Annotated in this window: 104 protein-coding genes and 1 tRNA gene (2 of these 105 cut by a window edge); 50 read left to right on the top strand and 55 right to left on the bottom strand. The window is 66.8% G+C overall.

Translation table 11 applies throughout. The features are described from left to right. From ARC23_RS04840 to radA, 3 genes are all read right to left on the bottom strand, one after another. Window positions 1-106, bottom strand: partial view of a tetratricopeptide repeat protein gene (locus ARC23_RS04840; RefSeq protein WP_057496180.1) — the 5' end (the start) only. Its footprint begins 2,201 nt before the window's first position; the window shows 106 of its 2,307 coding nt (coding positions 1-106); the start codon lies at window positions 104-106; the stop codon falls past the left edge of the window. 50 nt (window positions 107-156) lie between these two features. After that, window positions 157-2,013: an ATP-binding protein gene (locus ARC23_RS04845; protein ID WP_057496181.1), complete on the bottom strand. Its 1,857-nt coding sequence runs from the start codon at window positions 2,011-2,013 to the stop codon at window positions 157-159. 238 nt (window positions 2,014-2,251) lie between these two features. Beyond that, window positions 2,252-3,628, bottom strand: coding sequence for a DNA repair protein RadA (radA, locus tag ARC23_RS04850; RefSeq protein ID WP_014646395.1), 1,377 nt, complete (start codon window positions 3,626-3,628; stop codon window positions 2,252-2,254). 149 nt (window positions 3,629-3,777) lie between these two features. Between radA and ARC23_RS04855 the strand changes: the two genes are divergently transcribed. Beyond that, on the top strand, window positions 3,778-5,835 hold the full coding sequence (locus tag ARC23_RS04855; protein WP_057496182.1) for a putative bifunctional diguanylate cyclase/phosphodiesterase: 2,058 nt from the start codon (window positions 3,778-3,780) through the stop codon (window positions 5,833-5,835). Between the two features lie 178 nt (window positions 5,836-6,013). Here the strand turns inward: ARC23_RS04855 and cyoD are convergent, their stop codons facing one another. Genes cyoD through cyoA form a run of 4 tightly spaced genes read right to left on the bottom strand, consistent with a single transcriptional unit; the run spans window position 6,014 to window position 10,030 of the window. Further along, window positions 6,014-6,355, bottom strand: coding sequence for a cytochrome o ubiquinol oxidase subunit IV (gene cyoD / locus ARC23_RS04860; protein WP_057496183.1), 342 nt, complete (start codon window positions 6,353-6,355; stop codon window positions 6,014-6,016). Further along, window positions 6,355-6,993 carry a cytochrome o ubiquinol oxidase subunit III gene (cyoC, locus tag ARC23_RS04865; RefSeq protein WP_057496184.1) on the bottom strand — a complete coding sequence of 213 codons (639 nt, stop codon included), beginning with the start codon at window positions 6,991-6,993 and terminating at the stop codon, window positions 6,355-6,357. Before cyoC ends, cyoD begins: the two co-directional genes overlap by 1 nt. Then, on the bottom strand, window positions 6,990-8,987 hold the full coding sequence (gene cyoB, locus ARC23_RS04870) for a cytochrome o ubiquinol oxidase subunit I (protein WP_057496185.1): 1,998 nt from the start codon (window positions 8,985-8,987) through the stop codon (window positions 6,990-6,992). Before cyoB ends, cyoC begins: the two co-directional genes overlap by 4 nt. A 2-nt stretch (window positions 8,988-8,989) precedes the next feature. Further along, window positions 8,990-10,030, bottom strand: coding sequence for a ubiquinol oxidase subunit II (gene cyoA, locus ARC23_RS04875; RefSeq protein ID WP_057496186.1), 1,041 nt, complete (start codon window positions 10,028-10,030; stop codon window positions 8,990-8,992). 309 nt (window positions 10,031-10,339) lie between these two features. On the opposite strand from cyoA, the gene ARC23_RS04880 reads away from it, so the two are divergent. Continuing rightward, on the top strand, window positions 10,340-10,975 hold the full coding sequence (locus ARC23_RS04880; RefSeq protein WP_057496187.1) for a GyrI-like domain-containing protein: 636 nt from the start codon (window positions 10,340-10,342) through the stop codon (window positions 10,973-10,975). Window positions 10,976-10,988: 13 nt separating this feature from the next. Beyond that, complete coding sequence (locus ARC23_RS04885) at window positions 10,989-11,324, top strand: hypothetical protein (protein WP_057496188.1); 336 nt, start codon at window positions 10,989-10,991, stop codon at window positions 11,322-11,324. Window positions 11,325-11,431: 107 nt separating this feature from the next. Here the strand turns inward: ARC23_RS04885 and ARC23_RS04890 are convergent, their stop codons facing one another. The 7 genes from ARC23_RS04890 to ARC23_RS04920 all read right to left on the bottom strand — a co-directional run bounded on the left by ARC23_RS04890 (window position 11,432) and on the right by ARC23_RS04920 (window position 19,832). Further along, window positions 11,432-11,719, bottom strand: a complete 288-nt coding sequence (locus ARC23_RS04890; RefSeq protein ID WP_152985206.1) for a hypothetical protein — start codon at window positions 11,717-11,719, stop codon at window positions 11,432-11,434. Window positions 11,720-11,803: 84 nt separating this feature from the next. Further along, entirely contained in the window at window positions 11,804-12,145 is a 342-nt protein-coding gene (locus ARC23_RS04895) for a hypothetical protein (RefSeq protein ID WP_152985207.1), read from the bottom strand. A gap of 479 nt (window positions 12,146-12,624) precedes the next feature. Then, window positions 12,625-12,700, bottom strand: a tRNA-Thr gene (locus tag ARC23_RS04900). Between the two features lie 59 nt (window positions 12,701-12,759). After that, window positions 12,760-12,951 (bottom strand): hypothetical protein, encoded by a 192-nt coding sequence (locus tag ARC23_RS04905; protein WP_152985208.1) that lies wholly within the window; start codon window positions 12,949-12,951, stop codon window positions 12,760-12,762. A gap of 18 nt (window positions 12,952-12,969) precedes the next feature. Continuing rightward, window positions 12,970-15,255, bottom strand: coding sequence for an RHS repeat-associated core domain-containing protein (locus ARC23_RS04910; RefSeq protein WP_238985194.1), 2,286 nt, complete (start codon window positions 15,253-15,255; stop codon window positions 12,970-12,972). Continuing rightward, window positions 15,192-18,617 carry a DUF6531 domain-containing protein gene (locus ARC23_RS04915; RefSeq protein WP_080393025.1) on the bottom strand — a complete coding sequence of 1,142 codons (3,426 nt, stop codon included), beginning with the start codon at window positions 18,615-18,617 and terminating at the stop codon, window positions 15,192-15,194. The genes ARC23_RS04910 and ARC23_RS04915 overlap by 64 nt, the downstream gene beginning before the upstream one ends. A gap of 210 nt (window positions 18,618-18,827) precedes the next feature. Next, on the bottom strand, window positions 18,828-19,832 hold the full coding sequence (locus tag ARC23_RS04920) for a 2-hydroxyacid dehydrogenase (RefSeq protein ID WP_057496194.1): 1,005 nt from the start codon (window positions 19,830-19,832) through the stop codon (window positions 18,828-18,830). A 294-nt stretch (window positions 19,833-20,126) separates the two neighbouring features. Between ARC23_RS04920 and ARC23_RS04925 the strand changes: the two genes are divergently transcribed. The 3 genes from ARC23_RS04925 to ARC23_RS04935 are packed head-to-tail and all read left to right on the top strand — an operon-like array spanning window position 20,127 to window position 24,426. Then, window positions 20,127-20,660, top strand: coding sequence for an RNA polymerase sigma factor (locus ARC23_RS04925; RefSeq protein WP_080393028.1), 534 nt, complete (start codon window positions 20,127-20,129; stop codon window positions 20,658-20,660). Next, a complete protein-coding gene (locus ARC23_RS04930; RefSeq protein WP_057496195.1) occupies window positions 20,657-21,625 on the top strand; it encodes a FecR family protein in 969 nt (322 codons plus the stop codon). The genes ARC23_RS04925 and ARC23_RS04930 overlap by 4 nt, the downstream gene beginning before the upstream one ends. Before the next feature lie 11 nt (window positions 21,626-21,636). Next, window positions 21,637-24,426: a TonB-dependent receptor plug domain-containing protein gene (locus tag ARC23_RS04935; protein ID WP_057496196.1), complete on the top strand. Its 2,790-nt coding sequence runs from the start codon at window positions 21,637-21,639 to the stop codon at window positions 24,424-24,426. A gap of 78 nt (window positions 24,427-24,504) precedes the next feature. Here ARC23_RS04935 and ARC23_RS04940 read toward each other — a convergent pair whose 3' ends face one another. The 7 genes from ARC23_RS04940 to murJ form a co-directional block, all read right to left on the bottom strand. Beyond that, the gene (locus ARC23_RS04940) at window positions 24,505-25,170 is read right to left on the bottom strand and encodes a lysoplasmalogenase (protein WP_057496197.1); all 666 of its coding nucleotides are present in this window, start codon (window positions 25,168-25,170) and stop codon (window positions 24,505-24,507) included. Beyond that, entirely contained in the window at window positions 25,167-27,050 is a 1,884-nt protein-coding gene (locus ARC23_RS04945) for a M61 family metallopeptidase (RefSeq protein ID WP_057496198.1), read from the bottom strand. Before ARC23_RS04945 ends, ARC23_RS04940 begins: the two co-directional genes overlap by 4 nt. Window positions 27,051-27,196: 146 nt before the next feature. Further along, a complete protein-coding gene (gene ispH / locus ARC23_RS04950) occupies window positions 27,197-28,147 on the bottom strand; it encodes a 4-hydroxy-3-methylbut-2-enyl diphosphate reductase (RefSeq protein ID WP_057496199.1) in 951 nt (316 codons plus the stop codon). Window positions 28,148-28,174: 27 nt separating this feature from the next. Next, window positions 28,175-28,699: a signal peptidase II gene (gene lspA, locus ARC23_RS04955; protein WP_057496200.1), complete on the bottom strand. Its 525-nt coding sequence runs from the start codon at window positions 28,697-28,699 to the stop codon at window positions 28,175-28,177. Then, window positions 28,699-31,530 carry an isoleucine--tRNA ligase gene (gene ileS / locus ARC23_RS04960; protein WP_057496201.1) on the bottom strand — a complete coding sequence of 944 codons (2,832 nt, stop codon included), beginning with the start codon at window positions 31,528-31,530 and terminating at the stop codon, window positions 28,699-28,701. Before ileS ends, lspA begins: the two co-directional genes overlap by 1 nt. Further along, a complete protein-coding gene (locus ARC23_RS04965) occupies window positions 31,527-32,474 on the bottom strand; it encodes a bifunctional riboflavin kinase/FAD synthetase (protein ID WP_057496202.1) in 948 nt (315 codons plus the stop codon). Before ARC23_RS04965 ends, ileS begins: the two co-directional genes overlap by 4 nt. 75 nt (window positions 32,475-32,549) lie before the next feature. Beyond that, window positions 32,550-34,154, bottom strand: coding sequence for a murein biosynthesis integral membrane protein MurJ (gene murJ, locus ARC23_RS04970; RefSeq protein WP_057496203.1), 1,605 nt, complete (start codon window positions 34,152-34,154; stop codon window positions 32,550-32,552). Window positions 34,155-34,271: 117 nt separating this feature from the next. Here murJ and rpsT point away from each other — a divergent pair, with 117 nt between their 5' ends. Continuing rightward, window positions 34,272-34,541 (top strand): 30S ribosomal protein S20, encoded by a 270-nt coding sequence (rpsT, locus tag ARC23_RS04975; RefSeq protein WP_005408560.1) that lies wholly within the window; start codon window positions 34,272-34,274, stop codon window positions 34,539-34,541. 185 nt (window positions 34,542-34,726) lie between these two features. On the opposite strand, the gene cgtA is transcribed toward rpsT, so the two are convergent. The 3 genes from cgtA to rplU form a co-directional block, all read right to left on the bottom strand. Further along, window positions 34,727-35,779, bottom strand: coding sequence for an Obg family GTPase CgtA (gene cgtA, locus ARC23_RS04980; protein WP_049404715.1), 1,053 nt, complete (start codon window positions 35,777-35,779; stop codon window positions 34,727-34,729). A gap of 193 nt (window positions 35,780-35,972) precedes the next feature. Further along, window positions 35,973-36,236, bottom strand: a complete 264-nt coding sequence (gene rpmA / locus ARC23_RS04985; protein ID WP_005415704.1) for a 50S ribosomal protein L27 — start codon at window positions 36,234-36,236, stop codon at window positions 35,973-35,975. 18 nt (window positions 36,237-36,254) lie between these two features. Continuing rightward, entirely contained in the window at window positions 36,255-36,563 is a 309-nt protein-coding gene (rplU, locus tag ARC23_RS04990; protein WP_005408557.1) for a 50S ribosomal protein L21, read from the bottom strand. A 316-nt stretch (window positions 36,564-36,879) separates the two neighbouring features. Between rplU and uvrA the strand changes: the two genes are divergently transcribed. The 3 genes from uvrA to ARC23_RS05005 all read left to right on the top strand — a co-directional run bounded on the left by uvrA (window position 36,880) and on the right by ARC23_RS05005 (window position 41,102). Further along, window positions 36,880-39,879 (top strand): excinuclease ABC subunit UvrA, encoded by a 3,000-nt coding sequence (gene uvrA, locus ARC23_RS04995; protein WP_057496204.1) that lies wholly within the window; start codon window positions 36,880-36,882, stop codon window positions 39,877-39,879. Next, the gene (locus ARC23_RS05000) at window positions 39,879-40,286 is read left to right on the top strand and encodes an acyl-CoA thioesterase (RefSeq protein ID WP_057496205.1); all 408 of its coding nucleotides are present in this window, start codon (window positions 39,879-39,881) and stop codon (window positions 40,284-40,286) included. The genes uvrA and ARC23_RS05000 overlap by 1 nt, the downstream gene beginning before the upstream one ends. A gap of 90 nt (window positions 40,287-40,376) precedes the next feature. Beyond that, window positions 40,377-41,102 (top strand): hypothetical protein, encoded by a 726-nt coding sequence (locus ARC23_RS05005; RefSeq protein WP_057496206.1) that lies wholly within the window; start codon window positions 40,377-40,379, stop codon window positions 41,100-41,102. Between the two features lie 72 nt (window positions 41,103-41,174). Here ARC23_RS05005 and ARC23_RS05010 read toward each other — a convergent pair whose 3' ends face one another. Next, entirely contained in the window at window positions 41,175-41,621 is a 447-nt protein-coding gene (locus ARC23_RS05010) for a copper chaperone PCu(A)C (RefSeq protein ID WP_057496207.1), read from the bottom strand. Window positions 41,622-41,655: 34 nt separating this feature from the next. On the opposite strand from ARC23_RS05010, the gene ARC23_RS05015 reads away from it, so the two are divergent. From ARC23_RS05015 to ARC23_RS05030, 4 genes are all read left to right on the top strand, one after another. Then, window positions 41,656-42,432 carry an enoyl-CoA hydratase/isomerase family protein gene (locus tag ARC23_RS05015; RefSeq protein ID WP_057496208.1) on the top strand — a complete coding sequence of 259 codons (777 nt, stop codon included), beginning with the start codon at window positions 41,656-41,658 and terminating at the stop codon, window positions 42,430-42,432. A 127-nt stretch (window positions 42,433-42,559) separates the two neighbouring features. Beyond that, window positions 42,560-43,480, top strand: a complete 921-nt coding sequence (gene tesB / locus ARC23_RS05020; RefSeq protein WP_411847889.1) for an acyl-CoA thioesterase II — start codon at window positions 42,560-42,562, stop codon at window positions 43,478-43,480. Between the two features lie 4 nt (window positions 43,481-43,484). Beyond that, window positions 43,485-43,985, top strand: a complete 501-nt coding sequence (locus tag ARC23_RS05025; protein WP_057496210.1) for a hypothetical protein — start codon at window positions 43,485-43,487, stop codon at window positions 43,983-43,985. A 224-nt stretch (window positions 43,986-44,209) separates the two neighbouring features. Further along, entirely contained in the window at window positions 44,210-45,427 is a 1,218-nt protein-coding gene (locus tag ARC23_RS05030; RefSeq protein ID WP_057496211.1) for an RNA polymerase sigma factor, read from the top strand. Between the two features lie 51 nt (window positions 45,428-45,478). Here ARC23_RS05030 and ARC23_RS05035 read toward each other — a convergent pair whose 3' ends face one another. Beyond that, window positions 45,479-46,039 carry an EF-hand domain-containing protein gene (locus tag ARC23_RS05035; RefSeq protein ID WP_057496212.1) on the bottom strand — a complete coding sequence of 187 codons (561 nt, stop codon included), beginning with the start codon at window positions 46,037-46,039 and terminating at the stop codon, window positions 45,479-45,481. A 156-nt stretch (window positions 46,040-46,195) separates the two neighbouring features. Between ARC23_RS05035 and ARC23_RS05040 the strand changes: the two genes are divergently transcribed. Both ARC23_RS05040 and ARC23_RS05045 read left to right on the top strand, forming a co-directional pair. Continuing rightward, window positions 46,196-46,951 carry an arginyltransferase gene (locus tag ARC23_RS05040; RefSeq protein WP_057496213.1) on the top strand — a complete coding sequence of 252 codons (756 nt, stop codon included), beginning with the start codon at window positions 46,196-46,198 and terminating at the stop codon, window positions 46,949-46,951. Window positions 46,952-46,989: 38 nt separating this feature from the next. Then, on the top strand, window positions 46,990-48,195 hold the full coding sequence (locus ARC23_RS05045; RefSeq protein ID WP_057496214.1) for an endonuclease/exonuclease/phosphatase family protein: 1,206 nt from the start codon (window positions 46,990-46,992) through the stop codon (window positions 48,193-48,195). Window positions 48,196-48,278: 83 nt separating this feature from the next. Here ARC23_RS05045 and purT read toward each other — a convergent pair whose 3' ends face one another. Continuing rightward, window positions 48,279-49,466: a formate-dependent phosphoribosylglycinamide formyltransferase gene (gene purT / locus ARC23_RS05050; RefSeq protein ID WP_057496215.1), complete on the bottom strand. Its 1,188-nt coding sequence runs from the start codon at window positions 49,464-49,466 to the stop codon at window positions 48,279-48,281. A gap of 142 nt (window positions 49,467-49,608) precedes the next feature. Between purT and ARC23_RS05055 the strand changes: the two genes are divergently transcribed. The 6 genes from ARC23_RS05055 to ARC23_RS05080 are packed head-to-tail and all read left to right on the top strand — an operon-like array spanning window position 49,609 to window position 53,592. Then, window positions 49,609-50,490, top strand: coding sequence for an SPFH domain-containing protein (locus ARC23_RS05055; protein WP_057496216.1), 882 nt, complete (start codon window positions 49,609-49,611; stop codon window positions 50,488-50,490). Window positions 50,491-50,535: 45 nt separating this feature from the next. Beyond that, a complete protein-coding gene (locus ARC23_RS05060) occupies window positions 50,536-50,715 on the top strand; it encodes a type II toxin-antitoxin system antitoxin (protein WP_057496217.1) in 180 nt (59 codons plus the stop codon). Further along, window positions 50,712-50,891, top strand: coding sequence for a DUF4177 domain-containing protein (locus ARC23_RS05065; protein ID WP_057496218.1), 180 nt, complete (start codon window positions 50,712-50,714; stop codon window positions 50,889-50,891). The genes ARC23_RS05060 and ARC23_RS05065 overlap by 4 nt, the downstream gene beginning before the upstream one ends. A gap of 2 nt (window positions 50,892-50,893) precedes the next feature. Further along, window positions 50,894-52,183 carry an alpha/beta hydrolase family protein gene (locus ARC23_RS05070; protein ID WP_238985196.1) on the top strand — a complete coding sequence of 430 codons (1,290 nt, stop codon included), beginning with the start codon at window positions 50,894-50,896 and terminating at the stop codon, window positions 52,181-52,183. Beyond that, window positions 52,180-52,773: a PH domain-containing protein gene (locus tag ARC23_RS05075; protein ID WP_057496219.1), complete on the top strand. Its 594-nt coding sequence runs from the start codon at window positions 52,180-52,182 to the stop codon at window positions 52,771-52,773. Before ARC23_RS05070 ends, ARC23_RS05075 begins: the two co-directional genes overlap by 4 nt. A gap of 9 nt (window positions 52,774-52,782) precedes the next feature. Next, the gene (locus ARC23_RS05080) at window positions 52,783-53,592 is read left to right on the top strand and encodes a M15 family metallopeptidase (RefSeq protein WP_057496220.1); all 810 of its coding nucleotides are present in this window, start codon (window positions 52,783-52,785) and stop codon (window positions 53,590-53,592) included. Between the two features lie 511 nt (window positions 53,593-54,103). On the opposite strand, the gene ARC23_RS05085 is transcribed toward ARC23_RS05080, so the two are convergent. The 4 genes from ARC23_RS05085 to ARC23_RS05100 all read right to left on the bottom strand — a co-directional run bounded on the left by ARC23_RS05085 (window position 54,104) and on the right by ARC23_RS05100 (window position 57,726). Continuing rightward, window positions 54,104-54,475 carry a DUF423 domain-containing protein gene (locus ARC23_RS05085; protein ID WP_019659313.1) on the bottom strand — a complete coding sequence of 124 codons (372 nt, stop codon included), beginning with the start codon at window positions 54,473-54,475 and terminating at the stop codon, window positions 54,104-54,106. Between the two features lie 105 nt (window positions 54,476-54,580). After that, window positions 54,581-55,654, bottom strand: a complete 1,074-nt coding sequence (locus ARC23_RS05090) for a polyketide cyclase (protein ID WP_057496221.1) — start codon at window positions 55,652-55,654, stop codon at window positions 54,581-54,583. A gap of 234 nt (window positions 55,655-55,888) precedes the next feature. After that, the gene (locus ARC23_RS05095; protein ID WP_057496222.1) at window positions 55,889-56,530 is read right to left on the bottom strand and encodes a response regulator; all 642 of its coding nucleotides are present in this window, start codon (window positions 56,528-56,530) and stop codon (window positions 55,889-55,891) included. Continuing rightward, window positions 56,530-57,726, bottom strand: a complete 1,197-nt coding sequence (locus tag ARC23_RS05100; protein ID WP_057496223.1) for a sensor histidine kinase — start codon at window positions 57,724-57,726, stop codon at window positions 56,530-56,532. The genes ARC23_RS05095 and ARC23_RS05100 overlap by 1 nt, the downstream gene beginning before the upstream one ends. A gap of 150 nt (window positions 57,727-57,876) precedes the next feature. Between ARC23_RS05100 and ARC23_RS05105 the strand changes: the two genes are divergently transcribed. Genes ARC23_RS05105 through ARC23_RS05125 form a run of 5 tightly spaced genes read left to right on the top strand, consistent with a single transcriptional unit; the run spans window position 57,877 to window position 60,900 of the window. After that, the gene (locus ARC23_RS05105) at window positions 57,877-58,473 is read left to right on the top strand and encodes a GNAT family N-acetyltransferase (RefSeq protein ID WP_010483371.1); all 597 of its coding nucleotides are present in this window, start codon (window positions 57,877-57,879) and stop codon (window positions 58,471-58,473) included. Continuing rightward, complete coding sequence (minC, locus tag ARC23_RS05110; RefSeq protein ID WP_057496224.1) at window positions 58,419-59,264, top strand: septum site-determining protein MinC; 846 nt, start codon at window positions 58,419-58,421, stop codon at window positions 59,262-59,264. Before ARC23_RS05105 ends, minC begins: the two co-directional genes overlap by 55 nt. Window positions 59,265-59,301: 37 nt before the next feature. Beyond that, a complete protein-coding gene (gene minD, locus ARC23_RS05115) occupies window positions 59,302-60,111 on the top strand; it encodes a septum site-determining protein MinD (protein WP_057496225.1) in 810 nt (269 codons plus the stop codon). 2 nt (window positions 60,112-60,113) lie between these two features. Continuing rightward, window positions 60,114-60,374 (top strand): cell division topological specificity factor MinE, encoded by a 261-nt coding sequence (gene minE, locus ARC23_RS05120; protein WP_053516176.1) that lies wholly within the window; start codon window positions 60,114-60,116, stop codon window positions 60,372-60,374. A gap of 46 nt (window positions 60,375-60,420) precedes the next feature. After that, window positions 60,421-60,900, top strand: a complete 480-nt coding sequence (locus ARC23_RS05125; RefSeq protein ID WP_057496226.1) for a hypothetical protein — start codon at window positions 60,421-60,423, stop codon at window positions 60,898-60,900. A gap of 337 nt (window positions 60,901-61,237) precedes the next feature. Here ARC23_RS05125 and ARC23_RS05130 read toward each other — a convergent pair whose 3' ends face one another. The 3 genes from ARC23_RS05130 to ARC23_RS05140 all read right to left on the bottom strand — a co-directional run bounded on the left by ARC23_RS05130 (window position 61,238) and on the right by ARC23_RS05140 (window position 66,877). After that, entirely contained in the window at window positions 61,238-62,467 is a 1,230-nt protein-coding gene (locus ARC23_RS05130; RefSeq protein WP_057496227.1) for a DUF819 family protein, read from the bottom strand. 131 nt (window positions 62,468-62,598) lie between these two features. Next, entirely contained in the window at window positions 62,599-64,677 is a 2,079-nt protein-coding gene (locus ARC23_RS05135; RefSeq protein ID WP_057496228.1) for an alpha/beta hydrolase family protein, read from the bottom strand. Window positions 64,678-64,912: 235 nt separating this feature from the next. Beyond that, window positions 64,913-66,877, bottom strand: a complete 1,965-nt coding sequence (locus ARC23_RS05140) for an OPT family oligopeptide transporter (protein WP_057496229.1) — start codon at window positions 66,875-66,877, stop codon at window positions 64,913-64,915. Between the two features lie 199 nt (window positions 66,878-67,076). Here ARC23_RS05140 and ARC23_RS05145 point away from each other — a divergent pair, with 199 nt between their 5' ends. Both ARC23_RS05145 and ARC23_RS05150 read left to right on the top strand, forming a co-directional pair. Continuing rightward, window positions 67,077-68,225, top strand: a complete 1,149-nt coding sequence (locus ARC23_RS05145; protein ID WP_057496230.1) for a DUF1624 domain-containing protein — start codon at window positions 67,077-67,079, stop codon at window positions 68,223-68,225. Between the two features lie 78 nt (window positions 68,226-68,303). Beyond that, complete coding sequence (locus tag ARC23_RS05150) at window positions 68,304-70,058, top strand: peptide MFS transporter (RefSeq protein ID WP_057496231.1); 1,755 nt, start codon at window positions 68,304-68,306, stop codon at window positions 70,056-70,058. Window positions 70,059-70,067: 9 nt separating this feature from the next. Here ARC23_RS05150 and ARC23_RS05155 read toward each other — a convergent pair whose 3' ends face one another. From ARC23_RS05155 to ARC23_RS05165, 3 genes are all read right to left on the bottom strand, one after another. Continuing rightward, window positions 70,068-71,465, bottom strand: coding sequence for a hypothetical protein (locus ARC23_RS05155; protein ID WP_152985209.1), 1,398 nt, complete (start codon window positions 71,463-71,465; stop codon window positions 70,068-70,070). A gap of 138 nt (window positions 71,466-71,603) precedes the next feature. After that, window positions 71,604-73,592, bottom strand: coding sequence for an alpha/beta hydrolase family protein (locus tag ARC23_RS05160; protein WP_057496233.1), 1,989 nt, complete (start codon window positions 73,590-73,592; stop codon window positions 71,604-71,606). A 163-nt stretch (window positions 73,593-73,755) separates the two neighbouring features. Then, entirely contained in the window at window positions 73,756-74,391 is a 636-nt protein-coding gene (locus tag ARC23_RS05165; protein WP_057496234.1) for a LysE/ArgO family amino acid transporter, read from the bottom strand. A gap of 138 nt (window positions 74,392-74,529) precedes the next feature. On the opposite strand from ARC23_RS05165, the gene ARC23_RS05170 reads away from it, so the two are divergent. Together ARC23_RS05170 and ARC23_RS05175 are read left to right on the top strand one after the other, a co-directional pair. Then, complete coding sequence (locus tag ARC23_RS05170; RefSeq protein WP_005412604.1) at window positions 74,530-75,435, top strand: LysR family transcriptional regulator ArgP; 906 nt, start codon at window positions 74,530-74,532, stop codon at window positions 75,433-75,435. 195 nt (window positions 75,436-75,630) lie between these two features. Continuing rightward, a complete protein-coding gene (locus ARC23_RS05175; RefSeq protein WP_057496235.1) occupies window positions 75,631-76,215 on the top strand; it encodes a hypothetical protein in 585 nt (194 codons plus the stop codon). 123 nt (window positions 76,216-76,338) lie between these two features. Here ARC23_RS05175 and ARC23_RS05180 read toward each other — a convergent pair whose 3' ends face one another. Together ARC23_RS05180 and ARC23_RS20335 are read right to left on the bottom strand one after the other, a co-directional pair. Then, complete coding sequence (locus ARC23_RS05180; RefSeq protein WP_057496236.1) at window positions 76,339-76,746, bottom strand: hypothetical protein; 408 nt, start codon at window positions 76,744-76,746, stop codon at window positions 76,339-76,341. A gap of 65 nt (window positions 76,747-76,811) precedes the next feature. Further along, on the bottom strand, window positions 76,812-77,927 hold the full coding sequence (locus ARC23_RS20335) for a PAAR domain-containing protein (protein WP_080393026.1): 1,116 nt from the start codon (window positions 77,925-77,927) through the stop codon (window positions 76,812-76,814). A gap of 214 nt (window positions 77,928-78,141) precedes the next feature. Here ARC23_RS20335 and mqo point away from each other — a divergent pair, with 214 nt between their 5' ends. From mqo to ARC23_RS05240, 11 genes are all read left to right on the top strand, one after another. After that, entirely contained in the window at window positions 78,142-79,830 is a 1,689-nt protein-coding gene (gene mqo / locus ARC23_RS05190) for a malate dehydrogenase (quinone) (protein WP_057496237.1), read from the top strand. 355 nt (window positions 79,831-80,185) lie between these two features. After that, window positions 80,186-82,378, top strand: a complete 2,193-nt coding sequence (locus tag ARC23_RS05195) for a TonB-dependent siderophore receptor (RefSeq protein WP_057496238.1) — start codon at window positions 80,186-80,188, stop codon at window positions 82,376-82,378. A 156-nt stretch (window positions 82,379-82,534) separates the two neighbouring features. Then, window positions 82,535-84,178 (top strand): malonate decarboxylase subunit alpha, encoded by a 1,644-nt coding sequence (mdcA, locus tag ARC23_RS05200; RefSeq protein ID WP_057496239.1) that lies wholly within the window; start codon window positions 82,535-82,537, stop codon window positions 84,176-84,178. Window positions 84,179-84,188: 10 nt separating this feature from the next. Next, a complete protein-coding gene (mdcC, locus tag ARC23_RS05205) occupies window positions 84,189-84,509 on the top strand; it encodes a malonate decarboxylase acyl carrier protein (protein ID WP_057496240.1) in 321 nt (106 codons plus the stop codon). Continuing rightward, window positions 84,506-85,414, top strand: coding sequence for a biotin-independent malonate decarboxylase subunit beta (locus tag ARC23_RS05210; RefSeq protein WP_057496241.1), 909 nt, complete (start codon window positions 84,506-84,508; stop codon window positions 85,412-85,414). The genes mdcC and ARC23_RS05210 overlap by 4 nt, the downstream gene beginning before the upstream one ends. Then, window positions 85,411-86,121, top strand: coding sequence for a biotin-independent malonate decarboxylase subunit gamma (gene mdcE / locus ARC23_RS05215; RefSeq protein WP_057496242.1), 711 nt, complete (start codon window positions 85,411-85,413; stop codon window positions 86,119-86,121). Before ARC23_RS05210 ends, mdcE begins: the two co-directional genes overlap by 4 nt. Beyond that, window positions 86,114-86,755 (top strand): malonate decarboxylase holo-[acyl-carrier-protein] synthase, encoded by a 642-nt coding sequence (gene mdcG, locus ARC23_RS05220; RefSeq protein ID WP_057496319.1) that lies wholly within the window; start codon window positions 86,114-86,116, stop codon window positions 86,753-86,755. Before mdcE ends, mdcG begins: the two co-directional genes overlap by 8 nt. Then, window positions 86,752-87,612 carry a triphosphoribosyl-dephospho-CoA synthase MdcB gene (mdcB, locus tag ARC23_RS05225; RefSeq protein WP_057496243.1) on the top strand — a complete coding sequence of 287 codons (861 nt, stop codon included), beginning with the start codon at window positions 86,752-86,754 and terminating at the stop codon, window positions 87,610-87,612. Before mdcG ends, mdcB begins: the two co-directional genes overlap by 4 nt. Then, window positions 87,609-88,529 carry a malonate decarboxylase subunit epsilon gene (gene mdcH / locus ARC23_RS05230; protein ID WP_057496244.1) on the top strand — a complete coding sequence of 307 codons (921 nt, stop codon included), beginning with the start codon at window positions 87,609-87,611 and terminating at the stop codon, window positions 88,527-88,529. Before mdcB ends, mdcH begins: the two co-directional genes overlap by 4 nt. 104 nt (window positions 88,530-88,633) lie before the next feature. After that, entirely contained in the window at window positions 88,634-90,001 is a 1,368-nt protein-coding gene (locus ARC23_RS05235; protein WP_057496245.1) for an SLC13 family permease, read from the top strand. Between the two features lie 56 nt (window positions 90,002-90,057). Then, window positions 90,058-90,777, top strand: coding sequence for a GntR family transcriptional regulator (locus ARC23_RS05240; RefSeq protein WP_057496246.1), 720 nt, complete (start codon window positions 90,058-90,060; stop codon window positions 90,775-90,777). A gap of 148 nt (window positions 90,778-90,925) precedes the next feature. On the opposite strand, the gene ARC23_RS05245 is transcribed toward ARC23_RS05240, so the two are convergent. Continuing rightward, a complete protein-coding gene (locus tag ARC23_RS05245; protein ID WP_057496247.1) occupies window positions 90,926-91,252 on the bottom strand; it encodes a hypothetical protein in 327 nt (108 codons plus the stop codon). 151 nt (window positions 91,253-91,403) lie between these two features. Between ARC23_RS05245 and ARC23_RS05250 the strand changes: the two genes are divergently transcribed. Then, window positions 91,404-92,351: a nucleoside hydrolase gene (locus ARC23_RS05250; RefSeq protein WP_057496320.1), complete on the top strand. Its 948-nt coding sequence runs from the start codon at window positions 91,404-91,406 to the stop codon at window positions 92,349-92,351. Between the two features lie 4 nt (window positions 92,352-92,355). On the opposite strand, the gene ARC23_RS05255 is transcribed toward ARC23_RS05250, so the two are convergent. From ARC23_RS05255 to ARC23_RS05280, 6 genes are all read right to left on the bottom strand, one after another. Continuing rightward, a complete protein-coding gene (locus ARC23_RS05255) occupies window positions 92,356-93,615 on the bottom strand; it encodes an MFS transporter (protein WP_057496248.1) in 1,260 nt (419 codons plus the stop codon). A 78-nt stretch (window positions 93,616-93,693) separates the two neighbouring features. Then, entirely contained in the window at window positions 93,694-94,707 is a 1,014-nt protein-coding gene (locus ARC23_RS05260; protein WP_057496249.1) for a hypothetical protein, read from the bottom strand. Window positions 94,708-94,832: 125 nt separating this feature from the next. After that, complete coding sequence (locus tag ARC23_RS05265; protein ID WP_057496250.1) at window positions 94,833-96,146, bottom strand: ATP-binding protein; 1,314 nt, start codon at window positions 96,144-96,146, stop codon at window positions 94,833-94,835. Further along, window positions 96,143-96,883, bottom strand: coding sequence for a response regulator (locus ARC23_RS05270; protein ID WP_032960784.1), 741 nt, complete (start codon window positions 96,881-96,883; stop codon window positions 96,143-96,145). Before ARC23_RS05270 ends, ARC23_RS05265 begins: the two co-directional genes overlap by 4 nt. A gap of 57 nt (window positions 96,884-96,940) precedes the next feature. Continuing rightward, a complete protein-coding gene (locus ARC23_RS05275; protein ID WP_057496251.1) occupies window positions 96,941-97,486 on the bottom strand; it encodes a redoxin family protein in 546 nt (181 codons plus the stop codon). Between the two features lie 3 nt (window positions 97,487-97,489). Next, window positions 97,490-98,284, bottom strand: a complete 795-nt coding sequence (locus tag ARC23_RS05280) for an alpha/beta fold hydrolase (RefSeq protein WP_057496252.1) — start codon at window positions 98,282-98,284, stop codon at window positions 97,490-97,492. Window positions 98,285-98,626: 342 nt separating this feature from the next. Here ARC23_RS05280 and ARC23_RS05285 point away from each other — a divergent pair, with 342 nt between their 5' ends. The 5 genes from ARC23_RS05285 to ARC23_RS05305 all read left to right on the top strand — a co-directional run bounded on the left by ARC23_RS05285 (window position 98,627) and on the right by ARC23_RS05305 (window position 102,162). Then, entirely contained in the window at window positions 98,627-99,271 is a 645-nt protein-coding gene (locus tag ARC23_RS05285) for an HvfX family Cu-binding RiPP maturation protein (RefSeq protein ID WP_057496253.1), read from the top strand. 96 nt (window positions 99,272-99,367) lie between these two features. Further along, the gene (locus ARC23_RS05290; protein ID WP_057496254.1) at window positions 99,368-99,844 is read left to right on the top strand and encodes an HvfA family oxazolone/thioamide-modified RiPP metallophore; all 477 of its coding nucleotides are present in this window, start codon (window positions 99,368-99,370) and stop codon (window positions 99,842-99,844) included. A 56-nt stretch (window positions 99,845-99,900) separates the two neighbouring features. After that, entirely contained in the window at window positions 99,901-100,746 is an 846-nt protein-coding gene (locus ARC23_RS05295) for an HvfB family MNIO-type RiPP peptide maturase (protein ID WP_057496255.1), read from the top strand. After that, entirely contained in the window at window positions 100,739-101,473 is a 735-nt protein-coding gene (locus tag ARC23_RS05300) for an HvfC family RiPP maturation protein (RefSeq protein WP_057496256.1), read from the top strand. The genes ARC23_RS05295 and ARC23_RS05300 overlap by 8 nt, the downstream gene beginning before the upstream one ends. Window positions 101,474-101,523: 50 nt before the next feature. Beyond that, window positions 101,524-102,162 (top strand): ferric reductase-like transmembrane domain-containing protein, encoded by a 639-nt coding sequence (locus ARC23_RS05305; protein ID WP_057496257.1) that lies wholly within the window; start codon window positions 101,524-101,526, stop codon window positions 102,160-102,162. A 62-nt stretch (window positions 102,163-102,224) separates the two neighbouring features. On the opposite strand, the gene ARC23_RS05310 is transcribed toward ARC23_RS05305, so the two are convergent. The 6 genes from ARC23_RS05310 to ARC23_RS05335 form a co-directional block, all read right to left on the bottom strand. After that, window positions 102,225-102,641 (bottom strand): hypothetical protein, encoded by a 417-nt coding sequence (locus tag ARC23_RS05310; RefSeq protein WP_238985197.1) that lies wholly within the window; start codon window positions 102,639-102,641, stop codon window positions 102,225-102,227. Window positions 102,642-102,701: 60 nt separating this feature from the next. Then, a complete protein-coding gene (locus tag ARC23_RS05315) occupies window positions 102,702-103,838 on the bottom strand; it encodes a metallophosphoesterase (protein ID WP_057496258.1) in 1,137 nt (378 codons plus the stop codon). Window positions 103,839-103,972: 134 nt separating this feature from the next. Continuing rightward, window positions 103,973-105,511 carry a TerC family protein gene (locus ARC23_RS05320; RefSeq protein ID WP_057496259.1) on the bottom strand — a complete coding sequence of 513 codons (1,539 nt, stop codon included), beginning with the start codon at window positions 105,509-105,511 and terminating at the stop codon, window positions 103,973-103,975. Window positions 105,512-105,554: 43 nt separating this feature from the next. Beyond that, window positions 105,555-105,779 carry a helix-turn-helix domain-containing protein gene (locus tag ARC23_RS05325; RefSeq protein WP_057496260.1) on the bottom strand — a complete coding sequence of 75 codons (225 nt, stop codon included), beginning with the start codon at window positions 105,777-105,779 and terminating at the stop codon, window positions 105,555-105,557. After that, entirely contained in the window at window positions 105,779-106,246 is a 468-nt protein-coding gene (locus ARC23_RS05330) for a DUF2975 domain-containing protein (protein WP_057496322.1), read from the bottom strand. The genes ARC23_RS05325 and ARC23_RS05330 overlap by 1 nt, the downstream gene beginning before the upstream one ends. Before the next feature lie 223 nt (window positions 106,247-106,469). Continuing rightward, window positions 106,470-106,901 carry a pyridoxamine 5'-phosphate oxidase family protein gene (locus ARC23_RS05335; protein WP_057496261.1) on the bottom strand — a complete coding sequence of 144 codons (432 nt, stop codon included), beginning with the start codon at window positions 106,899-106,901 and terminating at the stop codon, window positions 106,470-106,472. Between the two features lie 285 nt (window positions 106,902-107,186). Here ARC23_RS05335 and ARC23_RS05340 point away from each other — a divergent pair, with 285 nt between their 5' ends. Beyond that, the gene (locus ARC23_RS05340) at window positions 107,187-107,624 is read left to right on the top strand and encodes a hypothetical protein (RefSeq protein WP_057496262.1); all 438 of its coding nucleotides are present in this window, start codon (window positions 107,187-107,189) and stop codon (window positions 107,622-107,624) included. 29 nt (window positions 107,625-107,653) lie between these two features. Next, the gene (locus ARC23_RS05345; RefSeq protein WP_057496263.1) at window positions 107,654-108,160 is read left to right on the top strand and encodes a PaaI family thioesterase; all 507 of its coding nucleotides are present in this window, start codon (window positions 107,654-107,656) and stop codon (window positions 108,158-108,160) included. 9 nt (window positions 108,161-108,169) lie between these two features. On the opposite strand, the gene ARC23_RS05350 is transcribed toward ARC23_RS05345, so the two are convergent. The 3 genes from ARC23_RS05350 to ARC23_RS05360 all read right to left on the bottom strand — a co-directional run. Then, complete coding sequence (locus ARC23_RS05350; protein ID WP_057496264.1) at window positions 108,170-109,912, bottom strand: GGDEF domain-containing protein; 1,743 nt, start codon at window positions 109,910-109,912, stop codon at window positions 108,170-108,172. Between the two features lie 55 nt (window positions 109,913-109,967). Next, window positions 109,968-110,993, bottom strand: a complete 1,026-nt coding sequence (locus ARC23_RS05355) for an AI-2E family transporter (protein ID WP_057496265.1) — start codon at window positions 110,991-110,993, stop codon at window positions 109,968-109,970. Between the two features lie 115 nt (window positions 110,994-111,108). After that, on the bottom strand, window positions 111,109-111,858 hold the 3' portion of the coding sequence (locus ARC23_RS05360; RefSeq protein WP_057496266.1) for a sensor domain-containing diguanylate cyclase. 303 nt of this gene lie beyond the right edge of the window; 750 of the gene's 1,053 nt are visible here — the last part of the coding sequence; the start codon falls outside the window, past its right edge; the stop codon is at window positions 111,109-111,111.

Genomic DNA, 111,858 nt, shown 5'->3' on the forward strand with positions numbered 1-111,858 from the left:
GCTCGCTCACCTCGTCGGCGAGCCGGTTCAGCAGCTGCGCATTCTGCGCCTGGCCGGCCTGGCGCAGGTCACCCTGCAGTTTTTCGACCCAGTTCCAGATGTCCATGGGGTAATTGTTCCTGTCTAGCGAAGGCTGGATGAGAGGGGGCGCGGTGCTCAGCGCAGCATCTGCTGCAGGGCACCGGCGATATCGGTAAAGGCGCCGTTGAGATCCGGGCCAGGTGTGGCCGTGGCACGGGCCAATGGACGGCCCTGCGCGGCGACGATGATCTTCAGCGAGCGCAGCAGGCGCGCCGCCGCTTCGGCCTGTGGATGACCCTCGCGCTGGGCGCGCAACAGCGCCTGCACCGCCGCGTTGTCCAGATTGAGGTACAGCCGCGACGGTGCGCGCGATTCGATGCGTGCGGTGAACTGCCGGGCCAGGCGCAGCGCAGCCATCGACACGCGCTTGTCGTTCTCGTCGTCTTCCAGGCGCTGCTTCAACTCGGCTTCGCGGTCCGGTACCACCACCACCGGCAGCGCCTCGGGGCTGAAGCGTGCCGGCAGCAGCTGCTCGCCGTCACCGAGCTGCTCGCGCAGCCAGGCCAGCTGCGCTTCGTCCAGACTATCATCACTGCGGAACAGCGCGCGATTGCCCTGCTCGGTGCCCAGTTCAACCAGGCGCAGGCCCTTGGCCTGGGCCCAGCGGCGCAGGAACGGCACCACCGCGTAGCGATGGCCATGCGCCACCGGCACGCCCATCGCGCGGAACAGCATCTCCTCGAAGCCGCCACCGTTATCGAGAATCACGTGCACAGCGCCACGTGCCGGCAACGCGCTGGCCGGCAGGTCGCCCTGCGAGGTCGGCACGCGCACATGCTCCATCAGCAGCTCGAACAGCCGGTCATCACAGAGTGCCGCGCCCAGCAGCGCCTCGTTGTGGCGGGTCAGTACCCGTCGCCACGCTTCCGGCTGCTGCCGCGCGACGTCGGCCAGGCCATCGATCAGCGCTTCCAGCAACGCATGCTGCACCGCGCGGTACTGGTCGTCGCGCTGCAGGTCTTCGCGGCTGGCGGTGGGCGTGAGGCGGGACGATTCGATCACTCCACCGATGAAACCGGCCCACGGCGGCAGCAGATCGCGCGCGTCGTCGTCCAGCAGCATGCCGCGCACGAACACCGACAGGTTGCGGTTGTCGCTGGTGCCATAGGTGGCGCCGTCCTGCACCCACAGCAGGCCGGTGGCATCGCTGCTGCCGTCGGCACGCAGCGGCACGGTGACAATCGGCTCGAAATCGTGCTCGAAGCGCGCAGCGAACTGCAGTGCCTGGCGGCGCGCCTGCACCGGGTGCACGGCCACGTCACCCTGCCCCCGCCACGGCGGCGGCTCGGGGTTGAGCGCTTCGGTCGCAGCACCGATGAAGATCGGCTCGGACAGCAGCGCGCAGTAGCGGCCCAGCACTTCGTGCAGGCGCGCCTCGTTGGCCAGCGGCAGGAAATCCGGATGCAGCTCCAGTTCCACCTCGGTGCCGACCGCACGTGCCGGCACTTCGCTGACGGTGTACTGCTCGGCGTTGCTGGACACGTACAGGTGCCCCAGAGCGGGCGTCTGGTATGACGTGGTACGCACGCTGACCCGGCGCGCCAGCACGAAAGCCGACAGGAAACCGAGGCCGAACATGCCGATCAGGCCTTCATCGTCCTCGCCGCCCTGGCGCAGGCCCCGGGTATAGCCGACGCCGACGGTGGCCAGGTAGTCGTGGATTTCCTGGCGGGTCAGGCCCGCCCCCGTGTCGGTGATGCGCAGCACGCCAGCACCGGCGTCGACCTGCACCGAGATGCGCGAAGGCACCTCGGTCCCGGGTTGCTCGATGCGCCGGCGGATGATCGAGTCGTGCGCGTTCTGCACCAGTTCGCGCAGGGCCACCACCGGGGTGGAATACAGGTGCTTGCCCAGCACCGTCATCAATCCATTGAGATCAACCCCGGCGCGGCGGATTTCGGCGTTGGGGGCGATGAGCGCGGTGTCCTGCATGTAATCGTTTACTCCTGGGCACGGAAAGACGCCAGAGGGCGTCTTCGTCGAGCGGGAAAAACTAGCACAGTGGAGCTGACCGTTACTGCATTGGCATGAGTAGACCCGAGCCGATGCTCGGCTGCCGTCCGTTCTCTGTAGAGTCGAGCCATGCTCGACGGCAGCTCCACCACCAGTCGAGCATGGCTCGACTCTACGAAAGGCAGCCGGGCGTGGGCGCGGCTCTACAGGGCCGGCCTCACGCCGCGTCGATGGCCTCGGACAGGCGCTCGACCGCGATCACCTCCATGCCCTTCACTGAACCGCCTTTGGGCGCATTGGCCTTGGGCACGATCGCGCGCTTGAAACCATGGGTGGCGGCCTCGCGCAGCCGGTCTTCACCATTGGGCACCGGGCGGATCTCGCCGGACAGGCCAACCTCACCGAAGGCGATGGTCTTTTCCGCCAGCGGACGGTCCTGCAGCGAGGACAGCACGGCCAGCAGCACCGGCAGGTCGGCGGCGGTCTCCTGCACCCGGATGCCACCGACCACGTTGACGAACACGTCCTGGTCACCGACCAGCACGCCGCCGTGGCGATGCAGCACCGCCAGCAGCATCGCCAGCCGGTTCTGTTCCAGGCCCACGGCGACGCGGCGCGGGTTCGACAACGGCGAGGCATCGACCAGCGCCTGTACTTCGACCAGCAACGGCCGGGTGCCCTCGCGGGTGACCATCACGCAGCTGCCGGGCTGGTGGGTGCTGCCCCCGGACAGGAAGATCGCCGACGGGTTGGACACTTCCTTCAGCCCCTTGTCGCCCATCGCGAAGACGCCCAGTTCATTGACCGCACCGAAGCGGTTCTTGAACGCGCGCAACAGGCGGAAGCGGCTGCCGCTCTCACCTTCGAAGTACAGCACCGCATCGACCATGTGCTCGAGCACGCGCGGGCCGGCGATGCCGCCCTCCTTGGTGACGTGGCCGACCAGGAACACCGCGGTGCCGGTTTCCTTGGCAAAGCGCACCAGCCGTGCCGCGCTCTCGCGCACCTGGCTCACCGAGCCTGGTGCGGCGGTCAGGCTCTCGGTCCACAGGGTCTGCACGGAGTCGGCCACGATCAGCCGCGGGCCGGCCTTGGACGCATGCTGCAGGATCGACTCGACGCCGGTCTCGGCCAAGGCATTGACGCCATCCAATGGCAGCTCCAGCCGATGCGCGCGGCCGGCCACCTGCGCCAGCGACTCCTCGCCGGTCACGTACAGCACCGGCAGTTCGGCCGCCATCTTCGCCACCGCCTGCAGCAGCAGGGTCGACTTGCCGATGCCCGGATCGCCGCCCACCAGCACCACGGCCCCTTCCACCAGACCGCCACCCAGCACCCGGTCGAATTCACCGATACCGGTGCTGACCCGGCGGTGCTCGGTCTGCTCGACATCCTTCAGCGCGGTGATCTTCGGCGGATCGATCTTGCCGGCCCAGCCGGCCCGTCGCGAGGCGGGCGCCTTGGCTGCGGCGGCGCTTTCCAGGACGATTTCCGACAGCGAATTCCAGGCATTGCACTCGGTGCACTGGCCCTGCCACTTGCTGAATTCAGCGCCGCATTCATTGCAGACGTAGGCGGTACGGGCTTTTGCCATCGGGTGATTTCCTGCAGCGGGAGCGAGCGTGGCAGGATAGCCGAGCCGGGTCGCAGGTGCTGCGACCACTCAAGTCCTGCCCACCTGCGCCGATAGGGGTCGCGGGCGTGCGCCTTGCGGGCGCCCCTTCCTCTCCCACTGGATTCAACATGACTGGCAGTTACAGTCAGAGCCTGGTCATCATCTCCCTGCTGGTGGCCATTCTTGCTTCGTACACGGCGCTGGACATGGCCGGGCGGCTGGCCACGGCCGAGGGCCGCGTGGCCCGCTGGTGGCTGGCCGGTGGCGCGGCGGCCATGGGCCTGGGCATCTGGTCGATGCACTTCATCGGCATGCTCGCCTTCGACCTGCCGATCCCGGTGGGTTACGACCTTGGGATCACGCTGTACTCGCTGGCGGTCTCGATCGGTGCTTCGGCCTATGCGCTGTGGCTGGTGTCGCGGCCCAGCCTGCCGTGGCGCCGGCTGCTGGCCGGTGCGGTGCTGATGGGCCTGGGCATCGCCACCATGCACTACCTGGGCATGGCAGCGATGCGCATGCAACCCGGCATCGACTACCACCCGGGCTGGTTTGCCGCCTCCGTCGCCGTGGCCATCGGCGCCGCTGGCGCCGCTCTGTGGATCGCATTCCGCCTGCGCGCCGAGCAGCGCCACACCCTGCTCCTGCGCGCGCTCGCATCGCTGGTGATGGGCCTGGCCATCGTCGGCATGCATTACACCGGCATGGCCGCGGCGCGCTTCCCCGAAGGCAGCATCTGTGGCGCCGTCGGTAGCGGTGGCATCGACACGCGCTGGCTGGCGGTGCTGGTGATCGTGACCACCGTGGCCACGCTGGGCATCGCCCTGGTCGCCTCGCTGTTCGACCGGCAGATGCGCGTGCGCACCGGCCTGCTGGCCGACTCACTGGCGCATGCCAACGACAAGCTGATCCAGGCCGCGCTGCATGATCCACTGACCCAGCTGCCCAACCGCATGCTGCTGCAGGACCGTATCGAGCAGGCCATCGAGAAGGCGCGGCGCCGCAATCATGCGGTGGCAGTGATGTTCTGCGATCTGGACGGTTTCAAGGCAGTCAATGATGCCTATGGCCACCAGCTCGGCGACCGCCTGCTGGTGGCGGTGGCGCAGCGCATCGGCAGCCTGCTGCGGCCGCAGGATACGTTCGCCCGCCTCGGTGGCGACGAGTTCGTGATCGTGCTGGACATCGATATTCCCGACGATGCGGTGGTGGTGGCCGAGCGCATCATCGCCGCTGCCGGCGAACCGTTCGCGCTGGATGCGGCCGAACTGCAGGTGAGTGCCAGCCTGGGCATCGCCCTGTACCCGGATGACGCAAGCAATGAGCGTGAGCTGATGGCGCACGCCGATGCGGCGATGTACCACACCAAGGAAACCGGGCGGAACGGCTACACCTTCTTCACCCCGTCGATGCAGCTCAGTGCCAACCGCCAGCTGCGCCTGCTGCAGGACCTGCGCAAGGCGATCGCACGCGGCGAACTGGTGCTGCACTACCAGCCCAAGTTCCCGGCCGCCGGCGCCCCGGCCACCGGTGCCGAGGCGCTGCTGCGCTGGCAGCACCCGGAACTGGGCCTGCTGGCGCCGGACGTGTTCATTCCCATCGCCGAGCGCAGCGGACTGATCCTGCCGATCGGCGACTGGGTGCTGGACCGCGCCTGCGCGCAGCTGCGCGCGTGGCACGACGCCGGGCATGCGCAATGGACGATGGCGGTGAACCTGTCGCCCCTGCAGTTCGCCTCGCCAGCGCTGCTGGGCAGCGTGCGCGAAGTGCTGCAGCGGCATCGGATCGAACCGGCGCGGCTGACGCTGGAGATCACCGAAACCACCGCGATGAAGGATGTCGATGCCAGCCTGGCGATCCTCAACGACCTCACCGCGATGGGCGTGCACATTGCCATCGATGATTTCGGTACCGGCTATTCCAGCCTGCTGTACCTCAAGCGCATGCCGGCCACCGAACTGAAGATCGACCGCGCCTTCGTGCACGATCTGGAATGCAATGCCGAAGATGCGGCCATCGTCTCCTCGATCATCGCGCTGGGCCGCACCCTGCAGCTGCAGGTGGTGGCCGAGGGCGTGGAGACGCAGGCGCAGCGCGAGTACCTGAGCGCACTGGGCTGCGACCAGCTGCAGGGCTACCACCTGGGCCGGCCGATGGAGGCCGACGAGTTCCTGCGCCGGGTGGGGTGAGACCCCGGGTCGGGGGTCGGATCCCTTGCCGCAGGCAAGGGCTCTGACCCCATGCACGTGTGCTGTGGATCTCCGGGCCGGCATTACCCCCTGGCATGCGTTGCACGTGCTGCCCTCTACCCGCCAACAGAAAGGCCGCCCGAGGGCGGCCTTTCTGCGTGGCAACGTCGCCAGGACGTCAGTGCATCATGTGCACGTTCATGTTGTGCATGACCCACAGGGTACCGACCACGATGATGCCGATCACCACCACGGTGAAGGCCGCGGCGTTGACGTTCCAGCGGCTTTCCGAGGAGCGGTCCAGGTGCAGGAAGAACACCAGGTGCACCAGCATCTGCAGGACCGCGGTGATGGCGATCACCACACCGCTGACGGTGCGCGAGAAATCACCCGACATCACCGTCCAGAACGGGATGACGGTCAGCACCACCGCCAGCACGAAGCCGATCAGGTACGACTTCACGGTGCCATGGCTTTCGCCGCCGGTGCCGTGGTCGTGTGCATGGTTGTCATGTGCCATTACAGCGCTCCATTGAGGTAGACGACGGAGAACACGCCGATCCAGATCAGGTCCAGGAAGTGCCAGAACAGGCTCAGGCACGCCATGCGGGTCTTGTTGGTCGGGGTCAGGCCGTACTTCTTCAGCTGCACGAACATCACCAGCAGCCACAGCAGGCCGGCGCTGACGTGCAGGCCGTGGGTACCCACCAGGGCGAAGAACGCCGACAGGAAGGCACTGCGGTCCGGACCGTAGCCCTGATGGATCAGGTGCTGGAACTCCCACACTTCCATGCACATGAAGCCGAAGCCCAGCAGCCAGGTGATGGCCAGCCACAGGTACATCTGGCCCATCTGCTTGCGGTGCATGGCAATCATGCCCAGGCCGAAGGTCAGCGACGAGGTCAGCAGCAGCGCGGTTTCCCACGCCACGAACGGCAGCTCGAACAGGTCCTTCGCGGTGGGACCACCATCGGTACCGCCGGCCAGCACCACGTAGGTGGCGAACAGCGAGGCGAAGATGAGGCAGTCGCTCATCAGGTACACCCAGAAACCAAAGACGGTGTTGCCGCCGGTGTCGTGGTGCTCGTGGTCGTCATGGCCATGGGCCGCCGCGTGCGCGGCGTGCCCGTGGCTCAGGGTCGAGGTATTGGTGCTCATGCCTTCAGCTCCGACTTCACCAGGCCCTGGGCTTCCAGGTGCTTGCGGTGTGCGTTCTCGATGCGTTCCACCTCGGCGGCCGGGACCCAGTAGTCCACGTCCTGGTCGAAGGTGCGGTAGATGAACGTGGCGATCATGCCGACGAAGCCGACGATGGCCAGCCACCAGATGTGCCAGATCATCGCGAAGCCGAACACCAGGCTGAAGGCACCGATGACAACGCCCGTGCCGGTGTTGCGCGGCATGTGGATGTCGGTGTACTTGGCCGGCTTCGGCCAGGCTTCACCACGCTGCTTGCGCTCCCAGAAATCGTCCAGCTCGGTGACTTCCGGCAGGGTGCCGAAGTTGTAGAAGGCCGGCGGCGAAGAGGTTTCCCACTCCAGCGTACGGGCATCCCACGGGTCGCCGGTCAGGTCGACGGTCTTCTTGCGGTCGCGGATCGACACGGCCACCTGGATGATCTGGCACAGGATGCCGGCGCCGACGATGAAGGCACCCGCAGCGGCGATCAGCAGCAGCGGCTCGTAGGCCGGATTGACCGTGCTCTGCAGGCGACGGGTCATGCCCATGAAGCCCAGCACGTACATCGGCATGAAGGTCACGTAGAAGCCGATGAACCAGCACCAGAACGCGCACTTGCCCCAGAACTCGTTGAGGCGGAAGCCGAACATCTTCGGCCACCAGTAGGTGATGCCGGCGAACATGCCGAACACCACGCCGCCGATGATGACGTTGTGGAAGTGGGCAATCAGGAACAGGCTGTTGTGCAGCACGAAGTCGATGGCCGGGATCGCCAGCATCACGCCGGTCATGCCGCCGATGACGAAGGTGACCATGAAGCCGATCGTCCACAGCACCGGGGTGGTGAAGTGCACGCGGCCACGGAACATGGTGAACAGCCAGTTGAAGATCTTCACGCCGGTCGGGATCGAGATGATCATCGTCGTGATGCCGAAGAAGGCATTGACGTTGGCACCCGAGCCCATGGTGAAGAAGTGGTGCAGCCACACGATGAACGACAGCACGCCGATGCAGGCGGTGGCGTAGACCATGCCCTTGTAGCCGAACAGCGCCTTGCGCGAGAAGGTCGCGATGACTTCGGAGAACACACCGAACGCCGGCAGGACCAGGATGTACACCTCCGGGTGACCCCAGATCCAGATCAGGTTGATGTACAGCATGGCGTTGCCGCCACCGTCATTGGTGAAGAAGTGCGTACCCAGGTAACGGTCCAGGGTCAGCAGCACCAGGGTGATGGTCAGCACCGGGAAGGCAGCGACGATCAGCACGTTGGTCACCAGGGCGGTCCAGGTGAACACCGGCATCTGCATCAGCTTCATGCTGGGGGTACGCATCTTCAGGATGGTAATGAAGAAGTTGATACCGCTCAGCGTGGTACCCAGGCCTGCGACCTGTAGGCCCCAGATGTAGTAGTCCATGCCGACGCTTGGACTGTATTCGATGCCCGACAACGGCGGGAACGCCAGCCAGCCGGTGGCCGCGAACTCACCGATCCACAGCGACAGCATGATCAGCACCGCGCCCGCCACGAACAGCCAGAAGCTGAGCGAGTTGACGAACGGGAACGCGACGTCGCGCGCACCGATCTGCAGCGGCACGGCCAGGTTCATCAGGCCGGTGATCAGCGGCATCGCCACGAAGAAGATCATGATCACGCCGTGGGCGGTGAAGATCTGGTCGTAGTGGTGCGGCGGCAGGTAACCCTCGGACCCGCCGACGGCGAGCGCCTGCTGGGTACGCATCATGATCGCGTCGGAGAAGCCGCGCAGCAGCATGACGAAGGCGACGATGAGGTACATCACGCCGATCTTCTTGTGGTCCACCGAGGTGAACCACTCCTTCCACAGATAGCCCCACAGCTTGAACTTGGTGATCAGGGCCATCACGCCCAGGCCACCCAGCACCGCGCCGACCAGGGTGGTCAGTACGATCGGATCGTGGGGGATCGACTCAAGAGAGAGTTTTCCCAACATGTTCATTCTCCCGAACCCGCGTGGCCGGCATGGCCTGCGTGTTCGTGTTCGGTGGCGTCCAGGTTCTCACCCGACTCCTTGGAATCATGCGCGTCACTGGGGGCGTGACCCTCGTGCGCTTCATGGGTGGCGGCATCGGCAGCGGCGGCACCGGCGTGTTCGTGCTTCATGCCGTAGTGCTTGTTGTCGCCCATGTGCTTGGCGATGACCCAGTTGAACAGGCCTTCCTCGGTCTTGCCGAAGTAGGTGACCGGGTACCACTCGGCGTTGCGTGCTTCACCCAGGGCCTTGAAGGAGGCCTTGTCCAGGGTCTGCTCGCCGGCGCGGACCTGGTCCAGCCACTGGCGGTATTCGGCATCGGTGACCGAATAGGCGGTGAAGTGCATCTTGGCGAAGCCTGCGCCGCTGTAGTGCGAGGACATGCCCGGGAATTCACCGGTCTCGTTGGCGATCAGATGAAGCTTGGTCTCCATCGCGGCCATCGAGTAGATCATGCTGCCCAGGTGCGGGATGAAGAACGCATTCATCACCGTGTCGGACGTGATCTTGAAGTTCAGCGGAGTGTTGACCGGGAACTTGATTTCGTTGACGACCGCCACCTTCTCTTCCGGATAGATGAACAGCCACTTCCAGTCCAGCGAGATGGCCTCGATGGTGACCGGCTTGACGTCCGATTCCAGCGGCTTGTACGGGTCAAGCGCGTGCGACGAACGCCAGGTCAGGACCGCCAGCACCAGCACGATCATGCAGGGAATGGACCACACCACCACCTCGATCGCCGTCGAGTGGGACCACTTCGGCTCGTAACGGGCCTTGGTGTTGGAGGCGCGATACTTCCACGCGAAGGTCAGGGTCATGATGATGACCGGGATGACGACCAGCAGCATGAGCACGGTGGCCGTGATCAGCAGGGTCTTCTCATCCTGGCCGATCTGGCCCTTCGGACTGAGGATGGCCACCGCATCGCAGCCGGTGAGCATCACCAGCAGCGACAGCAGCAGGCCCGGGCGCAACCAGCGCCCAAGGGTTTTCAACGGAATCATCGGTCGATCCAATTGCGAGGGAATGCCGTTCCCCGTCCTGCCCGCTCCAGCAAAAGCCGGTCCCACCGGTCCGAAGGACAGGCAGGGAGGTGGGGTCGAGTCAGCCTTTCAATTTTAGGCCGTCACCCACCATTTAAGAAAGACATTGACAATGATCGGGCGCAGGAAAGGCCCGATTCTGACTGCGACACGTTGTCGCACCGCGCAGGCCCGGCGGGCGTTCCGCCCCCATTGGGCAAAGTCATCTGAACCTGTTCAGGCGTGCTGGCGGGGGCCCGGCATGGGATGCTCGGCGCAGGAGGAAGGCCCATGGACAAGATCGACTTCAAGAAGCGCGACCGGGCGCTCTATCAAGCGCCCGCCGGCAGGTTCATACGGGTCGATGTACCGCCCTTGCCCTACGTGATGGTTGATGGTCGCGGCGACCCGAACACCGCCCCCGCCTACCTGCAGGCCGTGCAGTGGCTGTATGCGGTGAGCTATGCACTGAAGTTCGCGCTGAAGGCCCTGGGCCGGGATTACGTGGTGCCACCGCTGGAGGCGCTGTGGAGCGCCGATGACCCGGCCAGCTTCGTCGCGCGGCGGAAGCAGGAGTGGGCGTGGACCGTCATGATCCGCACGCCCGAGGGCGTCAGCCCTGCACAGTGGCAGGCCGCCCTCAGCACGGCGCGCGCGAAGCTGGGGGATGCGCCGCCCAGCCTTCGCCATGACATCCTTGCAGAGGGTCCCAGCCTGCAGACCTTGCACGTGGGCGCCTACGACGACGAAGGCCCCACCCTGGCGCATCTGCATGACGAAGTGATGCCCGCACTGGGTTACACCTTCGCCGGCCCCCATCATGAGATCTACCTGAGCGACCCGCGCAGGACCGTCGCGGCGCGGTTGAAAACCGTGCTGAGGCAGCCGGTGCGCCCGATGAAGCCTGATGAGGATTCCCGCACATGACACAAGGAACGCCATGCGCCTGATCAACCGGCTGCTGCACTGGACCACCCTGCCCGCCGCGCGCCATGTGATGGTTGTGTTCGGGATGCTGCTGGTGATCGTGCTGGCCTGCAATCCAGATCTGCTGCCGTTGTTGCCGGTGGTGGACGCGCTCGGGCTGGACGTGCTGATGCTGCTACTGGGTGCGCAGGTGGTGGCGGTATTGCCTTGGGTGCGGGAGCGGGCCGCGCACGGGACCCGCGTGCTTGCACGCCTGCTGATCGGCGCATCGGCGGGGGCAGCAGGTGGTTATCTCCGGCAGCTCGCGTGGTGGCTGGCACGGGGTGCGGTGATGCCGATGCACCGATAGAGCACTGCATCGGCCCTTTGGCGGGATCACTTAGCGCCGGGCTGCTCGCCGACACGATGGCCTCAATCCCCGCTTCCGCCCCTATTCCCAGGGCGGGCGGCTTGGCTTCAGACGGGCCAATTCGTCCTGACCAGATCCGCCTCGAAGACTTCACCATCTTCAATGTAGAGCTGCACGCCCCTGTCCGATGACAGGCAAATGTCCAGGACCCACACCTGCGGCGCGCCTGCAAGCGCATCACACAGATCGCCCGTGGACACCGTCGCCGGGCCGTTCTCCATTCGCCCTCGAAGTACGCTCAGCATAGTGGATGACGCGGTTCCCGAAGGCACATCCAGATGCGATACCAGCCACATTTCATCTGCATCAAATGCGCCCCTCAGTACCTCACTCACCCTATTCCCGGTAATCGGAAAGCTCCATACCGTCGTCATCATTCCCGACCCTCGACATACCCGCGACGTTGACACTTCGGCCACTCAGGCCGACCAGCAGTACAACGGACTTCCAAAGACGCCGTGCGCGCCAAGATGCCCTGCCCCCGGGCCCCAGAAGGCATAGAACAGATCGTCTTCCGGGCGATACACCAACCAGCGGCCGCCCTCCTTCGCAACGCACAGCCCGGATATCTCCTCACCCTCATCAAATCCCGGAATACCTGGCGCCATTACCACCGCGGACAGTTCAAATGGCTGACATGCATTCCGCCTGATGTCCTCCGCAAGCTCATCAAAACAGCGCCTCGAATTCCCGCCAGCACTCACGTAGACGCCGGATCCATCTGTCAGGCGCGACTCCAAAGTTTCAGCGAGCTTGTTCATCCATTCCCCCTCTCCGGCGGCAGCGCATCGCTCGAGCATCATGAACGAATCCATCAACGTTGTCGCAGAGGCGGTCGGATAGTCCTTCCATCCGTGATCTGACCACCGGCCACGGGCTCGTAGGGCTCGTAGGGCCCGTAGCCATATTGTTGGATTACATTGCCATTGATGTCTCCCTCGGCCACAACCGAGCCCAGGGCGTCCGTGTGGATGCCTGTCACCTTGGCCCGGGCAATTACGGATGACGACACGCCAAGGTCAATGAGCAGCACACAGCACAGCCAAGCGCCTGATACTCCCAGCTTCCGAATTCGACCTTCAATGCCCCTGAAGCGGGTCGACCCACCGCCTGCAGTTCGCCCGAACCTTCGCATCCGTCCACTCATTGAAAGTGCCGGGCACCACGGGTTGCCGGCCAGCGGTCGGGCACTACCAGGGCATAAAAAAAGCCCCGACCAAGGCCGGGGCTCTTCTACAACTGGTGCCGGAAACAGGAGTCGAACCTGCGACCTACGCATTACGAATGCGCCGCTCTACCAACTGAGCTATTCCGGCCTAGCAGGGAATTGTAGGGGGTGCCGGTCAGCAGGTCAATCGGAGCCGGCCCGCAGACGCTATCCCTGCCCCCCTCTGCCACGACGGATCGACTGCACGGTCAGAAAAACAAAGAACAGGCAGAAGAACACGAATCCAGTCAGGGCAACGTCGTGCATGCCGCCCAGCTGTCCGCTCATGGCCCGGTTCCACAGGTAGCGGACCGCCAGGATGATGATCAGCAGCACCACCACCAGATTGACCCACTTCATTTTGGCTCTGAACATAGATTACTCGCAGGTGCAGGAATCGTCGGCGGCCTGCTTGGCGCCCTTGATGGTACTCATTGCATCGGAATCTGTCGCCCTTCCCTTCAGCATTCCGCGCAGGCCACGCAATGCACCGGAGTAGGTCGTGACCTTGGAAGCCATTCGACCAAACTCTGCGCCATGCGCACCCAGCAGGAACCCTCCCACCTCCTCATAGCTGCTCGGGCGCTCAATGCCGTCGAATGCGGTCATGAAGCCATTGATGCCGTCGTTCATCGTTGCATATCCGTTCGCTGCCACGGCCAGGGAACCCAGCGCCACTTCCGACTGCTCGCCGCCCGCGGCGATGGCCGCCGTCGACAGTGCCGCTGACATTGACGCGTAGCCTTCAACCACATCCGCCACGCCGAGCACCGCTGCCAGCAGGTCGATCTTCTTTTCGTCGTTTCCGCACTCTGCCAGGCCCAGCGGATCAATCCGGCTGAGCGGATTGCTGCCAACGTAGGCGTAGGTATTGGTGCCTGCCGCCAGCCCCACCGGATCGCTCTGCACGTATCGTGCAATGCTGGCGTCATAGTCGCGGAAGCCGTTGTACCACAGCCCGGTCTCCGCATCCTGGTACTGCCCGGGGAAGCCGATGTTCAAGCCACCGATGTCGTCCTGCTGGACGCTGCGGCCAAACGCATAGTTGTAGGCCTTCCAGACTGTGGCGCGGCCACTGTTGCTGACAAACCCCGGCCGCCCGAGGTGATCGGTATGGATGTAGTTGACCTGCCCGCTTCGCCCCAGCCCGACCAGTTCGGCGCCAAACCAGAAGTAGTTCGACCATGCGCCGTTCTTCTGCTCAGCCAGCATCTGGTTCTGCCCGGCGTAGAAGTAGCGGCTGGTTTCGTTGGCGTTGACTTTTGCCACCCGTTGGCCCTGCGCGTTGAGCACATAGTCGGTGACAAAGCCGCCTGCATTGCTGCGGCTCATGCGGTTGAACGGGTTGTAGTCGAAGGTGGTGACCCGACTACCTGCCGTCTCGCTGATGCGGTTGCCGAGCGCATCGTACTGATAGACGCGGCTACCATCCTGGTTGGTGTAGTTGAGCACCCGGTTGCTGGCCGCGTCGATGCTGTACTGGGTCAGCTGATTTCCGGCCTGGTAGCGGTTGTGGTTGCCGCCAGCATCGTAGGACAGCTGGTTGTTGATGCCGAAGCGGGTGAGGCTGGTCAACCGGCTCAGTGCGTCGTAGCCAATGGTCTGTGTCATGTTCGGAGTGACCGCGTCGACGATGCCGGTGATCTCACCGTCGGCACTGTACTGGTAGTCCCAGTAACTCAACTTCGCACTGTTCGGCCCCCATACCGACATCGCCGTCAGACGTCCGTCCAGGTCATGGTTGTAACCGCGCACCAGCCCGTTGCCATAGGCCATGCTCGCCCGTGCACCCGTGGCCTTCCACGTGGCCTGACTGATCACCGGGATCGATGTCCCGCCGACCACGGCAGACAGGGAGGCAAGATGACCGCCGGCATCATAGCCATAGTTGGCCTTGTCACCATTGGGATAGGTAATCTCGCTGAGCCGGCCGATACCGTCATAGGCGTAGGTGGTGCTGTAGTCGGTCTGCTGTCCCTGGACGATGGTGAAGTCGCGTCGGATCCAGATCTGGCCACTGGGCACGAACGCAAAATGAGTGGACGAGTCCGGCGCGGCCAGCCCGCACAACCGGCCTTTGCCCCATGCACACCAGTCATAACTGAACTCGTGCCGCTGCCCTTCCGATTCGATCGAGGACAGCCGCCCCAGTCCATCGTAGGCATAACCAATAGTGCTGCCATCGTTGCGCGTGGTCACCGTGCGCTGGCCTACCGCGTTGTACTGATGACGGGTGGTGCCGGTGTCCGGACTCACCTGCTTGAGCAGCTGACCAAAGCCGTCGTGCTCGTAGGTTGTTGCCAGTCCGCGCGGATCGACCACCTGTATGGGACGATCACCCAGATCATACGCCAGGCGTGTCGTGCCGCCGGCGGCGTCGATCGATTGCACCATCCGGCCCAGTGGGTCATAGCTCATCCGGGTAACGCGGTTCTGTGAATCGGTGACCTGGGTCACCCGCCCTTCTGCGTCGTAGGCATATCGGATGTTCTGGCCGTTGTTGCCGCGCTCGGCCACCACTCGCCCCAACTCGTCGTAGTCGTAGTTGACGCTGAACGTCACGGCGTTCAACCCCATCATGGTCAGCGTAATCATGGACATCAGCGGGCTCCTTCCAGAGTGTCCAGCCACACGGGCGGGGTAACGATCATCGGTTCCTGACAATCGAGGCTGCCGGGACCACCTGGGCAGTACCAGTCAAGATTCTCCACCACGATGCTCACATAGGGATTCGGCCCCCACGCTGCACCACTGGTCGCCATCCGCGCGACGTAGGTGTAAGTCCCGATCCCGACGCCGTTGTGATACGGCGCGACATCGAACTGGAAGGTGGCAACCCCGCCCGGTGGCACAGGGGCCGGCAATCCATGCGACTGGGTAAGGAAGTCCTGCCCCCAGGCGAGGTAGGTGTTGCCGTCCCAAGTGACGTTGCCGGTATTGCGTACCTGCGCGGTCAGGGTGACCTGCTGCCCGTTGTAGATGTGGGTGGAAGACGCGTTGAACGTGATGAACTCCGCATTGCGGACGATCGAAGGAACCGCAAATGCTCCCGACCGGTTGATGGTCAGATTCGCCTGGCCGGCGGGCGAGATGCCGTGCACATGAATGCCCTTGCCGCCATGGGCCTGGCGAAGATTGGCATCCAGCGGCAGCTTGAACCAGTAGGCATTGCCCTTGGCCTGGCAGGCATTGGCAACGTTGCCGTCGGTGGGCAGATTGGCGCGCCCGGAAACAGCGAAACTGCCCACACCCGCAGGGCCCCCAACGTAGGCATGCACATCGATGGAGTCGTTCACACCCACCGAGCAGGCCCACCCCTCAACCGCGTAGTTGCCCTGCCCATCATGCGTGACCCCGCCGATATCGCCGACGATCGTGGCCTGCGGTATCGCGAACACGCCGGATCTGTCCAGCGCCCGGTTGTAGTTGCCGCCCTGCGGAGACAAGCCATAGATGACGATCTTGCGCCCACCCAGCTGCTGCCGCTGAGCGAGCGTCACCGGCAACTCGAAGCGGTAGGCGTTGCCGCCGGCCTGGCATGCTGCGGCCACGCCGCTATCGCTTGCCTTGTTGGCCTGCGTCGCCGCCAGGAACACGCCGCCGTCGGCGTAACCGTGCACTTCGATGGATGCGTTGGAACCGGTAGTGCAGGCCCAGCCCCGCAGGAACCAGTTCCAGTTTGCGTCGTGGGTGATTTCGTCGATCGAGCCCACCACGGAGCTACCCGCTGGGAAATCGGTGTGAGCGACCTCTTTGCGGGTAATGTTCGATGCTGCATCGTAGCTGTAGCGTGTCCACGCGAACGTGCCGTCACCAACCGGCACAACCTCCGAAAGCAGACGGCGGGCAGCATCGTACTCGTAGCGCTCGGTCACGCCATCCGGGCGCGTGATGCTGGCCAGGTTGCCGGCACCATCGTACGCGAAGGTCGTCGTTGCCCAGCTGTTGCCGAAACTCTCGCGCTGGGTGATGACGCGACCACGGGCATCGTAGACATACTCGATGTTCTGGCCATTGAGCGTGGTAACCCGCGTCGGTTGGCCAAGGCCGTTGTGACCGCTGTAGGTGACCGTGTGGCCCAACGAATTGACCACACTGACCAGATCACCCTGGGCGTTGTAGGTCGACGTCACATCATCCTGCGCCAGTGGTCCATCGGTCTTCACCGAGGCGGTCAAGCCATTGCTGTGATAGGTATAGGTGTGGGTGACCGTACGTGCCTGCCCTGTCACGCCACGGCTGCTGAGATTGCGTGCCGTGGTACTGGCCAGGTTGCCGCGCGCGTCGTACGCATAGACCAGCTCGCTGTCACCGACAACGGTAACCTTCAACGGCCGGTTGCGTGCGGTATCCCACTCGTAGGTCGTCGTCCGCTCAGCGCTGCTGCCCACCGCCTCGACCTGCTTCAGCAGGTAGCCTTGGGCGGTGTAGTCGAAATTGATCAGATTGTCGGCGAAGTCATGCACCAGATCCGGATAGCCATTGCCATCGTAGCTGCGCTCCTTGTAGCTCGCCGCGCAACGGGGCGAGGCATCTCCGGCCACCGATACCTGTCGACCATCCTCGTACGAGTAGGTGGTCTTGCGGCCCAGCGGACTGGTTTCCGTTACTTTGATCTTGATCGGGCGCGGCTTGGTTTCCGTCGTACTCGACAGCTGTACTCCACTGCCTGCGGCGCTGCCCAGGTTCGCGCTACCGCCGTTCAGCTGGATCGGGGACGGCAGGGAACGCGGCTGGTAGCAGATGCGACCGTTGCGGGTGTCCTCGCACCAGCCGCGCTCCTCGTCACTGCTTACGCCACCCGGGCGAACCGGCGACGGCGGAGGCGCCACCGGCTCACTGCTCTGCACGGTGTAACTGAAGGTGTACCGTTCGACCCCGCCACTGTGCTCGCTGAGCGTCGCCCGCTTGTTCTCGTCGTAGGCAAAGGTGGAATAGCGCACGCCGTTGAACGACTTGCCGGTCAGGCCTCCCGGGAAACGGCCATCCTCGTAGTGATAGCTGACCGTGGTCGCCGGTGCCCCCGGCAGTATCGTGCTTGCCAGTCGACCACGACCGGCACCGAAGACATTGGCCGTATAGGTGTACTGGTAGATGCTGCCAGACGGATCTGTAACCTTCGTGACCTGTCCGCCGGTCCAGGTGAACTGGACGCTTCGGCCCGATGAGTGGGTGACACTCTGCAGGTACCTGTTGTTGTAGGCGAACGTCCAGGTGACGCCCTGCTCGTTGCGCAACTGGGTGATGTAGCCTTCGGCGTTGTAGGTTTCCGTGCCACGCTCTTCATTGTGCAGAGTGAACGTGCCATCTGCATTCTTGACGATGTAGGCCACCGCCTGTGCTTTGTTTTCGTTCCAGCGGCCACTGCCTGCATCGAACTGGAATTTGATACGCCGGCCATCGGGTCGCTGGTTCCATGCCGTGGCCTGGCCGCCGGAGAATGCAAGGGAGAAGTCGAAATTGCTCAGCCAGTGATTGCCGAACAGGCCCGTCGCACTCCAGTGGTGGTTATAGGTGCGTTGCAGGAACAGGCCCATCTCACCTGCACTGGCGAAGTCCACCTCGGGCTCGATCTTGTTACCCGAATAGAGCACCACGGGATTGCCGCGGACGTCTTCCTTGTTGATCCCGCAAAGATCACTGCGATCGTCGGTCTCCTGCTCCTTGGCGGTCTGCGAAGGCCAGACGCCTCCGTTCCCAAAGCCACCTCCGCCTCCGCCGCCATTGCCTCGTACCCACAACCCGCCCAACGTCGGTGTTGAGGTCAAAGGTGGTCGAACGGTGATCCCAGGCAGGCTGGTGGTGCCACCGGTCGGTGGCTTGACCGTGATCCGGCCGAGGTTGGAAGTGCGTGGTGCAGGGGCGGGACCCGGGCCGGAGCCGGCGCCTCCCTTGTCATCCTTCTTGTAGACGACCTTGGCCGATTTGGCCGTGGAGGGCTCGATGGCCGCACCACAAACAAACACTGCGAGCGTGGACAACAAAAGCAACCTGGAACGGGACGTACCTGTCACGCGGAGCTTCATGCTCTCTCCATGTCCTATGGGTGGATATCAACGAACGGTGAAAATCCTGAACGAATCATGAACCCATCGGATTGTAGCGATCCGTTTCCGGAACACAAGCGTCGAGCATCACCCGGGGCGCAAGCCAACGCCTGCCGAGCGCTTCGCGTTCGCATGGATCCAGAAGGTGGCGTGCAACCTCGCAGAGATCGCGGTCACGGTGTCGCTTTGTCAGCCATTCCCCACCGCATTGTCGCAGGCGCGCCCAGCGGCGAAATCCTGCAGGTTCCCCAGCGTGATCGCCGAGATCTCCTGCAGCGCCTCCACGGTGAAGAAGCCCTGGTGGCCGGTCACCAGCACGTTGGGGAAAGTCATCAGGCGCTGGAAGGCCTCGTCGTCGATGATCTCACCTGACAGGTCCTGGAAGAACAGCGCACTCTCCTGCTCGTAGACATCAATGGCCAGATGACCGAGCCGGCGCGACTTCAGCGCGCGGATCACCGCATGGGTATCGACCAGCGCGCCGCGTGAGGTATTGACCAGCATCGCACCCGGCTTCATCCGGGCCAGCGAGGCGTCGTTGACCAGATGGTGGGTGTCCGGTGTCAGCGGGCAATGCAGCGACACGATGTCGGCGCGCGCCAGCAACTCGTCCAGCCCCACCGCCTCGCCCACGTCCGCGAAGGCCGCTGACGGGTACGGGTCATGCCCCAGCACGGTGCACCCCATGCCCTTGAAGATCCGCGCGGTGGCCAGCCCGATCTTGCCGGTACCGACGATGCCGACCGTGCGCCCATGCAGGGTGCGGCCCAGCAGGCCATCGAGCATGAAGTTGCCCTCGCGCACGCGGTTGTAGGCGCGATGGGTCTGGCGGTTGAGGGTCATCACCAGTGCCAGTGCATGTTCGGCCACGGCCTCGGGTGAGTACGCCGGAACCCGTGCCACGAACAGGCCCAGCGCCTTGGCGGCGGCCAGATCCACGTTGTTGAAACCCGCACAGCGCAGCAGCACGGCGCGCACGCCGTGCGCATGCAGAGCATGCAGCACCGGAGCGTCCAGACGGTCGTTGACGAACACGCAGACGCCGGCGCACTCCTGTGCGAGCGCCGCAGTATGCACGTCCAGCGCGGCCTCGAAGTACACGAACGTAAAGCCTTGCCCGGCCGCGTCGCGCAGGTTGGCCTCGTCCAGGAAACGGCGGTCGTAGGGGCGGGCGCTGAAGACAGCAATCTGCATGACAGGCTCCGGGCAAAGGTCCGCGCCGACCATACCGCAGCCACAGGCAGGGCGGAACGCCTCCGCGGCAGAGCCAGGCTTACGGCTGCCGCCGATGTACACAACGTTCTTTGGACACAGGCACCCCCAGTCGATGGCTGCGCCAAGCATGAATTCATTCACGATCCGCGCAGGGACACATCTCACTCTTCCCCATCCGGTCACGGTCGCGTAAAACTCGAAGGCGCCCCCGCCACCGTTTGTCCGAGGCCAGCCCTGTCCACCCCCTCTCCTCTGCTCCATCACGCGCCGGATCTGTCCGCACCTGCGGATGCATTCATTGCGTTCGTACGGGAGGAACGCGCGCCGTTGTGCGCGTTCCTGCGCATGCGTGGCGTTGGACCGGACGATGCAGAGGACATCGCACAGGATTGCATGGAACGGTTGATCCGCTACCGTGCCCACGGCGCCGACGAACTGCGCCTGCTGCTGTATCGTATCGCCCGTAACCGCCTGGCAGACCGCGGTCGTTCGCCGCAGTCGCGGCCGCACCTGTCATTGGCCGAGCACGAAGGGAACAACGAGCCGTCCAGCTCGTCGCCCGATCCATTGCGCCAGGCCGAGTCCGGACAGATGCTGTCCCTGCTGCGGCAGGCCCTGTTCAAGCTGCCCGAGCGCGCTCGTGAGGTCTACCTGCTCAACCGCATCACCGGCATGAGCTATACCCAGATCGCGCGGCATTGTGGAATTACCGCCAAGACCGTGGAAAAACATATCGCCCGTGCGCTGCAGGGCCTGCGCCAGGAACTCGGATCGGATCCGTTGCACAACGACAGGGACAACGAATGAGCGGCAACCGGCACAAGGACGACGCCCGGCTGTTCGAGTGCGCCAGCGCCTGGGTGGCGCGGCTGGAAGCACCGGACTGCACCGCAGATGAGCGCGCGACGTTCGAGGACTGGCTGGCCGAGAATCCCGCCCATGTGACCGCCTGGGTCCAGGCCGAGCGCCTGTTCCAGCGCGGCCAGGCGCTGGCGGCCGATCCCTGGTTGCGCACGGCGGCAGCACGCGCGGCACGCCCGTCGCGGCGCCAGCGGTGGCCGGCGATGGCGGCGGCAGCCGGCATCTGCCTGGCCATCGGCATCGGCTGGATGGTGGCCGTCGATGGCAACCCGACGCCACTGCGCTATGCCAACGATTCCCTGCACCCCCGGCAGCAGACGCTGGCCGATGGCAGCGTGGTCACCCTCGATGCCGGCACCGCACTGGACGCCCGCTTCGGCTGGCGTCACCGCGCGCTGGTGCTTGAACGCGGGCGCGTGCAGTTGCAGGTCGCACCGTCGAGCAAGGCACTGCAGCTGCGCGCCGGCGACAGCACCATCCGCGATATCGGCACCACCTTCCAGGTCGAGCGCCTGCGCGACGGCCGGGTGGAAGTGGCGCTGCTGGAGGGCGCGGTGGAAGTAAGCAGCGGCAGCGCCCAGCACACCCTGGCACCGGGCCAGCAGCTGCAGGTGTCACCTTCCGGGCGCATCGAGCCAGGCCCGGCGCTGTCGTCCAATGCCGCCGCCGAAGGCTGGCTGCACGGTCGCCTGGTGTTCGACGGCACGCCGTTGTCGATCGTGGTCGAACGCATGAACCGTTACAGCCGTACCCCGTTGGTGATCGCCGATCCGCAGATCGCCGACCTGGCGGTGAGTGGCACCTTCCGCGCCGGTGAAGCACAGGAACTGCTGGCGGCGCTGGAACTGGGGTGGTCCGTGGCTGGCCAGACGCGCCCGGACGGCGCGCTGGAACTGCGCCGCACCTACTGAGGAGAAAGGCGGTGAGGGCAGTACCGGGCACGCTGCAGGCAGGGCTGCGCCGCAGTCTGCTTTGTATCGCGCTGGCGCTCGCCACATCGGCTGCATCCGCGACCGAGACGACCGGCACGCTGGACATCGACGTTGCCGCTGGCCCGCTGGCCCCGGCATTGCAGCAGTGGGCACGGCAAAGTGGCATCGCGCTGCTGTTCGACGCCCGCGAACTGGACGGGCTGCGCAGCAGTGGCAGCCACGGCCGACGCGATGTGGCGGCCGCGCTGAAGGAACTGGTCGCCGGCCTGCCGGTCGCCATCCTGCGTACGCCCTCCGGGGGGTTCGTGGTGCGCCGTACGCGTGCCACCGCGCCAGCGGCCGCTGCGGTGGCCACGCGCCCTGCGCTGGCAGCGCCACGCAAAGCGCCGGATGCACCGCCGCAGGTGGAGCTGGCACCGATCCACGTCACCGGCAGCCGTCTGCCACGCACGTCGGTGCAGACCACGCTGCCGGTGACCATCATCGACCGCGACGACATCCTGCGCAGCGGCTACGGCAGCCTGTTCGATCTGCTGCGGCACCTCCCCGGCATGAACGGCCACCCGGCGATGAGCACCTCGCGCAGTGGTGATTCGCAGTACCTGCCGGTCGGTGCGGCCACCACCACCAGCCTGGACGGCATGGGGCCGCGCGCCACGCTGTTCCTGGTCAATGGCAGGCGCCTGCCGCGCTATCCGATGGTGTCGCTGGAACAGGGCGGCCTCACCGACCTGGGCGGCATCCCGCTCAGCTTTGTCGAACGCATCGAACTGGTACGCGGCGGCGCCTCGGCCATCTATGGTGCCGATGCGATGTCCGGCGTGGTCAACATCATCCTGCGCGACCAGGCCGAAGGCCCCGAGGCGATGCTGCAGACCGGCCTGAGCAGCCGCGGTGACGCCGGCCAGTACCGCGTGCAGGCCGCCACTGGCGGTGTGCACGACGGCGGCGACCGCTGGTTTGCCGGCGTCGACCTGTACCGCATCGAGCACGTGGCCGGTGATCGCCGCGACTGGCATGCAGAAACCTCGCAGTACCTGATCGGCGCGTTCCAGGGCAACCGCTACTGGCCGGCGCGCAGTTGCGAGGCACCGCTGCAGCGCCGCGACGATGGCTGCTGGTTCGACAGCGCGCGCCCGCGTTCGATCCAGCCCGCCTCGGACACTGCCTCGGCCTACCTGCGCTACCGCCACGAGCGTGGCGAGGGGCGCTACGCCTATGCCGAGGCACGGGCCAGCCACAACCGGCAGCGTTTCGACCTAGGGCCTACGGCGGTGGCGATCGGTCTGTACGGTTTCACCTTCAACAGTGTGCTGCGCGAGGCCGGCAATGTACGCCCACGGGTGCGCGCCACCGATGCGGATCTGGCGTTCGGGCTCGGCCGCGAGCAGCGTGGGCGCAGCTGGGATGCCGGTATCAGCGCCCAGCGCAGCGATGTCACACTGGCGACGTCGGGCACCGTACGTACCGAGCCATTGCTGCGAGCGGCCGAAGCGCTCGACTTCCTGCCCGGCTTCACCACGCTGCGCACGGATGCGGCCCAGCAGCTGTTCCCTTCCATCCGCAATCGCGGCCGCACCGAGCAATGGCAGGGCTGGTGGGGCATACAGCGCGAACTGATGCCGTTGCCAGGGGGGCACGCCCAGCTGGCCACCGGTATTGACGTGCGCCAGGAACACTGGACATCGCATCCCGACGCGCTGCTGAGCAAGGGCGACCTGGCGCTGGGGCTGCCGCAGCAACGGCGGCGACTGTCACGCCGCAGCGGCGGCGCCTACGCCGAACTCGGCCTGCCGTTGGCACCCACGCTACGCATGGACCTGGCTGCGCGCGCGGATCGCGATGGCGGCTACAGTGCGTTTTCGCCCCGCGCCGGGCTGCGCTGGAGCCCTACCCCGCACTGGTCGTTCCTGCTGGCCAGCGGACGCGGCTACCGCGCTCCCAGCCTGTTCGAGCAGCGCCGGCCGCCCGGCTATTTCGGTTCAATCGAGCTGCCCGCATCCAGTGCCCTGCCCGAATGCGCGCAGTTCGCCGGCAGTGGCCGCTGCAGTGTCACCGCCGAGGTAGTCGAGAACGATGCATTGAAACCGGAGCGATCACGCAGCCACTCGCTGGCCGCATCGTGGACGCCGACCGATGCGGTTTCGCTGTCGCTGACCCACAACATCGTCGAGCTGCGCAACGAGATCCTGGCCCTGCAACCGGCTGACGCGGTGTGGAACCGCAGCACCTGGGAGCTGGACGAGGACGGCCACCTGCGCAGCCTGCGCCTGTCCTTCGACAACATCGGCCGCACCACCTCACGCAACTGGGTGATGCGCGGCGAATACCGCGTTGATGCCGGGAGCAACGGCCAGTGGCTGTTCTCGCTCGACGCGCTGAAACAACAGGTGCTTCGCCGCGATCGCGGCCAGGACGCGGCGGTGGACCTGCGCGGCCACGTCACCCCGGCGACGGCTGCCGTACTCAACGTGCAATGGCAGAACAGCAACTGGGATGTCGCCCTGCGCGGCAACCAGGTGGGGCGCACGCGCGCCTGGCTGCCCGGCGCGGAATGCCCTGAGGATCAGCGCGAACTGAACCACTGCATGAACCCCCGGCAGCTGCGCTGGAACCTGCACCTGGCGCGCCGGCTCGGCCCTCGGATCGTCGCGGCCGTGGATGTGCACAACGTGCTGGACGCACAGCCGGTGAACTATCTGGTCGGCAACGGCGGGCAGTTGCCGGGGCTGGACGATCCGCTCGGCCGCTACGTCCTGCTGACCCTGCAGTTCCGCTGAGAAAAAGGGGACGGAGGGGATTAAGTCGTATTCGGCATCCATGGCAGAAACGACTTAATCCCCTCCGTCCCCTTTTTGCTATTTCACCGAGCGGGCGATCGCGTACTGCGCGGCGTAGTAGCTGGACAGCACCAGCAGGCTGGCCAGCGGCAGGCCGCCGGCGAAGCGGTCCCAGGCCAGCAGGGAATCGCTGGCCACGAACAGCAATGCACCTGCAGCGGCCCAGCGGCCGCTACGGGCTTCCACGGCATCGGGCCGCGTGCTGCGCCACAGCCGTGCCAGTGCCAGCACCGCCATCGAGGCCAGCACCACCACATACGCCAGCACCGGAATGCGCATCGGTGCGGGCAGGTGCGGCCAGAGGCCCATCACGTTGAGCACGGCAAAGGCACCCAGCAGCACGGTGGCGGCGAACAGTCCGCGGCCCGCGCGCAGGCCGTCGCGGAAGGCCACGATGTAGCAGAGGTGCGCCAGCAGGAATGCCAGCAGCCCCGGCACGAACGCATCCATCGGCAACATCAGCGCGATATCCCCCACGCACGACAGCAGCATGCCGGCCAGCACCGCGCGCCGATAGAATGGTTGCGCGGGATCGTGCACCTGCCAGGCGATGCCTGCGATCAGCAGCGTAGTGGCCGGCTTGGCCAGCCAGTGCAGCCAGCGCCCATCGCCGTGCAGGAACGCGCCGATGATGGCCAGGACCGCCATCAGCAGGATCACGCCGTCGCGCAGGCGTGGTTTCATCGCGCCTTCCACAGCTCTGCCAGGCGATCCGGCGTGCCGGCGATGCGCTCCAGCACCGGGTACTGCAGGCCACCGTGGTAGTCGATGTTCATGGTCTCGATGCGGTCGAACTGCTTGACCAGCAGCACGATCGGCGCCTTGTCCGTTGCCGCAGCCGCTACCGCATCCTTCAGCCGCTGGCTGCTGTACTCGCGCCCGCCAACGGCAATCACCTTCATGCCCGGCGCCAGGCCGGCATTGAACGCCGGGCTGTCCCAGATCACGTCGCCGACCACACCGCTGTCGAGCACGGTCGCGCCCAGCGAGTACGCCAGCAATGCTGCCTTGGCGCGTTTTTCCTGCGCCTTGTAGGCCTCGTTCGGGGTATCGCGGTAGACCAGCTTCCAGCCCGCCAGCGCCAGACCGCCGGTCAACGATCCGTGGCCGTCCAGGCGGCCACGCAGGAATGTGGCCCAGTCATACGGGGCGATGCCGTTCAACGTCGCGACCACGTCATCGAAGGTGTACGGGTTGACGTCCCAGTCGCCATTGCCGACGCCGAAGAACGCACGCGCGAAATCATCCAGGCTGCGCCGGTTGCCACTCAGCTCACGCAGCTTGCCCTCCACTTCCAGCCACAGCATCTGGCCGCCGGAATAGTAGTCTTCGCTCATCTGGTAGTTGCGGTACGGCAAGGTTCGACGCTGGGCGATGGTGGGGTCGTTGGTGGTGTCCTGCAGCGGGCGCCAGGCCAGGCCCGGGCGACCGCGGTCATAGGTGGCGGCCACATTGGCCAGCATGTCGCGCGCCTGCGCGGTGGACCACAGGCCCGAGCGCGCCGCGAGCACCTGGCCCCAGAACTGGGTCTGGCCCTCGTACACCCACAGCAGGCTGTCGCCCATCGGCACGTTGAAGTTGGCGGTAGCCAGATCGGCGCCGCGACGGTACTTGCCGTTCCAGGAATGGGTGTACTCGTGCGGCAGCAGATCACGCATCCACGCGTTGCTGTCCCACTCGGTGAAGTAACCCGGGTCGGCACTGTTCTCGCTGGAACGGTGATGCTCCAGGCCGATGCCGCCGAGGCGGTCGGTCAATGCCAGCAGGAACTCATAGTGGTTGTAGTGACGCGCGCCATAGAGCTTGTCGGCCTGCTGCACCAGCGCGCGGTGCAGGGTGATCTGCGCGTCGGTCGGCTTCAATGACTTGGCGTCGTCAGCGAACACATTGAGGTGCACCGGCACCTTCGCGCCCGGGTCGAGATCGATACGCTGGTAGTGCTCACCGGCGAACAACGGCGAATCGACCAGATGGTCATAGGAGATCGGCTTGAACACCACGGTGTCGCCGTCGCGGCGCGCGGTTTCCAGTGCGGTGGCGAACGACCAGCCCTTGGGCAGGGTCACGCTGGCCTGCGCCTGCAGCTGCCGTGCATCGACACCGGCCGGATACAGCGAGTTGGCGTTCCACTGCAGGTTGAGCATGTCCGGGGTCATCACCACCCGGCCCTGGCTGCCCCCCTGCGAGGACAGGAAATCGAAGTGGGCGACGATCTCGTTGACGCCCTCGGGCACGTCCACCTTGAACGCATAGACGTTGTACTGGTCGCGCTGCCAGGCCAGCGGCTTGCCGTTGGCGGTCACGCGCAGGCCGGCCAGCTTGTCGATCGGGCCAGTGGGCGAATGGTTGCCGGGAATCCACTGCGGATACAGCAGGGTCATCGGGCCCGGCTTGGCCGGCACCGTGGCGGTCACCTTGAAGATGCGACGGGCCAGATCGCGCGCGTCGACATCGATGCGCAGCAGGCCGGGGGCGACGGCGTTGGCCGACGGCGAGGTCTGCGCAAGGGCAGGCGTGGCCGCCAGTGCAAACAGCAATGACATCGCCAAGGCTCGGGTCTTCATCGGGCAACTTCCAACAGCGGAGAATCCTCCGATGCTAGGCCCGTGCGATGGCCGGCCCCATGGCCAAAGGTCATGGGCGGTGCGCGCATCGATGCATGCCCAATAGCGTGCGAACCAGGGTTCGCACCCACCAGAGCCAGGCCCGGTCAGTCGACCAGGCGCAGCCGCAGTTCCTTCGGCAGCGCGAACACCATCGATTCCGGTTCGCCGTCCAGCTCGCCCACGCCGGTGGCGCCCAGCTCGGCCAGCCGCGCCAGCACACCATCGACCAGCACCTGCGGCGCCGAGGCGCCGGCGGTCACGCCGATGTGCTGCTTGCCTGCCACCCAACGCGGGTCGATCTCATGCGCGCCGTCGATCAGGTAGGACTCCACGCCTTCACGGCGGGCCAGCTCACTCAAGCGATTGGAGTTGGAGCTGTTCGGCGAGCCCACCACCAGCACCAGGTCGCAGCGCTTGGCCAGATCGCGCACGGCATCCTGGCGGTTCTGCGTGGCGTAGCAGATGTCGTCGTTCTTCGGGCCCTGCATCGCCGGGAAGCGCTCGCGCAGCGCATCGATGATGCCGCGCGTGTCATCCACCGACAGCGTGGTCTGGGTGGTGTAGGCGAAGTTGTCCGGCTGGTTGATGTGCAGCGTGGCAACCTGCTCGACGTCCTCGACCAGATAGATCTGGCCGGTCCCGGCTTCGCGGTTCCACTGCCCCATGGTGCCTTCCACTTCCGGGTGACCGGCATGGCCGATCAGCACCACGTCACGGCCGGCACGGCAGTGGCGGGCAACCTCGAAGTGGACCTTGGTCACCAGCGGACAGGTGGCGTCGAACACCTTCAGGCCACGGCGCTCGGCTTCCTGGCGCACGGCCTGGGACACGCCGTGGGCGCTGAAGATGACCGTGTTGTTGTCCGGAACCTCGTCGAGCTCTTCGACGAAGATCGCGCCGCGCTGCTTCAGGTCGTCGACCACGAAGCGGTTGTGCACCACTTCATGGCGGACGTAGATGGGCGCGCCCAGCGTTTCGATCGCGCGCTTGACGATCTCGATCGCACGATCGACACCGGCACAGAAACCACGCGGGTTGGCGAGCAGCACATCCATCAGTTCAATCTCCCGGCAGCGGCCGGCTTACGGTTTCGGGTTGGCATTATCCGCCTTTTTGGCGGACTTGCCGTCGAACAGGCCAAACAGGGCGATGCCGATGGCACCCACCACGATGGCCGAGTCGGCGATGTTGAACGAAGGCCAGGTGTAGCTGCCCACGTACCACTGGATGAAATCGACCACATGGCCATGCACCTGGCGGTCGATCACGTTGCCGATGGCGCCGCCGATGATCAGCGCATACGGCACGGCCGCCTTCCAGTTGCCACGGGCGGTGCCGCGCAGCCACCAGGCCATCAGCCCGCTGATGGCGATCGCCAGCGCAGTGAAGAAGTACTTCTGCCAGCCACCGGCGTCGCTCAGGAAACTGAATGCCGCGCCGGTGTTGTAGGTGCGGTACCAGTTCCAGAAACCGTCGATGACCACCACCGGCTGGAACTCGGGCAGGCTCGACAGGACCCAGGCCTTGGACCACTGGTCCACGCCGATGATGACCACCGACAACAGCAGCCAGACCAGGGCGTTCGGATGCGGACGGGGCGCGGCCATCAGAACCAGCTCCGCAGTTCGCCTGCGCCGGTGATGTTGCTCACGCAGCGGCCGCAGAGTTCGGGGTGATCGGCGTTGCTGCCGACATCTGCACGGTGGTGCCAGCAGCGCACGCACTTGGCCTTGGTGGTCGGCTGGGCGCTGACGAACACCTCGTCGGTGGTCGCCGGGCGCACCTGCACGTCGCCACTGATGAACAGGAAGCGCAGCTCATCGGCCAGCGGCTGCCAGCGCGTGGCCTGCTCTTCACTGGCGGCGATGGTGATCTCCGCCTCCAGTGCAGCACCGATCGCGCCGTTGGCACGCATCGGTTCGAGCACCTTGGCCACCTGCTCGCGCACGGCCAGCAGCTGGTCGAAGTCGGCGGCGTTGAGCTGGGCATCGGCCGGCAGCGGCGCCAGGCCGTCGTACCAGGTGGTGAACAGCACGTGGCCGGCACGTTCGCCCGGCAGGTAGCCCCACAGCTCGTCGGCGGTGAAGGTCAGGATCGGCGCCACCCAGCGGGTGAACGCTTCGGCGATGTGGTACATCGCGCTCTGGGCCGAACGACGACCGTGCGAATCGGTCGGCATCGTGTACAGGCGGTCCTTGGTCACGTCCAGGTACAGCGAGCCCAGGTCCACGCTGCAGAAGTTCAGCAGCAGCTGCACGATCTCGGCCATGTTGTAGCCGTCGTAGGCCGCCTTGATCTTTTCCTGCAGCTCCCACGCGCGATGCACGATCCAGCGGTCCAGCGCGACCATCTGCTCGAGCGGTTGCAGGTGCTGGGCCGGATCGAAACCGTCCAGGTTGCCCAGCAGGAAGCGTGCAGTGTTGCGCAGGCGACGGTAGGCGTCGGCATTGCGCTTGAGGATCTCCTGCGACAGCGACATCTCGTTGCTGTAGTCGGCCGAGGCGATCCACAGGCGCAGGATGTCCGCGCCCAGCTTGTTCATGATGTCCTGCGGCTCGATGCCGTTGCCCAGCGACTTGGACATCTTGCGGCCGTGCTCGTCCACGGTGAAGCCGTGGGTCAGGCACTGCTTGTACGGCGCACGCTTGTCGATCGCCACGCCGGTCAGCAGCGAGGACTGGAACCAGCCGCGGTGCTGGTCGGACCCTTCCAGGTACAGGTCGGCCGGCTTGCCGAAGCCACGCGCGGCGAGCACCCCCTCATGGGTCACGCCCGAGTCGAACCAGACGTCGAGGATGTCGGTGACCTTCTCGTAGTCGGCGGCTTCGGCGCCCAGCAGTTCGGCGGCATCCAGCGAGTACCACACGTCGATGCCCTCGGCTTCGACGCGGTCGGCAACCTGCTGCATCAGCTCCACCGAGCGCGGGTGGATCTCGCCGGTCTGGCGATGGGTGAACAGTGCGATCGGCACGCCCCAGGTGCGCTGGCGCGAGATGGTCCAGTCCGGGCGACCGTCGACCATGCTCTGGATGCGCGCCTTGCCCCAGGTCGGGAACCAGCCGACGGTGTCGATCGCGGCCAGCGCATCGCTGCGCAGGTTGGCCTTGTCCATCGAGATGAACCACTGCGGGGTGGCGCGGAACACCACCGGCGTCTTGTGGCGCCAGCAGTGCGGGTAGCTGTGGCGGATCGGGTGGAAGGCCAGCAGCGAACCGTTGTCGCGCAGCACGCCGACGATGGCGTCCTGCGCCTTCCACAGGTGCTGGCCGGCCAGCACCACGTCACCGGCCGGCGGGGTCGATTCCAGGTACACGCCACGGCCGTCGATCGGAGTGACCTGGCCAGCGTTGTATTTGTCCAGCAGGCCGTACTTCTGGCTGACCACGAAGTCTTCCTGGCCGTGGCCGGGCGCGGTATGCACCGCACCGGTACCGTCCTCGTCGGAGACGTGGTCGCCGTTGAGCAGCGGGATGTCGCGCTCCGGATAGAACGGATGCGCCAGCAGCTGGTTCTCCAGCGCCGCACCGGTGGTTTCACCGTGCAGCACCACTTCGTCCACGCCGTAGCGCTGCAGCGCGCGCTCGGCCAGCGCGGCGGCCAGCACCAGCCAACGGCGCTTGCCGTTATGGGCCGGGCCTTCGGCCAGCACGTAGTTGATCTCCGCGCCCAGCGACACCGCCAGCGAGGCCGGCAGCGTCCACGGGGTGGTGGTCCAGATCGGCACCGCCACTTCGACGTCGGCCGGCACGCTCACGCCGAACGCCTGGCCGATGGCCTGCGCGTCACGCGCGGCGTAGGCCACGTCGATCGCCGGCGATTCCTTTTCCTGGTACTCGATCTCGGCCTCGGCCAGCGCCGAGCCACAGTCGAAGCACCAGTACACCGGCTTGGCGCCACGCACCAGGTGGCCGTTGGCCACGACCTTGGCCAGCGCGCGGATCTCGTTGGCCTCGAAATCGAAGCTTAGGGTCTTGTACGGGTTGTCCCAGTCGCCGGTCACGCCCAGGCGCTTGAAGTCCACGCGCTGGATGTTGATCTGCTCTTCGGCGAACTCGCGGCACTTCTGCCGGAACTCGACCGCATCCAGCTTGGTGCCGACCTTGCCCCACTTCTTTTCCACCGCGATCTCGATCGGCAGGCCATGGCAGTCCCAGCCCGGCACGTAGGGCGCATCGAAGCCGGCCAGGTAGCGCGACTTGACGATGATGTCCTTCAGGATCTTGTTGACCGCGTGGCCCAGGTGGATACGGCCGTTGGCGTACGGCGGGCCGTCGTGCAGCACGAACAGCGGGCGGCCGGCGGCGTTGTCGCGCAGCTGCTGGTAGAGCCCCTGCGCTTCCCACTGCGCCAGAATGCCCGGCTCGCGCTTGGGCAGGTCGCCGCGCATCGGGAATTCGGTGGCTGGCAGGTTCAGGGTGGTCTTGTAGTCCTGGCTCACGCAGTGGCTCGCAATCTATGTTCGGAAAGGAGGGCGCGCGCCTGTTCGGCGTCGCGGTGCATCTGGTCGGTCAGCGCCGCCAGATCATTGAATTTCTCTTCGTCGCGCAGCTTGGCGACGAACTCCACGTCGATGTGGCGACCGTACAGGTCACCCTGGAAATCGAACAGGTGCGCTTCCAGCAGCGGTTCCACGCCCTCAACCGTCGGCCGCGTGCCGAAGCTGGAGACCGACGGCCAGGGCTGGTCGAACACACCGTGCACCCAGGTCGCGTAGATGCCCGACAGCGCCGGCGTCTTCGGGAAACGCAGATTGGCGGTGGGGAAGCCCAGCGTACGGCCGAGCTGGCGTCCGCGCACCACCCGCCCGCTGATCGCGTAGGGGCGGCCGAGCAGGTCGTTGGCGCGGGCGAAGTCGCCCTCCTGCAGCAGCTGGCGGATGCGGGTACTGGAGATGCGCTCGCCATGCAGGTCGACCGCTTCGATCTCACCGGCGCTGAAGCCCAGCTCGGCGCCCATCTTCTGCAGCAGGGCCAGATCGCCACGGCGGCGGTTGCCGAAGCAGAACTCCGGCCCGATCCAGACTTCGCGGGCGCCCAGCCGGTGCACCAGCAACTGGCGCACGAAGGTCTCGGCCGGCATTGCCGCCATCGCCGCGTCGAAACGCAGCAGGCCGATCGCATCGACGCCGAGCTCGCGCAGGATCTCGACCTTGCTGCGCGCCAGGGTCAGCCGCGGCGGCGGCGTGCCCTGGGCAAAGAATTCACGCGGCAGCGGCTCGAAGGCCACCGCCACTGCGGCCACGCCCAAGGCGCGCGCGCGGGCGACCGCGTGGCGGACCAGCGCACGATGGCCCAGATGGAGGCCGTCGAATGCACCGATACAGACCACGCTTCCGTTGGGGAACAGCTCCCCGCCCTCGACGCTTCTGAACAGCCTGCTCATCAACTCTCGTTCCGGCCCGACCGGGGCCGCCGCTTCAATGGTGTAACCCTGAAGTATAGCCGCCACAAGCGGCGATCAATGCCCGCGCAGGTCGCGCGGACGGAAGCCCATCGCCAGCATGGCCACCGCATAGGTGGCACCGCCGCCGCCGACCAGCAGCATCAGGCCACCGATACGGTGCCATTTGTCCATGCCGGTGAAGTCGGGAACCCAGTGCAGCAGGGCCAGCAGCACGCCGACCATGGCCACGCAGGCCACCCCCAGCCGCACCAGATAGCCACCCCAGCCCGGGCGGCGCTGGTAGACATCGGTCTTGCCCAGCCAGTACCAGAGCAGGCCCAGGTTCAGGTAACTGGACAGCGCGCTGGCGATGCCCAGCGCCAGATGCAGGCCGGGCTGCTTGCCGATCGCCGCCATCACGCCCTGCGCCTTCAGTTCGTCCGGCACCATCACCTGGTACAGCACCGCCAGCAGGGCGAAGTTGAACACCATGTTGGCCACCAGCGCGGCGACACCGGCGCGCACCGGGGTCTTGGTGTCCTGGCGGGCGTAGAACGCTGGCAGCACCACCTTCAGCAGGGCGAACGCCGGCAGGCCGAAGCTCAGGCCGTACACCGACAGCGCAGTCATGCGGGTGTCGAAGGCAGTGAACTGGCGATACTGGAACAAGGTGGCAATCAGTGGCTCGGCCAGCAGCACCAGGCCCAGCATGGCCGGCACCGAGATCAGCAGGGTCATGCGCAGGCCCCAGTCCAGCGAGCGCGAGAAGCCCTCGCGGTCGGTACTGACGTGGTGACGGGCCAGCGCCGGCAGGATCACCGTGCCCAGGGCCACGCCGAACACGCCCAGCGGCAGCTCCAGGAAGCGGTCAGCCAGCGACAGCCAGGACTGCGAGCCGTCGGTCAGCTTGGCGGCGATGAGGGTATCGAGCAGCAGGTTGATCTGCGCCACCGACGAACCGAACAGCGTCGGCACCATCAGGGTCAACACCTTGCGTACGCCCGGATGGTTCCAGCCCCAGCGCGGCAGGGTCAGCAGGTTGATGCCCTTCAGCGAGGGCAGCTGGAACAGCAGCTGCAGGATGCCGGCGGCCAGCACCGCCCAGCCCAGCGCCAGGATCTGCTTTTCCGGCGTGCCACCCAGCCGCGGCGCCAGCCACAGCGCGCCGGCGATCATGCACAGGTTGAGGATGACCGGGGTCAGCGCCGGCATCGCAAAGCGCTGGAAACTGTTCAGCGCGCCACCAGCCAGCGCGGTGAGCGAGACGAACAGCAGGAACGGGAAGGTCAGCCGGAACAGGTCAACCAGCAGGGTCTGCTTGACCGGATCGGTATCAGCGCCACTTGAGAACACCACCGCCAACTGCGGCGCGAAGATCAGCGCCAGCGCGGTCACCAGCATCAGCACCCCGCCCAGGGTGCCGGCGGTGCGGGCCATCAGTTCGCGCAGTTCGGCGTGGCTGCGGGTTTCCTTCACTTCCGTGAACACCGGCACGAAAGCGGTGGAGAACGAGCCCTCGGCAAACAGCCTGCGCAGGAAATTGGGTATCCTGAAGGCAACCCAGAATGCATCGGTAACCGCATTCGTGCCGAACGTGGTGGTGATCACCTGATCCCGGACAAGTCCGAGCACCCGCGAGACCATGGTCATGCTGCTGAACGACAGCAGGCCCCGCAACATCTTCGGTGAACTCACTCAGCGTCCCTCTTGACAATCGACTTGACGTGCATTTCTCGGGCCATCATACTAGCTAGCTTGCTGTTCCCATAACACCGATTTTTTCAGGAAACCACCACCGTGGCCAATATCAAGTCCGCCAAGAAGCGCGCCAAGCAGACCGTCGTGCGCAACGCGCGCAACGTGGCTCAGCGCTCGATGCTGCGCACCGCTGTCAAGAAAGTGATCAAGGCGCTGGACGCCAACGATGCCGCCGGCGCAGAAGCCGCCTTCGCCGTTGCCCAGCCGATCCTGGATCGCTTCAGCGCGCGTGGCCTGATCCACAAGAACAAGGCTGCTCGCCACAAGAGCCGCCTGAACGACCGCATCAAGGCCCTCAAGGCCGCCTGATCCGGCGTTGCCGCCCTGCCCTCCGGGGCTTGGCAGCAGACAAGAACCCGGCCCCGGCCGGGTTTTTTGTTGCCTGCACGCCCGGGGTCAGATCCCTTTTCCAGCGGAAAAGGGATCTGACCCCAACAACAAAAAACCCGGCCGAAGCCGGGTTTTTGCCAACGCCAGTCGACTAACAGTCGACTCTACTGCGCGTCGCGGGCTTCCTGTTCTTCTTCCTTCTGGCGATCGAAGAACGCCATGATCCGGCTCATGATCGGGAAGGTGCCTTCGCGGCCCAGCGCCGAGACCAGGAACCACGGCTCCTTCCAGCCCAGCTCGGCGACGATCTGCTCGGCTGCGGCCTTGGCCTCGTCCTCGAACATCAGGTCGGCCTTGTTCAGCACCAGCCAGCGCGGCTTCTGCAGCAGCTCCGGGTCATGCTTTTCCAGCTCGCGCTCGATGGCACGCACCTGCTCCACCGGCGAGATGCCTTCCACCCCGCCCTCCATCGGCGAGATGTCCACCAGGTGCAGCAGCAGGCGGGTGCGCTGCAGGTGACGCAGGAACTGCGCCCCCAGGCCGGCACCGTCGGCCGCGCCCTCGATCAGGCCCGGAATGTCGGCGATCACGAAGCTGCGGTAGTTCTCCACCTTCACTACACCCAGGTTCGGGTACAGCGTGGTGAACGGGTAATCGGCCACCTTCGGCGTCGCCGCCGAAACGGCACGGATCAGGGTGCTCTTGCCCGCATTGGGGAAGCCCAGCAGGCCGACATCGGCCAGCAGCTTCAGCTCCAGCTTCAGCGTGCGCTCTTCGCCCGGCTCGCCCGGCAGCGCCTGGCGCGGCGAACGGTTGGTCGAGCTCTTGAAGTGCATGTTGCCCAGGCCACCTCGCCCGCCCTTGGCCACCAGCAGGCGGTCGCCGTGCTGGGTCAGGTCGCCGATGACTTCATCGGTGGCGACGTTGATCACCACGGTGCCGACCGGCACAGTGATGGTCAGGTCTTCGCCGCCCTTGCCATAGGCCTGGCGGCCCATGCCGTTCTCGCCGCGCTGCGCCTTGAAGATGCGGTCATGGCGGAAGTCGACCAGGGTGTTCAGGTTCTCGTCGGCGCGGATGTACACGCTGCCGCCGGCACCGCCGTCGCCGCCGTCCGGGCCGCCGAGCGGAATGAACTTCTCGCGACGGAAGCCAATGCAGCCGTTGCCGCCGTTGCCGGCGAACACTTCGATTTCTGCTTCGTCTACCAGTTTCATTGTTTCGATGCCTGCGATGGGCGCAGCCTGCGGGCCGCCGCCTTGAATGTTATGCCTGCCGATGGCCGGCAGCCCGGCCTGGCCGGTCTTGCTTCCACTCTAACGAAAAGCCCCGCCGAAGCGGGGCTCTCCATGCAGCGTGCTCTTCATCCAGCACGGCCATGCCGCGGCACGGGTGCCGGCGATGCCTGGATCAGGCGTCGGCCGAGACGATGCTGACGGTGCGGCGCTTCTTGGCGCCCTTGACCGAGAACTCCACCTTGCCGTCCACGAGGGCGAACAGGGTGTGGTCACGGCCCAGGCCAACGCCGGAACCCGGGTGGAACTGGGTGCCGCGCTGACGCACGATGATGTTGCCGGCTTCGATGGCCTGGCCGCCGAAGATCTTGACGCCCAGGTACTTCGGGTTGGAGTCGCGACCGTTGCGCGAGGAGCCTACGCCCTTTTTATGTGCCATGACTGCTTCTCCTGATACTTAGCCGGCGATGCCGGTGATCTCGATTTCGGTGTAGTACTGACGGTGACCCTGACGCTTCATGTGGTGCTTGCGGCGACGGAACTTGATGATCCGGACCTTGTCAGCACGACCCTGGGACAGGACCTTGGCGGTGACGGCAGCGCCCTTCAGCGCATCGCCCAGCTTCACGCCGTCGCTGTCACCCAGCATCAGGATGTTGTCAAACTTGATCTCGCTGCCGACTTCGACTTCGAGCTTTTCAATGCGGAGCTTTTCGCCCTGCGCCACGCGGTATTGCTTACCGCCGGTGACCAGTACTGCGTACATGACCAGGCCTTCCTCTGTAGTTATTGTGGTCTGAGCTGCCGCCATCGAGGGCGGACAGGAGCGGGATTGTACGCAGATCAGCGGGCGCAGGTCAAGTCAACCCCTGAACGGCCCGGGGGCCCGGCCGGAACGGGGTCAGATCCCTTTTCACGTTGTGAAAAGGGATCTGACCCCTGCCTGTCGGCCTGTCTCACAAAGTGAGACACCGGGCTGGCATTGTCGCCCATTGCCCCCATCTGGTCACCTCGGTAGGCTGACCGATTGCCGTTCCCCGCTGGCCCGGCACCCAGCCAACGCCCCCACAACCGGATCCCCCATGGCGATGGATTTCATCCGCATCCGCGGCGCGCGGACGCACAACCTGAAGAACCTCGACCTCGACCTGCCCCGCGACAAGCTGATCGTGATCACCGGCCTGTCCGGCTCGGGCAAGTCCTCGCTGGCGTTCGACACCATCTATGCAGAAGGCCAGCGCCGCTACGTCGAGTCGCTGTCGGCCTATGCGCGCCAGTTCCTGAGCGTGATGGAAAAGCCGGACCTGGACCACATCGAAGGCCTGTCCCCGGCGATCTCGATCGAGCAGAAGTCGACCTCGCACAACCCGCGCTCGACGGTCGGCACGATCACCGAGATCTACGACTACCTGCGCCTGCTGTACGCCCGCGTCGGCACCCCGCGCTGCCCGGACCACGGCTACCCGCTGGAAGCGCAGACGGTCAGCCAGATGGTCGACCAGGTGCTCACCCTCGACCCGGAACAGCGCTACATGCTGCTGGCCCCGGTCATCCGCGACCGCAAGGGCGAGCATGCGCAGGTGTTCGACCAGCTGCGTGCGCAGGGCTTCGTGCGTGTGCGCGTGGACGGCGAGCTGCATGAAATCGACGCGGTGCCGCCGCTGGCACTGCGCCAGAAGCACACCATCGAGGCGGTGATCGACCGTTTCCGCCCGCGCGAGGACATCAAGCAGCGCCTGGCCGAGAGCTTCGAAACCGCGCTGAAGCTGGGCGACGGCATGGCCTCGGTGCAGAGCCTGGACAACGCCGAAACCGCACCGACGCTGTTCTCCTCCAAGTATTCCTGCCCGGTGTGCGATTACTCGCTGCCGGAACTGGAACCGCGCCTGTTCTCGTTCAACGCACCGATGGGCGCCTGCCCCGGCTGCGATGGCCTGGGCATGGCCGAATTCTTCGATCCCTCGCGCGTGGTGGTGCACCCCGAGCTGTCGCTGGCTGCCGGTGCCGTGCGCGGCTGGGACCGCCGCAACGCCTACTACTTCCAGCTGATCGCATCGCTGGCCAAGCACTACCGGTTCGACGTCGACGCGACGTGGAACTCGCTGCCGCAGAACGTGCAGCAGGCCGTGCTGTACGGCAGCGGCGATGAGGCGATCACCTTCACCTACTTCACCGAAGCCGGTGGCCGCACCCAGCGCAAGCACCGCTTCGAGGGCATCATTCCCAACCTCGAACGCCGCTACAAGGAAACCGAATCGCCAGCGGTGCGCGAGGAGCTGTCCAAGTACATCAGCGAACAGCCGTGCCCGGAATGCCATGGTGCGCGCCTGAACAAGGCGGCGCGCAACGTGTTCGTGGCCGATCGCCCGCTGCCGGAGCTGGTGGTGCTGCCCATCGACGAAGCACTGAAGTTCTTCAGCGAACTGAGCCTGCCGGGCTGGCGTGGCGAGATCGCCGCGAAGATCGTCAAGGAAATCGGCGAACGCCTGGGCTTCCTGGTCGATGTCGGCCTGGATTACCTGACCCTGGAGCGCAAGGCCGACACCCTGTCCGGTGGCGAGGCCCAGCGCATCCGCCTGGCCAGCCAGATCGGCGCCGGCCTGGTCGGGGTGATGTACGTGCTCGACGAGCCGTCGATCGGCCTGCACCAGCGCGACAACGAACGCCTGCTCGGCACCCTCACCCGCCTGCGTGACCTGGGCAACACGGTGATCGTGGTCGAGCACGACGAGGACGCGATCCGGCTGGCCGACTACGTACTGGACATCGGCCCGGGCGCGGGTGTGCATGGCGGCGAGATCGTTGGCCAGGGCACCCTGCAGGACATCCTGGAGGCACCGCGCTCGCTGACCGGGCAGTACCTGTCGGGCAAGCGCGCGATCGAGATTCCGGCGCGCCGGCACAAGCCGAACCCGAAGATGACCCTGCACCTGCGCGGTGCCAGCGGTAACAACCTCAAGGGCGTGGACCTGGCGATTCCGTCGGGCCTGCTGACCTGCGTGACCGGTGTTTCCGGTTCGGGCAAGTCGACCCTGATCAACGACACCCTGTTCTCGCTGGCCGCCAACGAGATCAATGGCGCCTCGCACCCGATCGCCCCGTACAAGGAGATCGATGGCCTGGACCTGTTCGACAAGGTGGTGGACATCGACCAGTCGCCGATCGGCCGCACCCCGCGTTCGAACCCGGCCACCTACACCGGCCTGTTCACTCCCCTGCGCGAACTGTTCGCACAGGTGCCCGAAGCACGTGCACGCGGCTACTCGCCAGGCCGCTTCAGCTTCAACGTGCGCGGCGGCCGCTGCGAGGCCTGCCAGGGCGATGGCCTGATCAAGGTCGAGATGCACTTCCTGCCGGACGTGTACGTGCCGTGCGATGTCTGCCACGGCAAGCGCTACAACCGCGAGACGCTGGAGATCCTGTACAAGGGTTTCAACATCAACGACGTGCTGGAAATGACGGTCGAGGATGCGCTGAAGCTGTTCGAGCCGGTGCCGTCCATCGCACGCAAGCTGGAAACGCTGGTCGACGTCGGCCTGAGCTACATCAAGCTGGGCCAGAGCGCGACCACGTTGTCCGGCGGTGAAGCGCAGCGCGTGAAGCTGTCCAAGGAACTGTCGCGCCGCGATACCGGCCGCACGTTGTACATCCTCGACGAGCCGACCACCGGCCTGCACTTCCACGACATCGAAGCGCTGCTGGGCGTGCTGCACAAGCTGCGCGACGAGGGCAACACGGTGGTGGTGATCGAGCACAACCTGGACGTGATCAAGACCGCCGACTGGATCGTCGACCTGGGCCCGGAAGGCGGGCATCGCGGTGGCACGATCCTGGTCACCGGCACGCCGGAAGACGTGGCGGCCTGCCCGCAGTCGTATACCGGCCAGTTCCTGGCCCGCATGCTGCCCTCCACCAGCGCGCGCCCGGAACAGCCGGCCGCCGTGGCCAACAAGCCCGACGCCCGCCCACCGCGCAAGGTGAAGCCTGAGAAGGCCGCCAAGCCGGCGAAGAAGGCGGTGGCCGCGAAAAGCACCGGCAAGGCCAGCAAGAGCGCTACGGCCAGCAAGAAGAAGGACGCATGATGAGCAGCGAACACAAGATCCTGGCCCGCATCCCGATCAGCGTGCGCTGGCGTGACATGGACAGCATGGGCCACGTCAACAACGCCAAGTACATTTCCTACCTGGAGGAAGCGCGCGTGCGCTGGATGCTGGGCGTGGACGGCGTATCGATGACCGACCGCATCGCACCGGTGGTGGCCGCGACCAACGTCAACTACCGGCTGCCGATCATATGGCCCAACGACATCCTGGTCGAACTGTTCGTCGAACGCCTGGGCAACAGCAGCGTGACCATCGGCCACCGCATCGTCGACCAGCAGGACGATTCGAAGCTGTATTCGGACGGCAACGTGGTGGTGGTCTGGATGGATACCCAGACCGGCAAGAGCGCACCGCTGCCTGAGGCGATCCGCAGCGCTTCCACCTGAAGGTAGTGCCGGCCGCTGGCCGGCAACCGCCAGACGCCTCGCGCATGCCGGCCAGCGGCCGGCACTACCGATCCCATTCAAAGGACTGAGATGATCCACCAGACCGAACTGCGCGACCTGCTGCCCGGCATGGTCCCCTTCCCCGCCGACGTCTTTCCCGCCGACCAGGCCTGGCTCGGCCAGCACCTGCTGCCGCTGCTGAAGATCGACCTGGGCGTGCTGCGCCCGGAACTGGCTGGCCAGGTGGCGACGATGTTGTGCCCGATCGAGCCGTACGACGGCTGCATCGGCGAGACCACCGAAGAACACCACAACGAGTTCACCGGCACCAACTGGATCGCCTTCGAACTGACCGCCGGCAACCAGATGCGCTTCCTCGGCAACGAGGGCTATTTCATCGGCGATGCAGTACAGGACAAGGACGCACAGGAACACATCGCGCAGATGCGCGAGAGCTACGCCAAGGCCCGCGACTATCATGCCGCGCACGGCCGTCTGGCCTGCTACTCGGGCTACGGCGAAAGTGAGCCCAGCGAGCGTGACTACCTGGATACGCTGGGCGGCCCGATCGGTTTCGGCAACTGGACCGAGACCGCAGCGATTCCCGCGGCGTTCGAACTGGACTTCACCGACGCTGCCGATGACCCCAACGCTGCGGACGATGCCGAAAGGGTGATCATCACCCGCGACGGCAACACGTTCTTCGCCGTAGCCGAAGTGGCCGGCTACAACTGGTGCGCCACCGGCGCCGATGCCATCGTGATGTTGTACGAGCCGGTGAGCCGTACGGTACTGTTCTCGTACGACTGGTCGTAAGCCGCTTTGCTAGTGCCGGCCGCTGGCCGGCATTTCCTGTGCTGCCGGCCAGCGGCCGGCACTACCATCCCACTACGGCGCGGCCTTGCGCACGGCCAGCGTCGCGCTGGCTTCACCACCGCCTTCCAGCTGCAGCCGCAGCGGCAGCGCCTGGCCTTCCTTCAACGCCGCCTTGCCCTGCATCAGCATCAGGTGCAGGCCACCGGGCTTGAGCTCGGCACGCGCGCCCGGTGCCAGCGGCAGGCGCTCGATCGCACGCATCCGGCTGACCCCATCGACGATCGTGGTTTCGTGCAGCGACACATCGCCAAATACCGCGCTGCTTGCGCCGGTAATCACTACCGCCCGGCCGCAGCCGTTGTGGATGACGCCGTAGCCGGCGGTCATCGGCATCGCCGGGTTCGGCGGCAGCCGCGCCCAGCCCTGCTCCACCGTGACGCAGGCCGGTTCGGCAGCCGAGGCCGATGCTGCGGCCGCACACAGAACCGACAGTACGCCAACGAATGGTTTGGTTATCATCGCCCAGGTTCCTTCTTCGCAACGAGACCGCAGCATGACGACGCTCATCGAGGTGATCAACCATGGCCCCATCCGCGAACTGCGCCTGGCGCGGCCGCCGGTCAATGCACTGGACACCGACCTGTGCCGGCAGTTGATCCATGCCATCGAGCTGGCCATGGCCGAAGACGCGCACGGCATCGTGCTGTCGGGCAGCGAGCGCGTCTTCACCGGCGGCATGGACGTGCCGCACCTGCTCTCGCATGGCGACGACAAGCAGAAGTTGCTGGACACCTGGAACGCCTTCTTTGGCGCCGTGCGCACGCTCGCCGAGAGCCGCATCCCGGTGGTCGCGGCGATCACCGGCCATGCCCCGGCGGGCGGCTGCGTGCTGGCCCTGTGTTGCGACTACCGGGTGATGGCCCGCAGCGCCGATCCTTCGCGCCCGTATGCCATCGGCCTGAACGAAGTACAGGTGGGCCTGATCGCGCCGGAAGGCATCCAGCGCCTGCTGCGCCGTGCCGTGGGCGTGCACCGTGCAGGCGTCCTGCTCACCACCGGCTCGCTGGTGCCGGCCGAACAGGCGCTGCAGATCGGCCTGGTCGATGAACTGGCCGAGGGTGACCTGGTGGTGGCGCGCGCCGTGGCCTGGCTGCAGAACCTGCTCAAGCAGCCTCGGCAGCCGATGCTGCTGACCCGCGCCATCGCTCGCGCGGACCTGCACGAAGCCCTGCACCCGGACCTGATCCAGCTCGACCGCTTTGTCGAGGCCTGGTTCGCCCCGGATGCGCAGAACGCCCTGCAGGCCTTGGTCGCCCGGCTGGGCAAGTAGGCGGTCGTGCTGGCCGCTGGCCGGCACGACCGAAGATGGGGCAGCGCGTGGCATCGGGGTCAGATCCCTTTCGCCAGGCGAAAGGGATCTGACCCCTGACCGGTATAATCAGGCCTTCTTCATTGCTGTGGCCGCCCCCTTGAACGACACGCCCGAACCCGTCGTCTCCGAGCTGATCGACCTGCTCACGCTGGAGCGGCTGGAGGACAACCTGTTCCGCGGGCAGAGCCGCGATATCGGCACCAAGTACGTGTTCGGCGGGCAGGTGCTGGGCCAGGCGCTGGCCGCCGCGCAGGCCACGGTCGACAACGGCCGCCACGTGCATTCGCTGCACGCCTATTTCCTGCGCGCCGGCAACATCGACCACCCGATCGTCTACGACGTGGACCGCACCCGCGACGGTGGCAGCTTCTCGGTGCGCCGGGTCACCGCGATCCAGCACGGCAAGGTGATCTTCTTCTGCGCAGCCTCGTTCCAGCAGGCCGAGACCGGCGCCGAGCACCAGCACAAGATGCCCGAAGTGCCGCAGCCGGAAGACATCGAGCCGAATCGTCCGCTGCCGGCGGAAGTGCTCGAACGCCTGCCGATCAAGGTGCAGCGCTGGCTGTCGCGCGGTGGCCCGTTCGAGTTCCGCCACGTCTATCCGCGCGACGAACTGAACCCGCCCAAGCGTCCGCCCTACCACCAGGTCTGGCTGCGCCTGAGCGAGCCGGTCGGCGATGCCCCGGAGCTGCACCAGGCACTGCTGGCGTACGCGTCCGACTTCCACCTGCTGGGCACGGCGACCTTCCCGCACGGCATCAGCTACTACCACCCGCACGTGCAGATGGCCTCGCTTGACCACGCGATCTGGTTCCACCGCCCGTTCCGCGCCGACGACTGGCTGCTGTACTCGCTGGACAGCCCCAGCGCGCAGGATTCGCGCGGGCTGGCCCGTGGCCAGTTCTTTACCCGCAACGGCGTACTGGTGGCCAGCACCGCGCAGGAAGGCCTGATCCGCGTCGTTCCGGACCAGGTCGCGGCCGCCGCCGTGCCGGCCAAGGAGTAAACCGATGCGCCAGATCTTCAGCAGCCAGCGCGTGGAAACCGTCGAAGGCGTCGCCGAGCTCCTGCGCGGGCATGGCATCGAGGTCAAGGTGACCAACGGGCGCTCGTACAAGACCCGCCGCCGGGGCCAGTTCAGCTATACCGACCTGGGCAATGCCAGCGCCTATCCGGCGGTATGGATCGTACGTGCTGACGACCAGCCACGTGCGCGCGAAATCCTGCGCGATGCGCGCCTGCTCGATACCACCCGTCGCGACCATCCGACCGCCGAATTCGCCTTCCGCGATGCGCCGGAACAGGGCGGCGGCGGCCGCAGCTGGGCCTGGCGCATCCGCATCGCCCTGCTGGTGGTGATCGCCGGGGTGGCGCTGGTGATCGGCCTGCGCCATCGCGGCGCCCCCGCTCCAGCCGCACCGGCGCAGGCCCCGCAGGCGCAGCCGCAGCAGGCCCCGCAGGCAGCGCCGGAAGAGGAAGAAGTGCGGGTCCGCATCCAGCCCTCCAAGTAAGAGGCGGTAGCGCCGGGCCATGCCCGGCCTGCACAGCGGCCTGGCAGCAGGGCCGCGACTTCACCGTAACCCGCCAGGATTGGAGCCCCCTTGTTGTTCAAGGGGGCGCGCCAACGGCGCGGGGATGAGGTGGAATGCGCGGACCGCAGATGCATCAGCATCTGCGGTCACATTGGGCGCTCGGCTCCGTCATGGGACACAATCCCAGCAGGAGAACCGCTGCCATGACAACGTTCGCCGCATCAATCGACCAGACCCTGGAAACCGAACTGCCGGCCGCCGCCAGCGGCTGCCAGCACGCCTACGGCCGCATCGTGCTGGCCTGCCAGAACACGGTCACCGCCATCGCCCTGGCCATCACCCGCGACCGCCAGGCCAGCGAGGACATCGCCCAGGAAGCGTTCGTGAAAGGCTGGCAGCAGCTGCACCAGCTGCGCAGCTCGACCAGCTTTCTGCCCTGGCTTCGGCAGATCACCCGCAACCTGGCCCGCGACTGGCTGCGGGCACAACGTGGCCGGCCGCTGACCGGTGAGGCCGCCGAAGTGGCACTGGGCATGGCCGCCGACCCGGCGCCGGGCGCGGCCGACCGGCTGCAGCGGGTGGAAGAGGAGATCGCCGCCGAGGACATCATCTCCGCCCTGCCTGCCGACAGCCGCGAAGTCCTGCTGCTGTACTACCGCGAAGGCCAGCGCTCGCAACAGGTGGCCGATCTGCTCGGGCTCAGCGACGCGGCGGTGCGCAAGCGCCTGTCGCGCGCCCGCGCGCTGGTGCGCGACGGCCTGCTGCAGCGCTTCGGTGAATTCGCCCGCAGCAGCGCGCCGAGCGCCGCCTTCGCCACCGCCGTGGTGTCGATGGTGCTGGTGGCCGCGCCCGGCACCGCCAGCGCCGCGATCCTGCTCGGCACCGGCGTCGGCATCGGTGGCAGCAAGCTCGGCCTGGGCGGCGCCAGCGTAGCCGGTGGTACCGCAATGGGCACCCTGACCGCCACGCTCGGCCAACTGCATGTGCTGCCAGTGGCAAGCTGGGGGGCGATCCTCGCCGGTGTCGCCGGCGGCGCGATCGGCAGCTACCTTGGTGCACGCTTCCTGATGTCCTATACCGAGACCGAACGCGAACGCGCGCAGGTTCGGCACTTTGTCCGCCTCAACACCGGTACAGGCCTGGTCTGGTGCCTGGCGATGCTGCTGGCGGCACTGTTGCAGGCCCCGATCTGGAGCCAGATGCTGCTGCTGGCATTGGGCCTGGGCGTGGTCAACTACCAGTGCCTGGTGCCGCTGCAACGGGTGATGGCGCCGATGATCGCGCGCGATTCGGCGCGGCGCGGGCGCCGCGGAACCAACTGGAAATTCGAATCCATGTACGGCCGCACCGGCATCATCGGGGCGAACCTGCTGGTGATCGCCCTGGTGGTGTATGTGCTGATGCGCAACGGCCACCTGTAACCGACAACGCCGGCACTGCGCCGGCGTTGTCTCCGATCACCGCATTGACGCTCAGCGCTGCGGCTTCGGTGCGCTGCCGTCACGCGGCCCACCCTGGCGCGGGCCGCCGTGCATCGGGCCCTTGGCCGCGTCGAACTCGGCCTTGCTCAGCTGACCATCCTTGTTGGTGTCGGCGGCAGCAAACCACGCATCGCGGTGCTGCTTCATGCGCAGCTCGCGGTCGGCCTTGTCCAGGTAGCCGTCCTTGTTGAGGTCGAACTGGTCAAAGCGCGCGGCCAGGCGCGGATCGGCCTTGGCTTCCTCGCGGCTGATGCGGCCGTCCTTGTTGGCATCCAGCTTGGCCCAGCGCTCACCGCCGTGGCCACGGCGACCGTGCTGCCAGCGCGGCAGTTCATCGCGCGAGAGCTTGCCGTCCTTGTTCTTGTCCAGTTCATCGAACTTCGCCGCCAGGCGCGGGTTGGCAGCGGCTTCGCTGCGGTCGATGACGCCGTCGCCGTTGGTATCCAGCTTGGCCGGGCGCTGCGCCGGCGTGGTCGGGGCGTCGGCGGCCAGCGCGATACCGGAAGCGGAGGTGCCGAGCAGCAGGGCCAGCAGCAGGGGGGTACGGATCATGGGGTCACTCCTGGGGATGGGGATTGCGTCGGGGTGATCACTTCACCCTCGGGGAACAACAACGCCCGGGCGCGGCAACGGTTGACGCCGTTGCCAGTTCCATTCATCCGGCGGACAGTCGCCGCCACTGCGACAGGCTGGGGCTATGCTGTGCCCATGGCGATACATGGCGACAGAGACGACGAACTGCGGCTTTTCCAGACCGGCGAGCACCCTTGCGGGTACTGGTCGGACCGGGTGGCGCGCGACCTGGTGCTGGACCCCCACGACCGTCGACTGGGCGGCTTGTACCCGCTGGCCCTGAGCTGGGGCTTCCGCCGCAGCGGCGACCTGGTCTACCGGCCGCATTGCGCGCATTGCCAGGCCTGCGTGGCGGTGCGCATCCCGGTGGCGCGCTTCGCCCCGGACCGCAGCCAGCGCCGCTGTGCCGCCCGCAATGACGACCTGGAGGTGCGGATCACCGCCGCCACCGCCCGTGACGACCTGTTCGCGCTGTATCACCGTTATCTCACCCACCGCCACGCCAACGGCGGCATGGACGACCATGGCCCGCACGAGTTCGAGCAGTTCCTGATCGGCAGCTGGTCGCACACCCGCTTCATGGAGATGCGCCTGCCCGGCCACGACGGCCAGCCCAGCCAGCTGCTGGGGGTGGCGGTGACCGATGTCACCGAGCACGGCCTGTCGGCGGTCTACACCTTCTTCGACCCGGAGTACGCCGCGCGCGGGCTGGGTACCTTCGCGATCCTGCAGCAGATCGAATGGGCCCGCCGCGAGGGGCTGCCGCACGTGTATCTGGGCTATTGGATCCGTGGCCACCAGAAGATGGACTACAAGCGCCGCTTCCATCCATTGGAGGCGTACGACGGCCGCCGCTGGCACGATTTCGACAACGATCTGGACGGGCGCTGACAAACCGCTGACACCGGGCCGGGTGCACAATACGGCCCATGAACGCCAAACCCCTGATCCTCGTCCTGGCCCTGCTCTGCGGCGCCACGGCCCCCGCCTTCGCCAAGTCCCCTGCGATGACCGAAAAGCCGTCCGCTGCGCTGCGCCTGGCCACCTACAACACCTCGCTGTACTCCGATGACGCCGGCGGCCTGATCAAGGAGCTGGAAGGCGATAGCGAGCACGCGCGCAAGATCGCGGCAGTGCTGCAGCAGGTGCGCCCGGACCTGGTGCTGCTGAATGAGTTCGACTTCGACGACGCCCATCGGGCCGCCGACCTGTTCCAGAAGCGCTACCTGGAAGTGGCCCAGCCCGGTGGCGGCAAGCCGCTGCACTTCGCCTACCGCTACCTGGCGCCGGTCAATACCGGCGTGCCCAGCGGCCTGGACCTGGACAACAACGGCGTGGTCGGTGGCGAAGGCCGCAGCCGTGGCAACGATGCCTGGGGCTACGGCCTGCACCCGGGCCAATACGGCATGCTGGTGCTGTCGCGCTACCCGATTGATGAAGCCAAGGTGCGCAGCTTCCAGCGGCTGAAGTGGAGCGCGATGCCCGGTGCGATCCGCCCGGTTGACCCGCGCACTGGCCAGAGCTTCTACAACGACCATGTGTGGTCGCAGCTGCGGCTGTCGTCGAAGTCGCATTGGGACGTGCCAGTGAAGACCCCGGCCGGCGTGGTCCACGCGCTGGTCTCGCACCCGACGCCGCCAGTGTTCGACGGCCCGGAAATGCGCAACGCAGCACGCAACCACGACGAACTGCGCCTGTGGCAGGAATACCTGTCCAACGGTGACAAGCCGTGGCTGTGCGACGACAAGGGCCAGTGCGGTGGCCTGGCGCAGGGCGCGCGCTTCGTGATCCTCGGCGACCTCAACAACGACCCGGTCGATGGCGACGGCCGCCATGAGGCAATCGTCGAGCTGATCGAGAACGCCCGCGTGCTGCGCTACCCCACCCCGCGCAGCGTCGGCGGCGAGCAGACCAGCCTGGCCTATGCGGCCAAGGGCATCGAGCGCAAGGGCGCACCGTTCCACGCCACCGGCGATTTCGGCCCGAAGTCCGGCACCATGCGCCTGGACTACGTGCTGCCTTCGACCGGTTTCGAGTACGTCGGCAGCGGCATCTTCTGGCCGGCCAATGAAAGCCCGGAAGCGAAGATCGCCGACGGCAGCGACCACCATCTGGTGTGGGTGGACGTGCGGTAGAGTCGACTGCCCCGAAAAGGGGACGGAGGGGATTAAGTCGTTTGTGCCACAAACGACTTAATCCCCTCCGTCCCCTTTTTGCTTTACGGGCGCAGTTCGACGCCGATGGCGTCGGCGGCACCACGTGCGATGGCGCGGGCTTCGTCGATGGTCTCGGCGCGCGCCAAGGTCACGCCCACGCGGCGGTGGCCATGCACGCTCGGCTTGCCGAACAGGCGCACGGCGGTATCCGGCACCTGCAGCGCGGCGGCGACGTTGTTGAAGTACGGCACGCCCTCGCCATGTGCCAGCAGCGCACACGACGCCGACGGACCGCTCTGGCGGATCACCGGGATCGGCAGGCCGAGGATGGCGCGCGCGTGCAGCGCGAACTCGCTCAGTTCCTGCGATACCAGCGTCACCAGGCCGGTGTCGTGCGGGCGCGGCGACACTTCACTGAACCACACTTCGTCGCCCTTCACGAACAGCTCGACACCGAACAGGCCCCAGCCACCGAGGTCGTCGGTGATCGCGCGCGAAATCTCTTCGGCACGCGCCAATGCCGCACTCGACATCGGCTGCGGCTGCCAGCTTTCGCGGTAATCACCATCCTTCTGCAGATGGCCGATCGGTGCACAGAACGAGGTGCCGCCGGCATGGCGCACGGTCAGCAGGGTGATCTCGTAATCGAAGTCGATGAAGCCTTCGACGATGCAGCGACCGGCACCGGCGCGGCCACCGGTCTGCGCATACTCCCAGGCGGCCGCGATATCCGCCTCGCTGCGCAGCGTGCTCTGGCCCTTGCCCGAGGACGACATCACCGGCTTGACCACGCACGGCAGGCCGATGGCGGCCACGGCGGCACGGTACTCGGCCTCGGTATCGACGAAGCGGTACGGCGAAGTCGGCAGGCCCAGGGTTTCGGCGGCCAGGCGGCGGATGCCTTCGCGGTCCATGGTCAGGCGCGCAGCGCGTGCGGTCGGGATCACCCGCAGGCCCTGCTCCTGTTCCAGCTGGACCAGGGTCTCGGTATGGATCGCCTCGATTTCCGGCACCACCAGGTGCGGCTGCTCCTGCGCGATCAGCGCACGCAGCGCCATCGCGTCGAGCATGTCGATCACGTGCGAGCGGTGCGCGACCTGCATGGCCGGGGCGTCGGCATAGCGGTCGGCGGCGATCACCTCCACGCCCAGCCGCTGCAGCTCGATGGCCACCTCCTTGCCGAGTTCGCCCGAGCCCAGCAGCAGCACGCGGGTCGCGGAAGGAGACAACGGGGTTCCAAGCTTGGCCATGACGGTTCCAGCAGCGAAGTGAAGACGGGTGGGCATTCTAGCCGGTCCGGCCTCCGCCCCCGGCCCGTATCGTCCGACGAACGGTCGCCACATCTGATATCACTTTGATATCTTTCAATCGAACCCTCAAGGACGTACCGCCATGAAAGAGAAGTCGCTTGCCTCCCTCAACGGCCTGGGCACCCTGGCCGGATCCCTGCTGGCCGCTCTGGCCGGCGCAGCGCTGTTCGTGCTGGGAGTGGCGGCCAAGGCCAGCACCGGCGCGCCGAACCTGCTGATGATGCTGGCCGGCGTGCTGGTGATCGTCGCTGCGGTCTTCATCCTGGCCGGTCTGTACACCATCCAGCCCAACCAGGCCGCCGTGCTGAGCCTGTTCGGCAAGTACGTGGGCACGGTCAAGGACAACGGCCTGCGCTGGAACAACCCCTTCTATGCCAAGCGCCGGGTCAGCCAGCGCGTGCGCAACTTCGAAAGTGGCAAGCTGAAGGTCAACGAGCTGGACGGCAGCCCCATCGAGATCGCCGCAGTGATCGTCTGGCAGGTGGTCGACGCCTCCGAAGCGGTCTACAACGTGGATGACTACGAGAGTTTCGTGCACATCCAGTCCGAGTCGGCACTGCGCGCGATGGCCACCAGCTATCCCTACGACCAGCACGAAGACGGCCAGCTGGCCCTGCGCAGCCACGCCAGCGAGATCTCCCAGCACCTGAAGAACGAGCTGGCCGAGCGCCTGGCCGATGCCGGCGTGCAGGTGCTCGATGCCCGCATCAGCCACCTGGCCTACGCCGCCGAAATTGCCCAGGCGATGCTGCAGCGCCAGCAGGCCAATGCGGTGATCGCCGCGCGCACGCGCATCGTCGCCGGCGCCGTGGGCATGGTCGAAATGGCCCTGGCCGAACTGCAGAAGAACGGCGTGGTGCAGCTGGACGAAGAGCGCAAGGCGCACATGGTCAGCAACCTGCTGACCGTGCTGTGCTCCGATCGCGGCACCCAGCCGATCGTCAACGCCGGTTCGCTGTACTGAGCCATCCTCGCAACGGGGTGCCCCACCGCCCCGCCAGGAGTTTTCATGAGTGAGAAGAAAGCCTATCCGCTGCGCATCAATGCCGAGGTCCTGGCCGCGGCACAGCGCTGGGCTGACGACGAGCTGCGCAGCCTCAACGCACAGATCGAATACGTACTGCGCGACGCACTGCGCAAGGCAGGACGCCTGCCGAAACCCAGGCCATCAACCGAGGACAAGGAATGAGCACGCGTTGGAGCTACCAGACTGTTGAAGTGAAGACCACGATGATGGGCGTCCTCAAGGCCGAGGACATCCAGAGCGAGCTGACCCGCCAGGGCACACTCGGCTGGGAGCTGGTCAACATCATCATTCCGGCGCCGATGCGCCCGGCCATGCTGGTCTTCAAGAAGGAGCAGTAGCCATGTCCGTGCACCGCCGAGCACTGATGCTGTCACTGGCCCTGCTCACCGGCCCTGCCCTGGCCGCCGAGCCCCAGCAGGTCGCCAACCAGTTGCTGGATCACCTTCAGGCCGGCCAGATTGCCGATGCCGAAGCGATGCTGACCGCGCAGATGGCCCAGGCCGTACCCGCCGACAGGCTCGGCGTGCTGTGGACGTCGCTGGGCGCCCTGCAGCAGCGGGGGGCCGCTGAAGTGAGCACGCAGCAGGGCATGCACCTGGTGGTGGTGCCGCTGCAGTTCGCCAGCGGCCGGGTCGTCGCGCAGGTCGCGGTGGATGCGCAGGACAAGGTGGCCGGCCTGATGCTGCGCCCGGCCCCGGCCGCCAAGGCAGCGCCACCGCCCGCCGATGCGGACTATGGCGAGCGCGACTTCAGCGTGCCGCAGGCGCGCGGCGCACTGCCGGGCACACTGGCGCTGCCCAAGGGCAAGGGCCCGTTCCCGGCGGTGGTTCTTGTGCATGGCTCGGGACCGCAGGACCGTGATGAGACCATCGGCGGCAACCGCCCGTTCCTGGATATCGCCCGTGGCCTGGCCAGCCAGGGCATCGCCGTGCTGCGTTACGACAAGCGCACCTTCGCCCGCCCGCAGGATTTCCAGGGCGGCAGGTTCACCGTTGACGACGAAACCACTGACGACGCCGTGGCCGCGTTGACCGCACTGGCCGCCGACCCACGCATCGACGGGCGCCGCGTATTCGTACTTGGCCACAGCCAGGGCGGCATGCTCGCCCCGCGCATTGCCCGGCACTGGCCGCAGGTGCGGGGCGCGATCCTGTGGGCGGCGCCTGCACGCACGCTGCTGGACCTGCTGCCGGAACAGAACCGCTACCTGCTGGGCCTGGACGGCGGCATCAATGCATCCGAGCAGGCCTTTCTGGATACGCTCGACAGGCAGATCGCCGCCGCGCGGGGCAGCGCGCCGGTGGCCGCCAGCGAGCTGCCGCTGGGGGTGCCGCAGTCGTTCTGGAAGAGTGTTGAAGCCGTTGATGCGCGCGCCGATGCACAGGCACTGCGCACGCCTCTGCTGATGCTGCACGGCGGCCGTGACTTCCAGGTGCCCGACACCGACTGGGTGCTGTGGCAGAAGGCGCTGGCCACCCGCAATGACGTGCAGTGGCTGGCGTATCCGGCCCTGAACCATATCGGCATTGCCGGTAATGGCCCCAGCTCGTTGCAGGAGTACGCGCAAACGGGCCATGTCGATGCGACGCTGATCGACGGCGTGGCTGCCTGGATAAAGGCACAGCGATGAACGGCAGCGACCCCAGGCCGTTCGAGGTGGCCGCCAGCTCGCCGCTGCGCGTGCTGTGGGTGGTGATGCCGGTGCTTCTGGCGTTCGCGGCCAGCGTGTATGCGCAGCTGCACCGGCCGGTGGCGACGGCACCCTGGATCGAGGTGACACTCTCTCCCCCCTGGTTCCGGATGGGCGGCAGCGCAGCGTGGAGCCTGCTGGTGATCGCAGTGATCGGCACCGGCCTGAGCGTGGCGTTCTTCCGGCGCCGGGTGACCTTCGATGGCGCGCTGCTGGATGTACGTTCAACTTTGTACCGACGGCGCGTGCCGGTGGCGCAGCTGCAGCTGGACCGCGCCGAAGTGGTCGATCTCGGCCGTGACCGGCGCTACGCCATCCGCTTCAAGACCAACGGCTATTCGATGCCGGGGTTCCATTCCGGCCATTTCCGCCTGCAGGGTGGCGGCAAGGGCTTTGCCCTGGTGACCGACCGCAGCCGCGTGCTGGCCCTGCCGGTGCGCGATGGCAGCACGCTGCTGCTCAGCCTGGAGCGGCCGCAGGCGCTGCTGGACGCCCTGCGCAAGGTGGCCGTGACCGTGCCACAGCAGTAAGCTGCGGCGATGCAACGACGCGCGCCCCTGCTGATCAATACCGAGGCCATCGAAGCATGGCCCGCCGGCCTGCTGCGCACACGCAGCAACCTCGATGCGCGCCTGCTGGCACGGGCGCACTGGGTACTGCGGCGCAAGCGTGATGGCCGTTATCTGGCGGCCGTCTTGCCACGCGGCGTGCATTCGATGGTGCCACGACTGCCGCGTGAGCCCGGGGTCGAGGAAGCACTGGCGCTGCTGGACGCCGCGGCAGCTCGACCATTCGGCGCGGCGCTGGAAGATCAATGGCTTCCGTTGGCTGGGCTGCAGCAGCGCCTGCAGCAGCTGGGCCTGGACGCCCAGCACTACGCGGATGACAGTGGCCTGCCCCTGGAAGCCGAACCCTGCCTGCTGCATTTCGCCGGCCGCGACCGCTTTGGGCGCCCGCTGTGGCTGCGCCGCGGCGCCGCGCAGGGCTGGCGGCGGATGCGCCTGCACGCCGCGCGGGATGGCGTCGCACTGGATGCAATCTCCGGCTTCCGCAGCCATGCCTACCAGTTGGGCATCTTCGAACGGAAGCGGGCGCGCGGGCTGAGCGTAACGGAAATCCTGAAGGTGAACGCCGCGCCGGGTTTCAGTGAACACCACAGCGGCCATGCGCTGGACATCGGCACGCCGGGCGGTGCGCCGGCAGAAGAATCCTTCGACGCCACCGATGCGTTCGCCTGGCTGCAGAGCCATGCCGGCGGGCACGGCTTCCAGTTGAGCTACCCGCGCGACAACCCGCACGGCATCGTCTACGAACCCTGGCACTGGTGCTGGAGAGAGGCCAACGGCTGAGCCCCTCGTGGCTAAAGCCTGGAGCAGTCAGCGCATGGCCGCGGGCGGGATGAACTTGCGGGGGGCGCTGTGAATCCGTCCGTGGAGGCTTGGGCGCCGCATCCATGCGGCTTACACCCCCGCAAGCCCACCCCGCCCGTGGCCTGGAATTATTCCGCGTGCGTCCGCCACGGAATGGAACAAGAGAGCAAAGACAAAAGCGGGTCGCTTCGCTCGAAGCCTCTGCAACGGATCAGCGCGCGGCTGTTGGGTCCGCCTTCAAGCGAGCCGCGCACCGCAGGTCCGGCGAGGGCGAAGAGGTGCTTGCGATTCTGTAGAGCCAAGCCATGCTCGGCTGCTTTCCGCACCGTCCCTCGACGGGCCGAGGAGCGCAGGGGACCGGTGCGCAGCACCGGCTGCGGTCGGCGGCGCGTTTCTTTTGGTTACTTTTCTTTTCGCGCGAAAAGAAAAGTAACGCCCATGAACCATCACGATCGTATCGGCATGGATCGGAGCGACAGCCCTGCGGCCCTCACCGCCTCAACGCATTGATCGCCAGCAATACCCATCCGGCCATCATGCTGGTACCCCCGATCGGCGCCATCCGCGTCGGCCACTGCCACAGCGCCCCGCCCACCAGGCTGCCGGAAAACAGCAACACGCCCAACAGCAGCACGTACAGCGCCAGGTGCGCGATCGCCCCCTGCGCGCGCGGCCCCAGCGCCACCAGCACCGCACCGTGCGCGAACGCATACAGCGCCGCCATGTTCAGATGCTGCTGCGCCAGCGGATCAGCCACGCCATGCGAGGCATAGGCAGACAGGCCGATCGAGGCGGCGGCCAGCAGCGCGCCAAGGCAGGCCAGCAGGGAGGGCTTACGTGCGCGGCGTTCGAGATTGAACATGAGGGCTCCTTGCGCAGCGCCCCATACCGGGCGCCAGATGAAAAAAAAACGCGCCGCAGTGAGCGGCGCGTTTTCGTATCCAACACTACATGGGTCAGCCGACGCTTACTTGACGGCCCAGTAGATGTCGTAGGTACCTTCCGGGGTGAACGACTTGTCGATGCCGTCCTTCCAGGTTTCGTACGGACGGTCGATGACTTCGTTGCCCGAGGTCACGGCCCAGGCACGCAGGCCATTGCGGGCCACGTCCAGACCTGCCATGTGGCCGGTGTAGGCCGCATGTGCCGAACGGTGCGGAGCGACGTGCACGTACTTGACCGGAGCGCCGCCGTCGATCTTGACGGTCAGGGCTTCAGCGGTGGCACCTTCAGCACCCTTCTTCTTCACCGGCTGGGCGATGTCGAAGGCGTACTTCTCCTGGCCGAAGTCGGTGGTGATGATGCGGAACGGGCCAGCGGCTTCAAGGCCATTGGCCTCCATCACGCGCTTGATCCATTCCTGGTTGTCCTTGATGGACTTGGTGATGGTGTCCTGACCACGATCCACGTTACCGGCGTTGACGACCAGCAGGTCTTCGGCCGGCACTTCAACAATGGCCAGGTCGGTCAGCGGCGCTTCCGGGGTGCGGTAGTCGACGTTCGGGACGGTGGCGAGCATGTTGGCCATGCGCGACAGACCCATCTTGATGTCGTCGCCGATCTGGCGGCTGACATACAGGCCGGCGTAACGGCCGAACAGGTCGAAGCCGTACTTCACCGAGTAGTCCTGGGTGATCTTGACGTTACGGCCACCCTTGCCGGTCGGCTCCAGGGTGAAGGTGGTGACCTTGTCGTGACCCTTGGTGGCGTCTTCGATGGCGATCGCAACGCGCTTGTTCTCTTCGGCGTCGGTGATCTTCCAGGAACCGGTGCCCAGGTCCTTGGAGGTGAAGTCGAGGGTCGCGCCCTTGCCGGAGGCCGGGCCAGACAGCTTCAGTTCAACGGCGGGATCGCGCAGTACCAGCGGGTTCCAGTCCTTGAAGCGGCGCAGGCTGCTGACCGTGTCGTACACGATCGTCATCTTGCGGTTGGTCTCGATGCTTTCGGTGATGTGACGCTCGCCCGGCAGACATACGCCAATGATGACGAACAGGCCAGCCACGATCCCCAAGGCGATCAGGAACTCGATAATACGGGTCATTCAGAGAGTCTCCGGGGCCGATCCCACGGCCGGGTTGATTGAAGCGAAGCGCCAATCCTAGCAGGCTTCGCGGGCATTGTTTATCGGGATTGGCGCACCGGTTTCCCTGCCGGCTGCGTATTTGTATGGACAAAGAGTTCGAAGGGTAACGCATACCGCCACCCGGCATGTAGAGGGGGCCGCCGGCCAGACCCCCACATGGCTACCCAAGTCTTTGTATGAGAACGATTTTCCTCAGACCAGCTGAAGTTCGAACGCCTTCAGCACGGCGCGCGTCCGGTCGCGCACGCCCAGCTTGGAAAGGATGTTGGACACATGGTTCTTGATGGTCCCTTCGGCCACGCCCAGCGAGTTGGCGATCTCCTTGTTGGAGAAGCCGCTGGCCATCAGACGCAGGATCTCGGTCTCGCGGTCGGTCAAGGGATCCGGCCGGTCCAGGCTGACGAATTCGTTGCGCATGTGCTCCAGACCGGACAGCAGGCGCTGGGTCACCGCCGGCTGCACCAGCGAGCCGCCGTCGGCCACGGTGCGGATGGCACCGACCAGCTGCTCCAGGGTGACGTCCTTGAGCAGGTACCCCTTGGCGCCGGCCTTGAGCCCGGCCAGTACCAGCTGGTCATCGTCGAAGGTGGTGAGGATGATGGTCGGCGGCAGCTGCTCCTGCCGCGACAGCACCTGCAGCGCTTCCAGACCGGACATCACCGGCATGCGCATGTCCATCAGCACCACATCCGGGCGCACCTGCGGGATCAGCTCGACCGCCTGCCGGCCGTCGCCGGCCTCGGCCACCACTTCGATGCCGTCGTCGAGCGCCAGCAGGGAGCGGATTCCCTGCCGCACCAGGGTTTGGTCGTCGACCAGGCAGACGCGAATCATCAACGCACTCCTTCAGGAACCTTGGTAAGGGCCGCCACCAGCACCGTTGCCGGAACCGTCGCCCGCAGCCGGAAGCCTTCGCCGGGACGGGTCTCGATCTGCAGCTGGCCACCACATTGTTGCAGGCGCTCGCGCATCCCGCGCAAGCCGTTGCCCACATTGACCATATCCGCGCCGACACCGTCGTCGCGGGCCTCCACCACCACCCGGTCGGGGGCTTCACGGTACACCTTGATCCACAGGTGGCGGGCGCCGGCGTGGCGCACCGCGTTGGTGATGATCTCCTGGGTGCAGCGCAGCAGCACATGGGCCCGCTGCGGGTCTTCCACGTTCAGCGGATCGTCGATCTCCAGCTGGATGTCCAGCGAAGGCACGTTCTCGGTCAACGGCCGCAGCGCCGCGGCCAGGTCGATGGCACCGGTCTCGCGCAGCTGGCTGACCACCTCGCGCACGTTGCCCAGCAGCAGCTTAGCCAGCGCATGAGAGCGCTTCACGTGGTCCAGCGCCTGGCCCTCGGCCAGGTGGCCGGCCACTTCCAGGTTGAGGGTCAGGGCGGTCAGCTGGTGGCCCAGCAGGTCATGCAGCTCGCGCGAAATACGGGTGCGCTCGTTGACCCGCGCACTCTCGGCCAGCAGGGCCCGTGTGGCGCGCAGCTCCGAATTGAGCCGGCGCTGCTCGTCGCGGGCCTCGGTCTGCTGCCGGGCAACCAGGCTGGTCACGAAGATGAACATGGAAAAGCCGCCGTACAGCAGCGACTGCATCACCGCTTCGAACAGCGGGAAGCGCAGCAGCATGTAATAGACCGGCGCCACCGCCAGCTGGCTGACCAGCAACCACAGCACGCCCAGCCGCACCGACAGCATCCACGGGATGACCCCGGCGGCGACCATCATCAGGATGCTGCCCAGGCCCGAACCGCTGAGGAAGCTGACCCCCAGTGCCGAGACCGTCAGCAGCAACAACAGGCCACGGTCCAGCCAGCTGGTGTGGCTGTCGCTGCGCAGGATGCGGGTCAACCAGTAGTACGCCGTGCCGAAGGACAGATAGGCGACGAACAGCAGGATCGCCCAGCTGCCCATGTCGCTGCGGCTGTGCAGGTTCTCGAACTGCGAATAGGCCAGCGGCAGGCCGACCATGACCCAGGTGAACAGGCCGGCCAGGCGGAGGACGCGGGTATGGCTGAGGACTCCCAACATGCCAGCACTCTACGGGCCCGGCCTGCGCACCGCACCCCACGGAAGTCATGCCTGCCCGGTCGCCTGTTCATGCCGCAGCCCACCCCGGGCATGCAATAATCGTGCGCAGGGTCCCTCGATGGACCAACCGCGTTACCCCACGGAGTCACAATGTCGATTGTCATCCGCGACGTGCGCGAGCACGAGCTCGATTCCGTCCTGGCTTTGAACAACAACGCTGGCCTGGCCATCCTTCCCCTGGATGCGGCCCGCCTGCGCCTGTTCTACGAAACCGCTGAGTATTTCCGCGTCGCCGAGCGCGACGGCAACCTGGCCGGCTTCCTGATCGGCTTCGGCAGCGACAGCCAGCACGACAGCAGCAACTTCGCCTGGTTCAAGCAGCAGCTGGACACCCCGTTCTTCTACATCGACCGCATCGTGGTCGCCAGCCGCCGTCGTGGCGGCGGTGTCGGCCGTGCGTTCTATGCCGACGCGCAGAGCTTTGCCGAGCTGCGCTACCCGCAGATGACCTGCGAAGTCTTCCTCGACCATGGCGCCGATGCCGCCCTGCTCTTCCACGGCAGCTTCGGCTTCCGCGAGCTGGGCCAGAACACCATGCCGCAGGTTGATGTGCGCGCCAGCATGCTGGCCAAGGAACTGTGCAGCTACCCGTGGGTCCAGGAGACCTATGGCGGCAAGCTGCCGGATGTGGCATGGACACGTGCCCGGCAGCTGCCGGCGCAGGCACAGCGGCCGACGGGGACCTGAGCGTGGCGGTGAATTTCGATTACGAACAGGCCGGTGAACTGAAGATCGGCCAGGTGGGCATTGCCAACCTGCGTATCCGTACCCTTGATGTCGAACGCCTCGTGCAGGAAATGCGCGAGCGCGTGACCCGCGCGCCAAAGCTGTTCGGCCGCGCTGCGGTGATCCTCGACTTCGGTGGCCTGAGCCAGGTACCGGACGTGGCCACCGCGCAGGCGCTGGTCGATGGCCTGCGCAGCGCCGGCGTGCTGCCGGTGGCCCTGGCCTATGGCACCAGCGCGGTCGACCTGCTCTCGCAGCAGCTCGGCCTGCCGCTGCTGGCCAAGTTCCGCGCCCAGTACGAGCGCGCCGAGGCCGAACCGGCGTCGCCGCCGCCCGCAGCGGAACCACGCCGTGCCCCCCGTGCCGAACCGAAGCCGGCACCGGCCGCGCCGGTGGCCAAGGTGGCCGACGCCGCGGCACCGCAGCCGGGCCGCATGCAGCTGGGCAACGTGCGTTCGGGCCAACAGCTGTATGCGGAAAACTGCGACCTGACCGTGATGGCCACCGTCGGCGCCGGCGCCGAAGTCATCGCCGATGGCAGCATCCATATCTACGGCACCCTGCGCGGCCGCGCGCTGGCAGGGGCCCAGGGCAACACCGCGGCACGCATCTTCTGCCGTGATTTCCATGCGGAACTGGTGGCCATTGCCGGCCACTACAAGGTACTGGACGATGTCCCGGACACCCTGCGCGGCAAAGCCGTGCAGGTGTGGCTGGAACAGGACCAGATCAAGATCGCTGCGCTGGACTGACGCAGCCCCAAACTAATGCAGAACCAGGAGAAGTCCTTTGGCTGAAATCATCGTAGTCACCTCCGGCAAGGGCGGCGTGGGCAAGACCACTTCCAGCGCGAGCCTGGCCTGTGGCCTGGCGCGGCGCGGCAAGAAGGTGGCGGTGATCGACTTCGACGTCGGCCTGCGCAACCTCGACCTGATCATGGGCTGCGAACGCCGCGTGGTGTACGACTTCGTCAACGTCGTGCACGGCGAAGCCACCCTCAAGCAGGCCCTGATCAAGGACAAGCGCTTTGACAACCTGTACGTGCTGGCCGCCTCGCAGACCCGCGACAAGGACGCACTGACCCAGGAAGGCGTCGGCAAGGTCCTCAAGGATCTGGCGGCCGATGGCTTCGACTACATCATCTGCGACTCGCCGGCCGGCATCGAGAAGGGCGCCTTCCTGGCGATGTACTTCGCCGACCGCGCGGTGGTGGTGGTGAACCCGGAAGTGTCCTCGGTGCGCGACTCCGACCGCATCATCGGCCTGCTGGATTCGAAGACGCACAAGGCCGAATCCGGGCAGAACGTCCCCGCCTTCCTGCTGCTGACCCGCTACACCCCGCTGCGCGTGGAAACCGGTGAGATGCTGAGCATCGCCGACGTCGAGGAAGTGCTGGGCCTGAAGGCCATCGGCGTGATCCCCGAGTCGGGCGACGTGCTCAACGCGTCCAACAAGGGCGAACCGGTGATCCTGGATGTCGAATCCGCTGCCGGCCAGGCCTATGACGACGCCGTCGCGCGCATCCTTGGCGAAGATCGCCCGATGCGCTTCACCAACGTCGAGAAGAAGGGCTTCTTCAGCAAGCTGTTCGGAGGGTAAGCATGGGCCTGTTCGATTTCCTCAAAGCGAAGAAGACCACCGCCGAAACCGCGAAGAACCGCCTGCAGATCATCATCGCGCAGGAGCGCAGCCATCGCGGTGGCCCGGACTACCTGCCGCTGCTGCAGCGCGAGCTGCTGGAAGTGATCAAGAAGTACGTGAACATCGACGTCGATGCAGTGAAGGTCGACCTGGTGAAGGATGGCCAGCACGATGTGCTGGACATCTCCGTGGCGCTGCCGGAAGGCCCGGAAAAGCCCTGACCTGCTGCCCCGCCCGTGCCTGCATGGGCGGGGCCGGCTGACCCGCATGACCGAGACCACACCCGAACCGAACGTCATCCGCGTCGGCGATATCGCCTTCGCCGATGCGCAGCGCCTGCTTGCCGCGCATGGCCTGATGCTGCACCACGTGGCCGCCGGCCAGCCGATTCCCGGCAGCTACTGGGGCGAACCGGAGGCCGGCATCATCGCCAGCAATGTGTACGTGCGCGACGACACCCCCGTGCATTCGATGCTGCACGAGGCCTGCCACCTGATCGTTCTGCCGCCGGAGCGGCGCGCGCAGGTGCACACCGACGCCACCGATTCGGTACCGGAGGAAGACGCCACCTGCTACCTGCAGATCGTGCTCGCCGCACAGCTGCCCGGTGTGGGCAGCGGGCAGCTGATGGCCGATATGGATGCCTGGGGGTATACGTACCGGCTGGGATCCGCCCGGGCGTGGTTCGAGCAGGATGCTGAAGACGCGAAGGCGTGGCTGATCGAACGCGGGTTGCCGGTGGCGTAAGGCGCGGGCGCGGTTGGCAACGGGCGCGTGGCGACGCGCCGGACCTTGCGGCGCCCCTCTTTTCACTCGGCGCGGTTCGAGCAGGACGCCGAAGACGCGAAGACGTGGCTGATCGAACGCGGGTTGCCGGTGGCGTAAGGCGCGGGCGCGGTTGGCAACGGGCGCGTGGCGACGCGCCGGACCTTGCGGCGCCCCTCTTTTCACTCGGCGCGGTTCGAGCAGGATGCTGAAGACGCGAAGACGTGGCTGATCGAACGCGGGTTGCCGGTGGCGTGAATCACCAGGAACCGGGGCCGATCCCTTTGCGTCGCAAAAGGGATCTGACCCCATCGCCGTATCAGCCCTGCCCGGCCAGCGCGCGCAGCGTGATGCCGACGATGTAGGCCAGGTAGGTGCCGGTGGCATAGCCCATCGTGCCCAGCAGCACGCCGACCGGCGCCAGCGCCGGATGGAACGCCGCGGCCACCACCGGTGCCGAGGCCGGGCCGCCGATGTTCGACTGCGAACCGATGGCGAAGTAGAAGAACGGCACCTTCAGCAGCTTGCCCAGGCACCACAGCAACACGATGTGCACGCTGATCCAGATGATGCCCAGCAGGAACAGCCACGGCCGGTCCAGCAGCGCCAGCAGGTCCATCTGCATGCCGATGCAGGCGATCAGAAAGTACAGCAGCAGTGAGCCCAGTCGTGAAGCGCCCGCGCCTTCCAGGGTGCGTGCGCGGGTGAAGCTCAGGCCCAAGCCGAGCGTGGTGGACAGCACCACCACCCACACGAAAGGTGCGTCCAGGCTGAACTGCGCCGCCCAGCTGACGTTGAGCTTGAACCAGGCCGCCAACGGTGCGCCGATGGCGTGGGCCAGGCCGACGCCACCGAAGGCCACCGCCACGATCAGCATCAGATCGGTGAGGCTGGGAATGCGCTCGTGCTCGGCCTGGAAGCGCGCGATGCGCTCCTTCAGTTCATCGATGGCCGACGTATCGGCACCACTGCGCGCATCGATCCTGGCCGCGCGGCCGGCCAGGAAGATCAGCGCGGCCATCCACACGTAACCGACGCCGACATCGACCACCGCAAACTGGCCGAAGGTGGTGGCGTTGACGTCGAACACTTCACGCATCGCCAGCATGTTGGCACCGCCACCGATCCAGCTGCCGGCCAGTGCCGCCATGCCGGCCCAGGTGTCGCCGGCGACGGTTTCCGGATGCACGGCGCGCATCAGCAGGAACGCCACCACCGCACCGAGCATGATGCTGGCCGACGCGCCCAGGTACATCAGCACCAGCTTCGGGCCCAGCCGCAGGATGCCCTTGATGTCCACCGCCAGGGTGAGCAGGATCAACGCTGCCGGCAGCAGGATGTCGCGCGCGATCGGGTTGTAGAGCTTGGTGTTCTGGCCGTCGATCAGGCCGACGGTGTTGTAGATGCCGGGAATCAGGTAGCACAGCAGCAGCGCCGGCACGAAGGTGTAGAAGCGCTTCCACAGGCCCTGCTCGCGCGAGGCGGTCCAGAACACGGCACCGAGGGTGGCGGCGATCAAACCGAAGACGACGATGTCGTTCTGGATCATGCAGGTGCTCTGGGTGCGGGGTCGGATCCCTTTCGCCACGCGAAAGGGCTCTGACCCCAGGGGCGGTCAATGACGGGGTCGGAGCCCTTCCGCGCTGCGGAAGGGATCCGCCCCCTCGGCTCTGGACCGGCTTACTCGCCGATGTGCTGCTTCAGCCAGGCATTGACGGTGTCGTGCCACAGGATGCTGTTGTTCGGCTTCAGCACCCAGTGGTTCTCGTCCGGGAAGTACAGGAACTTCGATTCGATGCCCTGGCGCTGGGCGGCAGTGAACGCGGCCAGGCCCTGCTCGACCGGGATGCGGAAGTCCTGCTGGCCGTGGATGACCAGGATCGGCTTCTTCCAGTCCGCCACGTGGTTGACCGGGTTGAACTTCTCGTAATTCGCCGCCTTCTGGTACGGCGTGCCGCCCTGCTCCCACTCGGTGAACCACAGTTCTTCGGTGGCGTAGCCCATCATGCGCTGGTCGAACACGCCGTCGTGGTTGACCAGGCACTTGAACGGGCCGTTCCAGTTGCCGGCGATCCAGTTGACCATGAAGCCGCCGTAGCTGGCACCCAGCGCACAGGCCTTGTCACCGTTGAGGAAGGTGTACTTCTTCAGCGCCGCGTCCCAGCCCTTCTGCAGGTCTTCCAGCGGGCGGTCGCCCCAGTGCTGGCTGATCGCATCGGTGAACGCCTGGCCGTAGCCGGTGGAACCGTGGAAGTCGATCATCACCACGGCATAGCCCTGGCCGGCATAGGTCTGCGGATTCCAGCGGTAGCTCCAGCCGTTGCCGAAGCTGCCCTGCGGGCCGCCATGGATCAGGAACGCCACCGGGTAGGACTTGCCTTCCTGGTAGTTGTGCGGCTTGACCACGTAGCCATGCACGGTGTCGTTGTTCCAGCCCTTGAACTCGAACTGCTCGTAGTCACCGAAGGACACGTCCTTCAGCACATCACCGGCGGCCGGGGTCAGCGCGCGCAGCTCGCCGATCGGCTGGCCCGCGGCCGGCAGCAGGCCAACCAGCACCTGGTCGTTGCTCTTCAGGCTGTTGCGGGTGATCGCCACGCTGTTGCCGGCCACGTCGACCGCCGTGACGCTGCCATCGCCGATCAGCTTGGTGGCCTTGCCGCTGGCCACGTCGATCTGGAACAGCGGGTGCTCGCCGAGGTCATCGGCCGTGGTGTAGATGCTGGCGCCGTCAGCGGACAGGGTGATGCCACCGGCCGAACGATCCCACTGCGGGGCGATCTCGCGGGTCTTGCCGCTGGCCAGGTCCATTGCCATCAGGCCGAAGCGGTCGGCTTCGAAGCCCGGGCGCTTCATCGCACGATAGAACAGGGTCTTGCCGTCGGCGCTGAACACCGGGCCGGCATCCCAGGCCGGGTTGGAGGCGGTCAGGTTGACCGGCGCCTGCTTGCCGGCGGCGTCGAAGCGGTACAGGTCGAAATTGGTCGACCACGGTTCCTGCTTGCCGGCCACGCGGATGCTGGCCACTACGCTGGCGCCATCCGGCGACCACGCAAAATCGTCATTGCCGCCGAATGGCTTGGACGGGGCGTCGCCGTCGATGGTCGCGCTCAGTGCCGAAGCGCCCTTGACCGGACCGTCCTTGGCCGCAGGCAGCGGGGCCACGAACAGGGTGTTGCGGCGGCCGTCGTTCCAGGCATCCCAGTGGCGCACGAACAGCGAATCCCACACCTGGCCGCTGGCCTTGGCGTCCTTCTTTTCCTTCAGCTTCTTCTCGGTGCAGGCCAGGTCCGAGGCGCAGGCCTGGAACACCCCGGCGCTGAACAGCACGCGGTCATCCTGCGGCGACACGTGGTAGCTGTCCACGCCGACTGCGAAATCGGTCAGCTGGCGCGGCGTACCGCCGTTGATCGGCTGCGCGTACAGCTGCTGGCTGCCGTTCCTGGCGCTCAGGAAATACACCGTCTGGCCATCGGCCGACAGCGAGGCGGAATTGACGTTCCAGCCGGCCGGGGTGATCTGCTTCGGCGGAGCCGCGTCGCGGGTGCGCAGGTTGCGTGCGAACAGCGCGGTGGAGGCCTTCAGGTTGGTATCGACGCTGCGCTTGGCGAACACCACGGTGCCGCCGTCAGCGGTCAGTACCGGCGTGGAGACGCGGTCCATGGCCACCATGTCGCGGACTTCCAGGCCACGGGCAGCGGCAACGCTGGGCAGGGCGGCCAGCAGGCTCAGTGGCAGCAGGGCATGACGCAGTTTCATCGGGGTCTCCGCAGGACGGCAAAAAACCGATGGTAGGCCCGTGCGGCCGGGGCTGCCAAGGCCATCGGTCATGGCCGCGGGCGGGCAATCGCCAGAAACAGCAAACCGCGCCGTAGCGCGGTTTGCGGGGACACCGGGGTCGGATCCGATTCCGACGGAATCGGCTCTGACCCCAGACGCAGTCAACGTGGGGTCAGAGCCCTTCCCGGCGGGAAGGAATCCGACCCCGTGGGTGTTACGCCACGGCGCGCTTGCCCGTGCGATAGATCAGCCAGCCCACCAGGAACAGCACGGCCAGGCCGATCCACTGTGCGCCCGGCAGGTGGAACGGCACGGCCAGCACGTCGGCGCGGCTGCTGACCACGATCGGAATCGCGATGGCGATGCCCATCAGCGCTTCGCCGGTAATCAGGCCGGCGGCGAACAGCACGCCCGGCTTGTGCACGCGGTCGCGGCCTTCTTCGTCATCGGCACGCACCTTGTGGAAGCGCTCGACCAGGTAGGCGATCAGGCCGCCGAGGAAGATCGGCACCATCAGCTCCAGCGGCAGGTAGATGCCGATGGCGGCGGCCAGCACCGGCACGCGGAAGCGGGCGTTGCGCGACTTCAGCCAGCTGTCGAAGGCGATGATGACGGCACCGACCACCGCACCGATACCGATGAAGGTCCACGGCAGTTCGCCGCCAAACAGGCCCTTGGCCACCGAGGCCATCAGGTTGGCCTGCGGTGCGGCCAGCGCGTTCGGGTGCAGCTCGGACTTCACGCCGATGCCGTAGGCGGTGGCCAGCAGGTTCAGCACCGGGGCCATGATCAGCGCGCACGAGAACGCACCGATGCCCAGCATCAGCTGCTGCTTCCACGGGGTGGCACCGACGATGTAGCCGGCCTTGAGGTCCTGCAGGTTGTCACCACCGACGGCGGCGGCGCAGCACACCACCGCGCCGATCATGATCGCAGCCACTGCACCCAGCGGCGCACCGCCGGCACCGACCGGCTTGAGGCCATCGGCGCCCAGCAGCACGACCAGCACGGCCGAAGCAAACAGGATGGTGGAGATGGTGATGCCCGAGACCGGGTTGTTGGACGAGCCGATCAGGCCGGCCAGGTAGGCCGAAACCGAAACGAACAGGAAGCCGGCGACGATCATGATGAGGGTCATCGGGATCGACACGTGCCACTGGCCGACGATGGCCTGGTACAGGGCCAGCAGCGGCAGCACGAAGGCCACCAGCGCGACCAGCATCCACTTCATCGGCAGGTCGCGCTCGGTGTGCGCCAGCACCGGGCCACCGCTCTTGCGGGCGGCGGCAAAGCCACTCTTGACGCCGTTGAGCAGCGACTTGCGCAGCGAGATCAGGGTCCAGATGCCGCCGATCAGCATCGCGCCGACACCCAGGTAGCGCATCTTCGCCCCCCAGATGGCAAACGCGGCCTCGGTGGACGAAGCGGTGGCGACCGACGCGGCCAGCGCCGGATCGGTGTTCATGAAGAATGCCTGGTAGATCGGGATGGCGATGTGCCAGGTCAGGATCGAGCCGGACACCACCACGATGCCGACGTTGAGGCCGACGATGTAGCCCACGCCCAGCAGCGCCGGCGACAGGTTGGTGCCGATGAAGGCGGTGACCTTGGAGCTGCCGACATAGGCCGACGTGGCCCAGGCATCCGGAATCAGGCGCATGCCGCTTTCCGCGGCCAGCTTGACGAAGGCACCGATCACCGCCGACAGGCCGAGGATCTTCAGGCCCGGGCCCGGGTTCTCACCGGCCTTGAGCACTTCGGCGGCGGCCTTGCCTTCCGGGAACGGCAACGGGTCTTCAACGATCATCGAACGGCGCAGCGGCACCGAGAACAGCACGCCCAGCAGGCCACCGAGGCCGGCGATGCCCAGCACCCACCAGTACTTGAAGTCCGGCCAGTAGCCCATGATCACCAGCGCCGGGATGGTGAAGATCACGCCGGCGGCGATCGACGAACCGGCCGAGGCGCCGGTCTGGACGATGTTGTTTTCGAGGATGGAACCACCGCCCAGCAGGCGCAGCACGCCCATGGAAATGACCGCGGCGGGAATGGCGGTGGCGATGGTCAGGCCTGCGAACAGACCGAGGTAGGCGTTGGCCGCCGACAGCACCACCGCCAGCACGATGGCCAGGGCCACTGCGCGGAAGGTGAGCTGCTTGGGCGCAGCGTCGTGGTTCATGGAAGCCCCTGCTGGCAAAAAATCCCTGCCACGCTAGCGTTCAGGGCAGATCAAGTCCAGCGTGCCAAAGGATGGGGCAGCCGCCACAGCGCAATGAGGCTGTGCGTGAAGCCGGAATCGGCAGACACGGCAAAGTCCGGCTGGGATCACCTCAATTGATATGTTATATCTTAATGCTACCCTGTAGCTTCCGCATCGCATGCCCCCTTCCCCCTCCCCTCGCCTGGCCTCCATCGACCAGCTGCGCGGCACCGTCATGCTGTTGATGCTGCTCGACCATGTGCGCGAGACCTTCTTCCTGCAGCATCAGGTGAGCGACCCGATGGACGCAGCGACGGTCTCCCCCGCCCTGTTCGCGTGCCGACTGCTGGCCCACCTGTGCGCCCCCGTGTTCGTGCTGCTGACCGGACTGTCGGCCTGGCTGTACGGCCAGCGGCAGCCGGATCCGCGCGGGGCCACGGCCGCGTTCCTGCTCAAGCGCGGGCTGTTCCTGGTCGTGCTGGAACTGACCCTGGTAAGTTTCGCCTGGACCTTCCAACTGCCGCCTCAAACGCTGTACCTGCAGGTGATCTGGGCCATCGGACTGAGCATGATCGCGCTGGCCGGCCTGCTGTGGTTGCCACGCCCGGCCCTGCTGGTGCTGGCAGTCACGGTGGTGGCCGGGCACAACCTGTTCGACGGCATGCGGGTGGAAGGCAATGGCCTGCTGGCGGTGCTGTGGAAAGTGCTGCACCAGCGTGATTGGATCGAGGCTGGCGCGCTGCGCCTGCGTACCTCCTATCCAGTACTGCCGTGGATCGGGGTAATCGCGCTGGGTTATCTGATGGGGCCGTGGTTCGGCCGCGAGCGCGCGCCGGAGCAGCGCCAGCGCTGGCTGCTGCGGGCGGGCGCCGGCGCGCTGGCCCTGTTCGTGCTGCTGCGCTTCGCCAACGACTACGGCGATGCGCCCTGGCAGTACCAGGCCACCACGCTGCGCACCTGGCTGAGCATCCTCAACATCACCAAGTACCCGCCGTCATTGCAGTTCCTGCTGCTGACCCTGGGCGTGGGCCTGCTGTTGCTGCGCCTGTACGAATGGCCGCCCCTGGCGCGTGCGCTGCGCCCGCTGGCCGATATCGGCGCCGCGCCGATGTTCTTCTACCTGCTGCACCTGTACGTGCTGAAGGGACTGTACCTGGCCGCGTTGGCGGCCTGGGGGCCGACCCATGGCGGGTTGTATGCCCTGGATTCGGTCAGCGGCCTGCTGCTGATGGCCTGTGCGCTGGCGGTGGTGCTGTACCCGCCGACGCGGGCGTTCGCGCGGTTCAAGGCGCGAAGGCGTGACCTGGCGTGGTTGCGGTACCTGTGATCGCCCAGGCCCCTCCGGCAATCCACGCATGGCGGGATCTACTGAAAGCGGGTCAGGCCACAGGCCTATAATTCCGCGATGAATTCCACCGCTATCGCTTCCGACGACTTCCTGGGCCACCCCAAGGGCGTCTACGTCTGCTTCTTCACTGAAATGTGGGAGCGCTTCTCCTTCTACGGCATGAAGGCGCTGCTGCTGCTGTACCTGACCAAGTACCACCTGTTCGGCGACAAGGCCGGCCTGGACCTGCTCGGCGCCTACGGCGGCCTGGTGTACTGCATCCCGGTGTTCGGCGGCATGCTCGCCGACCGCTGGCTGGGCATGCGCCGTGCGGTGCTGTTCGGCGGCATCCTGCTGGTGCTCGGCCACCTCGGCATGGCGTTCGAAGGCCACGCCGCGTACCGGGTGAACGGCGAAGTGGTGCGCGACACCTCGGCGCTGGCGGTGACCTACCTGTCGCTGGCGCTGATCATCATGGGCGTCGGCTTCCTGAAGCCGAACATCTCCACCATCGTCGGCAAGCTGTATGCCAAGGACGACCCGCGCCGCGATTCGGGTTTCTCGCTGTTCTATGCCGGCATCAACCTCGGCGCGCTGTTCTCGTCGCTGGTGTGCGGCTTCCTCGGCGAGGCCTATGGCTGGAAGTACGGTTTCGGTGCGGCCGGCATTGGCATGCTGGCTGGCCTGGCGATGTTCCTGTGGGGCCAGAAGTACCTGCAAGGCCACGCCGAGCCGCCGCAACCGGCGGCATTGAAGCAGAAGGTGCTGGGCCTGCCACGCGAATGGCTCATCTATCTGTGCGCGGTGCTCGGCGTGCTGCCGGTGGCGTGGCTGATGTGGGCCGCGGGCAACGGCGCGTTCGCACTGGGCGGTGAAATCAGCCTGGCACTGATGCTGATGCTGGTGGTGCTGGGCGGCGTGCTGGTCTGGTTCGCCTGGTTCACCGGCACGAAATGCACGCCTGTGCAGCGCCAACAGATGATCGCGCTGATGGTGCTGATCTTCATGGCGCTGGTGTTCTTCACGATGTACGAGCAGTCCTACGGCTCGTGGGTGACCTTCACCGACCGCCTGCTGACCAAGGACATCGTGCCGTCGCTGGTGATCACCGGCGGCACGCCGCTGCCGTGGTCGATCCTCTCGCTGCTGCTGGCACCGCTGGGCTTCGTGGTCAGCGCGCGCCTGTCCGAACGGCGCCAGGGTTCGGCTGCGCCGCGTACGTTCTTCGCCGCCATCGTCGTACTGATGCTGGTGCTGCTGGTGCGCGACTGCCTGGTGATTCCGCAGACCGCCGGCTCGCTGACCTACCTCGGCGGCCTGTTCCTGGTGCTGCTGGCGCCGGCGTTCGCCGCGCTGTGGACGTGGATGGACCGCCGCGGCTGGGAGCCGGGCAAGCCGGTGAAATCGGCCTGGGGCCTGGTGATCGGCGCGTTGTCATTCGTGCCGTTGGCGCTGGCCGCACAGCAGGTGGGCGCCACCGGTGAAATGGCCAGCGTGTGGTGGCTGGTGCTGGCCTACTTCCTGCTGGCCAGCGGCGAGATGTGCCTGTCGCCGGTCGGCCTGTCGGCGGTGACCCAGCTGGCGGTGCCACGGGTGATGAGCCTGATGATGGGCACCTGGTTCCTGGCTACCGCGTTCTCGGAAACGTTGGCCGCGCTGTTCGGCAAGCTGGCCGCGATCGAGGTGCCGGAAGGTGAATCGCTGGACATGGTGGCTGCCGCGGGCGCCTATGCGCACCTGTTCTGGCTGCTGATGTGGATCGGCCTGGGCTGCGCGCTGGCCGCCTTCCTCGCCGCACCACTGCTGAAGCGGATGATGCACGGGGTGAAGTAGGCCCCGGCATCATTGCCAACCGCCACGCATGGCGTCGGCCATCTGCCGCCGCATGCTCTGGATTTTGTCGCGGGTATCTTCGTCCAGGGCCGAAGGATCGATGTTCTCCACGCGCAGCACTTTCGGCAGGAAGCGGCTGATGTTGGAAGGCTTGCCCCATTCGTCGACCACCGGCGTCGGCAGCAGCGTGCGCGCCTGCAAAGCCGCGTGCGCGCCGACGGGCAGTTCCCAACGCCGGGCGTCCGCGCTCCAGCCGAGGGTGGTGAAACCGATCAGGGTGGTACTTCCGACGCTGCCGATGGATGTGCGCAACGCCTCCAACACTTGCCGGTAGTGCTGTTCCAGCGCATCTTTTGGAAGGGATGCCGCCATCTCCGGCACCGCAATGGCATCCAGCGCCGGTGCCGTGCATCGAACTTCAATGCGCGCGCGCCGGCCTTCTTCGTCGATGAACTGTGCTCGCACCGGCTGACATTGCAGGGGCGAGACCGCTGCCGCGGCAACATAGGCCTCCACATCACTGCGCAGTGACTCGCGCAGAACGGGCGGTATCCATAGCAGGATCTGGGTGGTCAGCTCCTCCGAGGCCGGTTGTTCGAGGGCCTGTTCACTGAAGTCTGCGAACAGCGCCTTTTGTGCGACTGCATCCACGGGCCGCACTTCGTCCATGGAGATCGAACGCCTGGCGAGTGTCTCGACCAGCCGCCGATCACCGGACCACGCGCGTCCCTTCCAGAACGAAAGCAGCTGCATTTCACCACCGTCCGCCTGGGGCCATCGCCGATCACGCGCCATGCCCGCCTGCAGATCGGCAAGCAACTCACCCGCTGCCGGGCGGCGCCCCTGCTTGAGCACGTCTATCGCGGCCAACGCGAGAACCCTGTGAGCCGAAATGTAGGAGGTGATGCATCGGTACTGAACGTCGACAACCGTTGCATAAGCCGGTAGCGGGGTGTCCCCGAAGCGCTCCAACGCATAGCCGCGCAGCGGTGCATTCTCCGGCTGTTCCTTGACGCCGTGCGCCATGCAGCGCGAGGCGCCAGCGCTGTTGGCGTCCGCCAGCAGTGTCCGCGCTGCCTGCGCTTCGGACCCCGCCGCTTCCACACCGTACAGCGCGTCGATCCAGCTGTCCGTCAGACCGGTTGCCAATGCGATCGCGCGGGTCATCATCCTGGCCTCGCGCTCAGCGTCCGCGGGTATGTCGACCTCGGCCCCCGTCAACCATCGATGCAGCTGCAACCCCTCCTCGTGGATCGCGCCGGTACTGAGCAGCGAGCGTGCGACTTCATCGGCCTCGTAGCGTTCTCCCACCTCGGCTTGCACGTCCAGGACCAGCAAGCCGAGACAGGCGAATGCCAGGGTTCCGCAACGGGCAAGCAGAGGTGTGCACCGATCAGGGAGGGCCATGGCAACACCGTGCTGGGGAAACAAGCATGATCCCCACGCAGCAGGCCCATATGCCATGCAACTTGTTTCAAATACGATCTGTGCGGTCATCGCACCTCAGCGCCTGCGGGGGGACCACTCCCCCCGCAGGCACTGGGTTCAGGGCGCCTTGCCCTTGCCGGCCGCAGGTGCGGTCGCCGCCGTCTTGCCCCCCAGGCTGCGCGCCAGGAACGCCAGCAGCTTGTCGTAGTACTCGCTGCGATGGGCCTCGGTGTAGAAGCCATGGCCTTCGGTCTTGTAGTACAGGCTTTCCACCGGCGTGCCGGCGCGCTTGAGCGCCGCTTCCATGCGTTCGGTATGCTGGATCGGCGCGCGCTTGTCTTCGCCACCGGCGGCAAGGAACACAGGCACCTTGATCCGTTCGGCCAGGTTCACCGGCGACACAGCGCCCAGCTTGGCCGGGTCACCCAGCCATTCGCGCAGGTAGGTCACGCCTGAGCCACGGTCCTGGATGTCGCCACGGGTGTACATCATCGGCAGATCGTAGACACCCACATAGCCGGCCGCGCACTGGTACAACCCCGGTTCGCGGGCGGCTCCCATCATCGCCGCATAGGCACCGTAGCTGGCGCCGTAGATGCAGATGCGACGGCCATCGGCGATGCCTTCGCTGATCGCCCATCGGGTGGCATCGGTGACATCGTCCTGCATGGCCGCGCCCCACTGCTGCGCGCCGGCCTGGGTGTGCGCCCGGCCATAGTTGCCCGATCCGCGGAAGTTGACCTGCAGCACGGCGTAGCCGGCAGCGGCCAGCATCTGGGTTTCGCGGTCGTACTCGCCGGAATCGAAGATGTCGAACGGGCCACCATGCGGCAGCACCACCATCGGCAGGTTGCGGCCGTCACTGCCGGCCGGCAGGGTCAGGAAGCCATGCAGCGGCAGGCCATCCCGGGCCTTCAAGGCGATCGGACGCACCTTGGCGCTGCGCTCGATATCGATCCAGTCGCTGCGGCTGATCAGATGATCGGCCTTGCGCGCCACCGTGTCGTACACATAGAAATCGCCCGGGTTGGAGCCCGACCAGGTCTCCACCAGCACGACGCGACCGTCGCGGGTACTGGACGTGATGTAGACCGGGCCTCCGAAGGCGGCTTCCAGGCTGCGGTACAGGCGCGCCTCCGGCGACTTCTCGTCGAAGAACCGGGTACGCGGCGTGTCGCCCATGTACAGCGCCCCCACCGGCACGTGGGTGCCGGGCCGATGGATGATGCGATACGGGTTGACCACCTCGTCGCGCAGCAGCGTGGCACGCTCGCCGGTCTGCGGGTTCCAGCTGACGATCGCATCCGGGCCCTGGGTCTGCTCGACGTTGAGATAGGCCAGGCTGTCATCGGCCGAGAAGCCGATGGCGGTTTCGATGCGCTTGCTGACGGCCTCGTCGTTGATCAGCTTCCAGGTGTCGCCGGAGCGCTCGCGGAAGTAGAGCTTGTTGACGTTGTCACTGCCGGACCCGTGCACGAAGCGCACTTCGCCGGCACCGTCGGTGGTGAACTCACCCCGCCGTACCGGCGAAGACGCCACCCGCGAACGACGGCCGCTGGCCACATCCATGCGATCGACGCGGGTGTAGGGATCTTCGGCCAGCGGCCACACGGTCACCAGCACGTTGCGTTCATCGCCCGGCAGGTCGTCGGCCAGGAAGGCGGCGACCGCTTCGACCTTCTTCGGCTGGATTCGCGTACCCGGGCCCTTGCTTTCGACGCGGTAGCCGACCAGCAGCTCGCCGCGGTTGCCGTTGGCATCGATGGCGTAAAGCTCGCCGGTGGGATTGGGCTGATCCAGCGAGCCCCATTTCTCGGCCAGGCCGATCAGCAGGCGCTCGTTGCTGACCCAATCGAATGTCTGCGCGTGATTGCGGCTGGGCGGCCAGAAACTGCCAACCACCTCCTTGTCCTTCAGGCGCAGGATCGCGATCGCGGTGCTGTCCTCCCTCGGCACCGTTGCCGCTACGTACTCGCCCCCCGGCGAAATCTTGATGTCGGTGAAGGTCTCCCGACGCAGGTACTGCGTCAGATCCACCGCCCCCGCGCTGCCTGCGGCAACGCCCCCGATGACGGCCAGTGCGACCGCCAGAATCGTCTTGTGCATCCTTCCCCTGCTCCTGTGGACACCTTGTCCTGATCTCCGATTCTAGGCAGGACAAAGGGTTTCCCGCCAGAGCCGGAAAAGACGACGGCACCGTTGCCGGTGCCGTCGTTGCCACTGCCTTGGAGAGAGAGTCAGGACGTGGGTTCGGGGAGCGTGCGACGGGTCAGTGGACCCCGCGCAGCGCCAGCATGAGGGCCAGGATGCTGAGAATCACGGCGATGGTGCCGTCGAGCACGCGCCAGGTGCTGGGCTTGGTGAACAGCGGCGCCAGCAGGCGGGCACCGAGGCCCTGCGCGGTCAGCCACAGGCAGCTGGCGGTGACCACGCCGGCGGCGAAGGCCATGCGCGCGTTGCCGAAGTTCTCGGCGATCGAGCCGATCACCATCATGTCCAGCCAGAAGTGCGGGTTGATCAGCGAGAAGCCGACCGCAGCCATCAGCACCGCGCGGCGGCTGCCGTCATCGCTGTCAGCTTCGCCCATGCCGCCGCCACCGGCGATCGCACGGCGCGCCGACTTCATCGCGTACCAGGCCAGGAACGTCACACCGGTCCACAGCACGGCGGTGGTCAGCCACGGCAGCGCCGAGGTGAGCGTGCGCAGGCCGGCCACGCTGGCGAAGATGAAGATGGCATCGATGGCCGCACAGGTTGCGACCACCGGTACGATGTGCCTGCGCAGGATGCCCTGGCGCAGAATGAAGGCGCTCTGGGCGCCGACCACGGCGAACAGGCCGATGCCGGTGGCTGCACCAGAGAACCAGGCACCGAGGCCGGTGCTGGCGGAGATGACCGAGAACATGGGATTCACTGCCTTGTATTGCTTGGGGGGACGGTGCCTCGCGAAGGCGGACAGCACCGGAACGGGCGCCATTGTCGCGCCGCAACATGGAAAAGACGAGCTAAACTTACTAAACCAACATTAGCGGAGCTTAATTCGATGCGGATCGATCATGCCCAGCTGCGCGCCCTGGCCGCGGTGATCCGCGAAGGCAGCTTCGACCGCGCCGCGCAGTCGCTGAATGTCACGCCCTCGGCCATCTCGCAGCGGGTCAAGGCGCTGGAGGACCGGATCGGCCGCCTGCTGGTCAAGCGTGGCACCCCGGCCACCGCCACCGCCGAGGGCCAGTTGCTGGTGCAGCTGGCCGAGCAGACCGCCCTGCTGGAACACGATGCGCTGCATCGCATGGGCCTGGCCGATGAGGACCTGCCCCAGGCCAGCATCCCGGTGGCGGTGAACCACGACAGCCTGGAAACCTGGTTCCCGCAGGCCGCCTACCAGTTCGCGCAGACCACCGGCACCACCCTGGACCTGCGCGTGGAAGACCAGGACCACACGGTGGAGCTGCTGCGCCAGGGCACGGTGCTGGGCGCGGTGACCACGCTGGATGAGCCGGTGCAGGGCTGCCAGATCCATGCGCTGGGCAGCATCCGCTACGCGGCGACCTGCACGCCCGAGTTCCGCGAGCGCCACTTCGCCAAGGGCGTGACCGCGCAGGCGTTGGCACAGGCACCGGTGCTGGTGTTCAACCGCAAGGACGACATGCAGTCGCGCTTCGCCCGGCGCATGGCCGGCGACGACCTGCCCAGCACCGCGCCGACCTGGTGGATTCCATCCACGCGCGCCTTCGTGCAGGCCAACCTGGGCGGCATGGGCTGGACGATGAATCCATTGCCGCTGGTCAAGCGGCACCTGGACGCGGGCCGCCTGGTCTACGTGCGCCAGCGCGCGTGGGAAGACGTGCCGCTGTACTGGCAGCACTGGAAGGGCGACGTGCAGACCATGGCCCTGCTGACCCGCGCGGTGCTGGATGCCTCCTCTGCGCTGATCCGGCGCAAGCGGTAGTGCCGGCCGCTGGCCGGCAACGTCAGGATCAAACGCGGCATCCATGCCGCTCACGCCCCCTCGACCGGACCCACCCCGCCTTCGACAGTTTCCCGCGATCTGTCGGGACGGCACGGGGTCGGATTCCGTTGCTGCGCAACGGGCTCTGACCCCATTTCTGTGCCAGCATCGCAGCACCCGACACGGAGCGCCGCGATGCAGACCGATCCGCTGTTCCTGCACATCCGGGTGGTGATGGGCATCATCCTGGGCCTGTCGATCACCACCGTGCTCAAGGGCCTGGCGCAGATCATCGAGCATCCGCAGCGCCGCGGCTGCTCGGCACTCCATCTGTGCTGGGTGGCATGGACGCTGGTGTCGCTGGTCACCTTCTGGTGGTGGGAGTTCCGCCTGATCGAAGTCCATCGCTGGACGTTCGAAACCTATCTGTTCGTGATCTGCTACAGCGCGGCCTGGTTCCTGCTCTGTGCTCTGTTGTTCCCGGATGACCTGCGTGACTACGGCAGCTACGGCAATTACCTGATGCAACGCCGGCGCTGGATATTCGGCGTGATCGGCGCGCTGACGCTGCTGGATCTGGTGGACACCGCGATCAAGGGCACAAGCCGGTGGCATCTGCTGGGCGCGGCGTACCCGGTCCACACCCTGCTGATGCTGCTGGTGGTCCTGCTGGGCTGGAAACTGCGCTCCGACCGCGCACAGCTGCGACTGGCCGCTGCCACCCTGCTCTACCAGCTCGGCTACTTCACCGCCGAATATTTCACGATCGGCAGCGATTGAAGGGCGCGGGAATGCCCATCGACAGCCGGAACGAGGGCATTGCCCCGGGTGCATCCAGCGGTCATGGCCGGCGACCGGCGTCCCGAACGGCGTTGACCCGAAGCGGAGTGCTGGCCGCTGTGGTCAGTCGGCGTCGACCACGTGCAGCTGCGCCTGGACCACCTGCGCCTCGGCGCCGGTGGAACCCGGGGTCAGATTGATCGAGAACTGCAGGGTCACATCCATCGGGCGCAGGGCGAAACGTGTCAGCTCCTGCGGCTTGATCGGGAAACCGATGCGCAGGGACTGGCCCGCGCGCAGCTCCTGCATCTGCTGCCGCAGCGCGGCCGCGGCCATGCCGCTGCGCAACGCCGTGGTCTTCTCGGAATGGTTGTCCTTCACCCTGACCGACGGGCCACGGCTGCGGATGTACTCCAGCGGCAGCGACACGGGCTCGCTGCCGCTGTTGCGCAGTTCCAGTTCGACGTTGAGGGTGTCGCCACGGAAACGGCACTGGGCATCGTCCACGCAGCGCGCATGAAGTTCGATCATGGGAGGAAGCTCCTTGCTGTGGGCCGGCAGCGCTGCGGCAGCGGCAAAAGTGGCAATCAACGAAATCACTTGACGGTGCATGTTATCTCCCGGCCGATCTCCCGGCTCAGCAGTTCACGTACTTCCCGGGCGATGTTCCAGGCATGACGCGGCCGGGTCACCGCGCAGTCCACGGAATTCATGATGGTCGCCGCCGGATCGGTCAGCTCACGGGAATCCGGAACGGCGACCAGCACCTCCGGATCCAGAGTGCCATCGGGCTGGACGTAACGCACGGTCTCTTCGTCCGGTTCGTTGTACGAGTACTCGTCCGGCACGCCCAGGGTGTGGGCAAACTCGTGGGCGAAGGTCCAGGCCGTGGTCGACACGGAGACATCGATATCCGGGAACTCCACCTGCTCCCGGTCATAGGTGCGATGGATGATCAGCCGGTAGTCACTGCCACCCTGCACCCACCGCACTTCGTAGCGGATCGGGAAGCTGCGGGTGCCGCACGCGGGATCATGGACATCCAGCGTGAACCGGCCGTTCCAGAACTGATCGATGCCGCGCTCCATGCGCGCCTTGACCGCCGCCACCTCGGCAGCGGTGACGCCGGGCTTGGGCATCGCCTGCACCTTGATCGACACCACCACCTCGCCCTGGGCCTGCAGCGGAATCTCGATGCGGTAGCTGACCTGGAAAGGATAGTCATGCTTGTCGCCATTGACGTCGTAGGCCTCGTAGTAGCGCCCGTCCACGTCACGGTCGATCTGCGCATCATGGTCCGCCACCCAGCACTGCGGCGCGTCCTCGTCGCGCACGGCGGTGCCGGGCGCTGCGAATGGGGGTGTCTGCATGGCCGTCTTCAGCAACGGCGCGACGATCCCCGCGATCGCCGCCACTCCGGCGCCTGCACCAGCGCCCCCTCCACCGCCGGCCACCACGTGGGCGCGCTGCTGCTTGCCCGATACCAGTGCGCAGCCGCAGCTGGCCTTGTCGCCGTCGCGGGCGACCGGCTGGCCATCGATGACCAGGGTGGCATCGCCGGAAACGATCGAACCCGGACCGTGGCGTGCACAGATCACCCGATCGCCGACACGCGCCACGGCGCGTCCTTCGATATCGGTATGCGGGGAACCTGTAAGGACCGAACCGCCCGTCTGCAGGGCGTCACCCACCACGATCAGCATCCGTGACATCGTTGCGCGGCCCCTCCGTGGCCGGTGGTCGTTCTGGAATCAGCCGACAAGTCTACCCCGGAGCGATCGCCGACAGGATGGTGCATTGCACAAAAACCGGACCCATTCCGGGTAGAATCCTCTGCAAGGATGCTGCAAGGCGTTGTTTCTTCACGCCCTTTCCCTGCCGCACGCGCATCCTGACCCCTTCCCCTCCGCCAACGATCCCGCCCCCATGAAGAAATTTGGCAAGGCCCTGCTCGCCCTGCTCGTGCTGCTGTTGCTGGCCGCCGCGCTGTTCCTGTATTGGCCCCTGACCCAGCGCTCGGTGCCCGCCGCCAGCAACGACAAGCCCGTCGACGTTGTACTGGTCGGCGCCGGCATCATGAGCATCACCCTGGCCACCTACCTGCAGGAACTGCAGCCGGACTGGAACATCCAGGTCTACGAACGCCTCGACGGCGTCGCCGGTGAAAGCTCCGATGGCTGGAACAACGCCGGCACCGGCCACTCGGCATTCGCCGAACTGAACTACACCCCGGAACTGCCCGACGGCAGCATCGAAACCAAGCGCGCGGTCGGCATCGCCGAATCGTTCGAGGTCTCGCGCCAGTTCTGGTCGCACCAGGTCAAGGAAGGCCGGCTGAGCCAGCCCAGCGACTTCATCAACCCGACCCCGCACATGAGCTTCGTCTGGGGTGATGACAACATCGCCTACCTGCACAAGCGCCAGCAGGCCCTGGTGAAGAACCCGCTGTTCTACGGCATGCAGTACTCCGAAGATCCGGCGCAGATCAAGCAGTGGGCACCGCTGCTGATGGAAGGCCGTGACCCGAAGCAGAAGGTCGCCGCGACCTGGATGCCGCTGGGCACCGACGTCAACTTCGGTGTGATCACCCGCCAGCTGACCGCCGGCCTGCAGCGCAGCCCCAACTTCAGCCTCCACCTGAACCACGAAGTGAGCGCGCTGCGGCAGAACGCCGACAAGAGCTGGAACGTGACGGTGAAGGATCTCAAGGCCGGCACCGAATCCACCACCCATGCCCGCTTCGTGTTCATCGGTGCCGGTGGCGCCGCACTGAAGCTGCTGCAGATGTCGGGCATTCCGGAATCGAAGGACTACGCCGGCTTCCCGGTCGGTGGCCAGTTCCTGGCCTTCCAGGGCCAGGACGTGACCTCGCGCCATGGGGTGAAGGCCTACGGCATGGCCGAAACCGGTTCGCCGCCGATGTCGGTGCCGCACCTGGATGCGCGCAAGCTGGACGGCAAGCCGGTGGTCCTGTTCGGGCCGTTCGCGCTGTACAGCACCAAGTTCCTCAAGCACGGCTCGTGGTGGGACCTGTACTCGTCGGTGAACCACAACAACGTCGGCCCGATGCTGGAAGTGGGCAAGGACAACCTCGATCTGGTGCAGTACCTGATGGGCCAGGCGCGCCTGAACGACGCCGATCGCCAGGCTGAACTGGTCAAGTACTTCCCCAACGCCAAGCCCGGTGACTGGAAGCTGGTGACCGCCGGCCAGCGCGTGCAGATCATCAAGCGTGACCCGCTGAAGGGCCCGGTACTGCAGTTCGGCACCGAGATCGTGACCGACAAGGACCACACCCTCGCCGCCCTGCTCGGTGCCTCGCCGGGGGCCTCGACCTCGCCGCCGATCATGCTGGACCTGATGGCCAAGGCCTTCCCGGACCAGATGAAGGCCGGTTGGGAAGCGCGCCTGCGCGAGATCGTGCCGTCGTACGGGCGCAAGCTCAACGACAGCCCGGCGCTGGTGAACGAGATCCGTACGCTGACCAGCCAGACCCTGCACCTGCCGTACCTGGAAGTGCCAGTGGACGCCAATGCGGCAGCGCCGGCAGCGGTTGCGGCTCCGGTGCCGGCCAAGGAAAAGCGTAACGCCAATGAGGAACTGCAGGCGCTGTAAGCCCGCAGGTTCCTTTCGATGCAGACGGACGGCCACCTTCGGGTGGCCGTTCGCGTTTGTGCGAGGTGGGTCGGATCCCTCCCGCACGGGAGGGCTCTGACCTGCGCCTGGGCGCCGATGATGGGGTCAGAGCCCATTGCCTACGGCAACGGGATCCGCCCCCGGCCCGCCACTGCTCTGCGCCGGAAACCCCCTGCGCAACGACGCGAATTGTAATGTTGTTAAGAATTATTTACATTTGCGTCCTGCGCAGTGTCCGCCTCCCTCCCGGATGGAACTGACGTGCCCGAAGCCGCCGCCCCGGGTGCGGGACGACTGTTGCCGCCCTTCTCCGCCTCCACGCTTCGAGCCCACCATGCCCCTCCCATTCCGTAACCACCTGCCCCGCCGTGCGCTGCTGCCGGTGGCCCTGCTGTCGTCGCTGTCCCTGCTGGCCGCGCCCAGCGCGTTCGCTGCAGCCGAAGGGGCCGGCGACGCCAAGACCCTGGACCGCGTCAGCGTCCGCGCCGAGCAGTCGGCACCGCCGGCCAGTACCACGCGCCTGCCGATCACCCTGCAGGAAACACCGCAGTCGGCCACTGCGATCAGCCTCAAGCGCCTGCAGGACGAATCGCTGTTCAGCATCAACGATGTGATGCGCACCGTGACCGGCGTCAGCGTGTCCTTCTATGACACCCAGCGTCCGCTGTACTACGCCCGTGGTTTCGCCATCACCGATTTCCAGGTCGATGGCATCCCGACTTACAGCGGCTCGACCAACCAGGAATACGACACCGCCTTCTATGACCGCATCGAAGTGATCCGCGGTGCCAACGGCCTGCTCAGTGGCGCCGGCGTACCTTCGGCCACGGTGAATCTGCTGCGCAAGCGGCCAGGCAAGGAGTTCGATGCCTCGTTCGCGGTCAGCGCCGGCAGCTGGGACTACCGCCGCATGGAGGCCGATGTGACCGCGCCGCTGACCGATGATGGGCGCTTCCGCAGCCGCGTGGTCGCCGCCTACACCGATCGCGGGCTGTACTACGACCGCTACAAAGAGAACAAGATGGCCGGCATGGCGGTGCTGGAAGGTGATGTCACCGACAGCACCACGATCACCCTCGGCTACCAGAGCCAGGACAACAACCCGGTCGGCTCCACGTGGGGTACCGTGGCGTTCTTCGACAGCCAGGGCAACTTTGCCCACCTGGCGCGCTCGACCAACCTGTCGCCGAAGTGGAGCTACTGGAAGCGCGAGAGCAACACGGCCTTCGCCAATCTGGAGCAACGCCTGGGCGAAGACTGGTTGCTGAAGATCAACACCGCCTACACCCGCGGCAACGTGCAGAACGTGCGCGTGTACGGCACCGGCAATCCGGACCCGGTGAGCGGCTCGGGCATCTTCCTGCGCGCCGCCGCCGGCGATTCCAGGGACACCCGCCGCAACGTCGATGGCTACCTGACTGGAACCTTCCCGCTGTTCGGCCGCGACCACGACCTGACCGTCGGTGCCCAATGGTCGGACCTGGAAGGCACCACCAATACCGTCGCGCTGAATTTCCCGCGTGACTGGGCTACCTGCGGGCGCGAGCGCTGCTACTACATCCCGAATGTCTTTGATTGGGACGGCGACATTTCCGAGGTGACCTACACCCGCACCGGTGCACGGCGCGTGGCAAAGACCACCCAGAGCGGCATCTACCTGGCCACCCGCCTGCACCTGGCCGATCCGCTCTCGCTGATCGCCGGCGCGCGCCTGAGCCGCTGGCAGACCCTGAGCCGTTCCTACAACGCGGCCGGTGCGTATACCGGCACCAGCGGCGCCTACAAGGTCAGCGACGAAATCACCCCGTATGTGGGCCTGGTCTACGACATCACCCCGAATGTATCGGCCTACGCCAGCTACACCGAGATCTTCAATCCGCAGAACTACAAGGACCGCAACGAGAACCTGCTGGCGCCGGTGCAGGGTTCGAACCTGGAAGCGGGGATCAAGACCCAGTGGTTCGACGGCCGCCTGACCGCGAATGCGGCGGTGTTCGAGGCCAAGCAGGACAACTACGCCGTGCGCGACATGAGCGTGCCGGAGGGCAGCCTCAGTGATGGCAGCTCGGCCTACATCGGCATCAACGGCACCAAGGCGCGGGGCTGGGAAATGGACGTCAACGGCGAAATCCTGCCGGGCTGGACGATCAATGCCGGCTACACCCACGTCAAGGTAACCCGCGCGGCCACTGACCTGCTGTACGCCAACCCGCCCGAGGACCTGCTGCAGCTCAACACCCAGCTGCAGCTGCGCGGCGCCCTGGAACGCCTGAGCATCGGCGGCGGCGTGCAGTGGCAGAGCAAGGTACAGGGGTACAACATCGCCTACCCACTGGGCGGCACCGTAACGGTGAAGCAGCCCGCGTACTCGCTGGTCCAGTTCAACGCCAACTACCGCATCAGCGACAACTGGACCGCGACGCTGAGCGTGCGCAACGCGCTGGACAAGACCTACTGGGCCAACCTGGACTACAACAACTTCGGCGAGCCGCGCTTCGTCTCGGCCAGCCTGCGCTGGAAGTTCTGAGCCATCGCGAACCGGTGGGTGCCGACCGATGGTCGGCACACCCCCCACCCTGAATGGGCCCGCCTCCGCGCGGGCCCTTCTTTTTGCTGCGCTGCGGGTTGCATCCCGCCTCATAATTATGCCGTAATTATCTCAACGCCAATCGGAAGCCGGTCGATGAACCCGAGCTGGGATACGTTGGAACGCAGCCGCCGGGCGCGCCTGGACCGCGCCGCGCCGTGGGCGCGCGGCCACCAGGTCGCGGCCGAAGACGTGCGCGAACTGCTGCATGCGCTGCTGGAACCGGGCGACAAAGTCTGCCTGGAAGGCAACAACCAGAAGCAGGCGGACTTCCTCGCCCAGACCCTTGCCGGCCTCGATCCCGCCCGCGTGCATGACCTGCACATGGTGCAATCGGTGCTGTCACTGCCCTCGCACCTGGATGTGTTCGAGCGCGGCATTGCCTCCAAACTGGACTTCTCGTTCTCCGGCCCGCAATCGGTGCGGCTGGCCAACCTGGTGGCCGAAGGCCGCATCCAGATCGGCGCCATCCACACCTACCTGGAGCTGTTCGGCCGCTACTTCATCGACCTGACCCCGCGCGTGGCGCTGGTGGCCGCACAGGCCGCAGACCGCCACGGCAACCTGTACACCGGGCCGAATACCGAAGACACGCCGGTGATCGTGGAGGCCACTGCGTTCCGCGGCGGCATTGTCATTGCCCAGGTCAACGAAATCGTCGATACCCTTCCCCGCGTCGATATCCCCGCCGACTGGGTCAACTTCGTGGTGCAGGCGCCGCGCCCGAACCACATCGAACCGCTGTTCACCCGCGACCCGGCGCAGATCTCCGAGATCCAGGTGCTGATGGCGATGATGGCGATCAAGGGCATCTACGCCGAATACGGCGTCAACCGCCTCAACCACGGCATCGGCTTCGACACCGCCGCCATCGAACTGCTGCTGCCGACCTACGCTGAATCGCTGGGGCTGAAGGGAAAGATCTGCCAGCACTGGGCGCTCAATCCGCACCCAGCGCTGATACCGGCCATCGAATCAGGCTTTGTCAGATCGGTGCATTCCTTCGGCTCGGAACTGGGCATGGAACAGTACATCGCCGCCCGTAGTGATGTGTTCTTCACCGGCGCCGACGGCTCGATGCGCTCCAACCGCGCGTTCTCGCAGACCGCCGGCCTGTATGCCTGTGACATGTTCATCGGTTCCACCCTGCAGATCGACCTGCAGGGCAACAGTTCCACCGCCACGCGCGACCGCATCGCCGGCTTTGGCGGTGCACCGAACATGGGCTCGGATGCACGCGGCCGCCGCCACGCCAGCGACGCCTGGATCAAGGCTGGCCGGCAGGCCGCACGCCCCGGTGAAATGCCGCGCGGGCGCAAGCTGGTGGTGCAGATGGTGGAAACCTTCCGTGAGCACATGGCACCGGCCTTCGTCGAGCGCCTGGATGCCTGGGAACTGGCCGAGCGTGCCGCCATGCCGCTGCCGCCGGTGATGATCTATGGCGACGATGTCAGCCATGTGCTCACCGAAGAAGGCATCGCCAACCTGCTGTTGTGCCGCACGCCGGAAGAACGCGAACAGGCGATCCGGGGCGTGGCCGGCTATACCGCCGTCGGCATGGGCCGTGACCGCGCAATGGTGGAAAACCTGCGCGACCGCGGCGTGATCCAGCGCCCGGACGACCTGGGTATCCACGTGCGTGATGCCAGCCGTGACCTGCTGGCCGCGCGCTCGGTGAAGGATCTGGTGCGCTGGTCCGGCGGGCTGTACGACCCACCCAAGCGCTTCCGCAACTGGTAAGGGACCGAGCATGGAAACCCTCGATTATCGATTCGAAGGCCGCACCCCGGTGCAGTTCGCGCGCGATGCGGTGCTGGTCGGCGTGCTGGCCTCGGGCAATCTGGAAATCCTGCTGGAGCCGGCGGCGCTGGACGGCGCGATGACGGTGCGCATCGTCACCGCCGCACGCGGCTTCGGCACCATCTGGCAGGCGGTGATCGCCGACTTCGCCCGGCGCCACCCGCTGCGCGATGTGCGCGTGTCGATCAACGACGCAGGCGCCACACCCGCGGTGGTCAGCCTGCGCCTGGACCAGGCGGTGGAAACCCTGCTGGCCGGGGGCACGCCATGAGTCACCTGCAGCGCCACAGCTATTACGAAGCCGACGCACGCGAGCGCATTGCCGGCCTGGTCGACGCCGGTTCGTTCCGCGAATTCCTTGGCCCGGCGCAGCGGATGATGAGCCCGCACCTGGTCCAACTCGAGCAGCCGGCCGCGTTTGACGACGGCATCGTGGTCGGCCAGGCCCTGCTGCGCGGCAAGCGGGTGCTGCTGGCCGCGCAGCAGGGCCACTTCATGGGCGGCGGCGTAGGCGAAGTCCACGGCGCCAAACTGACCGGACTGCTGCGCCACGCGGCGCGGACGCGCCCGGATGGCGTGCTGTTGCTGCTTGATACCGGCGGCGTACGCCTGCACGAGGCCAACGCCGGGTTGATCGCCATTTCCGAGATCATGCGTGCCACGCTGGATGCGCGCGCAGCCGGGGTGCCGGTGATCGCGCTGATCGGCAGTGGCAACGGCGCGTTCGGCGGCATGGGGATCGTCGCCCGCTGCTGCACGACAGTGGTCATGTCCGAAGAAGGCCGGCTGTCGCTGTCCGGACCAGAAGTGATCGAGACGGTACGCGGCGTGGAGGAGTTCGACTCGCGCGACCGCGCGCTGGTATGGCGGGTGACGGGCGGCAAGCACCGCTATCTGATCGACCAGGCCCAGGTGCTGGTACCCGACGCACTGCAGGCCTTCGCACAGGCCGCCTTCGATGCGCTGCTGGCCGACACCACCAGCGCCGACACCGGCACCGCCTTGAGCGCCCTGCAGGCGCGACACGCCGCACTGAAGGCGCGCGTGCAGGCCTGGGGCGACTGCAACGATGGCCTGCAGGTGTGGGCGCTGCAGGGCATCACCGAACCCGAGCGCCTGCCACTGCTGGACACCGAGGCCTTCCTCGCCGCCACCACCGACCGGAGCCTGCCATGAACGCCGCGTTGCAGCCCCTGCTCGATGCCCTGTTCCCGCGCGGGCATGCCATCGCGGTGAGCGACTCGGTGCTGTCCGGCACGGCGACCACCGACGACGGCCCGGTGACGGTGATCGGTACCACCGACCGCGTCGAGGTCGGCGTCGATCACGCCTTGGCGCTGGCCGAATCCGTGCTGGCCAGCACCGCAGCGCATCCGCAGCGGCCGATCGTGATGCTGGCCGACACCGCTGGCCAGCGCCTGGCACGCCGCGATGAACTGCTGGGCATCAACGGCTACTTCGCCCACCTCGCGCAGAGCCTGGATCTGGCGCGTCGCCGTGGCGCGCGACTGGTCACTCTGGTCTACGGCGAATCGGTCAGTGGCGGTTTCCTGTCCTTTGGCCTGATGGCCGACGACATTCACGCCCTGCCCGACGCGCAGGTGCGGGTGATGGACCTGCGCGCAATGGCGCGGGTGACCAAGCAGCCGCTGGAGAAACTGCAGGCGCTCAGCCAGAGCTCACCGGTGTTCGCACCGGGCGTGGCCAACTACGTAGCCATGGGCGCAGTGGAATCGCTCTGGGACGGCGACCTTGCCCTGCATCTGCTGCAGGCCCTGCGCATGCCCACCGCAGGCGACGTGCGCGCGGCGCTGGGTGCACAGCGTGGCGGTCGTGCGCTGGCGGCGGAGGTGGCCGATGCCGTGGCCCGCGGCGATGCCTGAGCGGCCCGCCCGCCACACGCTGGTCTGGATGTCGGCCCACGCCGACTGGCGCGCCGACGTGGCCGCGCAGGAACCACGCCTCGCGGCCTGGTTCGCGCAGGGCCTGCCCGCGATGGTGGCGCGTGGTGCCGTGGATGATCCCGACCCGCGCCTGCGTCTGGGCGTGCCGCTGCCGCCGGACGAGGGCAAACTGCGCCTCGCTCTGCGTGTGCCGCTGCAGGATGTGCAGCGCCTGCAACCGCCGCCGACACTGGACGCGCTACTCACCGCCGGTGTCCCGAGCGATTGGCAGCATGCACTGCACACGCTGGCGCGTATCGCACCGGCACGCGTGTTCGGTGCCTTCGCCTGGCAGCATCTGAGCAGGTTGCGCTATGTGCATCCGCGCTCGGACATCGATCTGCTGTGGCAGGTGCAGACCCGCGCCCAGGCCGACGCGCTTGCCGCAGGCCTGAACGCCTGGGAGCACGCGCACGCCCGTCGCGTCGATGGTGAACTGTGCCTGCCGGATGGTGGCGCGGTGAACTGGCGCGAATACGCCGGCGGCAGCCGCCAGGTGCTGGTGAAGCGCCTGGACGGCGCGGCGCTGGAAGCCCGCGAGCGCGTGTTCGTGGCAACCGGAGTGGCGGCGTGAGCGCCGTCGTCGTCCAGCCCCGTCCGCCCGGCGCACCTGCGCACGACAGCGCGCGACTGGGCCGCCTGGCCATCGCCAGCCTGCATGCCGAACTGGCACTGGCCCCCAAGCCGGGGCTGGTGACGCCGTTCGATACGGGCAGCCATGACGACATGGATGCCGGCACGTTCCTGCGCAGCCTGCTCGCCCTGCGCCACTCCTTCACCACGATTGCGCAGGCCGGTGCCGCCGACGCACCGTTCGCGCAGCTGCGCGCGCACGGCCTCGCTGCCGAAACCGCGATGCTGCGCGCCACCGGGGGCATCAACACCCATCGTGGTGCAATCTTCAGCCTCGGCCTGCTGGTGGCCGCCGCTGCACGCTGCCGACGCCAGCACGGCCAAAGCGTTCCTGCCGCACAAGTGTGCCTGGGCGTGCAGCACTGGGCCGGCGATTTCGCCCATGCCCCGCTGGATACGCAGAGCCCGGGGCAGCGCGCACGATTGCAGCATGGCGTGCCGGGCGTGCGCGAACAGGCGGCGGCCGGTTACCCGGTGCTGCGCGAACTGGGCGTGCCCACCCTGCGCCATGCCCTGAACGAAGGCCTGCCGCGCGATGCGGCACTGTGCCAGACCCTGATGCAGCTGGTCGCGCACATCGACGACCTCAACCTGCTGCACCGTGGCGGCACCGATGGCCTGCACTGGGCCCAGCAGCAGGCGCGCGGTTTCCTGCGCGGCGGTGGTGCTTTCGCATCGGGCTGGCAAGCACGACTTCGCGGCATCGGTGAGCGCTTCGTCGCGCGCCGCCTCAGCCCGGGCGGCAGTGCCGACCTGCTTGCCTGCAGCTGGTTCCTGCTGCAGCAGGAGGCCGCATGAGCCTTGCCCTGCTCTGTCCCGGGCAAGGCGCGCAGCACGCGGCGATGTTCGAGCGCGTGCGCGATCTGCCTGCCGCGCACGATGTACTGCGGGCGGCGAGCACGGTGCTCGGCCGCGATGTGGCCGCAGCGGCGGCTGACCCTGCACGCTTTGACAACGCACTGGCACAACCATTGCTGTGTGCGGCCACCCTCGCGCACTGGCAGGGACTGCGCGAGGCGCTGCCTGTGCCGGTGCTGGTCGCCGGATACAGCATTGGCGAACTGGCCGCGCATGCCATCGCCGGCACGTTCAATGCGGATACCTGCCTGGCTCTGGCCGCCCGGCGCGCGCAGCTGATGGACGCCGCCCGTCCCGCCGATACCGGACTACAGGCGGTGCTTGGGTTGGATCGCATCACGCTGCACGCACTCTGCGACGCGCACGGCACCTTCGTGGCGATTGCCAATGGCCATGATCATTTCATCGTTGGCGGTGCGCTGGCCTCCCTGCAGGCCCTGGCCGACGCGGCGCGCGCACAGGGCGCGGAGGTCCGGGTGCTGCCGGTGCATGTCCCCGCGCACACGCCGCTGCTGGCAGCGGCGGTCGCACCGTTTGCCGCCGCACTCGATGCTGCCCCGCTGCAGGCCCCGCGCCTGCCGCTGCTGGCCGGTATCGATGCACGACCCGTGCGTGATCGCGCGGCAGCGGTGCACACCCTGTCGGCACAGCTGGCGCAGTCCATCGAATGGGCGCAGGTGATGCGCCAGGCCTTCGAGCGTGGCGCACGGGTGTTCCTGCAGTTGGGCCCGGGCAGCGCGCTGGCGCGCATGGTCGCGCCGTCCTATCCGTGCTGCGAGGTGCGCGCAGTGGAAGAGTTCCAGAGCCTTGAAGGTGCCGCGGCATGGGCACGCCGCGCGCTGGAGCGGCTGCGGTAACGGGTTCGAGCAGTGCGTATCACGCAACACGCCGTACGTCGCCTTACCCCGGGATGGCGGGTCTCCATCCGTGCTGTACGTGAGCCACGTGTCTGGGAGGGCGCATGAGTCCACAAATCGCAACGATCATCGGTCTGGTGATCATGTTCATCATCGCCACCGCTCTGCCGATCAACATGGGCGCCGTCGCTTTCGCGCTGGCCTTCATCATCGGCGGGTTGTGGGTCGACATGGGCGGCAAGGAGGTCCTGGCCGGCTTTCCCGGCGACCTGTTCCTGACCCTGGTCGGCATCACCTACCTGTTCGCCATCGCCCAGAAGAACGGCACCATCGACCTGCTGGTGCACTGGGCAGTAAAAGCCGTGCGCGGCCATATCGTGGCCATCCCCTGGGTGATGTTCGTGATCACCGCAGTCCTGACTGCGTTCGGCGCGCTGGGCCCGGCAGCGGTCGCCATCATCGGTCCGGTCGCGCTGCGCTTTGCCAAGCAGTACAACATCAACCCGCTGATGATGGGCCTGCTGGTCATCCATGGCGCGCAGGCCGGTGGCTTCTCGCCGATCAGCGTGTACGGCAGCATCACCAATGGCGTAGTGCAGAAGGCCGGACTGGAAGTGACCGAGATGGCGGTGTTCCTGACCAGCCTGGGCTTCAACTTCATGATGGCGACGATCTGCTTCTTCGCCTTTGGTGGCATCGCCCTGCTGCGTCGCGGCTCGATCACCGCAGCAGGAGCAATCGGCAATGCGGAGCTGGCGATGGCCGGGGGCCCACAGGCCTCGTCGCGGCAATTTGCGATCGAAGGCCATGGCGCGCTGGTCGCCGCCGGTGGCGGCACGCTCAGCAACGATCCCGAGGCGCTGGAGGCAGTCGGCTTCACCCGCGAACGCCTGCTCACCCTGATCGGCCTGCTCGGCCTGTGCGTGGCCGCGCTGATCTACAATCTCAATGTCGGCCTGGTCTCGATCACCGTGGCGGTGGCGCTGGCACTGCTGTCGCCGCAGAGCCAGAAGGGCGCGGTCGATGGCATCAGCTGGTCCACCGTGCTGCTGATCTGCGGCGTGGTGACCTACATCGGCGTGCTGGAGCATGCCGGCGCGGTGGACTTCATCGGCCATGGCGTGTCCAACATCGGCATCCCGCTGCTGGGTGCACTGCTGGTCTGCTACGTGGGTGGCATCGTCTCCGCGTTCGCCTCGTCGGCGGCGGTGCTGGGGGCCACGATTCCGCTGGCGGTACCGTTCCTGATGCAGGGCCACCTGGGCGCGGCCGGCGTGATCTGCGCGCTGGCGGTGTCGTCCACCATCGTCGATGTCAGCCCGTTCTCGACCAATGGCGCGCTGGTGGTGGCCTCGGCTGCCAAGGAAGAACGCGAGACCCTGTTCCGCCGCTTCCTGGTCTACAGCGGGCTGGTGGTGGCGCTGGGGCCGCTGCTGGCGTGGCTGGTGTTCGTGGTGCCGGGCTGGATGTAACCGTCCTGCGGTCGTGCCGGCCAGCGGCCGGCACGACCTGGCGCTACACTTTGCGCATGGCCATCGCTCCTGCCCCGCGTTCAACGAAGAAGCGTGCCCCTCTGTATGAAGAGGTGGCCGAACACGTGCGCGAGCGCATCTACGACTACCGCCTGCCACCGGGTGAGTGGATCGACGAGCCGGCCCTGTGCGAGGCACTGGGCATCAGCCGCACGCCGCTGCGCGAGGCGCTGAAGCTGCTGGCCGCCGAAGGCCTGGTACAGATCGATGCCGGTCGTGGCGCGCGGGTTACCCGGCTCACCCTGGAAGACCTCAACCAGCTGTTCCCGGTGATGGCGATGCTGGAAGGCCGCTGCGCGCATGAAGCGGTCAGGCATATCGACGCTGCCGGCATGCAGCAGCTGGAAGACCTGCATGCAGCGATGGAGACGGCCGCTGCCGAGGGCAACATCGCCGAGTACTACCGCAACAACTACCTCATCCACGAAACCGTGCAGCACTATGCCGGCAATCCGTGGCTGATCCGCATCACCCACGACCTGCACCGCATCCTGAAGATGCACCGCGGTAGGCAGCTGCTGACCCCGGGCCGCACCGCGCAGTCGCTGGCCGAGCACCGCGAGTTGATGGAGTGCTTCCGCAGGCGGGATGCCGCTGCGGCCGAACGCACCATGGAACGCCACCTGCTCAGCCAGGGCCAGGCGCTGGCCGCCTATGTGGCCGCCGGCGGCCTGCTGAACGTGCCGGCGCCGCTGCCGACCGAAGGCGGCGGTTGAGCGGATGCGGTTGCCGGCCAGCGGCCGGCACTACCGGCCGCAGCCAACCGCTGTTCTGTAGAGTCGAGCCATGCTCGACTGCCTTTCTATCAGGCACCGCGGCGTTGGAGCGAAGTGCAGTCGAGCATGGCTCGACTCTACAGAGACCTCAATCGCTGCAGCTGCCACCACCACCGTCACTGCTGCCACCGTCGCTTCCACAGTCGGAGCTGCTGTAGCTGTGATGGCTGTGGTTGTCACTGGCGTAGCCACCGGAGATGTCGTGGCTTCCGCCGCCATCCCCCCGGCTGCCCGAGCCGTCGGCCGTAGCCACCGCCATGCACAGGATCGCGCCCACCAGCGGCAGCAGCCAGACCAGCAGCAGCTGCAGCCCCCGGCCACCCGCCGACAGGCCATCACGCTGGACGATCACCACCGTGGCCACCACGTTCAGGCCCAGCACCAGCAGGGCCAGCAGGAGGGTCACGATCAGCATGCGGCGGACTCCGGGGCTGGACGAGCGCATTATGGCCTGCCGGCCCGGCAATGGCCGTGCCTGTCATGAAGATGGGACAATGTGGGGCGCGCCGGCCTGCCTGCGGGCCGCCGGCGCCCCCCGCACCACACGGAAGAAGAAGAACAACAACATGCTGAAAGTCATTTTCGATACCGACCCGGGCGTCGACGACGCCCTGGCCCTGCTGTACCTGCACAAGCACGCCCAGATCGACCTGATCGGCGTCACCACCACCTTCGGCAACGCCTCGGTGGAGTCGACCACGCACAATGCGCTGTACCTGAAGCAGGCCTGGGGCTTTGCCGCCCCGGTCGCGCGCGGTGCCGATGGCCCGCTGCAGCCGGAAGCCACCCCGGAAGCCTGGCCGGTGCACATCCATGGCCACAACGGCCTGGGCAACCACCCGGTGCCGGCCGAACTGGACGTGGCCGCCGACGCGCGCCCGGCCCACCAGCTGATCATCGACCTGGTCCGCGCCCACCCGGGCGAAGTGACCCTGGTGGCGGTCGGCCGCATGACCAACCTGGCGCTGGCGCTGCAGCAGGCCCCGGACATCGCCGGCCTGGTGCGCGGCGTGGTGCTCATGGGTGGCGCCTTCCACGTCAACGGCAACATCACCCCGGCCGCCGAGGCCAACATCTGGGGCGACGCCGAAGCGGCCGACGTGGTGTTCACCACGGACTGGCCGGTGACCGCGATCGGCCTGGACGTGACCACCCGCGTGGAAATGAACCGCGATGGCCTGGACACGCTGGCCGCCCTCGGCGGCGCCGATGCCGGGCTGGTACGCGCACTGTCGCAGGACTACGTGGACTTCTACCTGCAGGCAGGCCACAAGGGCATGGTCGTGCACGACTGCTGCGCCTGCATCGCGCTGACCCGCCCGGAACTGTTCACGTTCGAGCGCGCCAGCGTGCGCGTGGCCACCGACGGCGTTGCCCGTGGTATGACCATTCCCAAGCCGGAAGGCATGGGCTTCGGCCCCAGCGTGTGGGATGGCCACGTACTGCAGTCCATCGCCATCGGCGTGGATGCGGCCGCGGTACTGGCCGACATCGAGCAGACCCTCAAGGTCTGACCGGTCAGCGCTTGTCCCTGCCCGGGGCCGTCTCGGGCAGGGTCCACAGCACGGGCAGCACCAGAACCGCCACCAGCGCGATCATCGCACCCGGCGCCGCCGCCCAGCCGCTGCGTTCCACCCACCATTGCGCCAGCCACGGTGTCGCGCCACCGAACACCGCCGTGGCCATGGTCACGCCCAGCGCCAGCCCGCTGACCCGGCCTTCGCCCGGGAACTGTTCGGCGGTGGCCGGGGCCGCCACCGCACTCACGCCACCGGCCACGCAGGCCAGCAGCACTGCGGCCAGCACGATGCCCAGCGCCGTCGCCTGTGCCATCCACGCAAACAGCGAAAGTGGCAGCAGCGCCGCCAGCAACGTCAGGCCCAGCAGCATCGGCCGACGTCCGACGCGGTCCGACAAGGCGCCGCACAGCGGGGTGATCGCGATCACCGCCACGGCCGCGATCGTCGACAGCCACAACGCAGCGCCCTCGTCATGCCCCTGCGCATGCAGGAACGCGGGCACATAGGTGATGCCCACGTAGTAAGTGATCGATCCCAAGGCCGAGATCGCGAAGGTGCGCGCCACCGCCCCCGGGTGGTTGCGCAGCACATGCCGCAGCGGCGTGGCCGGAATGCTGCCGTCGCGGCGCTGGCGCTCGAACTCCGGTGACTCGTGCATGCCCGAGCGCGCAACCAGGATCACCAGCGCCAGTGCGGCACCGACGAAGAACGGCATGCGCCAGCCCCAGCTGTCCAGCTGCGCGGTGGGCAGCAGCGCCACGGTAAGCGCGGAGATCGCTACCGCCAGCAGCGCGCCGACTTCGCTGGCCGCCGAGGCCAGCGAGGTCACCAGGCCGCGTCGCCGCGCCGGTGCGCTTTCCAGCAGATAGGCCACCACGCCGGTGTATTCACCGCCCACCGAGAACGCCATCACGCAGCGCAGGACCAGCAGCAGTACGCCGGCCGTAGTACCTGCGGTGGCCGCAGTCGGCAGCAGCGCGGTCGCCAGCATCGCCGCCGCCATCAATGCCATGGAAGCCAGCAGCATCCAGCGCCGTCCGAGCCGGTCACCCAGGTGCCCGAAGCACAGCGCGCCCAAGGGACGCATCAGGTAGGACACGGCGAATCCGGCGAGGGTGACCAGCAGCGCCTGCTCGCCCCCGCCGAAGAACACCCGCGACAACACCGTGGCAAAGTACAGGTACAGGGTGAAGTCGTACCACTCCACCACCGTGGACAGGCCGGCCACCCACATCGAGCGCTGCCGCGTGGCAGTCATTGCGTGTTCGCCTTCAACAGCCTCGATCCCGGTTGCGCAGGTTCGGGGCAGGATGTCATGGCCGGGGTGAAATACCGGTCATCGGCCATCCGCTGCCTGCATGTACTGGGTTTCATGGCCGGTGAAGCGCTCACCGTCAAAGCCGAAGCAGAAGCGGCCTTCCTCAAACACGCGGTAGACCAGCAGCGCACCATTGAGGCAGAACTGCTGCTGGTCCACGCCCGTCTCCAGTGTCCCGTAGCCGGTGGCGTCTCCGCCCTTCCCCGCCGGCCCGGTGAAGGCATCGAACGGCAGTGGCGTCGCCCTGCCGGTGCGGGTATCGACCAGCACCAACGTGCGCTGGAAGTATTCGGGACGATCATCGACCTGCACCAGCAGGTAGTGCTGGTTGAAATTCGGCGCCTGGTGCTGGAGCGCATTTTCGATGGCGGCCCGGTGCCGCGCATCGCAGAAGTCGACCGGGCTGTAGCGGTAGCTGCAACCGTCGTGATCGTAGGGCAGGTTCATGCCCGAATAGCGGACGCCTGCCTGGCTGCCGACGTCGTCTCCCGGTTCCGGCGTGCTGCACAGCAGCCACGAGCGCTGCGCATCCTCGGGATCGGCCATCAGCTTCGGCTCACGGCCCGCCTCGTACGCCGCGCCACCCGGGAATACCTGCCCGAAGCGCTGGCGGACGATGGGACGTGCCTTCTCCAGCGGCAGGCCGATCCTGGCCCCACGGGACGAAACGAACGTCATCGTCGGCAGGATCACGTCCTCCACCGGCAGCCCCTTCCATTGCCCCTGCACGCAGAACGTGGCGATCTCGTTCTCCTCGTCCTCCCTGCAGGGCTTCGGCGCGTTCGCGGCCAACCAGGGATGGGCCGGACGCCCGGTCTGCTGATCGATGTACCAGCCGTCCAGCGCGCAGGTCGGCAGGCCGTCGAGCAGCGGAGAGAGGTCTGCTGCGGTGGCCGGGGTGGCACGCGGTGTGCCCGCTGCGGGTACCCCGGTCGGCGCATCCGGTGCGCGCTGGCACGCCACCAGCGCGAGCAGACCGACCAGCAGCGCGACGTAGCGCGGGCGCCGGATTGAATGCTGCGTTCCCTGCATTGCGTGTTTCCTGGTTTCGACGCTCCCTGCAGATGATCGCCGATCCCGAGGCCGTGCAGGAATGTCACAGATCCCACATCGGGGTCAGAGCCCTTCGCTCCCGCAAAGGGATCCGACCCCGCCCGTTACCCCGGCAGCTGCAGCTCAGCCCTCAGCCCGCCACCCTCGCGGTTGTGCAACCGCAGCGAACCGCCCAGCGACTGCGCAAGCTGCACCGCGATGGCCAGGCCCAGGCCGGTGCCGCCGGTGCCGCGATTGCGCGAGCTTTCCAGCCGGTGGAACGGCGCCAGCACTGCCTGCAGCTGGTCCTCGGGAATGCCGGGGCCACGGTCGGAAATTCCGATCCACACCCTTCCGGCCTCATCGCGGCCGGCCTCGATCTCGGCGGCACCGGCGTAGCGCAACGCGTTGTCGACCAGATTGCCGACCACCCGGCGCAGCGGCTGCGGCCAGGTCTGCACCACCAGTCCAGCGGGCGCGCCGCCACTGACCGGCTTGCCCATGTCCTCGTAATCGCCGACCACACTGGCCAGGAACGCGCCCAGGTCCATCGACACCGGCGCGCCACCGGCGACGTGGCTGCTGCGCGCATAGGCCACGCCTTCGCGCACCAGTTGCCCAAGGTGGTCGAGGTCGGCCAGCAGCCGCTGCTGGGTGCTGTCTTCAGGCAGGGTCTCCACCCGCAGCTTCATGCGCGTGATAGGGGTCTGCAGGTCATGCGAGATCGCGGCCAGGATCTGCAGGCGCTCACTGACATGGCCACGAATGCGTGCCTGCAATGCGTTGAGCGCGGCCGCCGCGCCACCCACTTCCGCAGGGCCATCTTCAGGCAGTGCGGGCCCGTCCTTGCCCGGCTGCAGATGCTCCACCGCATGCGACAGCTGCTGCAGCGGGCGCATGGCCAGGCGCACCGCCAGCCACGCGCACACCAGCAGCAGCGCCAGCTGCACCAGCAGCACGGCGGGCAGCCAACGCGCCAGCGGCAGGCCCGACGGGGTGACTTCAATGGTCAAGGGTGTACCGTCGTGCAGGCGCAGTTCCACCTCGAACCGCTCCGGCAGGCGGGCCACCTGCCGCGCCTGCAGCGGATAGCGGTGCTGCAGGCTGTCGTCGATGATCGCCGTGACCTGGCGTGCACGATCGGTCTGCAGCCCGGGCCCGGCCGCGGCCGGGCGCAGCAGGTAACGGTAGGTGCGCCGCTCCAGCCGCGGTACCCAGGCGGCGCGCTGGCCTGCGGGCAGGTGCTCCAGCAGCGCAACACTCACCGCCACATCCTCGTCGAGGTTGCGCAGCATCATGCTGCGGGTGGACTGGTAGCGTTCGAAGAACAGCAGGCCGAACGACAGTGCATGGGCCAGGGCCAGTCCGCCCAGCAGCACCAGCAGCAGCCGCGCCGACAGCGTGCGCGGCCAGCGTGGACGGCGTGCGCCGGCGTTCATTCGTCCGGCCCCAGCAACTGCACCGGCACGCTGAACACATAGCCTTCGCTGCGCACGGTCTTGATATAGGTCGGCTCGCGCGCGTCGTCACCCAGGCGCTGCCGCACGCGGCTGACCAGCAGGTCGATCGAGCGATCGAACAGCTCGGCATCGCGGCCCTGGGTGAGGCTGAGCAGCTGGTCGCGGCTGAGCACCCGATTGGCGTGGTCGAGGAACACGCGCAACAGGCGGAATTCGGCGCCACTGAGTGGATACGCGGTGTCCTGCGCGTCCAGCAGATGGCGCGCGGTGGTGTCCAGGCGCCACTCGCCGAAGGCCAGCTGGCGACCGGCTTCGCTCACCTGCAGGTTCGGCGGCAGCATCCGGGTGCGGCGGATCACTGCATTGATGCGTGCCAGCAGTTCGCGCGAAGAGAAGGGCTTGGTCACGTAGTCGTCAGCGCCCATTTCCAGGCCGATGATGCGGTCGGTCTCGTCGTCGCGGGCAGTCAGCAGCACCACCGGCACCGCACGATGCTTGCCGGCGCGCAGGTTGCGGCACAGGCTCAGTCCATCCTCGCCCGGCATCATCACGTCCAGCACCACCAGATCCACGGCATGGGTATCCATCAGCGCGCGCATGGCCCGGCCACCGTCGGCCTGGCTCACGCGCAGGCCGTTGCGTTGCAGGTAGTCAGCCAGCATCTGGCGGATCTCGCTGTCATCGTCGACGACCAGGATATGCGGTACGTGGTTCATTGCGTTCTCGATGAAGGCGGAGGTCAAGGCCGCATGGCGCGGCCATGGTAGCGCGGCTCAGGGGCTGGCCAGCAGGCGCTGGATCTCGCTTTCGGTACGTGCGTAGTCGCCCTCGCCGTAATGGCGGTAGACCACCCGCCCCTGCCGGTCGAGCAGGTACAGTGCGGGCCAGAAGCGGTTGCCCCAGGCGTTCCAGATCCGGTACTGGTTGTCTTGCACCACCGGCCAGGTAATGTCCAACCGTGCGATGGCCTTGCGCACGTTGCCGGGCAACCCTTCATAGGCGAACTCCGGCGTATGCACGCCGATCACCCTCAGGCCCTGCGGCACGTAGCGTGCATGCCACTGGTGAACATACGGCGCCACGTTGAGGCAGTTGCTGCAGGTGTAGGTCCAGAACTCGACCAGCACCACCTGCCCCCGCAACTGCTTCAGCGTGAGCGGTGGGCTGTTGTGCCAGGGCCCGCCACCGTCGAACCCGGCGGCGGGAACGGCCTGTGCCGGCTGCGCGTCGGCCTCCGGGCTGGGCCAGGCCATCAGCGGCGCAGCCCCACCCAGCAGGCTCAGCAGCAACGGCAGCGCATACGCACGCAGGGCGGCCATCGTTCAGCCCCCCTGCTCGGCCAGCGGCAGTTCGGCTGGCTTCACTCCCGCCGCTTCCAGGATGCTGTCGGCCACCTGCGCCGGATGCGAAAGCAGCGAGACGTGGCTGCTACCGATCGATTGCAGCTGCGCGCCAATGCGCTTTGCGGTGGCGGCCTGCAGCTGCGGCGACAGCATGCGGTCATCGCGGCTGAGCACGTACCAGCTCGGCTTGCTGCGCCACGCCGCAACGTTCACCACTTCGCCCAGCGCGCTGGCCTTCAACGGGACCTGCGTGCTGTACAGCAGTGCGGCCGACTTTTTCATCACATCCGGCGCGAAGTCCTGGGCGACAGCGTCAGCTGGCAACGTCAGGTAGCCATCCCTCTCCTGCAGGCGGGCCAGGCCAGGACCGGCCGGGAAACCTTCGCCCTGTTGCGCCGAAGATTGCCCTGCATCCGGTGCGAAGGCCGCCACATACACCAGCGCCTGCACCTTCGGGTCATTGCCCGCTTCGGTGATGACCGTGCCACCCCAGCTGTGGCCGACCAGCACCACCTTGCCGGGCGCAGCGGCAATCGCGCGACGGGTGGCGGCGACGTCATCGGCCAATGAGGTGAGCGGATTCTGTACCGCCACTGCCGGCAGCTTCCAGTCATGCAGGGTGCTGATGACCTTGCTCCAGCTGGAGCCATCGGCGAAGGCGCCGTGCACCAGGATGACGGTGGGCGGTGCTGCGGTATCGGCCTGGGCAGCGAAGGCGGGGGCGGCTGCGCTGGCAAGGGCGAGAGCAGCAGCAAGCAACGAGGTACGGATCATGGGAAGCGCTCCGGTGTTGGGAGTGGCCATTTCCGCCTGCCGGTGTATCGGCGCTGTTTCTTCGCGGCGCGGAGTTGTAACGGACTGTAGGGCGCAGGCGGGTTTCTACAGTGGGATACATTCGGGCGCCGGTCCTGCCCGGGCGCTACCGGGCGGATATCGCTCCCCGCACGCGGGCGCGCAACGCCCCGATGTGCGTCAACGGATCGTCTTTGTATCTGACTGTACGAAACCCCGGCCGCGGCCACAGTCGCTGACAAAACCCCGGGCAACGGCACACGTTGCCGATACCTGCGCCGCCTGGAATGGCCTCCATCGACCACTGGCCCGCAGGACACCACCATGATCAGCACCGCCTCTTCCGTGTATACCCCCCGCCTGGACGCCGTCGGCCGCTGGCTCTCGCCGTTGGCGCTGCGCACCCTGCTGGCCTGGGAGTTCTTTGAATCCGGCCGCGGGAAGCTGGGCGGCCAGAACTGGTTCGCCGACCTGGAAGGCCGCTTCCCGTTCCCGTTCTCCGCCCTGCCCGCGTCGCTGAACTGGCAGCTGGCCACCTGGCTGGAACTGGTGGGTGCGGTGATGCTGCTGCTCGGCCTGGCCACGCGCTCGGTGGCCTACGTCTTCTGGGTGTTGACGGTGGTCGCCATCGCCGCCGTGCACTGGCCCGACCAGTGGAACGGCCTGGGTGAACTGTGGCAGGGCTATGCGATCACCGACCAGGGCTACGGCAACTTCAAGCTGCCGCTGCTGTTCCTGGCCATGCTGCTGCCATTGATCCTCAACGGCGGTGGCGCGCTCAGCGTGGACCGGCTGCTGGCCGGCCCACAGCATGCCCCCGTCGGCAACGACGGCCTGGGCTGGGGCGTCAGCCTGATCGCCCTGTTGCTGCCGGTGGCGGCGCTGTTGCCCGGCATCGGTTTCGGCGGCGCCCTGCTCGGTGGCGTGCTGCTGCTGGGCTATCTGCTGCGTCGCCGCCGCGCCGCGTGAGCCGCCTCCCCCTGTTCCCGAACGTTTCCCTTTCCGTCGCCTCTTCGGCGGCGTCCATCCCGCACGCCCCGCGTGCTTTCCCAAGGAGTCACCACCATGTCCGTCTCGACCAAGAACACCCCCTCCTCCCGCCTGCCGCGCATCGGTGCCATCGGCATCGCCCTGGCCGGTGGCCTGCTGCTGGCCGGCCAGGCCGCGGCGATCCAACCGCTGGCGATCAGCGCGGTGGCCATGAGCGCCGCCGCTGAAGGCAAGTGCGGTGAAGGCAAGTGCGGGGCCAACAAGGCCACCACTGGCACGCCCGCCGGCAAGGCCAAGGTGGCCGAGGGCCAGTGTGGCGAAGGCAAGTGCGGCGACGCCTCGTTTGCCCGCACCGACCGCGACCACGACGGCAAGGTCTCGCGCGCCGAGTTCAACGCTGTGGCCGCCAAGCGTGCCGCCGAGTTCGACCGCATCGACACCGACCACGACGGTTACATCAGCGAGCAGGAAGCGCACGACTACCTGCGCAGCGTCTACACCGCCAACGGCAAGCCGATGCCGAAGGGCCTGTTCTCCCGCGTTGCCGATTGATCCACGTTCACCCGGCGCCGCCTTCAGGGCGGCGCCCTCTCTCTGGAGCATCCGCCATGTCCCTGCCCCTGCCCACCAACGCCGCAGGTCTTGGCCTGCGCCGTGGCCTGATCGACGAACTGCTGGCAATGCCGGCCGGTGCCATCGACTTCCTCGAAGTCTCCCCCGACAACTGGATCGGCGTCGGCGGTGCACACGGTGCCGCGCTGCGCCAACTCAGCGAGCGCCACCCCTTGACCTGCCACGGCCTGGCGCTGTCGCTGGGCGGTCCTGATCCGCTGGACCGCATCCTGCTGGCACAGACCCGAGCCTTCCTCGACCTGCACCAGGTGCAGCTGTACAGCGAACACCTGAGCTACTGCGCCGCCGGTGGACATGTCTATGACCTGCTGCCGCTGCCGTTCACCGCCGAGGCCGTACATCATGTCGCCGGTCGCATCGCCCAGGTGCAGGACATCCTGGGCCGACGCATCGCCGTGGAGAACATCTCCTACTACGCCGTGGCGGGCGCGGACATGAGCGAGATCGACTTCATCAACGCCGTGCTCGCCGAAGCCGACTGCGACCTGCTGCTGGACGTCAACAATGTCTTCGTCAACGCCTGCAACAACGGTTACGACGCCTTCGAATTCCTGGCCCGCGTGCCGCCCCACCGTGTCGCCTCGCTGCACGTAGCGGGCCACTTCGATGAAGACGATGGCTTCAAGATCGATACCCACGGCGCGCCGGTGAAAGGCGTGGTCTGGGCGCTGTTGCGCGAGGCCTATGCGCGCGTGGGCGTGCGCCCCACGCTGCTCGAACGCGACTTCAACTTTCCGCCGCTCGCAGAGTTGCTGGCCGAGGTTGCGCAGATCCGCCAAGCGCAGGTCGAGGCACGCTGGCCCGAGGTGGCCCATGGCTGAGTCGCTGGCCATCCTGCAACGGCGCTGGGCCGATCATGTGCGCGATCCATCACTGGCCGCACCCGCTGGCATCGGGGCGCGCAGGCTGGCGCTATACCGCCGCCTGTGCATCGACAGCCTGGACACCTTGCTGGCCGGCAGCCTGCCGCGCCTGCAACAACAGTTGGGCACGCCGCGCTGGCGCGACACAGTGGAGCACTACTACGCCAGCCACGCCTGCCAGACCCCGTTGTTCCCACGGATCGCCGGCGAGTTCGCGGACTGGCTGGCGGTGCAGGACGCGCTGGCACTGCCAGGCTGGGCAGCGGAACTGGCGCACTACGAGAGCACGCAGCAGTCGCTGCACATTGAAGCGCGTGACGCTGGGTGTCTGCTGCACCGTGTTCCCCTGGACAGTGATGTGCTCGCGGTTTCGCCGTTGGTGCGAGTGCTGGGCTACCAGTGGCCGGTACATGAAGACGAGGCGCTTGAGCCGGTGTTGAGCGCAGCACCCACGCTGCTGGTGATCCGGCGCGTCGCCGGTTTCAGCCTGCAGGTCGAGGAACTGTCATCGCTGGCCTACGCGCTGCTATCGGTGTTCGGCAACGACGGCGCGCCGGTGGTTGAGGCGCTGCAAGCGCTGTCCGAAACACATGACGTGGCAACAGACGCATTGCGTGCGGCCTGCGTGCCCGTTCTGGGCGAGCTGTGCATGGCAGGCGTGCTGGTTGCATTGCCTGCTTCCTGAGGTTGCCGGCCAGCGGCCGGCACTACCGCCCCCTACTTCGAGGTCTCATCATGGCTGCTTCCAACACTTCCTTCCTGCACGGCTGGCGCCTGTTCCTGGCCATCGCCGTGGTCCTGATCGCGCTCGCGCTTGCGGCCTTCGCCCTGTATCCCGATGCAGCCGAAGGCAGCCGTGCGGCGATCCGGGTCACTGCACGCACATCATTCCTGCTGTTCCTGACGGCGTTCACGGCATCGTCGTTCGCCAGCCTGCTGCCCGGCCCGTTCACCCGCTTCCTGCTGCGCGAACGGCGCATCATCGGCCTGTCCTTCGCGTTCTCGCACCTGCTGCATGCCATCGCCATCACCAGTTTCGGCATCCTCAACCCGGCGTTCTGGCCAGCACGGTCCGCGCTGGCCAACCTCCCGGGCACGGTGGGCTACATTGCCATCCTGGCGCTGGCCATCACCTCGCACCGGGGGCTCGCCCGGCGCATGGGACCCACCGCCTGGCGTCGCCTGCACGTCACCGGCATGTGGATCATCGCGGCGGTGTTCACCTACTCGTACTTCAAGCGCGTGCCGGGCAACTTCTGGTATGCGGTGCCGTCGGCGCTGCTGTTCACCGCCTTCGTGGTGCGCTGGATCGCAAAGCGGGCGCAGGCGTTGCGCCGAAGTGCGCACGCGCGACCGCCGCTGCGGGCGGCCTGACGGGCCGGGGTCAGATCCCTTTGCCAAAGGCAAAGGGATCTGACCCCATCATGCCGTCCCCATCAGCCATCACGGGTGGCGCGATAGGCCGCGTAGGCATCGAGGATCTTCTGCAGCCGCACATGCTGCTTCGTTCCCATGGAAACCTGCCGCACGCGCTTCAGCAGCGTCTTCCACATGTATCCGCAACGGAAGAAGTACGGCCGCACTTCGAGGAAGGTCAGCGCGACATCCAGCGTATCTGGGTCGCGTTCGGCAAGTTGCTTCAGCGCGTTGGCGTAGCCACCCGGAAACGCCAGCCGCTCGTAGTGCTGTTGGAACTGCGCGCAGGCCTGGGCGTGCAGCAGCTTCTGTTCCGGGTCACGCCAGCGCGACGCAGCACTCCCGCGGATGGCCCGCTGCAGCCGGTTGATCTCATCGGCATTGGCGCGGATCAGGCGTTCCATCGGGGCGCGGGGATGGGACAGGGTTTCTTCCATGTGGTTTGCCAGGGGTCAGACCCCTTTCCCGCAGGGAAAAGGGTCTGACCCCGCCTAAGGTCACGGCGCGCGGCGCAATGTCACCAGGGTGATCTCCGACGGTACGCCGATGCGCGCCGGAAAACCCGCCCAGAGGCCGGCCCCGTTGCTCACGTACAGGGTCATGCCATCCACGTCGTAGCGGCCGGAGACGAAGTCCCCGTTGGCCCGCTTCACCAGCTGGTCCATGCCGATGATCTGCCCGCCGTGGGTATGCCCGGACAGCTGCAGCTTCACCCCGCGCGCCGCCGCCTCGCGCGCATTGCGCGGGCGATGATCGAGCAGGATCACCGGCGCGGACGGATCGGCACCGGCCAATGCGGCGTCCAGATCCGGCAGCGGCAGGCCGTAGCGTGCGGCCACCGGATCGGTGACGCCGGCGATGGTCAGCGCCGCATCGCCGCGCCGCACCTGCAGGTGGCTGTTCTCCAGCACCTGCATGTGCAGCGCGCGGAACGCCTGCATCCACGCCTGGTACTGCGCGTAGTACTCGTGGTTGCCGGTGATGGCGACGACGCCGTCCGGCGCGCGCAGGTCCGCGAGTGGACGCGCGTCGTCACGGCGGGCCTCGACGCTGCCGTCGATCAGGTCGCCGGTGATCACCACCAGGTCCGGCGTCAGTGCGTTGCTCTCGTCCACCACCCGGCGCACCCAGTCGCCGGTCAGCAGGCGGCTGGCATGGATGTCGGTCAGCTGCAGCACGCGATAGCCGTCGAACGCAGCGGGCAGCCCGGCGATGCTCACCTCGATCTGCCGGGGCTTGGGCACCGCCATGCCCTGGCTGACGCCATACCCACTGACCAGCAGGGCCAGCATGCCGGCCGCCGGTCGCAGGTTCCGCGTGCGCAATGCGGCTACCGTACGTGGCCAGCGCAGCAGGCGGGAAGCGAGCAGGCCCACGTCCAGCGGCAGGATCAGCAACGCCAACAGCAACACCGCCGTGGAGCCGGTGGCCAGCGTGGCGATGGCCAGTTTCGGAATCTCGGGCGATGCCATCGTGCCCCAGAAGGTGGCCACGATGCGCAGCTGCACGGCCATGGCCACCACCAGCAGCGACAGCACGACCTTCAACCCGATGGGCATGCGCAGCGGCCAGAACAGGCGCCAGGCCACATACAGGCCCATCAACAGACCGATCGTACTCAGCACTGCAACCATCCATGACAGAAAGCGGGCCCGCCATGGTGACGGCTGCGGGCTGGATTGTGTAGAGCCGAGCCCATGCCCGGCTGCTCAGGAAGCCGTCGAGCATGGCTCGACTCTACAGAACCCCAATCGCGCAGCGCTCGACGCTACAGATGGCCCAGGCGTTCCACCCGCAGGCGGGCGATGCGGCGCTTCTCCATCGCCAGCACGGTGATGCGTATGCCGGCCACCGCCACCGCATCACCGATGTCCGGCAGGCGGCCCAGCTGCTCCAGCACCAGCCCGGAGATGGTCATGTAGTCGGCACTGCGCGGCAACGACACACCGGTCAGCCGCTGCAGGTCGTCCAGGGTCAACGCGCCATCAGCCTCCCAGCAATCTTCGCCCTGCGCGACCACGCCATAGCGTTCGTCCTGGGTATCCACCAGGTCACCGGCAATGGCCGCCAGCAGGTCGTTGGCGGTGACCAGGCCTTCCACGCTGCCGTACTCGTCCACCGCCACCGCCAGCGGCACCGGGTGCTGGCGGATCAGTTCCAGCGCCTGCAAGGCACTGGCACTGGACAGCACGTACTGCGGCTCGCGCAGGTTGCCTTCCAGCTGCAATGGCTTGCCCTGCAGCAGGTCGGCCAGCAGGTCGCGGCTCTGCACCACGCCACGCAGGCTGTCCAGATCGCCGTCGCCGACCAGCAGGCGGGTGTGCGGTGAGGCCACCAGGCGTGCGACCACATCGTCCTGCCCACGCGCCAGGTCGATCCACTGCACGTCCGCACGCACGGTCATCACGCTCGACACCGGCCGGTCGGCCAGGCCCAGCACGCTGCGGATCATCTCGTGTTCGGCCGGCTGCAGGCGCTCTCCGGCGTCCACCGGCTCGTCCACGCTTTCGTCCGCATGGCCATTGGCCGGGCGCGCACCGAGCATCCGCAGCACGGCGTCGGCGGTGCGCTGGCGGAACGGCTGGCGGCGCTCGTTGCGCTCACGGTTGAAGCGCACCCACTGGTTGAACGCCTCGACCAGGATCGAGAACGCGATGGCCGCGTACAGATATCCCTTCGGGATCTTGTAGCCCAGGCCCTCGGCCACCAGGCTAAAACCGATCATCAGCAGGAAGCCCAGGCACAGCACCACTACCGTGGGATGCTTGTTGACGAAGCGGGTCAGCGGCTTGCTGGCCAGCAGCATCAATGCCATTGCGATCGTCACCGCGGCGTACATCACGCCCAGGTTGTCGACCATGCCGACTGCGGTGATCACCGAGTCCAGCGAGAACACTGCATCGAGCACCACGATCTGCGCCACCACCATCGCGAAGCTGGCATAGACCTTCTTGCCATCTTCGTGGTGCTCGCGGCCTTCAAGCCGTTCGTGCAGCTCCATCGTGCCCTTGAACAGCAGGAACAGGCCACCGCCGAGCAGGATCAGGTCACGCCCGGAGAAACTGTGCTCGAACAGCGTGAGCAGCGGTTCGGTCAGTTTCATGATCCAGGCCAGCGCCGCCAGCAGCACCAGCCGCATCAGCAACGCCAGTGCCAGGCCGATTACCCGCGCGCGGTCGCGCTGGTGCGGCGGCAGCTTGTCGGCCAGGATCGCGATGAACACCAGGTTGTCGATGCCGAGCACAATCTCCAGCACGACCAGGGTTGCAAGGCCCATCCAGATCGAGGGGTCAGCCAACCATTCCATTTCAGGTCCGTTTCGTCAGTAGTTAGGGAAAAAGGCAAAGCACTCAGTCAGCGCCCTGCGCCTGTGCCGGGTCATGCCCGAGCAGGTCGCCGGGCGTGCACTGCAACTCACGGCAGATCGCATCCAGCGTGGAAAAGCGGATGGCGCGCGCCTTGCCGGTCTTCAGGATCGACAGATTGGCCAAGGTAATGCCGATACGCCCGGCCAGTTCGGACAGGGTCATGCCCCGTTCCTGCAGCATGCGGTCCAGGGTGATGACGATCGCCATCAGATGACACCATCAAGGTCATCACGCATCGCCGCACCCACGGCGAACACGCGTGCCAGTACGAACAGCATCAGCACCGCGACCAGGCCAGTGATCGACATGCCGCCGCCCACCTCCATCCAGGTGAAGTCCGGGCCCATCCAGGCGGCGTAGGCACCGATCAGGATCGACAGCAGCTCCATCGCCAGCATCAGCCACGCCATGCGTTGCAGGCGCTGCGCATTGGCATGGGTGAACGGCCGCTCGCGCGCAGCCGACTTCAACAGCCGCAGCAGGTGCCGCAGGAACAGCAGGCACAGCACCAGCAGCGCGACGATGGCGCCCAGACCGAGGCAGAAATGCAGGAACAGATCGTTCCCATGCGCGGCCGCAGCAGCGGCATCGTGCACGCTGTCGAGCAGCCAGCGCCGGTCGTGGGCGACCAGCGGCACGGCCAGCAGTGCGGCCAGGATGCCCAGCCAGCACATCGCGCGGACGGCCTGTACGGCGGCCTGGGCCAGGGTGAACAAGCCTCGCGCAGGTCTGGCGCGGGCGGGACGAGCGGTCAAGCGGCCTCCGGCGTTGGGACAGCATCGCCGCCCCGGGATGGATTTATCGATAAACGATATACCACATCCTGAGTGAAAGGCTGAATCGCACGCGTGCCCCTGCCAGGGCGCGGGCAATGCGCTGGACGCTGCGCGGCCCCGATCAGACCACGATTTCGCCCTCGTCCTCGCCATCCCAGTAGTGGATGCGGCTGGCGTGCACATGAATCAGCACCAGCCCCGGTGTATCCACTCCCTGTTCGAACCAGCGCTCAAGGTCCTTCACCCAGTGCTGGCTCATCGTAGCGCGATCGCGTACCAGCGCTGCCCTTCCCTGCACGTGCACGAACAACGGTGGCTTGCCCAGTAGCGACTTGCTGCCGGAAAAACCCAGCGCAACGGCGGGGTCAGCGTCGATCTCGCGCACCATGTCGGTGTCTTCCGTAGTGAAGAACCAGCTGTCACCGTCATAGTCCACGTCACCGTTGTTGCTCATCGGACGACCCGCAATCTCTCGACCCGCGTGGGTCTGCAGCAGGGTGAAATCAATGCCGGCCATCTTCTTGGCCAGTTCGGGCAGGGTGAGCTGGGTCATGGCGTCGTCCGTCAGCGGATGGAATCCCAGCGTCGGCGCACAGCAGTGACCGAAGCGTGGATGAGCAGTTGCGACCTCTTCACAGAAAACGAGATAGAGCGCATGGCACATGCGTGACGCACCTCACACCACCACAGCCGCGTTAAGAGCAGATGGAGGAACGGCCCTCCAGGCCGCGACACGCCTCTAACAGGGCATTGCTCAAGAATCGCGCAACCCCGTGGCGCGACCGGCATGGCTGCCGGCACAAGCGCAGGCTTTCCTCCGCAACCGCATGGCCTCCACATGGACCTGTTCGCCTGGCTCGCGTTCGGCTGCTACCTGTTGGCGTTCTTCATTGTCTCGCTGTTTGCTGCGGCCTATCTGAAACGCTCTGACTTCATGCCTTACCACGGCCAGGCCGTGGGCGTGCCGTGGACCGAGGTCGAGCCGCGCATGCAGGTGCTGGTGATGGCCCTCATCCGCGTGGTCGGGGCGGGCTGGATCGCACTGGCCGGGGCTGGCGTGATGCTGGCCTGGCTGATCTTCTTCGGGGGTCACTTCGCACTGCCGCAGCTGCTGGCGTTCCAGCTGTTCTGCCTGGTCGCCACCGTGCCGCCGGTCCTGGTCGCCGCCGGCGTGCAGCGGCGTACCGGTGCGCGTACCCCGGTGCCCGCTGGCGCCATGGTTGTACTGCTGTCGGTCATCGGATTCGTGCTGGCCCTGTTGTCGCTACCGCAGTGACGTCCCTTCCCCCTCCACGAGGCTCAACGATGAATCCCGAATCGATCTTCTACAGTGTGGTCAACGGCGATCTTCCACGCTCCCAGGCGGGCACACTGCTCGGCTGGCGCTTCGTCGGTTACGACGATGCACTGCGCCGCATCCAGGTTGAATTCGACGCTGGCACCATACTGACCAATCCGATGGGCAACGTACAGGGCGGCTTCCTCTCGGCGATGCTGGACGACTGCATGGGGCCGGCGATCTACGCCACGCTGCCGGCCAACCGCATCGCCGTCACGGTGGAATCCAAGACCAGTTTCGTCAGCCCGGCGCGGCCAGGCCGGATCATCGGCTGGGGCGAGGTGGAGCACAGCAAGGGCAGCATCGCCTTCACCCGCGGCTGGCTGACCGATCCGGCCGGCAAGGTGCTGGCCACCGCCAGCGCCACCTTCCGGGTTGGCGCGCTGCGCTGGCGCGGCCTGTCGGTGCCGCGTCCCATCGCGCAACGGATGATCTCACGTACGCTGCGGCGGGTGCATGCACGCATCGGCTGATGCGTGCCCTCAGCGCGCACCGCGACCTCGACCGGCCACGCGCACGCGGTCGCGGCCCTGGGCCTTGGCCTGGTACATGGCCGCGTCGGCGGCACGCAACAGGGTGCGCCAGCCCAGCGCATCGGTCTTTCCCGCGGCTACGCCGAAGCTGGCGGTGACCCGCAGCACGTTGCCACCGGCCAGTGCGATGTCCAGCTGCCGCAGCGCCACGCGCAGGGACTCGGCCACGTGGCGGCCGCCGGCCAGGTCACCGTCGGCCAGCAGCACCAGGAACTCCTCGCCACCGTAGCGGGCAACGCTGTCGGTGCGGCGCAGGTGGCGCTGCAGCAGCTGCGCCACCTGCACCAGCACCTCGTCGCCAGCCTCATGACCGTGGCCATCGTTGATGGCCTTGAAGCGATCCACGTCCAGCAGGATCACCACCGCGCTGCTGCCACCGCCGGCATGGCGCTGCTGCACCATTTCGTCCAGCGCGCGCCGGTTCAACAGCCCGGTCAGTTCATCGGTGCCGGCCAGCTGGCGCAGCTCGCTGGTCAAGGCCGAGCGCTCTCTCGACTTCTCGCGCAGCACTTCGATGGCATCGAACAGGCGCTGCATCTCGGCCAGTGGATGGGTGGCGTGCTGCTCCGGACCGGGTGTGTCCGAGGCGATCTGGATGACCTGCGTCTGCGCCTGCAGCAGTGGGCGCAGGATCTGCCGGTGGGCGATGCGCAGGACGCCGCCCAGCACCAGCAGCGTACCCAGCGCGGTGGCCACCAGCACCCCCAGGCGTGTCGCCTCGCGGTTGCGGGCGTGCTCGAAGCGATCGATCGACACGCGCAGATAGCCGTCGCGCAGTTCTTCCAGCGAGCGCAGCGTCGGAACATAGCGCGTGGTGAACTCGGCTGCGGTCCACGGCGGTGGCCGGCCGCGCCTGCCATCCTTGATCAGCTGCTCGATCATCGGCAGCGACTCGCCGAAAAACTGCCGTCGCGCCGTGTCCCAATGCCAGGACAGCGCCGGATCGCTGCGGAACACCGATTCATGGCTGCCTGCCAGATACCACAGCTCGAGCAGGCGGCCTTCGGTCTGCAACGCTGCACGCACCTGTTCATCGCGCCACGCGCCGGGTATCGCCACCGGCGCCATCACGTTGGAGGCCAGCCGGCCACCGTGTTCGCGCAGGTCGATCAGCACCTGGCCCTGCATCGCCGGGATGGCGGCCTCGCGATCGGCGCGCACCAGCGCGTTGACCTGTGCCGAGCTCAGCAGGTGCAGACGATCGACCACGGCGAACATGCTGTTGATCGCACGCTCCACCTCTTCCACCCGCCGCGCATCGCGCGGTACTGCCGCGACCTGGTCGACCGCCGCGCGCGCCGTGGACAGCCGGCGCCGCGCATCGGCCAGCAGGCCCTGGCCATCCACTTTCTCCGGGCCGGCCTTGAAGACCGCATCGAGCTGCAGCAGCGCGGCATCCACCCGTTGCCGTGCCGCTGCCAGCTGCGCGGCCAATCGTGCGTGCGTGCCTGCATCGGCCGGGTCTGCGCCGAGCAGGCTGTTGGCCGGGCCGCGCTCGGACGAGATGAGATTGGCCAGCTCGAAGGTCTGGCGCAGCTGGCGCAGGCTGACCAGATTGCTCTCGGCTTCAACCAAGCGCTGCGTCCCCTGCACCAGCGCGATGGCCATCAGCGGCAGTGTGCACAGCACGAACAGGCCGCCCAGTATCCAGAGCCATGTCCGCAGACCGATTGGCGATGCCCTGCGAGCCATCGATGTAGCCCCCTGCATGTGGATCAGTGGATCAGCCGGCCCACGTCACGGCGGATCAGATCCAGCGCTGATCCACCAGCTCGCGCTTGACGTAGGCATAGAACACCGGCGCGGCAACCAGGCCCGGCAGGCCGAACGCCGCCTCCATCACCAGCATCGCCAGCAGCAGCTCCCAGGCCCGTGCCTGGATCTCGCCGCCGACGATGCGTGCGTTGAGGAAGTACTCCAGCTTGTGGATCACGATCAGGTACAACAGCGCGGCCACCGCCACATAGAACGAGACCGACAGCGCGACGATGGCGATGACGGTGTTGGAGATGAGGTTGCCCACCACCGGCAGCAGGCCGGCCAGGAACGTGATCAGCACCAGCGTCTTGGACAGCGGCAGGTGCACACCAAACATTGGCAGCACGCCCAGCAGGAAGATGCCGGTGAACACCGTGTTGAGCAGCGAGATCTTGACCTGGGCGAACACCACCTGGCGGAATGCGGTGGCCATGCGGCTGGTACGGCCGATCAGTTCCTGTGCCAGCGGCCCCATCTTCGGCAGCGGCAGCTCGTCGTACAGCGCGATCATTGCGCCCAGCACCATGCCGATCAGGATGCGCACGCCCACCTGCACCGCCGACGTACCGGCTACCCCCAGCTGGCGCTGGTGTTCGGCCGCCCATTCGTTGAGCGCCGCACGCAATGCCGGCATGTCTTCGGGAATATAGGGCTGCAGCAATGCCGGCACCTGGTGGCGCGAACTGTTGAGGATCTCCATCAGGTGTCCCAGCAGCGCGTCCGGTCCACCGGTCTCGGTGCGGAAGAACGAGGCGATGCCGATCCCGGCCAGCACCAGCGCACTGATGATCACTGCGGACAGCAGGATCACCGCGATCGCCCGCGCGCGTCCCGGTGGCAGCCGGCCCTCCACCGTCGAGGCCAGCACATGGGTGAGCTGGAACACCAGCAGGCCCGACAACAGCGTCACCACCAGCCCCAGCTTCAGCGCCAGCCACATGCCCAGCAGCATCATCAACCAGGCCGCGATCCGTGCAACGGGGGGCTTGGGCTGGGCAACGAGAGCGTCTTGCATGGCGGTACGTCCGGGCAGGGTGGCCCATGGTAGAGGATTGCCGGCGCAATGCCGCGTGCAGGCTCAACCGCCACCGGGCCAGCCACGCGCCGGCGTCGGGGCGGTGCCGGTAGCCTCATTCGCCGTAGCTGGCGGTGTTCTTGCCCTGCCGCTTGGCGTGGTAGAGGGCGCGGTCGGCCAGCGCCAGCCAGTCCTCCACACTGCCGCCGCGGGGGGTGGCCGCGATGCCGATGCTGACGCTGAACTCGACCCCCGGGGTGGCCTGACGGGCCACCTCCAGCAGGTGCAGCCGGACGCGCTCGGCCACACGCATGGCATCCGCCGGCGCGCAGTCATGCAGCAGTACGACGAACTCGTCGCCCCCCAGCCGCGCGGGCGTATCGCCGGGCCCGGCGAGGGTACGCAGGGTAGCGGCGATGTGGCGCAGCACTTCGTCCCCGGCGCGGTGGCCATGCGAATCGTTGATGTGCTTGAAATCGTCCACGTCGAGCATCAGCAGGCAGGCGAAGCCACCCTGCCCCTGTGCCCGGTCCAGCGCCTGCTGCGCGCGCACGATCAGGAAACCACGGTTGGCCAGTTCAACCAGCGGATCCATCCGGCTCAACCGCTGCAGCTGCCGGTTCTGTGATTTCACCCGGCGCGCCAGCTGCCAGCTGAGGATGCTGAGCCCGATGCCATAGACGAACAGGAAGGGCACGCTGAGCACGATCGTGCGCTGCGAGGACACCGGTTGGTACGGCAACCCCAGCACCCACCAGGTAAGCGCGAACCCCAGCACCAGTGCCAGCGTTGCACGCAGTGCCAGGCGCACGCCGCCGGCGGCGATCTTGTCGGCCACCAGCAGCGCGGCGAACAGCGCACTGGG

It is taken from the genome of Stenotrophomonas beteli, from assembly GCF_001431665.1.
Classification (GTDB): domain Bacteria; phylum Pseudomonadota; class Gammaproteobacteria; order Xanthomonadales; family Xanthomonadaceae; genus Stenotrophomonas; species Stenotrophomonas beteli.

What these genes read in the sequence shown, in the direction of transcription:
- ARC23_RS04845 (WP_057496181.1), bottom strand. Translation starts at nt 2,013, where the DNA reads ATGCAGGACACCGCGCTCATCGCCCCCAACGCCGAAATCCGCCGCGCC.
- radA (WP_014646395.1), bottom strand. Translation starts at nt 3,628, where the DNA reads ATGGCAAAAGCCCGTACCGCCTACGTCTGCAATGAATGCGGCGCTGAA.
- ARC23_RS04855 (WP_057496182.1), top strand. Translation starts at nt 3,778, where the DNA reads ATGACTGGCAGTTACAGTCAGAGCCTGGTCATCATCTCCCTGCTGGTG.
- cyoD (WP_057496183.1), bottom strand. Translation starts at nt 6,355, where the DNA reads ATGGCACATGACAACCATGCACACGACCACGGCACCGGCGGCGAAAGC.
- cyoC (WP_057496184.1), bottom strand. Translation starts at nt 6,993, where the DNA reads ATGAGCACCAATACCTCGACCCTGAGCCACGGGCACGCCGCGCACGCG.
- cyoB (WP_057496185.1), bottom strand. Translation starts at nt 8,987, where the DNA reads ATGTTGGGAAAACTCTCTCTTGAGTCGATCCCCCACGATCCGATCGTA.
- cyoA (WP_057496186.1), bottom strand. Translation starts at nt 10,030, where the DNA reads ATGATTCCGTTGAAAACCCTTGGGCGCTGGTTGCGCCCGGGCCTGCTG.
- ARC23_RS04880 (WP_057496187.1), top strand. Translation starts at nt 10,340, where the DNA reads ATGGACAAGATCGACTTCAAGAAGCGCGACCGGGCGCTCTATCAAGCG.
- ARC23_RS04885 (WP_057496188.1), top strand. Translation starts at nt 10,989, where the DNA reads ATGCGCCTGATCAACCGGCTGCTGCACTGGACCACCCTGCCCGCCGCG.
- ARC23_RS04895 (WP_152985207.1), bottom strand. Translation starts at nt 12,145, where the DNA reads ATGAACAAGCTCGCTGAAACTTTGGAGTCGCGCCTGACAGATGGATCC.
- ARC23_RS04905 (WP_152985208.1), bottom strand. Translation starts at nt 12,951, where the DNA reads ATGAAGTGGGTCAATCTGGTGGTGGTGCTGCTGATCATCATCCTGGCG.
- ARC23_RS04915 (WP_080393025.1), bottom strand. Translation starts at nt 18,617, where the DNA reads ATGAAGCTCCGCGTGACAGGTACGTCCCGTTCCAGGTTGCTTTTGTTG.
- ARC23_RS04920 (WP_057496194.1), bottom strand. Translation starts at nt 19,832, where the DNA reads ATGCAGATTGCTGTCTTCAGCGCCCGCCCCTACGACCGCCGTTTCCTG.
- ARC23_RS04930 (WP_057496195.1), top strand. Translation starts at nt 20,657, where the DNA reads ATGAGCGGCAACCGGCACAAGGACGACGCCCGGCTGTTCGAGTGCGCC.
- ARC23_RS04940 (WP_057496197.1), bottom strand. Translation starts at nt 25,170, where the DNA reads ATGAAACCACGCCTGCGCGACGGCGTGATCCTGCTGATGGCGGTCCTG.
- ARC23_RS04945 (WP_057496198.1), bottom strand. Translation starts at nt 27,050, where the DNA reads ATGAAGACCCGAGCCTTGGCGATGTCATTGCTGTTTGCACTGGCGGCC.
- ispH (WP_057496199.1), bottom strand. Translation starts at nt 28,147, where the DNA reads ATGGATGTGCTGCTCGCCAACCCGCGTGGTTTCTGTGCCGGTGTCGAT.
- lspA (WP_057496200.1), bottom strand. Translation starts at nt 28,699, where the DNA reads ATGGCCGCGCCCCGTCCGCATCCGAACGCCCTGGTCTGGCTGCTGTTG.
- ARC23_RS04965 (WP_057496202.1), bottom strand. Translation starts at nt 32,474, where the DNA reads ATGAGCAGGCTGTTCAGAAGCGTCGAGGGCGGGGAGCTGTTCCCCAAC.
- murJ (WP_057496203.1), bottom strand. Translation starts at nt 34,154, where the DNA reads ATGTTGCGGGGCCTGCTGTCGTTCAGCAGCATGACCATGGTCTCGCGG.
- cgtA (WP_049404715.1), bottom strand. Translation starts at nt 35,779, where the DNA reads ATGAAACTGGTAGACGAAGCAGAAATCGAAGTGTTCGCCGGCAACGGC.
- rpmA (WP_005415704.1), bottom strand. Translation starts at nt 36,236, where the DNA reads ATGGCACATAAAAAGGGCGTAGGCTCCTCGCGCAACGGTCGCGACTCC.
- rplU (WP_005408557.1), bottom strand. Translation starts at nt 36,563, where the DNA reads ATGTACGCAGTACTGGTCACCGGCGGTAAGCAATACCGCGTGGCGCAG.
- uvrA (WP_057496204.1), top strand. Translation starts at nt 36,880, where the DNA reads ATGGCGATGGATTTCATCCGCATCCGCGGCGCGCGGACGCACAACCTG.
- ARC23_RS05000 (WP_057496205.1), top strand. Translation starts at nt 39,879, where the DNA reads ATGAGCAGCGAACACAAGATCCTGGCCCGCATCCCGATCAGCGTGCGC.
- ARC23_RS05005 (WP_057496206.1), top strand. Translation starts at nt 40,377, where the DNA reads ATGATCCACCAGACCGAACTGCGCGACCTGCTGCCCGGCATGGTCCCC.
- ARC23_RS05010 (WP_057496207.1), bottom strand. Translation starts at nt 41,621, where the DNA reads ATGATAACCAAACCATTCGTTGGCGTACTGTCGGTTCTGTGTGCGGCC.
- ARC23_RS05015 (WP_057496208.1), top strand. Translation starts at nt 41,656, where the DNA reads ATGACGACGCTCATCGAGGTGATCAACCATGGCCCCATCCGCGAACTG.
- ARC23_RS05025 (WP_057496210.1), top strand. Translation starts at nt 43,485, where the DNA reads ATGCGCCAGATCTTCAGCAGCCAGCGCGTGGAAACCGTCGAAGGCGTC.
- ARC23_RS05030 (WP_057496211.1), top strand. Translation starts at nt 44,210, where the DNA reads ATGACAACGTTCGCCGCATCAATCGACCAGACCCTGGAAACCGAACTG.
- ARC23_RS05035 (WP_057496212.1), bottom strand. Translation starts at nt 46,039, where the DNA reads ATGATCCGTACCCCCCTGCTGCTGGCCCTGCTGCTCGGCACCTCCGCT.
- ARC23_RS05040 (WP_057496213.1), top strand. Translation starts at nt 46,196, where the DNA reads ATGGCGATACATGGCGACAGAGACGACGAACTGCGGCTTTTCCAGACC.
- ARC23_RS05045 (WP_057496214.1), top strand. Translation starts at nt 46,990, where the DNA reads ATGAACGCCAAACCCCTGATCCTCGTCCTGGCCCTGCTCTGCGGCGCC.
- purT (WP_057496215.1), bottom strand. Translation starts at nt 49,466, where the DNA reads ATGGCCAAGCTTGGAACCCCGTTGTCTCCTTCCGCGACCCGCGTGCTG.
- ARC23_RS05055 (WP_057496216.1), top strand. Translation starts at nt 49,609, where the DNA reads ATGAAAGAGAAGTCGCTTGCCTCCCTCAACGGCCTGGGCACCCTGGCC.
- ARC23_RS05060 (WP_057496217.1), top strand. Translation starts at nt 50,536, where the DNA reads ATGAGTGAGAAGAAAGCCTATCCGCTGCGCATCAATGCCGAGGTCCTG.
- ARC23_RS05065 (WP_057496218.1), top strand. Translation starts at nt 50,712, where the DNA reads ATGAGCACGCGTTGGAGCTACCAGACTGTTGAAGTGAAGACCACGATG.
- ARC23_RS05070 (WP_238985196.1), top strand. Translation starts at nt 50,894, where the DNA reads ATGTCCGTGCACCGCCGAGCACTGATGCTGTCACTGGCCCTGCTCACC.
- ARC23_RS05075 (WP_057496219.1), top strand. Translation starts at nt 52,180, where the DNA reads ATGAACGGCAGCGACCCCAGGCCGTTCGAGGTGGCCGCCAGCTCGCCG.
- ARC23_RS05080 (WP_057496220.1), top strand. Translation starts at nt 52,783, where the DNA reads ATGCAACGACGCGCGCCCCTGCTGATCAATACCGAGGCCATCGAAGCA.
- ARC23_RS05085 (WP_019659313.1), bottom strand. Translation starts at nt 54,475, where the DNA reads ATGTTCAATCTCGAACGCCGCGCACGTAAGCCCTCCCTGCTGGCCTGC.
- ARC23_RS05090 (WP_057496221.1), bottom strand. Translation starts at nt 55,654, where the DNA reads ATGACCCGTATTATCGAGTTCCTGATCGCCTTGGGGATCGTGGCTGGC.
- ARC23_RS05095 (WP_057496222.1), bottom strand. Translation starts at nt 56,530, where the DNA reads ATGATTCGCGTCTGCCTGGTCGACGACCAAACCCTGGTGCGGCAGGGA.
- ARC23_RS05100 (WP_057496223.1), bottom strand. Translation starts at nt 57,726, where the DNA reads ATGTTGGGAGTCCTCAGCCATACCCGCGTCCTCCGCCTGGCCGGCCTG.
- ARC23_RS05105 (WP_010483371.1), top strand. Translation starts at nt 57,877, where the DNA reads ATGTCGATTGTCATCCGCGACGTGCGCGAGCACGAGCTCGATTCCGTC.
- minC (WP_057496224.1), top strand. Translation starts at nt 58,419, where the DNA reads ATGGACACGTGCCCGGCAGCTGCCGGCGCAGGCACAGCGGCCGACGGG.
- minE (WP_053516176.1), top strand. Translation starts at nt 60,114, where the DNA reads ATGGGCCTGTTCGATTTCCTCAAAGCGAAGAAGACCACCGCCGAAACC.
- ARC23_RS05125 (WP_057496226.1), top strand. Translation starts at nt 60,421, where the DNA reads ATGACCGAGACCACACCCGAACCGAACGTCATCCGCGTCGGCGATATC.
- ARC23_RS05130 (WP_057496227.1), bottom strand. Translation starts at nt 62,467, where the DNA reads ATGATCCAGAACGACATCGTCGTCTTCGGTTTGATCGCCGCCACCCTC.
- ARC23_RS05135 (WP_057496228.1), bottom strand. Translation starts at nt 64,677, where the DNA reads ATGAAACTGCGTCATGCCCTGCTGCCACTGAGCCTGCTGGCCGCCCTG.
- ARC23_RS05140 (WP_057496229.1), bottom strand. Translation starts at nt 66,877, where the DNA reads ATGAACCACGACGCTGCGCCCAAGCAGCTCACCTTCCGCGCAGTGGCC.
- ARC23_RS05145 (WP_057496230.1), top strand. Translation starts at nt 67,077, where the DNA reads ATGCCCCCTTCCCCCTCCCCTCGCCTGGCCTCCATCGACCAGCTGCGC.
- ARC23_RS05150 (WP_057496231.1), top strand. Translation starts at nt 68,304, where the DNA reads ATGAATTCCACCGCTATCGCTTCCGACGACTTCCTGGGCCACCCCAAG.
- ARC23_RS05155 (WP_152985209.1), bottom strand. Translation starts at nt 71,465, where the DNA reads ATGGCCCTCCCTGATCGGTGCACACCTCTGCTTGCCCGTTGCGGAACC.
- ARC23_RS05160 (WP_057496233.1), bottom strand. Translation starts at nt 73,592, where the DNA reads ATGCACAAGACGATTCTGGCGGTCGCACTGGCCGTCATCGGGGGCGTT.
- ARC23_RS05165 (WP_057496234.1), bottom strand. Translation starts at nt 74,391, where the DNA reads ATGTTCTCGGTCATCTCCGCCAGCACCGGCCTCGGTGCCTGGTTCTCT.
- ARC23_RS05170 (WP_005412604.1), top strand. Translation starts at nt 74,530, where the DNA reads ATGCGGATCGATCATGCCCAGCTGCGCGCCCTGGCCGCGGTGATCCGC.
- ARC23_RS05175 (WP_057496235.1), top strand. Translation starts at nt 75,631, where the DNA reads ATGCAGACCGATCCGCTGTTCCTGCACATCCGGGTGGTGATGGGCATC.
- ARC23_RS05180 (WP_057496236.1), bottom strand. Translation starts at nt 76,746, where the DNA reads ATGATCGAACTTCATGCGCGCTGCGTGGACGATGCCCAGTGCCGTTTC.
- ARC23_RS20335 (WP_080393026.1), bottom strand. Translation starts at nt 77,927, where the DNA reads ATGTCACGGATGCTGATCGTGGTGGGTGACGCCCTGCAGACGGGCGGT.
- mqo (WP_057496237.1), top strand. Translation starts at nt 78,142, where the DNA reads ATGAAGAAATTTGGCAAGGCCCTGCTCGCCCTGCTCGTGCTGCTGTTG.
- ARC23_RS05195 (WP_057496238.1), top strand. Translation starts at nt 80,186, where the DNA reads ATGCCCCTCCCATTCCGTAACCACCTGCCCCGCCGTGCGCTGCTGCCG.
- mdcA (WP_057496239.1), top strand. Translation starts at nt 82,535, where the DNA reads ATGAACCCGAGCTGGGATACGTTGGAACGCAGCCGCCGGGCGCGCCTG.
- mdcC (WP_057496240.1), top strand. Translation starts at nt 84,189, where the DNA reads ATGGAAACCCTCGATTATCGATTCGAAGGCCGCACCCCGGTGCAGTTC.
- ARC23_RS05210 (WP_057496241.1), top strand. Translation starts at nt 84,506, where the DNA reads ATGAGTCACCTGCAGCGCCACAGCTATTACGAAGCCGACGCACGCGAG.
- mdcE (WP_057496242.1), top strand. Translation starts at nt 85,411, where the DNA reads ATGAACGCCGCGTTGCAGCCCCTGCTCGATGCCCTGTTCCCGCGCGGG.
- mdcG (WP_057496319.1), top strand. Translation starts at nt 86,114, where the DNA reads ATGCCTGAGCGGCCCGCCCGCCACACGCTGGTCTGGATGTCGGCCCAC.
- mdcH (WP_057496244.1), top strand. Translation starts at nt 87,609, where the DNA reads ATGAGCCTTGCCCTGCTCTGTCCCGGGCAAGGCGCGCAGCACGCGGCG.
- ARC23_RS05235 (WP_057496245.1), top strand. Translation starts at nt 88,634, where the DNA reads ATGAGTCCACAAATCGCAACGATCATCGGTCTGGTGATCATGTTCATC.
- ARC23_RS05240 (WP_057496246.1), top strand. Translation starts at nt 90,058, where the DNA reads ATGGCCATCGCTCCTGCCCCGCGTTCAACGAAGAAGCGTGCCCCTCTG.
- ARC23_RS05245 (WP_057496247.1), bottom strand. Translation starts at nt 91,252, where the DNA reads ATGCTGATCGTGACCCTCCTGCTGGCCCTGCTGGTGCTGGGCCTGAAC.
- ARC23_RS05250 (WP_057496320.1), top strand. Translation starts at nt 91,404, where the DNA reads ATGCTGAAAGTCATTTTCGATACCGACCCGGGCGTCGACGACGCCCTG.
- ARC23_RS05255 (WP_057496248.1), bottom strand. Translation starts at nt 93,615, where the DNA reads ATGACTGCCACGCGGCAGCGCTCGATGTGGGTGGCCGGCCTGTCCACG.
- ARC23_RS05260 (WP_057496249.1), bottom strand. Translation starts at nt 94,707, where the DNA reads ATGCAGGGAACGCAGCATTCAATCCGGCGCCCGCGCTACGTCGCGCTG.
- ARC23_RS05265 (WP_057496250.1), bottom strand. Translation starts at nt 96,146, where the DNA reads ATGAACGCCGGCGCACGCCGTCCACGCTGGCCGCGCACGCTGTCGGCG.
- ARC23_RS05270 (WP_032960784.1), bottom strand. Translation starts at nt 96,883, where the DNA reads ATGAACCACGTACCGCATATCCTGGTCGTCGACGATGACAGCGAGATC.
- ARC23_RS05275 (WP_057496251.1), bottom strand. Translation starts at nt 97,486, where the DNA reads ATGGCCGCCCTGCGTGCGTATGCGCTGCCGTTGCTGCTGAGCCTGCTG.
- ARC23_RS05280 (WP_057496252.1), bottom strand. Translation starts at nt 98,284, where the DNA reads ATGATCCGTACCTCGTTGCTTGCTGCTGCTCTCGCCCTTGCCAGCGCA.
- ARC23_RS05285 (WP_057496253.1), top strand. Translation starts at nt 98,627, where the DNA reads ATGATCAGCACCGCCTCTTCCGTGTATACCCCCCGCCTGGACGCCGTC.
- ARC23_RS05290 (WP_057496254.1), top strand. Translation starts at nt 99,368, where the DNA reads ATGTCCGTCTCGACCAAGAACACCCCCTCCTCCCGCCTGCCGCGCATC.
- ARC23_RS05295 (WP_057496255.1), top strand. Translation starts at nt 99,901, where the DNA reads ATGTCCCTGCCCCTGCCCACCAACGCCGCAGGTCTTGGCCTGCGCCGT.
- ARC23_RS05300 (WP_057496256.1), top strand. Translation starts at nt 100,739, where the DNA reads ATGGCTGAGTCGCTGGCCATCCTGCAACGGCGCTGGGCCGATCATGTG.
- ARC23_RS05305 (WP_057496257.1), top strand. Translation starts at nt 101,524, where the DNA reads ATGGCTGCTTCCAACACTTCCTTCCTGCACGGCTGGCGCCTGTTCCTG.
- ARC23_RS05310 (WP_238985197.1), bottom strand. Translation starts at nt 102,641, where the DNA reads ATGGAAGAAACCCTGTCCCATCCCCGCGCCCCGATGGAACGCCTGATC.
- ARC23_RS05315 (WP_057496258.1), bottom strand. Translation starts at nt 103,838, where the DNA reads ATGGTTGCAGTGCTGAGTACGATCGGTCTGTTGATGGGCCTGTATGTG.
- ARC23_RS05320 (WP_057496259.1), bottom strand. Translation starts at nt 105,511, where the DNA reads ATGGAATGGTTGGCTGACCCCTCGATCTGGATGGGCCTTGCAACCCTG.
- ARC23_RS05325 (WP_057496260.1), bottom strand. Translation starts at nt 105,779, where the DNA reads ATGGCGATCGTCATCACCCTGGACCGCATGCTGCAGGAACGGGGCATG.
- ARC23_RS05330 (WP_057496322.1), bottom strand. Translation starts at nt 106,246, where the DNA reads ATGTGCTGGCTGGGCATCCTGGCCGCACTGCTGGCCGTGCCGCTGGTC.
- ARC23_RS05335 (WP_057496261.1), bottom strand. Translation starts at nt 106,901, where the DNA reads ATGACCCAGCTCACCCTGCCCGAACTGGCCAAGAAGATGGCCGGCATT.
- ARC23_RS05340 (WP_057496262.1), top strand. Translation starts at nt 107,187, where the DNA reads ATGGACCTGTTCGCCTGGCTCGCGTTCGGCTGCTACCTGTTGGCGTTC.
- ARC23_RS05345 (WP_057496263.1), top strand. Translation starts at nt 107,654, where the DNA reads ATGAATCCCGAATCGATCTTCTACAGTGTGGTCAACGGCGATCTTCCA.
- ARC23_RS05350 (WP_057496264.1), bottom strand. Translation starts at nt 109,912, where the DNA reads ATGGCTCGCAGGGCATCGCCAATCGGTCTGCGGACATGGCTCTGGATA.
- ARC23_RS05355 (WP_057496265.1), bottom strand. Translation starts at nt 110,993, where the DNA reads ATGCAAGACGCTCTCGTTGCCCAGCCCAAGCCCCCCGTTGCACGGATC.